Origin of the sequence: Rosenbergiella metrosideri (genome assembly GCF_022602565.1) — a bacterium.
Lineage (GTDB): Bacteria > Pseudomonadota > Gammaproteobacteria > Enterobacterales > Enterobacteriaceae > Rosenbergiella > Rosenbergiella metrosideri.
The window spans coordinates 116,615-231,957 of sequence record NZ_JALBCV010000003.1 but is presented as its reverse complement, the minus strand read 5'-3'; the positions used below and the strand labels follow the sequence as shown (position 1 = coordinate 231,957).

Here is a 115,343-nt window from a genome sequence, read left to right as displayed (position 1 = left end):
CCCCAAAGGGAGCATACCAAGCATTTATCGCAACACCGACTTGAACACTAAACCAGGTTGAAAAAATAATGAGGGCCAATCCCCAAACGGACCAGCGTTGCCAAGGATGATTATCGATTATTCGCCACATAGCGGCGAAGATCGTGACCGCGGCCCAGAAATAGAGATAGAACCAGAGGTAACTGAGTTGCCAGAATCGCGCAATAGTTGTGGGTAACGGAGCCAGAAAAGCCTTGGCGAGTGACGGAAAATGGGCTGGTAACTGTACGGCGACACCGAACCAAAAAAGGACCACGACCAAACTCCATACGGCTGCGCTAGTGAAAAAGAGCAGTGGACGTGGGAAATAACACTTAAACATGATAACTCCCTGAAAATTTACTCCTGTGGTGACTATACTAGTTTAACCGACGGGAGAAGGATCTTACTGGCGATTAAAAAACATATTGTGATGACAAGATGTTAAATGTCGTCACAAAAAATAAGTAGATATGATTTTTGATGTTACTCAACTGTGTTACAATTGGATTGTTACCGGTAACCACCTTATAAAAATACGACAGCGTTACCGAACAACACTGTCAGGCTATCTTTCAATTTTTCATGCTGCATTATTTGCAGTATTAAGGCAATGTCATGTCAGAACAAAAAAACGGCCAGTCACGCCGTGATTTTCTGCTGAAAACTATCGCTATCGCGCCAGCCATGGCTGTCGGGACGGCAGGGATAGGGGCTCTAGAGAGTCGAAGTGTCTTGGCTGCAGACAACACTGGTTCTACCCATTCTCAGGCGAGAGAGTACCAACCTTCTTGGTTTACGGCTGAAGAATTTGCATTTATCACCACTGCCGTAACGCAACTGATCCCGAAAGATGAGCGTGGCCCGGGTGCATTAGAAGCAGGTGTTCCTGAGTATATTGATCGTCAAATGAATACCCCTTATGCCACCGGTGCAAACTGGTATATGCAGGGGCCTTTTACCCCCGATGTAGAAAAAGAGTTTGGCTATCAGCTGCCTTTAGTTCCGCAGCAAATCTATCGATTGGGGATTGCCGAGGCAAATCATCAAAGTCAGCAGCAATATGGCAAGATCTTTGCCGATCTTAGTGCAGAGCAACAAGTTGAATTTCTCAAAGCCTTAGAAAGCGGCAAGGTGAACTTCCAGCAACTGCCATCGAAAACTTTCTTCTCATTCCTACTGCAAAATACCCGCGAAGGCTTCTTTAGCGATCCTATCCACGGTGGTAATCAGGGATTAGTGGGGTGGAAATTAATTAATTTTCCAGGCGCGCGTGCAGACTTTATGGATTGGGTGGAGCGTGGTGAACGCTACCCATTACCACCAGTATCGATTCGGGGTGAGAGAAGTTAATTATGGCGAATGAACAGAAAAAAGTAGATGCGGTAATCGTCGGCTTCGGTTGGGCAGGTGCGATTATGGCGAAAGAGTTAACCGAAGCGGGCCTGACAGTGGTCGCGCTGGAGCGTGGTCCACATCGTGATACTTATCCCGATGGCGCTTACCCACAATCAATCGACGAATTAACCTATAACGTTCGTAAAAAACTTTTCCAAGATCTGTCCAAAAGTACCGTAACCATCCGCCATAATCCCTCGCAAACGGCGGTGCCTTATCGCCAGCTTGCCGCATTCTTACCGGGTACCGGTACGGGTGGCGCAGGGTTACACTGGTCGGGCGTTCACTTTCGCGTCGATCCTACAGAATTACGTCTGCGTAGCCATTACGAAGAGCGTTATGGGAAAAACTTTATTCCAGAAGGTATGACGATCCAAGATTTCGGTGTCACCTACGACGAACTCGAACCGTTCTTTGATCAATCAGAAAAAGTTTTTGGTACCTCAGGCACTGCTTGGTCGATTAAAGGCAATGTCGTGGGTAAAGATAAAGGGGGGAACCCTTATGCGGGGGATCGCTCGCAAGACTTCCCACTGCCTGCCCAGAAAAGAACGTATTCTGCGCAATTATTCTATAAGGCTGCGCAAGCGGTGGGTTACCACCCCTACGATATGCCTTCAGCTAACACCTCTGGGCCTTATACTAATACTTATGGGGCGCAAATGGGGCCGTGTAACTTCTGCGGTTATTGTAGTGGTTACGCTTGTTACATGTATTCTAAGGCGTCGCCGAACGTTAATATTCTGCCGGCGCTTCGCCAAGAGCCTAAATTTGAACTACGTAACGATTCCTATGTACTGAAAGTAAACCTGACCGATGATAAAAAGCGCGCAACAGGTGTCACCTATGTGGATGCACAAGGTCGGGAACAGATTCAACCTGCAGATTTAGTGATCCTCTCAGCCTTCCAATTCCACAACGTTCACCTAATGTTGTTGTCTGGCATTGGTAAGCCGTACAACCCTATCACCAATGAAGGGGCAGTGGGACGTAACTTTGCCTACCAGAATATATCGACCCTTAAAGCTTTATTCGATAAAAATACGACTACCAACCCGTTTATCGGAGCAGGCGGTGCAGGTGTTGCGGTGGATGACTTTAACGCGGATAACTTTGACCATGGTCCGTATGGTTTTGTGGGTGGGTCACCCTTCTGGGTAAACCAAGCAGGTGTGAAACCGATTTCTGGGCTTCCTGTCCCTGCCGGTACACCCGCGTGGGGAAGTGAGTGGAAAGCGGCTGTTGCAGACACTTATACCCACCATGTCTCGATGGATGCCCATGGCGCCCACCAGTCATACCGTAATAACTATTTAGATCTCGATCCCAACTACAAAGATATTCATGGGCAGCCGCTGCTTCGGATGACATTCGATTGGCAAGAAAACGACATCAAAATGGCACAGTTTATGGTGTCTAAGATGCATAAAATTGCCGAAGCGATGAATCCTAAAGCAATTCTAGGCGCAGCAAAGAAAGAGGGAGCGCACTTCGATACCACCTCTTATCAAACCACCCATATGAATGGTGGCGCAATCATGGGTGAAAACCCAGCCACGAGCGCGATTAACCGTTATCTGCAAAGTTGGGACGTGCATAACGTCTTCGTGCCGGGGGCGTCAGCGTTCCCACAGGGGCTTGGCTATAACCCAACCGGACTGGTGGCGGCTCTGACCTATTGGTCTGCTAAAACTATCCGTGAGGTGTACCTCAAGAACCCTGGCCCATTGGTTCAGGCATAAGGAGAGGCGAATGAAAAAGACTTTTTTAACCCTAGTGTTAACGTTGGTCTCCTCTGGTGCGTTGGCCGAAACGTCAGGTGATCTGGTTAAACGTGGTGAGTACCTCGCGCGGGCAGGGGACTGTGTGGCCTGTCATACTGCAAAAGGCGGTAAACCCTTTGCTGGTGGTCTAGCGATGGCAACGCCGATCGGTACGATTTACAGTACCAATATCACCCCTGATAAGCAGACGGGGATTGGTGATTACAGCTACGACGATTTCCAAAAGGCGGTGCGTCAGGGGATTGCGAAAACCGGTGATACGCTTTATCCGGCGATGCCTTATCCTTCCTATGCGGTGGTCAGCGATGAAGATATGCATGCGCTGTATGCCTACTTTATGCAGGGCGTTCCGGCAGTCGAGCAAGCGAATAAAGCCACCGATATCCCGTGGCCTCTCTCAATGCGCTGGCCACTGGCGATCTGGCGTAAAATGTTTGCACCAGAGGTCAAGCCTTTTGAACCAACCACTCAGGATGACGAAAGTGTCAACCGTGGGCGTTATTTGGTAGAAGGGTTAGCCCACTGTGGTGCTTGCCACACACCACGCAGCATCACTATGCAAGAGAAAGTTCTAAATGGACAGGATAACACCACGTATCTAGCAGGCAGCAGCTCACCGATTGATGGGTGGACCGCCAGTAATTTACGTGGCGATAATCGGGATGGACTCGGTCGTTGGAGCCAGCAAGAGCTGGAGCAGTTCTTACGTTATGGCCGTAATGATCAAACCGCCGTGTTTGGTGGTATGACGGATGTGGTCGAGCATAGCTTACAATACCTGACCGATGCCGATATCACGGCTATTGCACGGTATCTGAAAACCTTAGCTCCACAAGACCCCCATCAAACGCCATTCACTGTGGATGATACGGTTGCGAAAGCGCTGTGGAAAGGAAATGACCAGCAAGCGGGTGCCGGTGAGTATGTTGACAGCTGTGCAGCCTGCCATAAGACAGATGGCACTAGCTATAAACGATTCTTCCCGCAGTTGAAAGGGAATCCAGTTGTCTTAGCTGACGATCCTACGTCACTGATTCACATCATCTTAACGGGTGCTCGTTTACCCGCTGTGGCCGGAGCGCCTACTGCGATTACCATGCCTGCTTTTGGCTGGCGGATGAATGATCAGCAGGTGGCGGATTTGGTTAACTTTGTGCGCAGCAGTTGGGGAAATACTCAGTCTTCAACAGTCTCTGCTAGCGATGTTGCCAAGATCCGCGAACAAGATGGTGTTAAAGGCCAGCAGGGAAGTCATAGCATAGAAATTCTAGAAAAACGTCAGTAATTATTTCTATCTGAATAACGCGGTAATCCTCAGGGCTACCGCGTTTTTTTTTAAATATCTTCGAGGTCTTTACCGCGGGTGGTAGGGCCGAAAATCGCTACAGATAGCACGACCATTACCATACTGAATACGATAAATAATACGACAGCGCTGCTGCCGACTGATGACAGGATCAGGCCAATCAGTAGGCTACTGAGGGCGGTTGAGAGGCGACTAAAGGAATAACAAAAACCGACTGCGCGCGCACGAATCGCGGTAGGAAAGATCTCTGTTTGATAAGCGTGGTAGCTATAGGTTAACCAAGCATTGGAATAGGTGATAAGAAAACCGCAAACGATCATCAGCCAAGGCTGGTGGGCAAAGGCGAAACCTGTTCCACACACTACTGTCATTAATGAAGCCGCAACAATCTGCCATTTGTTTTCGAACCGATTCGCATAGAGTGTGCTAAGTAGTGAGCCTAATGGGTAGGCTAAAGTGATAAAGAATGCATACCCTAAACTGTATGACAGCGATGCCCCTTTGCCTGATAGCAAGGTGGGTAACCAGTTACCGAAGCCAAAAAATCCGATGGCTTGAAAGAAGTTCAACACCATCAACATCAGGGTGCGTTTCCGCCATGTTGGCGACCAAATATCACGAAACTGACCTGTGACTTTGCTCTGAGCAGAGGGAATAGGCTGGTCGGTATTGATCGGCGCACCGCAGCGTTTTTCCATATCCATCATGATACGGTGGGCGGCTTGTACCTGATTTTTCTCCATTAGCCAACGTGGTGATTCGGGCAGTTGCCGTCTGATCAGCCAAATAATCAGTGAGCATACTGCCCCAATAATAATTACCCAGCGCCAGCCCGCTAAGCCAAGCCATTGTTGAGGGATCAACCACCACGAAAGTAGTGCAACGGCGGGTACTGATAAAAACTGCACAAAGAAAGCAAAGGCGAATGCTTTGCTTCGCAGGCGGGCAGGGGTCCATTCTGCTAAATAGGTATCAATTGTCACTAACTCAACACCAAGACCAATTCCAACCAAAAAACGGCACAATAGAATACCTTCGCTACTTTGCTGAAATGCCATAAGAAGCGAAAAAAAGCCGTACCAGCCGAGTGCAAAAATAAAGGTCAACCGTCGACCATAACGATCGGCGAATGGCGCGAGTAGACTTGCCCCAACGAATAGGCCGAGAAAGGTGACGGAAGCAAAAGCAGCCTGATCCGAGATACCTAATAGCCCGGCTTGGCCAACATGAAAAATATGAGCCGCGACCAGTCCGCTACTGATATAACCGGTTTCAAAGAGATCGAATAATTCAAAAAAACCGCCGAGTGCCAAAAGGCTAATAAAGATCCAAAGTGGGCGGGTCGCGGGCAGTGCATCGATCCGTTCGGCAATAGTGGTGGGCGGTGAGGGGGGATTATCAACAGTCATTAGCAGGTTTCCATTCACATTCTGTTTGCATTGAGGATATTTCTATTTTTATTTTGTGGGACGAAAGCCCAGGTTTATCCAGCATAAAGCAAGTTAACAGGTAGGATTAGAAATTTGTGCAGGATTAGGCTAAAAAAAAACCACCCTTTGAAGGGTGGCTTTCCAGTATGAGGCGACAGTTAGAAGCTGTATCCCGCGACGAGATAATAGCCCCAGCCAGTATTGTTAGTCCGCGATCCACCTAAGTCTGCACTACCTTCCCATTGGCCGCCATTATGGAAATAACGGGCGACGAAAGAGTAATGCCAATGCGCGTAGCTTAGCGCCAAGATGTGGCTGGATGCGATGGAGTTTTTCGTCCGCACGGTGCTGTTATTACCGAGGTCAGAGCCCCAGTCGAAGTTGGTGAAACCAATATACGCCAAGTTTCCGCCCCATAGGGTGGTAATCGGGTACATATACTTCACTTTGAAGCGGTAACCATCCCAGCTATCTTCATTGGCTGCACCATAGTTTTCCCACTGGTACTTCGCATAGACGTTTAAGGACAGTGAGAGTTTAGTCCCAGTATCAATATCGGTCCCTAACCCCATATACCAAGTATTTTGACGATTTTTATCGTTAGGCCCCATATCGTAGATATAGTTATTGGCAAAGTACCACTGTTTGATAGGACCGATACTGAGGTCGGTATTGGTCAACTTATCGATTGAGAAACGGGGTTCAATCTCCATAAATAATGGCGAGCCTTTGCCCTTATCCCAAATTCCGACATCGTTTGCGTTGCCCACGCCAAAAAACTTAGGGACATCGACGTAACCGTAAAAATCGAACCAATCTTTATGCGCAAAGGCCTCATATTCTAAATAGATATCGTTATTTGGATGAGGGCCAAAACGGGTGTGGTAGCTGCCGACAACGTTGACACTTTGGTGCCACCAATCAGAGAGGTATTCGGAGGAGTCATCTGCCCAAGCAGAGGTTGCAGCAGTGGAGGCTAATACTGTGGCGGCTATCAGTGATTTATATTTCATTATTATTTGCTCATCGAGGATGTAAAACGCGAAAAATGAGTCCCACAAGGTCGTAACAGGTAGTTAGAAAGTGCATACCCTATTTGTCGGCAAGGATTTTACCCTTAAAGAGGGTTTTTTGTGGCACTATAAAAAAATTATAATGTGATCAAGATCACACTTTATCTATATGGTATTGAACTATTTGTGAATTTTTTACTATGAGATGAATAAATAGACAGTGGCCCTATGAGGATTAGGGATACTCGTCGATTGTAAGGTGAAGCCATGCTAATATTTAAAAAGTTGAATAATTAATCGGTTGATCGCTAACCCCTTTCTTAGATAAGTGCTTAATTACGTCACATTGGGCCGAATGTTTGCTTTAAAGGATGCTATTTATGATGAATTCTGAATCTGAATCCGCTTCACTACGCGAAGACCGATTTGAACTTGCGTCAATATTGCGAACATTTCAAAAGCAGCAACAGACTTTGGTGTTGGCTTCTTTGGATGACGATAAGCAAACCTTTTCAATGGTAAGAATGGAAGGGAGTCGTATTCGATTACTTCCTCAACAGAATCCCGGACCGCTTGCTTCACCTTTGACATTAGTCGCGGAAGGGAGCGAGGCTAAAATCATCTTTAGTATCACCAATGTGGTGACTACCGAGCGACAGGGCCAGCAGCAATGTCTCGGAGAATTAGTGCCGACATTTTCCTACATCCAACGGCGAATCAACTTACGTGTCCCTGTCCCATTAAGAGAAGCATTCACGCTTGCAATCCATCTCCCAGGGCATGTGGAATTACACCGCTTCTTTGTCGATAATTTCTCTACTGGCGGGATAGGGCTTTTCAGCCTTGGACTCCCGGATCCTGCTTTTAAGCAAGGGGCTATTTTCAAGAAGGTTGACCTGAACTTAGGCGAATACGGTGAATATAAAGTTAACGTTGAGGTGATCTCTTTAGCACCTCTGGACGAGCCTCTAGTAGACCATCCCGAACTTACTCACCGCATTTCGATGCGTTTTCTCAATTTGTCGCTGATCACACAGCGGACGTTTAATAAGATTGCCTACACCTTTGAAGTGAACTTCAATCGTAAACGTTAAGCTAGTAGTATGACTTAATTGGATTTTAAGGTATTAATTATCCTTAATTCATTTATTTTCTACACTTAGAAGACGATCGACGTTAAGGGGGATGTTAATGGAACTTGAAACAGAACGTTTGCGATTACGGCAGTGGCAGACTTCCGATTTGATCCCTTTTCGGGAAATGAATCAAGACCCAGACGTCATGCGTTTTTTTATGAATCCGCTCAGCGCCACACAGAGCGATGAGCTAGCCAAAACCTTTCGACTTATCATCCAGCGTAAAGGCTGGGGCTTCTGGGCGGTTGAGCTAAAATCCACTTCCCAGTTTATTGGTTTTTGCGGGCTGCACGAGCAGCCGAACAAATTCACTTTTTCCCCCTGTGTGGAGATAGGCTGGCGTTTCTCGTCGTCTTTTTGGTCACAAGGATTGGCGACGGAAGCTGCCGAGAGAGTGTTACAATTTGCCTTCGAAAATCTTAGTTTACAGCAAGTTGTGGCGTTCACTTCCGTGCATAATCACCGATCTGAACGTTTGATGCAGCGGCTGAACATGACTCGACAGCGCACTTTCAATCATCCTCACATTCCTGCGGAACATCCCTTAGCTGAGCATCTTCTCTATGCATTTCAGCGGTCGGATTTTTTATTGTCTTAAGACAATACATTGATGTAAAAGAGAGGTTTCTGGCGATCTATCTCACGTTTTACCGATAATCATCTTGAGGCAGACTGACGAGTCTGACAAATTGCCTGAAATAGGGTGAAGGGGTGAGATGAAGATCGTTAAAATCTTGAACAACAATGTCGTGGTTGTTCAACAAGGCTCAAAGGATGAGCAGATTATTATGGGTCGAGGTATCGCCTTCCAGAAACGTTGTGGCGACAGTATCGATCACAGTAAAATTGAGAAGATCTTTGCGCGGCAGAATAATCCATTATTTGACCACTTTGTCGAATTGATTCAACAGATCCCTCTCAATGTACTTCTTACCTGTGATCGAATCGTCACCTATGCTCGCCAGCAACTAGGCCCTTTACAAGAAAGCTTATTTATCTCATTGGCCGATCACTGCTTCGGCGCTTTAGAACGAAAACGTAATGGTATCGTTTTGCATAATCGTCTGTTATGGGAAACTCAGCATCTTTATCCAAACGAGTACCACGTGGCAGTGGTGGCCTTACAAATTATCGAGCAACGGTTAGGGGTAACACTGCAGCTTGATGAGGCGGGTTTTATCACATTGCATTTTGTCACCGCTCAGCTGAAAGGTGATGTGCAAGAGGTCACCCAAGTCACCCGTTTAATACAAGAAATGTTAAATCTGGTGAAATATCACCTAAGTATTGATTATGACGATAAAAGCATTGTTTACCAGCGATTTGTTACGCACTTAAAGTTCTTTGCACAGCGTTGTTTAGCCCATACTCAGGTTGATAGTGAAGAGAGTGAATTAACCGAAACTATCCATAATCAGTACCCGTTAGCCTGGTCAGCGGCTGAGCTAGTGGGTAAACATCTGTCGCAGCATTATCAGCATCACATTCAGCCAGAAGAGTTATTGTTTTTGACGTTACATATAGAGAAGTTACGCAAAGAAGCACAGTAAATTGACAGGATTGTTACTACTTCGGTAGGCAAAACCTGGGTCTCGTCTGAACAAGGCGGGTCCCGGGTTTTTTTGTTTTTACAGGGAATTAAAGGTTATCACCGATTATTGGAGGGAAAATGGATTATCAATCACTCGCGGAAAAGATTATAGAAAGGGTGGGCGGGAAAGAGAATATTACCAGTCTCGTTCACTGCGCAACCCGCCTGCGCTTTAAACTCGTGCAATCAGCAGTTGCCGACACTGAACGGCTCAAAAGTCTGGACGAAGTGATCGCTGTGGTGAACAGTGGTGGGCAATTTCAGGTAGTCATTGGCAACCAAGTCGGTGATGTCTATCAAGCCATCAAGGTTATCTTAGATAATGGGATTGGGGCGAGTGAAGTGACCAGAGACGACGCCGTAACGCCCGCAGGGCAATCGACAATTTTGGCTCGTTTAATCGATATTATATCAGGGATCTTTACTCCCTTTATTGGTGTGATGGCCGCCTCTGGCATCATGAAAGGGCTGCTGGCGTTGGCAGGGGCATGTGGGGTATTGACGACTGAAGGTGGAACCTATCAAATCTGGTACGCGGCCAGTGATGCACTGTTTTTCTTCTTCCCACTCTTTATCGGTTATACCGCAGGCCAGAAGTTTGGCGGTAGCCCCTTTATCACGATGGTTATCGGCGGGGCACTTACCCATCCTTTAATGATCAAAGCATTCGAAGCGAGCCAAGCGGGGCAGTCTACTGAACATTTTTTGGGGATACCGATCGTCTTCATTAATTACAGCTCCTCAGTTATCCCGATTATTCTAGCGTCGTGGGTGAGCTGTTCAATTGAGAAGCGTATTAGACCCCTCCTGCCTTTAGCCGTTCGCAGCTTTTTTACTCCGGTCATTTGTTTGGCGACAGTTGTTCCCCTCACTTTTTTAGGTATTGGTCCTTTGGCGACAGGGTTGAGCCATTTGTTGGCGGAAGGCTATGAGGTGATCTATCGCTTTGCACCTTGGTTAGCTGGCGCGGCGTTGGGGGCGGTGTGGCAAGTTTGCGTGATTTTCGGTCTTCACTGGGGCCTTGTACCGCTGATCTTTAATAACCTCGTTGTTTTCGGACAAGATTCCATGATGCCGATGATTCTGCCTGCGGTGATGGGCCAGATTGGCGCAGTGCTAGGGATCTTCTTCTACAGCCAAGATCCTCGTCAAAAAGCGCTAGCCGGATCGTCCTTCTCTGCCGGGATCTTTGGGGTAACGGAACCGGCTATTTACGGACTCACGTTGCCACTCCGTCGACCTTTTATTATTGGATGTGTAGCGGGTTCACTGGGTGGGGCGATGGTTGGGTTCTTCGGTACCCATACCTACTCCTTTGGTCTCGCCAATATTTTCACGCTTATCCAAATTATTCCGCCTTCGGGGATTGATAGCACAGTATGGGGGGCCTTCATCGGTAACGCTGTTGCGGTACTCGTCGGCTGCCTCGGGACCTATTTTTGGGGACGTCGTACTCAGCTTACAGATGCTGCACCTGTGGCCAATATGCCAGCAACCTATACGATGCCGACGGTCGAGCCATCATTGCCTTGCCACAACTCGCCTTTAGAAAAAACCCACACGCTGCTTACTCCAATGACAGGGCAAGTTATCGCGCTGGCCGATATTCCCGATCCGACCTTCGCCGGAGGACTACTGGGACAAGGTATTGCCATTTTGCCGACTGAGGGAGAAGTTCGCGCACCTTTTTCTGGCACGGTTGAGTCGATTTTCATCACGAAACATGCTTTGGGCTTGCGCAGTGAGCAGGGTGTTGAGGTATTGATTCATGTCGGTATTGATACTGTCAAACTGGCAGGTGAGCCGTTTACCCTGCATGTGGCAGAAGGCGATCAGATTACCGCGGGAGATTTACTCTTAACCTTTGACTGCCAAGCCATTACGGATGCTGGACTCTCTTTGGTTACCCCGATTTTGGTCACCAATAGTGATGATTTTAGTACCGTGGAGTGTGTAGCAGATAACGAAGTGACAGAGCTACAACCTTTATTAATTATTACAGCCTAAGTTAAGGAGATGACAATGAAACAGTTTCCAACCGATTTTCTGTGGGGGGGAGCCGTGGCGGCTAATCAAGTAGAAGGAGCTTGGCAAGAAGAAGGGAAAGGGCTCTCAACATCAGATGTACAGCCGACAGGGATCTTTGGGGAAGTGAATGACCGTAAAGGCCGTGCTTTTAGCCTGAAAGATATCGCTATCGATTTTTATCATCGTTACCCTGAGGATATTGCGCTATTTAGCGAAATGGGTTTTGGCATACTGCGTGTGTCGATTGCTTGGACACGTATTTTTCCAAAAGGTGACGAGTTAACGCCCTGTGAAGCCGGTCTAGCTTATTACGATAAATTATTCGACGAGCTGGCGAAACAGGGTATTAAAGCGATGGTTACCCTCTCACACTATGAGATGCCTTGGCATCTCGTCACCCACTATGGTGGCTGGTCAAATCGAGAAGTGATTACCTTTTTTGAGCGTTACGCTAAAGTTGTGTTTAAACGATACGCTGAAAAAGTAAAATGGTGGCTGACCTTTAACGAAATCAATATGTCTCTTCATGCGCCGCTGACCGGTGTCGGGTTACAAAATGGCTGTAGTGAAAGTGATGTCTACCAAGCCATTCATCACCAGTTAGTGGCCAGTGCCTTAGTGGTTCGCGCTTGTCATCTGCTCATTCCGGACGCGAAAATCGGCAATATGTTACTAGGTGGTCTGGTCTATCCACTGACTTGTCAACCTAACGATGTCTTTGCAACCCTACAAGAGAATCGTAAATGGCTATTCTTTGGCGACGTACAATGTCGAGGCGCTTACCCCGGCTATATGTTGCGCTACTTCCGTGATCAAGGCATTGATGTCGTCATCACGGAAGAGGATAAACATATTCTCAAGCAAACCGTCGATTTTATCTCATTCAGTTATTACATGACGGGTTGTGTTACCGCCGATAAAGCGTTGAATAAGAAAATTCGTGGCAATATTCTTAATATGGTGCCGAATCCGCACCTGCAAGCGTCTGAATGGGGATGGCAGATCGATCCAGTAGGATTACGTACCTTACTCAATGAGTTATGGGATCGTTATCAAAAGCCTCTGTTTATCGTGGAAAATGGATTTGGTGCTAAAGATCACCCTGATGAGAATGGGCAAATCCAAGATGATTATCGCATTAGTTATATGAATGACCATCTTGTCCAAGTCCGCGAAGCAATAGAAGATGGTGTTGAGGTACTGGGCTATACTTCATGGGGACCGATTGATCTTATCAGTGCCTCAAAAGCCGAGATCAGTAAACGCTATGGCTTTATTTATGTGGACCGTCAAGATGATGGATCTGGCACCTTAGCAAGAACCAGGAAGAAAAGTTTCTACTGGTATCAAGACGTGATTCGTACTCATGGCGCGAGTTTGAAAGCGTAAAACGGGAAAGAGGCATCTTTGGATGCCTCTTTTTTAGGGGGATGGTCAGATGATGTGTAGTCTTTAGAAAATCATCTTCATCCAAGGGTAGCCAATAAACAGTAAGGCGAGTAAGAAAATAACACCGAAGATTGAACCTAGCCGCCAATAGTCTTTGGTAGGTAAATAACCGCTACCATAATAAATAGGACTCGGTCCGGTACCATAAGGTGTAATGATCCCCATAATGCCTAGAGAGGTCACGAGTAATAAACAGAAAATCGGCATATCAATACCAGGAATCGCTGCCCCAATAGTAAGAATAGCGGGGAGCAATGCCGTGGTATGTGCCGTTGAGCTGGCAAAGAGATAATGGAGTAAGTAGAACGCTAAAAAGAGCATTACGGTGGCAACCGTTGGGCTAATCCCCGTTAACAGTAGTCCTGCCTCTTGACCTAACCAGCGAATAAAGCCGACTCTGGCTAAACCATCCGCCAAAGCGACTAATGTGGCGAACCACGCAAAGGTATTCCACGCAGGCTTATTACTGGTGATATCGTTCCAAGATAGCACGCCGGTCCACAACATCAACACCACCACGAGCAATGCCGCCATCGCCGGTTCAATCCACGCCGCAGCAAAGATCCACATTAGTAACGCACAGCAGACAAAGCACAGCAGTAAAATCTCATTACGTGACATCCTACCGAGTTTTTTAAGTTCACTGGCTGCCCATTTCGGCACTTCCTCATTAACTTTGACTTCGGGCGGATAGAGCCAGTAAGCCAACAGCGGCATAGTGACAATCAGTAAAATCCCGACAGGGAGGAAGGCTAAAAACCATCTTCCCCACGTAATATCAATGCCTACCACACTTTTAACCAGCGCTAAAGCCAGCAGATTGGGGGCTAGCGCAGACAAAAACATTGAGCTGGTAATACAGGCTGCTGTGATGGCGACCCACATTAAATAAGAGCCAATCTTACGAGCGCTTGGGTCATTAGGTTTGGAGCCATAAAGTGGGGGGAGATTGGCGATAATTGGATAAATAGTCCCACCACTGCGTGCCGTGTTCGAAGGGGTGAACGGCGCTAATAATAGATCGGCGAAAGTAATAGCATAGCCTAGGGTTAAACTCCTACGGCCAAGAAACTTCACTAAAATCAAGGCTAGGCGTCGGCCTAAATTCGTTTTGTCATAGCCTGCAGCAAACATAAATGCGCCGAAAATTAACCAGACCGTCGAGTTACTGAAGCCGCTTACCGCCCACTTAAAGGCTTGATTGGCTGTCTTGAATTGCGGATCCGCCAGTTGTTCAGGGCTAAATAATAGCCATTGATTGAAGATCGCGACTACAACGATTCCCGTCAGGCCAATCACTGCGCCGGGTAAAGGCTCAAAAATCAAGCCGACGATCACCGCAGCGAAGATAGCAAAAAAGTGCCAAGCGTGGGGAGATAAGCCTTCTGGTACAGGGGTGGCTAATAATAGTAATGCTATCAAGGCGGGGAGAAGAAAAATGATGGCTTTTTTTGCTCGCCCTGATGTGGGGGGCGGAGCAGGAGAAACGTTTTGTTCACTGTCCTTAATCATGAATAATCACTCAGTAATCGATCGATGGAGGAGAGAATGCAGCCGAATTTATCTTCACCATCATCGATTTTTTACTCAGTGAGGTGTTGATTTCTATCAAAAGATAAAAGAGTGCCTTTCAAGCTCGCATTAAGTTTATTAATTTTTTGATCCTAAACAAATTTGGCGTGAGTTTATATAAATGAATTAAAAATCATATAGTTAAATATTTGTTAAGCATTGTTTGAATTTATGTTTGACTTATTTCCAATACGTATTCATTTATTAATTTATCACCGTTCTTTGATCTAGACGAAGGGGGAGGAAAATCGCATCGGCTTATAGTGGGGAAAATAACTCTCTCTTGCCATGTAACGATAGCCTCTGGAGCGCGAATGGATCTTAATAACGTCTTGAATACCGCATTGTGTTTCCCAAAAGGTCAAACCATCAAAAACAGACTTCTAATGGCCCCTATGACAACCTGTAGTGGGTTTTACGATGGAAGTGTTCCGCAAGACTTAGTCGAGTACTACGGTAAGCGCGCACAAGGGCTGGGTGCTGTGATTGTCGAGTGTTGCTTCATCGAGCCACTGGGACCTGCCTTTCCAGGTGCCTTGGGGATTGATAGCGACAAAAAAATTCCAGGGCTGGCCCGTATTGCGAACGCGATCAAACAACAGGGCGCGCTCGCGATCTTACAGATCTACCATGGTGGGCGGATGGTAGAGCCTGAGTTGATCGGTGGTAAAACACCGGTTGCACCGAGTGCTGTCGCGGCGGCTCGTGAAGGGGCAACAACGCCGCGTGAACTGAGTAGCCAAGAGATTGACGTATTGATCACTAAATTCGGTGATGCGGTAAATCGGGCGATCAAAGCTGGGTTTGATGGGGTGGAAATTCACGGAGCAAACACCTATTTGATCCAGCAATTTTTTTCCCCGCATTCTAATCGGCGGCAGGATCATTGGGGAGGTGATCGCGAAAAACGCACTCGTTTTCCGCTAGCCGTCTTGGATATTGCTCACCAGATGGTCGATCGCGCTGAAGCTAACGATTTTATTATCGGTTATCGCTTTTCACCCGAAGAGATGGAAAAACCGGGGATTACCTTTAAAGATAGCCTCTATCTGCTCGAGAAACTCGCGCAACGTGGGCTAGATTACGTACATTTTTCGGTAGGACATTGGTCGCGATCATCGATTATTGATCTGGCGGATCACACGCCACTTATCACCCGCTATCGGCAAGCACTTTCTCCCTCCTCAAGCCTAGCAAAAGTTCCAGTGATCGGTGTAGGGGGGATTGTTAATCGAACGGATGTCGATCAAGCCCTGGCTGCGGGCTACGACCTGTTAGCGGTAGGTAAGGCCTGTATTGTTTATCCGGATTGGTGGCAGCGTCTGCATTCTGGTGAGCGCTTAACGCTGGAGATGGAGAGTACGCAACGCGAAGCTCTGTCTATACCGGAACCCCTGTGGTACTTCTCCTTGGTCGATGCCATGATCCGCGATGTCCAAAATGTGGGTAAAAAGTTCAAAGCCGGGGTCTACCATGAAAAAGTGGAAGCGGAAGCGCTTAAATTGGTCATTGATGTTCAACTCGATACCGATCGGATCACTGATATTCGCTTGCAGCCGGACAGTAGTCTGGATGTCGACTTTACGCAGACTTTTGAACAATTACGCAGCCGGATGTTAGTGGCGAACAGTCCTTATGTCGATGCGATTGCCGGGGCAACGACGCAAAGCGAGGCACTCAAAAAAGCCGTCTCACGCGCGCTCTCTACCTCCACCAAACACTGGGCAGAAGATAGTGGGGTCGATCCAGCCAGTTTAGAACACTATGACGTCATTGTGATTGGTAGCGGTGGTGCGGGATTAGCTGCCGCCATCAATGCCCACGATCTGGGGGCAAAAGTCGTCGTGGTTGAGCGTATGCCGACAATCGGGGGGAATACCCTTAAAGCTTCCGTTGGAATGAATGCGGCGCAAACCCGCTATCAACAAGAAAAAGGGATTCAAGACAGTAAAGCCTGCTTCTATGAAGAAACTTTAAAAGGCGGGAAATTTAAAAACAATCCCGATTTGTTGCAGCAATTTGTGGAAAGGGCCCGGAGGCTATAGATTGGCTAGCTAAACAGGAGATCGTGCTAAGCGATATTACGATCACTGGCGGAATGAGTATTGATCGAACTCACCGTCCTGCTGATCGTTCTGCTGTGGGAGGATTTTTAATAAGTGGGTTAGTGAAAAATCTTACCCAGCGTCATATTGAAGTCCTGCTCGACACTAAGGCCGATAATATTGAGTATCACCAAGGGAAAGTTTCTGGAGTGAAGGTTATCGATGAATACGGTGAAAGCCGTATCTTACACGCTAAAGCGGTTATCGTCGCCACCGGCGGGTTTAGCGCTAATACTAAGATGGTTGAGCATTATCGTCCTGAATTAACAGGATTTGTCACCACCAACCATAAAGGCGCAACGGGCAGTGGAATAACCTTATTACAAAACCTTGGTGCGGCGACAGTCGACATGGCGGAAATTCAAATTCACCCTACCGTTGAGCAAAAAAGTGCCTATCTTATTTCTGAATCGATTCGTGGCGGTGGGGCGATACTCGTCTCCCAAGCGGGCGTTCGTTTCTGTAATGAAATGGAAACCCGTGACAAGGTGTCTGCGCAGATCATTGGCTTAGCAGAGAAGAGTGCGTGGATCGTTTTTGATGAGCAAGTGAGATCCCAAAACAAAGCTGCTGAGGAGTATCTTGCGAAAGGTTTTGTGGTCCAAGGTGAGAGCATCGACGATCTCGCGACACAGATCGGCATAGATCCCTCTGTGCTAACACAAACATTAGACACGTTTAATCAAGGTGTTCGTCTGCAGCAAGATCCGCTATTTGGTCGCACAACGGCATTACGTCATCCGTTGGATAAAGGGCCTTTTTACGCGATTAAGGTAGCGCCCGGTGTTCACCATACTATGGGCGGTGTTGCCATTTCGACTCAGGCACAGGTATTGGATACCCATAATTACCCATTAGCGGGTATCTGGGCGGCAGGGGAAGTCGTTGGTGGCATTCATGGTGCTAATCGTATCGGCGGTAATGCGGTGGCGGATATCATTATCTTTGGACTCTTAGCCGGTGAACAAGCGGCTAATTGGGTTAAAACGGTTTAACGTCGTAACAAGGGAGGCGGTATGGCAGATTATCAGGCAGTAATGATGGGGTCGCCGATTAGCGTATCGCTCTCCCAAGACAATCCACAGCGTGCTCGTGAAGTGTTTCAGTTAATTGCTCAGCAAGAGGCTCTGTTAACGGTAAATCGAGCCGATTCGTTGTTAATGACGGTAAACCGCGCTGCCGGTCTGCATCCCGTTGTTGTACCCAATGCGCTTTTCCAGCTGGTTTCCCTCGCGCGCGAAGTCAGCCTGTTGCCGGGCAGTCTGTTCAATTTGGCGATTGGCCCGTTAGTTAAAACGTGGCGTATCGGCTTTAATGGGCAGTGTCCTCCGCCTAGTGATCAGATCGATAAGGCGTTAACCTTGATCGATCCACAAGATATTGAGCTGGATCCTGATAGCCGATCCCTCTTTCTGCGAAAACCGGGGATGGAGATTGATCTCGGGGCCATTGCCAAAGGCTATATTGCTGATAAAGTCTGCCAATATTTACAGGATCAGCAAGAGCCTTATGCGTTAATCAATTTAGGCGGGAACATACATACCCTCTCATGCCCCGAAGATCATCCTTGGCAGATTGGTTTGCGCAAGCCTTTTGGCGACTCACAGACATTAAGTGCCCGCCTAGCGATAAGTGGGCGATCGGTGGTGACCTCAGGAATTTACGAGCGATACTTTCTCCATCAACAGCGCTGTTATCACCATATTTTTGATAGTCGGACGGGATATCCTTTGGATAACGACTTACTGAGCGTGACGGTGATCAGTGAGTCTTCGTTGATCGGTGACCTTTACAGCACATTATTGTACGGCATGGGGGTTGAACAGAGCCTCGCATGGCTTGCTCACCATCCAGAACTTGAGGCGGTGATGATCACACGCCATAACCAAGTTATTTGTTCCTCACAGCAGCACTTCCAATGTCACGTTCTCGATGTAAATCAGTAGAATTCTTTATCGATAATGCTTAGGGTGAAGGCTGCCTTAATCTGGAGAATGGCCCATGTATCTTGGTATCGATTTAGGAACCTCTGGCGTTAAAGTGGTATTGATGGATGAACAGTTTAGGGTACAAGACAGCCAATCTATCGCATTAACCTGCGACCATCCTCACTCGCTCTGGTCGGAACAAACGCCAGCACAGTGGTGGCAAGCGACCGAGCAAGCACTTGACCAGATCGCCGAGCGCATATCACTGCAGGCCGTCAAGGCAATAGGCGTGACAGGGCAGATGCATGGGGCAGTGTTAGTCGATAGCGATGGCCAGCCTCTGCGGCCAGCAATATTGTGGAACGATGGTCGCTGTACGCCACAGTGCGAACGGCTTAATCAGCGAGCTCCTTCTATTGAGCGAATTACGGGTAATCAGCTGATGACTGGAATGACTGCCCCAAAACTCCTTTGGGTCGCTGAACATGAACCGGATATTTTTAGTCAGATCGCTCAAGTTTTATTACCGAAAGATTACTTACGTTGGAAACTTTCTGGCTGTTATGCCACCGACATGTCTGATGCTTCAGGAACCCTTTGGCTAAATGTTGCGACGCGTCAGTGGGATGAGACATTACTTGAGGCTTGTGGATTAACACTGCAACAAGTTCCCCCACTTTTAGAAGGCCCTGAAGTAAGTGGACACTTACTAGAAGAACACCAGCAACGATGGGGGTTCTCTTCAGCTGTGCCTATCGTGGCAGGCGGTGGAGATAATGCGGCAGGGGCATTGGGTGTGGGGGTATGGCAGTCAGGCCAAGCGATGCTCTCATTGGGAACCTCCGGCGTTTATTTTGCAGTCAGCGACGGTTTCTATACCAGTAGTCGCCAAGCCGTTCATAGCTTTTGCCATGCGTTACCTGAAACCTGGCATCTTATGTCGGTGATGCTTAGTGCGGCGTCTTGTCTTGATTGGGGGGCTAAAATCACTGGGCAAGCCTCAGTGAGTGATTTTCTAAAGCTGGCCCAACATGCGAAGGTAGAAGAGCACTCTCCCATTTTTCTGCCCTATTTAGCTGGCGAACGTACACCGCATAATGATCCTTACGCGACAGGGAGTTTTACCGGTTTAACCACTCAGCATGGCTCTGTAGAACTGGCATTTGCGGTCGTTGAAGGGGTGAGCCTAGGACTGGCGGAAGGGATGGCGGCATTACATCAGAGTGGCGTCGTCCCCACCTCGGTGACATTAATTGGCGGTGGCGCGAAAAGTGAGTTTTGGCGTCAGCTATTGGCAGATGTGACGGGGCAATGTCTTGATTATCGACAGGATGGGGATGTCGGCCCCGCGTTAGGTGCTGCGCGCTTGGCGAAAATGGCTTGCAACCCCGGGCTAAGCTTGGCGGAAAACTTTCCCCTTTCACCGATTGTCGCCACGTATCGCCCACAGCCAGAGCGCCATCAATTCTTTCAACAGCGGTTAGGTTTATTCCAGCAGAAGTACCGCCAACTGAGTGGTGTAACCTAAGACGACCTAGGTCAAGTTGGGTGATAGCGTACGGCATCGACAAATTTTGAAAAGGCTGCCGTATGCTGTGTACGACTCGGGGAGTAAAAGTGATAACCGGTAGAATAGGCACTTCATTCTTCCAACACGCACTCTAGCTCAAGCCTTCAACGTTCTTAAGGGGGCGTTAATAAGCTGGGCAGAATTCGTAGCCCAGCATAGGCGTTACGCTTTCGCAAAATGACTCATCATAAAACTGGCCAGCGTAAATCCGGCCATCATCAAGGCCATCGTTAGCGGGGTCCCGCTATTGAAAATGGCTAATAAAGCTGATGAGAGAATCCCGCTGCCGTATTGTAGTGAGCCAATAAGCGCTGATGCCGCGCCGGTCACTTGTGGTACGGTATCCAGCGCCGCTGCAGTGGTCACCGACGCGATAACCCCATTAATGGCGAAGAAAATAAAAATTAATACCGTCATCAGGAGTAGGCCGCCCACTGATAGGTAAGTTGTTACGGCTAATAATACCATCGCACAGGCCGATACACTTACGGCAATTTTTAATAATCGCTCTAAGGCGAAACGATGCACTAAGCGCCGATTAATAATACTCATGCCCATTACGCCAAGGATATTCACCGCGAAAAAGTAGCCAAAGTGTTGGGGCGAGACATGGAAATAATTAATGTACACAAAGGGAGAAGCAGTAATGAAGGTATATGCTGAGACATAATAAAAAGTCAGTGCAAGGGTGAATTGCATAAATCGACGATGACCCAGTAGGTCGCGGTAATTACGAAACACCTGCAGTAAGGATGCTTGGACCCGCCGCTCTGGGGGTAAGGTTTCAGGGAGCCAGTATAATGCTCCTAGCATTGCTAGACCAATGACGGCTAATAACCAAAAGATCATATGCCAGCTGGTGAAGAGGATCATCTGACCACCAATAATCGGCCCAGCGATGGGCGCGATGGCCATTATCACGATCAGCGTGGAGAGCATCTGCGCAGCACGGCTACGACTGAAGAGGTCACGGATCATGGCTCGTGCCAACATGGGGCCGGTACAGGCCCCAAGCGCTTGGAATACTCGCCAAAAAACGATTTGCGTGATGGTGTGTGACAGCGCACAGCCGATGGAACCTACCACAAAGAGTGTTATTCCTATTATCAAGGGTAAACGGCGGCCATATCTATCGCTTATCGGCCCCCACACTAGCTGCGCTAAACAAAAGCCAATCAAAAATCCGGTAATGGTTAACTCGGTATTACCATGCAAACTCGCACTCATTCTTGGCATCGCGGGGAGATAAATATCCACCGATAGCGACGTAAAGGCCATCAATGCGCTGAGGATAAGAATAAAAGGTAGTCCTTGAGTAGAGACTGGACGGTGGTAGGGAGTAGTCATGAGTCGCCGATTGTCAGTGAAGAGTAGAAGGCTACTTTACCTGATTACCCAGCAATTATACTCATCAATCCATGCTAGGCCTTGTGAATTGGGATCATTAATATTTCTCCTTCTTAAGCCCTGACCTAAGAAGGAAAATAAACGTCAAGCAACCGCCTGCTGTTGTGAGGGTCGGCGTTGCAAGGCTTGGTAGAAGGCTTCAAGGTTATCCTGCAAACGGCATTTGACCTCTTCATCAATTCGGGCTGGGTGGTCAGCATCGGGATAGTGAATTTGTTGATCGCTGGCGTATACGCCACTGATAATCTCTTCCGCTTTTAACGCTGCGACCAGAGGCTTCAAGCTAAAATCGAGTGCTAATAAGTGATTGGCACTGCCTGCCGTCATCAAGGGGAGAACGACTTTGTGTTCAAATCCTCGCTCGGGTAAGAGATCGATCATGGCTTTGAGTACCCCAGTGTAGGCGGCCTTGTAGACGGGCGTGGCGATAATAATCCCATTAGCCTGCTTAACATCCTCGCGTAATTGAGCGATAGAGGGATGAGCGAACTGGGCATGAAGTAAGACTTCAGCCGGAATATCGGTCGCGCGCCACGTTAAGGTTTGAGCACCACGGTGGCGTAACCAATCTGCCGAATGGTCTAATAGAATTTGAGTCCGCGACCGTTGGGCTGGGCTCCCCCCTATTAATAAAATTTGCATCAGTTAGCCTTATTTATGTGAGATAGATCACCAGTGTGGCGATTTTTTCGGCCAGTGTGAAGTAAAAAAATTAGCAATAGTTATCGATAAATGGGGTTAGATCATCCACTGCTCGCGTCGAGTTGCCAAAATAGGGGCGTAATAATACGAAGTACTTACTGCTTTTTACCTCGTCGTCGCCAGCGAGCAAGCTCAATGGCCAAGCGATGCGGTGAGCCGATAATCGTACGTTTGGTATCAACCAGTGTCACTGGCCCGGCTTGTGCCAAAGTGTGTAAGCCATCATGGAAGGGGGCATGACAGCGTGGTGCATCAATACGCTTAGCTTGGGAAAGTGAAGGTTGAGCTAAGGTCGCGTCAGACAAACTTAGAAGCTGTAAAGCACCGCCATAAGTGCGGCTACAATCTTGGGTTGGTAGAACAATATTACCGTCGAGGGTAAAGGGTGTTCCCCCCATTCTCGCCCCATGGATATCTTCGCGAAGCGTTTGAATGGGGGCGGAGTCCCACGGGCCAAAAAGGTGATTGGCCATTGCCAGTTTTAATGTGTTAGTCCGTGCCGCTTTGGGAGCGGGAGGGGTATAAAACATCCACCAACGCCCATCATGGAAGTAAGGGGTGGCATCAATCGCGGCTTCGGGGAAAGAAAACCGTGGTTCAGCTTGCCAACGCCATGGAAACTCAATCGCTTTATAAAGAGTCAAACGGCCCGACTTATAGCCTTCCGGTAGCATCCATATCTCACCCTCTGCCTCAAAAACATAAGGATAGGAGAGATGCCAGTCCTCTTTAAGAATCGTTCGTTTCTCCAAAACCGTAAAGTTTTGATCTAAGACAAAGCCCTCGATATAACCCTGTTGGGTACGGTAATCATAGGCTTCCGCAAAGAGATACAGTTTACCTTCACGCCATAGGCCAAAAGGATCGGCTAAGAAGCAGAGAGACTTATCCGCCTCTATCCACGTAATGGGAAAATGCTCCAGTGAAGCGGCCTGAACAACATCTTGAATTGGCGCATTAATCACGCCGACCCGCCAAATTTCGGTCTGTAATAGGCTCATCATATCCTATCTAGGCTAATGTTTTATGGGCTGAGAGCTTCGCCACAATCTGCTCAGCCGCCCTGACGAACTGTTGATGGCTAAATTTCGTGGCGACATAGTGACGAGCTTGTACGCCATACTCCTGTAATATCTTAGGTGTGGCAAATATATCCAGCAGTGCCGAGGCTAAGGCTGCATCCAGTTTGCCTGCGAGGACAAAACCGGTTTTACCTGCTTGTACTGCGTCACGCATTTCACCCACGGGTGTTGCCATGACAGGAAGACCGACATTCATTGCTTCATGTAGGGCTAGGCACATTCCTTCATAGCGTGAAGGTTGGACGTAAAGATGCAGACCCGCCATAAAGGCGTGTACCTGATCGGAAAAGCCGGGCAGTAAGACAATATCCTGTAAATTCCATTCAATGATCTTATCTTCTAATCGCTCCCGCTCTGGACCATCACCTAGAATCGTCAGTTGTAAGCGATCGCGGAGATTGGGATAGCGGACCAAAAAGGATCCCAATGCATCGATCAGCGCCGCATAGCATTTGACTTCATGTAGGCGTCCCACACTGCCAATCTGTAATCGAGATTTGCCATCCCAGTAACTCGCTTGAGGGGAGTGCTGATTATATTGAAATAGCGGCCACGCCATGACTTTATCGGCTGAAATTCCCATCTGTTGTTGAAGATAATCCACGACAGTCTGTGAGTCACCAATCCATAAGGCGGAACTATGGCGCAAACGATAGGTATAACGACGTACGCTAGCACTGTGTTTAAAACTGACAACCGGAATGTTTAACAGTTTTCCTGCACATTGACCGACTAAATTACCAAAACTTAATGAGGTCCAGATAATATCTGGCCGATCGTGATGCGCTATCGAAAGGTAGCGAGCCAAGATAATCGGGAGCAAGCGGCGGCGGGATGCCAGTAACCGATAGCTTAATCCTGCCGCAACAAGACGCGGGACAGCACCGCTATCACGGGGCTCGCAGGCAATGATCGAGACCTCGTGTCCGAGATTTTTTAGGGTTGTCACAATATCGGGGATGGCAAACTCCGCACCACCTGTCTCTAAACTTGTTACGAGATAATGAATTTTCATCAGCTAACACCCATTCAAAGAATTTTATGCAGTGGGTCTGCGAGCATGATTATCGTGGAAATCAGCTTTTTACTAATAATCTGCAATTTTCTCTATTTTGCTGGGGGAAAGTTCAACCTTGTGTATACATAGCATCATTATCGGTTAAAGCGTGGCAGTGGATGACTCAAATAATCGTAATGCTTTCTTGATAAAGGAAAGATTTTTATTGCTTTATGTATTAAGGATCTCATTTTAGAAAATTCAATGCCATAAGTAGCGGGTATTTTTATAATTTTAATATTATTAATCAAAAAATAATTATTCAGTATCGAAAAAAATAGTCACTTATCATCGTTTTGATTGCCCGGTAAATTTATTCAAAATAGATAACGGTATATAAATTAGTAAGCTTTCATGGCAATAAGTTAATAACTTTACGATAGCTAATAAATATAGCGTTAAAAATTTATAATTCTACAAGGTCATACAGGGTGCTGACGTGAATAATACTTCTATTTACCACTGGGATTCAAACACTTGATAAGAAAAAACAATTAGCCGCTCTAATATGTTCAGCGCTTTATACCTCTTATTCTTCCGCATCTATTATGCGTCATGATATTGCTGTACAAGACTACCGAGACTTCGGTGAAAACCTAGGTAAATATAAAGTGGGTGCTACCCACGTCCCTGTTTATCGAAAAGATGGGCAGTTAGACGCCTATTTAGTCTTTCCTATTCCTGATTTTAGTATGGTGGCCGATAAAGGTAATATTACATTAGTGGGATCTTCTTATATGGCCAGTGTCCGCCATAATAGTTATTCAATTAATGGCGCGATTAAGTTTGGAAATAAAGCGAAGTTTGCCCCTTCTTATTACCTGATCAACCGTAATGCCAGTACCGTCTCAAGCGTTGATTTTAATTTACCTCGTCTCAATAAAGTGGTGACCGATGCAGCACCTGTGGCAACGGTCGATAAAAGTACAATACGTGAGGGGGATCGCAACCGTTACACTTGGTATGCACGAGTGGGAGCTGGTTACCAACTGCAAGTCAGTGACGACCAAAAATCAGAGATATCCATCACCGATGCCTACCGTTGGAAAACGGGGGGGACTATGGCCAATGCGACCGTTACGCTACAAGGCGGTACATTGCGCTGGAAAAACGTTGGTCCCACTGATCCCAACTCCTCCCTCTTTAGTAATGCGACCCGCCCTGGGGACCGCGGTAGTCCGGTGTTCGTCTACGATACGGCAGATAAGATATGGCGATTAGCAGGCGTTCACCACGCGGCGATCAGTAACGGTGGTATCTATGCTCGGGTTAGTGGTGAAGAGTATATCCCGGATGGTTATCTAGACCGAGTGTTGGCTATGAACACCTCTGCACCCGTTAACGATAAAGCCAGTGACGGCATACTCTATTGGCTGCCGGATGCGATAACGCAAACTGACCATAGTTGGGATTGGCAGGGTCTGAACCAAAGTACCGTGACCTAGCGCCGTCTGCGGCCTCGCAGGCGGAGTTGGATGCCACGAAAGATCTGACTTTCCGTGGCGAGGGAAATACCCTGAGGTTGACTGATTCGGTGAACTTGGGTGCGGGAAAACTTCAGTTCTCCGGTGATTATACCGTCGAGTCAGAGCAGGGAAAGCAAGCGACTTGGGTGGGGGGAGGTATCGAGGTTGATGAAGGTAAAAACGTATTATGGAAAGTGAACGGTCTAAAAGATGATGCTTTACATAAAATTGGCGCCGGGACACTCGAGATACAGGGGACGGGTGTTAATCAGGGAGCATTAAATGTTGGGGACGGTTTGGTTATCCTTAATCAACAGCCTGACAACAGCGGAGCCGTGCAAGCCTTCTCCACAGTGACCCTAATGAGTGGTCGGCCAACGGTTCGCCCCTGGACACGCCTCGAGCAACGAACGGAAAGTTGCCGGGAGTGGTAATCAGTATTGGGATTATCGACTGCAAAACATCATGTTAGATGCTAACGGAAATAGCATTCCGGTTGAGCCGATACCCGAACCTAACCCAGAGCCTACACCCGAACCGACTCCCGATCCGATACTGGAACCCACCCCAGAGCCAACACCAGCACCGACTCCAGCACCGAGTCCTGCTCCGGCCCCTGAACCGACACCGGCCCCTCAACCCGAACCCGTTCGTCGCGCGGTAACGCCCCAGGTACCTGCTTATCTCTCCTTACCTGCGATGATGCTAAATTTTAACCGTACCTTAACAGGACTCATTGCTGATACCGTCGACGATAGTCAGAGTCAGTTTTTCATTAGCGGTTATGACGGTGGCGATCACTTTCATGCTAAGGGAGGATTCAGTGATTATGGCTATAATTTCACGTCAAAATATCAAGGTTGGTTAATGGGAGGGCGTTGGCTCTCGGATCCCGACAGTCCTCAGCATTTTTCCGCGAGTATCGTTGCGCATCGTGGAAACTTATCGATGAAACCTCAAGCCGTCGACGGCTTAAGCCGAAGCTATTTCTCGACGCAGGGAATTACTGGTCTGACTCGCTGGCAGAATGAGCAAGGCTGGCAGTTAACCACTCAACTCGGTTATACCCGAATTAAAGGCGCGGTAACCACCGATTTGCGAGGTAATGTGGCCTCGCCTCACGCGACCCTGGTTTACGCAGGCGTAGAACTAGGGAAGGCTTGGCAATGGGGAAATCAGCGCTTAATGCCGTTGCTTGCCGTCGACTATCAGCACTTATCGATTAAGCATTTTACAGACAGCGATGGGGCAAAAGTAAGTTATACCGCGCATCACGCACCGGATATTCGACCCACTCTGCGTTATCAGTGGCAAGCGAATACCCACTCCACCCCACAAGTTGTGTTTACGCATGAATTGGCGTGGCGAATCACGACGCGTAAAAATGCCCAAACGACGGTAAGCGGGGACGGGGATAAAACGATTTTCCATAGTGGAAGAGGTGGGGATCATCTTTTAGTGAAGAGTGGTGCAGATTTACAATTGACTCAACATATCGCCCTAACGACACAGGCCCAATATCAACAGCGTTTGCAGCGTGAAGGAACCAATGATTGGACGGTAACAGGAGGCGTAAAAATTACTTTCTAGTAGCTTATAAAGAGTCCCCACGCCAGTCAATAACGCGTGGGGAGGAGCTGTTATAAAGCTTTACGGGTAAAAATCTCAGTTGAGCTCGAAGGCGAGCTAGCGGGTGTTTTGACTTTATAAATACAAATTACCGAAGTGAGTAATGCTATCGCCATAAAGCAGTAAGAGGCATTAGGACTGCCAGTTAATCCGTTTAAGAATCCGACAAAATAAGCCCCTAAGAATGCACCTAATGCTCCAAAGCAATTAATCAAACCAATTGCTACACCTGAAACATTCTTTGGCATTAACTCTGGGATTAGCGCGAAAAACGGCCCATAAGGCGCATACATGCAGGCGGCTGCCACGGTAAGTAACCCATAGGATACCCAGAAATGACTGTTACCGATAAAAAAGGAGCCGGTAAAGGCCAGGCCAGCGACAGCTAAAAGTGGCCAGATAAATAACTTACGGTTTTGAACTTTATCCGATAGCCAAGAGACGACCAACATCAAACAAATCGCGGCTAAATAAGGCGGTGCCGAGAGCCAGCCGACCGATACAATATCCATCGATGAGGCGGATTTAATGATGGACGGTAGCCACATCATAAAGCCATACACACCGATACTCCATAATGCATGGGCCGATGAAAGCAACACCACAGAAGAGGATAGCAAGGCTTCACCATAATTGCGTACCGGTGCGATCGCCTGTTGTTCTTTCTCCATGGCTCGCTGGATATCTTGTTTCTCGTCCTGCGACAGCCAGCTCACCTCTGAGGGTTTATCGCGCACCACTAGCCACCATATCCCCGCCCATAATACGGCGGGGATACCTTCAATAATAAACATTTCACGCCACCCAAAAGCATGGATCAGATAGCCGGATAACACCGACATCCACAGCACGGTGACAGGATTACCGAGTATCAAGAAGGTGTTGGCCCGTGAACGCTCCTCCTTAGTAAACCAGGTACTGATATAAATCAGCATCGAAGGCATGACGGCTGCCTCAACAATACCTAAGATAAAACGGATGACCATTAACATGGGAATATTACTGACTAATCCAGTCGCCGTTGCGCACAGCCCCCACAGGAGTAAACAGATAAAAATTAACTTCTTTACACTGCGCTTTACCGCATAAATCGACCCCGGGACCTGGAAGAAAAAGTAGGCTAAGAAGAACAGGGCGCCAATGAGCGAAGACGTGCTTTTAGAAATATTGAGGTCTTGCTCAATATTGGAGGCCGCCGCAAAACCATAATTGGCACGGTCTAGGTAGGCGAGGCTATAGGTGATAAAAATGATCGGCATTAAATACCACCACCGGCGTTTACTCAGTTTTTGTAGTGTGTTGGACATGGTGACCCCAGAACGCGTTATAGCAAAAGGATGAGTGATAACCCAGCAGTGGCGGGGGAGCTAAAACCTCGCAGTGATCACTGTTTTCGGTGTTAACAAATTGTGTTACCAGACATGTGAGAGTCTTTGAATATTAGCAGAGTTCGCCAGGTTGCAAAGCGCACTGTCTTACCGCTTATATCGAAATTCTTTAAGGCGTGGGGCCACTATTTGTGGTAAATCATTCAGAATAGAGATACGGGAGAGATACTATGCGACATATTGATTTGAATGCAGATTTAGGAGAAGGCAGTCCTCACGACGCTGAATTATTAACGCTGGTTTCTTCCGCGAATATTGCGTGTGGTTTTCATGCTGGGGATGCCGAAACTATGCTAGCGAGTGTCCGAGAAGCGATACGCAACAACGTTGCCGTGGGTGCCCACCCTAGTTTTCCAGACCGTGAAAATTTTGGTCGGACAGCAATGGATTTTCCTCCCGATATCATTTACGGCCAAACGCTCTACCAAGTTGGTGCGTTAGTCGCCCTCACTCACTCGCAAGGTGCTCGATTACACCATGTGAAACCGCACGGTATGCTCTATAACCAAGCTGCCCGCGACCCCTTATTAGCCGATGCCATTGCTAAAGCGGTCTATGCGCTGGATCCGGCGCTAATTCTAGTTGGATTAGCAGGGAGTGAGCTTATTCGCGCAGCAGAACATTACGGTTTATCGACTCGTCAAGAAGTCTTCGCGGATCGCGGCTATCAAGCCGATGGAACGCTCGTCCCCCGCACGCAGATAGGCGCAATGATCGATGATGAAGAACAGGCTTTGGCACAGAGTTTGCTGATGATTGAGTCGGGTAAGGTGCAAACTATCACAGGGGAGCGGATTAACGTCACCGCACAAACCTTATGCCTGCATGGCGATGGAAAGCATGCCCTCAGTTTTGCCCGCCGATTACGGCAGGAATTTGAATCACGTAATATTCAGGTAGCCGCATAACGATAGCGACATCACAGTGAGGACCGTTTGGCATGACAGAAAGTATCAGTTTGTGGCCATTGTTGGGGATAGCCGTAATAGTGCTAGGGTTTATCCTACGTTTTAACCCAGTGCTGGTAGTGATCGTTGCCGGTATTGTTACCGGCGTAGCCGCGCAGATACCGCTATTAACGATTTTGGATAAAATGGGCGCTGGATTCCTCAATACACGAAATTTACCCTTTATTTTATTATTACCCTTGGCCGTCATTGGACTGCTTGAGCGCCATGGCTTGAAAGAAGCTGCACAAGGGTGGATCACTAAAATAAACCGGGCGACGACGGGGCGTTTATTGATGGTGTACTTGCTTGTTCGAGAACTCACCGCCGCGCTGGGCTTAACCAGCTTAGGCGGCCATCCGCAAATGGTGCGTCCATTATTAGCACCAATGGCTGAAGGTAGCGCAGAAAAAACTTACGGCCCCCTCCCTCCCGCGGTGCGTTATCGGATCCAAGCGATGGCCGCGGCGACGGATAATGTCGGGCTCTTCTTTGGTGAAGATATCTTTGTTGCCTTTGGTGCCGTTCTCTTTATGCATAACTTTATGCTTGAATCTGCAGGTATCCAAACTGAACCCCTGCATATTGCGCTATGGGGAGTTCCGACAGCCTGTTTTGCTTTGATCGTTCATAGCGTCCGGCTTGCACGACTCGATCACCATTTACGCCGCGAGTTAGCGAACACAGTGCGTGATCATCAAGGGGGGCGTGATGATAGTTAAGCAAGAGATGCTCTATTGGTTAGCGGGCACCACATTACTGATCATCGCCGTAATGTCTTGGCGTGATAACCACAATCCGCGACGAGTCACTACGGGCTTGTTTTGGGGAATTTATGGACTCCTGTTTTTTATTGGTGATTGGACCTATCAACTGATAGGTGACCGTCGGCTAGTCAATATTAGCGTGGGCATTGCGGTAGTCGGTATGGCCTTACTGGCTGGCTGTGGTGGGGTAAGGCTTGGTCGTTATTCTCAACGGACCGTACAACAGCGAGAAGCTAGCGCAAAACGCTTGGCGAGTCGCCTGTTTATTCCAGCATTAGCCATCCCCCTTGTGACGGTGGTCGGCGTCGTATTTTTTACCTTCATCCCATCGATCCAACAGCAATTATTCGGTACGGGTAATCATGCCACCTTGACTACGCTGTTCTCCATGGCGGTCGGGACGCTTATTGCGCTAGTTATGGCATGGTTCATAACGGGGGAAACGATTTCCCAACCTCTGCAAGAAGCACGACGTCTGCTCGATTCGGTTGGCTGCGCCTTTATCTTACCGCAAGTGTTGGCCATGCTTGGCTTGCTCTTTACCTCTGCTGGCGTGGGGAATAGTCTTTCTTGGTTAACCGAGCAGTACCTAGCTGTCGATAATCGGTTGGTTGCTGTGGTGGTCTACGTTGTCGGCATGGCATTATTAACGATGATTATGGGAAATGCTTTTGCGGCGTTCCCGATCGTGACTGCGGGTGTAGGCATCCCTATTCTAGTGTTACAACAGGGCGGTAATCCGGCAGTGATGGCGGCGATAGGGATGTTTTCCGGTTACTGCGGAACCTTGATGACACCGATGGCCGCCAATTTTAATATTGTCCCGGCCGCTTTATTGGGCCTACCCGATAGGAATGCTGTGATTAAAGCGCAGATCCCAACGGGAGTCACCTTATTAGGGATTAATATCGTGCTGCTCTATTACCTGATGTTTTTATAAAGGTGTATTGATGAAAACTATTCTTTTAACCGGATTTGAGCCCTTTGGTGATGAGCTGATTAATCCTTCGTGGGAGGTCGTATCCCGTCTGGAAGGGGGGACGGCAGAGGGGGATCGTATCGTTTGCGTGCAACTGCCGTGCGTGTTCGGGGAGTCGCTTCAGGTATTATTGGCGGCGATCACGCACTACTCTCCTACTTTGGTCATCGCGGTCGGGCAAGCAGGGGGACGAACGGATATCTCCCTTGAGCGCATCGCAATCAACGTTGACGATGCGCGTATCCCAGACAATAAAGGGTATCAACCCATTGATAAACCGGTGGTTGAGAATGGGCCCGCAGCATGGTTTAGTACGCTCCCCATTAAAGCGATAGTTTACGCTCTGCAACAAGCGGGGATACCCGCTTCGGTCTCCCAGACTGCCGGCACCTATGTGTGCAATCATGTTATGTATGGCTTACTGCATGCGTTAGGCGACAGACCTGAGGTGAGAGCGGGCTTTATCCATATTCCTTACTTACCTCAGCAAGCCGCGAAGCATTCAGGTAGTGCCAGTATGGCGGCGGAAACCGTAGAGCGAGGTCTGGAAATTGCGATCCATACTGCCTTACATGTCGAATTCGATGCCCAAATCGTTGGGGGGACAACACATTGAACGCCGTTTACCTTCTCGACAAGTGGGCTGGTGATACTCTGTGGCGCTTCAGGCACGTAATAGTATGCGAAGCGGATTAAGGATTAAAATGTTTAATGTTTTTAATTACGCTAGCATAAGCATTTTATTTAATGAATTGAGTTAATTTTTAAAAAAACAATTGAAATTTTATCAATGAAGAATGAGTAAGAGTCCTCTTTAATACGCTATATCTTACACTCTGCGTCACAAAATCCATATTTATATTATTATCTAAATGATTTTTTAATAATAGCGAATACAACCAATAAAATAAAAATTCATAGCAAAAATAACTATCGATTACCACCTTTTATGGATTTTAATTTTTACTTTTAAAGATGATGATACATTCTCGAGGTCAAGGAGAGAAGATTTTGTTGATCCTTGATTATTTTGAACGAGGTTGATCTCATATAATGTCTCGACAGACTTTTTTCGATTCTATTCAGTGGATTTAAATAATCAAATATTCCAAAGCGAGACCATCATTATGGAAAAGAAATTTATCTATCTATTTTGTTCTGCAGGTATGTCTACCTCACTCCTCGTTACAAAAATGCGTGAACAAGCCAATAAATATGAAGTCCCTGTTACCATCGAAGCATTCCCTGAAACACTCTTGGCAGAAAAAGGCGAACAGGCTGATGTTATTTTATTAGGGCCTCAAATTTCTTACATGCTACCCGAATTTAAAACGGCATTTCCCATAAAACCTATCGAAGTTATCGATTCAACTCTCTATGGAAAAGTCGATGGGGTGGGGGTATTAAAAGTGGCGATAGGATTGATAAAGAAGTCTTTACAATAAATAACGCCACATTATTCCTGTAAGAATAAAAATGTAATGAGTCGTTATTATCCATCAACAGTCTACTATCCTATTAGCCCGTAAATATAAAAAACCGTTTTTATTTTTATAGAGGTGTTAATTATGAGTAAAGTTATTAATTGTCTTGAAAGGATGCTGCTACCTTTTGCGGTGAAAATAGGAAGACAGCCCCATATCAATGCCATTAAAAATGGCTTTATTAAATTAATGCCACTTACCCTTGCTGGGGCAATGTTTGTATTAATTAATAATGTCTTCCTGAGTTTTGGAGAAGGTTCGTTTTTTTATTCACTAGGTATACGCCTGGAGTCAAGTACCATTGCAACGCTCGAAGATTTTAAGGCAATTGTCGGAAACGTTTACAACGGTACGCTGGGTATTATGTCGTTGATGGCTCCTTTCTTTATTGGGGCGGCCTTAGCGGAAGAACGTAAAGTCGACGCAATGGCGGCAGGGTTATTGGCCGTCGCGGCTTTTATGACGGTTACGCCCTATAGTGTCGGGGAGGCTTACGCCGTTGGCGCTAACTGGTTAGGCGGAGCTAATGTTATCTCGGGGATGATTATCGGGATCGTCGTGGCTGAATTGTTTACTTTTATTGTGCGTCGTAATTGGGTAATACGGTTACCCGAGAGCGTGCCGACGTCTGTTTCGCGTTCCTTTTCTGCTGTGATTCCAGGGCTGATCATTTTATCGATGATGGGGGGGATCTCTTTTGGATTAACCTACTGGCAGACTAATTTCCACCAAATCATCATGGATATGATCGCTACTCCGCTCGCCTCATTAGGGGCAGTTGTGGGGTGGGCTTATGTCTTACTCGTCCCACTGCTTTGGTTCTTTGGGGTACATGGTGCATTAGCGCTAGCGGCACTCGATAGTGCAATTATGACACCTTGGGCATTAGAGAATGTTGCCACTTATCAGCAATACGGTTCTGTTGAGGCCGCACTCGAAGCAGGAAAAACGTTTCACCTTTGGGCTAAGCCAATGTTGGACTCTTATATTTTCCTAGGAGGTTCTGGAGCAACATTGGGGTTAATTCTGGCGATTTTTATTGCATCACGTCGCGCTGACCATCGTCAGATGGCAAAGCTAGCGTTACCCTCGGGGTTATTTCAAATCAATGAGCCTATTCTTTTTGGCTTACCGATTATTATGAACCCGATAATGTTCATTCCTTTTGTTCTGATCTCACCACTGTTAGCCGGTATTACAGTGGCAGCCTACTATTTTGGCATTATCCCGCCGATGACCAATATTGCCCCTTGGACGATGCCCACAGGTTTAAGTGCCTTCTTTAATACCAATGGAAGTGTGGCAGCGTTTCTTTTAGCCATCGTTAATTTAGGTGTTGCAACCTTGGTTTATCTACCCTTTGTGATGATTTCGAATAAAGCGCAAGCCGCTCTGGATCAAGAAGAAACGGAAGAAGAGATCGCTAACGCTTTAAAATTCTAATACCGAGAGGCTGTCGACGATCGGTCACGCCTTATTAATGAGGAAATAGTATGTTTGATTTGAATACAGTAGAACCTGACCACACCGAGACGAGTGATCTTGAAGAAATTGTCATGGGCTTAATTATCAATGCTGGTCAGGCACGTAGCCTTGCTTACGCGGCGTTAAAGGAAGCGAAACAAGGTAAGTTTATCGTTGCTAAAGAGATGATGGAAAATTCTCGACAAGCACTGAGTGATGCACATCGTGTACAAACGCAGTTGATTGAAAGCGATGCAGGGGAAGGTAAAGTGAAAGTGAGCTTAGTATTAGTTCATGCTCAAGACCATTTGATGAACGCAATGTTGGCTCGTGAACTCATTGCTGAAATGATTGAGCTTTACGAAAACATGAACTGATTTACCTTAGGCTAGGTCGTCAAAAATGATCATGACAGAAATCCCTATCGCGCGTGAGCATCAACTGTTTAATGGACATAATTTCCATGTCTTTATTTTCACTAAAACGGAGAGCGTGAGTGGACTTCATCAACACGATTACTACGAGTTCACTATCGTCTTAACCGGACGTTATTATCAAGAGATTGATGGACAACGGGTGCTTTTAGAACGTGGGGATTTTGTCTTTATCCCAGTCGGCTCACAACATCAAAGTTTCTATACCGCTGGGGCGACACGTATTCTTAATGTAGGGATCAGTAAATTTTTTTTTGAGAAACATTTTCAATCGCTATTTCCTAGCGAATTCACGGCAACCCAGGCCTATGCCATTGACACGCACTTTCTTGCTCATATTGAGTCGGTAATTACCTCTCACCATTTTCGCGAAAATGAGTTTGATGAGTTTATTGAAGTCGTCTGTTTTTATATCACCAATCGTTTAAGACATTACCGTGATGAACCGATCAGGGATACTGTTCCGCTCTGGTTAAGAAATACGGTTGAATCCATGCACGACAAGCTGAAATTCGGTGATGCCGCGCTAGAGCATATGGTGCAACTTTCAGGGAAAAGCCAGGAATATCTCAGCCGAGCTACTCAGCGTTATTATAGTAAAACACCGATGCAGATTATTAATAATATTCGTATTAATTTTGCCAAAAAACAGCTGGAAATAACTAACTCTTCAGTCACTGATATTGCATACGAATCCGGATACAGCAGCCCAAGTTTATTTATTAAAACATTTAAAAAATTTACTTCTTTCACACCGAATAATTATCGAAAGAAGATAAACAGTTGTAATGAAGAGTGACTCAGCAAGCGTTTGGGTGGGAGACGATTTCTTTAGCAGAAAATAGTCGTCGATAAAATTGACCAAATAAGGAAAATAAAATGAGCCAAAAATTAAAAATTGTGACTATTGGTGGCGGAAGTAGTTATACCCCAGAACTACTGGAAGGTTTTCTTAAACGCTATCACGAACTCCCGGTCACTGAGCTCTGGTTAGTCGATGTCGAAGAGGGACAAGAAAAGCTCGATATTATTCATGCATTGTGTGAAAGGATGATTGAAAAAGCAGGTGTACCGATGAAGGTATTTAAGACCTTAGATCGCCGAGCCGCCTTGCAAGGGGCCGATTTTGTGACCACTCAACTGCGTGTTGGACAGCTGAAAGCGCGTGAAAAAGATGAACGAATCCCACTTAGCCATGGCTATTTAGGCCAAGAGACCAATGGAGCGGGGGGGCTATTTAAAGGATTACGTACGATTCCGGTCATTATTGATATCGTTAATGATGTACAAGAAATTTGCCCAAAGGCTTGGATCGTTAATTTTACGAATCCAGCTGGAATGGTGACAGAAGCTATCTACCGCCACACTCGTTTTAATCGTTTTATTGGGGTCTGTAATATTCCAATCGGTATGAAAATGTTCATCACCGATGTTTTACGTCTAACGTCAGACGATGACCTCAAAATAGATCTATTCGGCCTTAACCACCTCGTGTTTGTTCGGGACGTGTGGGTGAATGGTCAATCGCGGTTTGATGAACTGCTTGAGGGGATTGCTAGCGGTACGTTAAGTGCCAACTCAGTTAAAAATATTACCGATTTAGCTTTTAATGAGGGGCTCATTCGCTCATTACGCTTAATACCTTGCTCTTATCTACTTTATTATTTCAAGCCGAAAGAGATGCTCGCCATTGAACTGGGCGAATATTATAAAGGCGGGACGCGTGCGCAAGTGGTTCAACAAGTCGAGCATCAACTTTTCGAACTCTACAAAAACCCTAATCTTGATGTAAAACCAAAAGAATTAGAACTTCGCGGGGGAGCTTATTATTCGGATGCCGCCTGTGAAGTGATTAATGCAATTTACAATAATAAACAGACTGAGCATTACGTTAATATTCCGCATAAAGGTCATATCGACAATATCCCTGCTGAGTGGTCGATTGAGATAACCTGTACTTTAGGTCAGGACGGTGCGCAGCCTACCCCACGTATTACGCATTTCGATGAACAAGTATTAGGGCTTATTTATACCATTAAAGGCTTTGAAGTGGCGGCAAGCGAAGCGGCGATGAGTGGCGATTTTAATAAAGTGCAATTAGCCCTAAATCTTAGCCCACTTATTCATTCTGATAATGATGCCGAGCGCCTCGCGCGTGAGATGCTCTTAGCCCATGAACGGTGGTTACCCCATTTCGCAAAAACGATTAAGGATTTAAAAGTTTCAGAGGGAAACTAAATGACACCTTTATTAGTAGTCAATGCTGACGATTTTGGACTGAGTAAGGGGCAAAATTATGGGATCATTGAGGCCCATCGGCAAGGTATCGTCACGTCGACAACGGCGATGGTCAATGGCGAAGCTATCGGGCATGCCGCCGAGTTATGTCAGCAGGTGCCTGAATTGGGAATCGGCATGCATTTTGTACTGACCTTAGGAAAACCGTTATCGGCGATGCCGATGCTCACGAGAGAAGGTCAGTTAGGTAAGTGGGTATGGCAGATGGCTGAAGAAGACCGATTACCGCTTCACGAAATCACTCAGGAATTAGCCAGCCAATATCAGCGTTTTATTGAGCTATTCGGTTGTCCGCCTACACATATTGATAGCCATCATCACGTACATTTTATTCCGGATATTTACAATATCGTCGATCGTTTTGCCCGCGAGAGAGATATCCCCATTCGCCGCGATCAACGCTCGTCTGCGGGCGATACTTCGGTGCAGCCTGCTGCCAGAAGTAGCGAAGGTTTTTCCAGTAAGTTTTATGGCGATTCCCTCTCGGAAGCACTGTTTTTAAAAATACTCGATGATTCACTGCAATGCGGGGAAACGTCTTTAGAAGTGATGTGCCACCCTGCCTTTGTGGATACCACCATTAAAAAGAGTGCGTATTGTGATCAGCGGTTAGTGGAATTGGAAATATTGACTTCAGCTTCATTAAAAAAGGGGATCATTCAACGCGGTTACCGTCTGACTAATTTTAAAACGATATAACTAATAAACACTGTTCTATTAATTCATTAATATTGTTATTAACGACTGCCTTTATTGATTAACGCTGATATTCGCTTAATTATCAGTTTGGTTATCATTTTTCTAAAATTAAGGCAGTTAACCCTTCATACTCTATTAGGATAGCTATTTATGCGTACAATTAAAGGATTATCTCGTACGTTATGTTTATGTATCTTCAGCGGTACTGTTTTTTCTGGGGGAATACTTTCACCGGAAGTCAGTGCAGCAGGATTTATTGATGATTCGACGTTAACTGGTGGAATCTATTATTGGCAGCGTGAACGTGATCGCAAGGATGTGGCCGATAATGGAAAGTATAAAACAAATCTTTCCCATTCTACATGGAATGGAAATATAGATTTTCAATCCGGCTATGCGGGAGGTTTCTTTGGCATTGATATTGCAGCCTTTAGCGCAATTGAAATGGCAGAAAATTCTGCCAGTGGCCACCCTAATGAAATCGCCTTCTCATCGAGTAATAAAGCATACAGTGAAAATTTTAGTGGGGATAAAAGCGGTCTCGATCTTTATAAGGCAGCGGCGAAATTTAGCTATGGGCCAATGTGGGCGCAAGCAGGTTATATTCAACCAGCAGGACAAACGTTATTAGCACCGCATTGGAGTTTATTACCAGGTACTTATCAGGGGGCTGAGGTTGGGGCAAACGTTGATTACGCTCAGGCTGGATCCTTAGCGTTCTCGTATATTTGGGCAAATGAATATAAGTCGCCGTGGCACCTTAAGATGGATCATTTTTACCAAAATGATCGACAATCTAAGGTGAAGTATTTGCACTCTGTAGGCGCTAAATACGATATTAAAAATGGCCTTGTTTTAGAAGCGGCACTGGGGCAGGCCGAAGGGTATATTGACCAATATTTTGCCAAAGTGAGCTATCAATTCGACATCGCCTCTTCTCCTCTGCGTACCAGTTATCAGTTTTATGGCGCACGGGATAAAGCTGCACCCGGGGAGAGTAACGATATTTACGACGGAACTGCCTGGCTACAGGCATTAACTTTTGGCTATAAGGTTGTCGACGTCCTTGATCTCCGTTTAGAAGGCACTTGGGTAAAAGCCGAAGGGCAGCAGGGCTATTTTTTACAACGTATGACCCCGACCTATGCCTCCTCTAATGGGCGCTTGGATATCTGGTGGGATAACCGCTCTGATTTCAACGCAAACGATGAGAAAGCACTATTCATTGGTGCGATGTACGATCTCAAACATTGGGATCTCCCCGGTTGGTCTGTCGGCGCGTCCTACGTGTATGCGTGGGATGCCAAACCTGGCAGGCTCTCTTCGCCCGATGCGTATTACAACCCAAATAATCGGTTGAAAGAGTCGGCCTACAGCCTAGACGCCAGTTATACGATCCAAGAAGGGCGTGCGAAAGGGACAATGTTCAAATTACATTTCACCCGTTACGATAATCATTCCACTATCCCAAGTTGGGGAGGCGGTTATGGCAATATTTTCCAAGATGAACGTGATGTGAAGTTTATGGTGATAGCACCGTTTACCCTTTTTTAAAAGCGTGAATGCCCTCTGTTGCTCGCACTCCTTAAGCTTAATCGAGGTCATAGGTATTGCATGGAATAGTGTTAGCTACCTCTCAACGCTATATATTGTGCTTATCGATACTCTTAGGCATGTTGATTCCGACAGTAAGTAGGCGAGCAATATTTTCCGTCGTAAACGCGACGTTTTTTTCTCCCTCTTTTAGCGCCTCACCGAGAGGGCCAGCTTGCCGCAAAATACCGAATATGGCTGTAAAATTCTCACCATAAAGGTTCTCAACACCTTCACCGATGGCACCCGCTAAGGCAATGACAGGAGTGTGAGGAGAGACTTTTTGGGTAATATTGGCCACTCCGTAAGGCGTTTTACCGAATTTAGTTTGATAATCGATACCGCCTTCTCCGGTAAATACGACATCAGCCCCTATGATTTTTTCAGCTAATCCCGTGAACTGAATAACGATATCAATGCCTTGTTGTAATTTAGCCGGGGTAAAGGCGAGTAGTCCGGCTCCTAAACCGCCAGCGGCTCCGGCACCTGCTACCGACGCGGTGGTAATCCCTAAACAAGATTCAATTTTTTCAGCATAAATTCCGAGGTTACGATCCAGGATTTTCACTTTCTCAGGTGTTGCGCCTTTCTGTGGGCCAAAAACAGACGAAGCACCATTAGGCCCAATGAGGGGATTGGTCACATCACAGGCGACGATAAATTCAGTTCCCGCGACGCGTGGGTCGAGTCCACTCACGTCGATATCGGCGATATTGTCTAAATATCCTCCCCCTAATTCAACTTGCTCACCTTTCGCGTTTTTGAATTTTACGCCTAAGGCGCTGGCCATACCCTGTCCCCCATCATTGGTCGCACTCCCACCTAAACCAATAATGATTTTACGAACCCCTAGGTCGAGGGCATGTTTGATCAGTTCTCCCGTTCCATAAGTGGTGGTGATCAGTGGGTTACGGTTTTTATGTGAAGTATGGATAATGCCGCTGGCGGAAGCCATTTCTATCACCGCTGTTTCTCCATCACCCAGTAGTCCAAATTCAGCCTGGACGCTAGTATGGAGAGGACCCATCACCTCAACACTGATAATTTTTCCTGCCGTCGCATCGATCAAAGATTGCACTGTACCTTCGCCCCCATCAGCCATAGGCACTTTAACTATCTCGCAGTCGGGAAAAACGCGTCGTAGTCCTTTCTCCATACTGTTTGCAACTTGCAAGGCTGTCATGCTCTCTTTAAAAGAGTCGGGGGCTAGGACAAATTTCATCGAAGTTGCCTCTCTACTGATTACATATCAAATCCAAGGTTAGGGTTTAGGGGCAGCTGAACTGGCCGTGGCCCCCTCAGTTAAAACGGGAACTCGCAGAACCAAATTTGCGGCGGTGATATATACCCAACGCTGGCGATTAGGATCTGTGCAGAAGGCTAGATTCCCAGTGTCCTGAGAAGGAACGAAGATCTTACCTAAAAGTCTTCCTTGAGGCGAAAACACATGGATTCCCTCCTTACTACTGCTCCACACATTCCCTTGTCGGTCAGTACGGATTCCATCTGGGATCCCTGGATTGACGATTGCAAATAACTTACCGTGGTTTAATGTTTTGCCTTGCACTGTATAAGCCATAATTTGATGGCGCAGGGATTTATCCTCAAAATTATGCGCAAGTTGTGTATCGGAAATATAGAGAGTGCGTCCATCCGGGGAGAATGCTAATCCATTAGGGGAATGAACACCCGGAGTTTTCATCCTCACAAGGGTGTTTTCATCAGGTTGATAGCGGTAGACATATTCTCCATCCTGCTCAACTTTTCCCCCATAACCTTCGCTTTTACTTAATACACCGAAAGTGGGATCAGTGAACCAAATCGACCCATCCGGCGAGACTGTCACATCGTTGGGACTGTTCAGCCGCTTTCCCTGCCAGCGGTCAGCGAGTACAGTCCACTGTCCGTCTTTATCCTGCCGTAAAATTGCTCTCTTACCATGTGAAGCGGCAATAATACGTCCTTGAGCATCAATCGTATGACCATTTTGAAAGTCAGACGGCGATAACCAAGTTTTTATCCCTTGTTGCGGCGACCAGCTTAATACTTTATTCGCTTTGACGTCGCTAAAGACAAAGAGTCCGTCAGCTTGGCACACTGGGCCTTCAGCCCATTTTGCATGACGTGTAATCACCTCTGGTGTTGCATGGCTATCGATAAGATCAGAAAAGTCGGGAGTTAATGACTGGATGCTGAAAGTAGTGGATGAGTGAGCCATGCTACTAATGCTTGCCGCAGAAAAAAATATCCCGATAATAGCGGGTCGTAACGTTATCTTCATTTTCTTAGCCTTGGTGCTAATCAGCACAGTTCATAGTCTGTCTAACATTGGGTTTGAGCTTAATAATTAACTGGACGTTGGGATCGTTGCCCACTGTCTTGGAAATATGGCCAACATGTGGATCGTTGTTTCGAGGATGAGAACTGCTGTCCGCATTAAATTGCATCTCGCCTGGACCTTGAATCAGTACCGAGCCATCGGTGGTCTGCACAGACCATTTACCGGATAGCGTGATAACCCATTGGGGTCCCGGCGCATGATGCCAAGTTCCTTCATAGCCAGGGGGCAACACGGCGTAAGCAATACTTTCAATTTGATCGGGAGACACTCCTATCCACTGTGGAGCCGAGGGCGGGGCATAGGTTTTAAACTGAAGGCCTTCGATACGACATGTTTTGATATGCGTGGCTCCACTTTTATCCGCCCATAAGGAGGCATACTTGATAGGGGGTTGTGTCTCACCATTACTATGGGTGGCCGTTGGGTTCGAAGATTCCACACTGTGTACCTGAGTCGCAGCATAGCTTAACGGCGAAAGTGAACTGAGGCTAACCAAAATAAAGGTCTTGATAAGAGAGTAATTCATTGGGCTTCTCCAGGAAATCCTAGAAGTATAGCAGGTGGTGAGAAATTGCTGAGGGGGAAGGGAGAGAGGGCTAGAAACAACCCTCATTTTCGAAGCTGAGGGTATGTCAATGATAGAAGCAGACGGAAGTTATCGGCTCTTAAATGATCGGGCTAAGACGGTTAGACATAAGTTGTGTCATCTCTCAGCGATCGAGTCATCAACCTGCTTTTCTAACGCGTAATGACGAGGTTTTTTCTTTCTAGAAAAAACCTCGGGAACACAGGTGAGACGCTTAAGCCTGAGCCATTACGCTTTTGACTGACGGAATAACCATTCTCTGGCGCTCTCGATATAAAAGAATTTCCGTGCAGAGGCCATATGATCGACCCCTTTAAAGGTAAGAAACGTTATATTCCCTCCTTCGGCCAGGTAGTTTTTGACCTGACTGTTCAGTGTTTGCTGCTGGGAAATAGGAAAGATAAGATCGGGATCTAGCATCTCAGTTGGACGGATAACTTTTGCTCCCGACTGCTCCCAAACCGGCACACATTTTTCATTCCAAGGAGTGGATTTTGTATCGTCTGAACCAGTAATGATCAGTACTTTCTGTTGAGCTAAGGTCACCAGATCGTTAGGGCGTTGTTGTCCCGCAATAATCAATCCGGCAGCAAAAGTATCTGGATGCTTGGCCATTAACCATAATGACGTCATAGCACCCATCGACCATCCGGTGCAGTAAACCCGGGAGGCATCGATCTTCAGCACTTTATCACGGCGGTCATCAAGATTGGGGTTACCGTAGTTCCACGTATTACTCAGCAGTGACTGAACTAGGCGCCAAGTATTTTCGACATCGCTGGTATGTTCCCAGTAGTCATTCATTGTTGTGCGTTCATAACGAGGGGTGATCACTACGCATTCACGTTTTTCCTGCTCTTCGGGTTGACTCCAAATGGAGGCGATACATTGCTCGGTCAGCGTTTGCGAACAGGTTCCATCGTAGCTGGTGCCTGAGTGCGTGATCGCCAATAGAAGAGGATAAGACCGGTTTTCACCGCCAGGTTTTAGGAAGGATTTCGGTAAAAAAATACTGTATTCGAGCCATGCTGAGCGGGTATCGTCCCACCACCAGTGGCTTTGTTCCCAGTCGTCGACTCCGCGAATAATCGTATTGTTTCTATTACCCTCCACGTTTGACCAAGCGATGTGACTCGCGGCGTAGCTCTTGCCCTGCAAGGTTTTAACGCTTTTCATTTGGGTCAGCGACACTTTATCGCTATCGGTGGTCGGTAGGCTCAGATCAGGATTATGATGGAATTCAACAATTACAAATCGGCCTGTCACACTGGATGATTTATCCATTAATGTCGGCTGTGTGTTCGTATAGATAGCACTAATAGTGCGCGTGACTGGAGCCGCTTGGGTCGCATTTTTGTCTGGCTCATTGGGCATCCCTGCGAAAAATCCCTCGGCAGCGGGGATGACTGCAGCTTTGAACGTCCCTTTATCTAAGCTATGCGGATCAATGTCGGCATCATACTCCGCGGCAATACCATACACCTTCTCACCACCGCCTGTGACTTCGCACAATGCATAGATACGTTGGAGGCCAGGGCCTTTAGGCGTTCTCGTTTTATTGTCGCTTGCAGCAGCCATGAAGCCATTGGTATTGGCCGCCATACTTGCCCGAGGCATTAGCGTTGTTGAAAGCGCACCCGTTAGCGCAGACCCCGCGACCATAAATGTTCTTCTCGACATCTCTGACATTATAGATTCCTTGATATAGTTAAGTGTTATGCGGGTAATGCCCTTAATTCAGTTAATAGAGTGATAATCCGTTGCACTGCATGCTCACCTTCACCCGGCGCAAAAGGCGACGACCGAGCTTCGTATGTGAAGCGTTGATACCCTGATATATCGGGTAAATATTTTGCCGCCCCATCAACCATGGTCACGACAAATGTCTGGGTAAAGGGAGAGGCGTTACGGATACGTTCACCAAAGATAGCGGATAATTCAGGTTGGACACCGACGATGATGATATCCCCCCATTGTATGAGGGTGATTGGGAAGGCGATAGGCTGACTTGAAACGTAATGAAAAGTACTGACAGGCCCAACGGCGGCATTATGTGGGGTAAATTTTATTCCCTTTAACATTATTTGATGGCGCACTACCCGAAAGTTGTCAAAGGAATCAATTTTTATATTTTGTGTAATATTCACGACCTCTTCCCCCAGTTTTTGCCCCAATAGCTCAAGAAGCAAGAAACCCTTTTCATGTATATCCTGACGACCAGCCGTTCCATTACCATACACGAGATGCCTGCTTGCTTGGAAATACGGGGCTTGGTCGCCTGCGCATCCGACGAGATAGAAAGCCACTGCATCATCATTGAAATGACGCTCGATATAATGACTCACGGCCCCCGCGAGGTCAGCGCTGATTAAGCGCCCACCCGTTTCAGTTTGCGAAGCATCCATAACAGCTGGCTGTACGGCATAATTAACCAGTACGGCAATCGGCTTATGCGATAATGTGTTAACGGTTATGACGCCGACCGTTGGATCAGTAAAACCTGCGTCGTCTGCACCGAGCCACCATCCAAAAGGTGTTAAAACGTCTCGGTTGACGGCAATATGACTGACTCCGCTGCCCGAGCCTATAATAGCCGGTTGTAGAGTATCGTTTGCGTGTTGAGCCGCACGAGTTAAGGCTTGTATAAAGGCCTGAAAGAGGAGCTGGGTGCAGGGCTTTTGCGAGTCATCGATAAAAAGATGGGGAGTAGAGAAAGAATGACTGGCAGAAACCATAATACAGCTGGCATTCACACCCGTAATTTCAGTTACAACAGACTTCATCTTTGTGATGACAGTATTCGTGAGAGAAGTGATATCGACGACCACTATAGCTTGTTTATCAAGACCCTTTTCTGTGAGCAACACCCGTATACTCAAGGGATCATGTTGCCCGGTAAAATCATCGATTGGAAAAAGATCCGATAAGGAAATCGTTGCACGGCCAGCACCTGCCCTAAATACCGGGTCATTGCTGGAAGTTGATCTCCCCAACGCAGGAGCCGCCAGCGCCAACATGCCCAAACTCACTCCTGCCCCAAGAAAATTTCTGCGACTAAACATTGTCGTGCCTACCCTTGTTCATTGGCAACGAATCGAGGAAAACTACCGGTTCACGCTGAAACATACCGTTTTTTAGAATATTTTTACTGCCAGCTCAGTACCGCGTTTGATGGGTAAAGTAACAGAGATGAATCCATTAGCAGGATCGCGGATATACTCAAGGAAATCGGACTCGGCGTTATCGTTAAGCACGTAACCACCTACTCGTAACTGAGGGGCGATGATTTCTATAACCTGTCTGGCTAACGTTGGACCTTTCGCTAAAGGCCAGCCGTCAATGAGGGCAAAATCTACTGGTTTACCGAGATCTTTCAGTGTTTCTCGTGCATCACCAATACGAATATCGACATAAGCGTCAAGCCCCGCTGCCGTAAGATTACGATAGGCAGTGTCGGCTTTAGCCGAAACGAGCTCAGCCCCTACCACTTGTCCGCCGCCATTATCACGCATTGCGGCGGCAAAATAGAGGGCTGACATACCGACTGACGTTGCAAAATCAACCACATGTGTCGCTTTCATCGCACGGCATAGCGTGTAAATTAAGTCACCTTGCTCAGGATGAATTGAAAACCCATAATCGGCAAATAATTCTGGATCGGGTGCAACTGATCCTTGAAACATGGTGGAATCTGGTCGTTTACGACGGGCGTTCATTTGGTCAAGGACCGACAAAATGATAGGATCTCGCAGAGCGTTAGAGCGATAATTCGTTATTGAAGATTCCATCAATGATCCCTTAAGGTGAGTATATAATGAACATGTTGATGAAAATATCCTCGCTAATTTTATGGTACTTATCAAGTACCACAATCAAAAGATATTGATTGGATCTTGTAAATAAAAATGAAATTGAATGATATTCCGGACGTTCCTGTTTGTGGCCGTTCTAAAAGTATAGACGATAAGCAACGGCGACAAGCCATTATTAGACATGCGTATTGTGCATTTGTTGAATTAGGTTTCGCACAGACCAGCACTGCAGAAGTTGCTCGTCGCGCCAAGATATCTAAACGTACCCTTTATGAAACTTTCAGTGATAAAAAAACACTCTTCGCTGCAACGATTAGTGAAAATTGTCATCTGCTAGTTGATCTTCCAAGGCCATCCGATGAGCAATGCTCTTTAAAGGAAAGTCTATTTCGTATTTTCCGTCTTGATATCAGTCATGATGAGATATTGGAACGTGAAGCGATCCTACGACTAATGACACGAGAAGCGATTCTCTTTCCAGAGATTTCGGATTATCTCTACGAGACAAAGGCAGTCAGATCGCGTGAATTACTGATGGAATGGTTACAGAAGACGGCTGAAGTGCATGGGCTGTTGCTTGAAGACGCTGAAGTGTTAGCGGGTTTACTTATGGATGTTGTTTTCGGGGCTTTATTACCACATCGCAGAGAGTTAGAGGTGAAAGACCGAAATAAAGTGACTAGCCATATTAAAAAACGTATTGAAATAATTCTGCTTGGTATGGGGTGGCTATAAAGCGACTTTACACGCTAGCAGCGTTGCTGTCTGACGTAACAAGCTAACCGAGGGCAACATCAAAGCTTTAGCCATCACTCGTTTTTTTTATCTGCTTTTCTTAATAAGGCTTATTAAGCGTGAATAAAGTGATAAAGCTATAAAACGTTACGTCAGTCACAGCCGCAAAAGGTAGGGGATACTTGAGCAGAGTTTCCCAGAGACGACAAAGCCCCGCATTTCTGCGAGGCCTTTGAAAGAGTGGTGCCCGAACTCGGAATCGAACCAAGGACACGGGGATTTTCAATCCCCTGCTCTACCGACTGAGCTATTCGGGCAACGGGGCGCATTAAACCGTAATCCGGCATTGGCGTCAATATCTTTTGGTGAAAATTGGTAATATCTTGGCTGTTTGCACTGTTTTTAGGCAACTTGCGGAAGAAATCAACATTAAAAGGGCTTCCTTAGGCCGGAAACTCTTCTTAGCTGTTAGTTACCACTATGGTAAAGCGGGAAAGCCCCGAAGAGTAGGCCACCCACCATCAGCATCAAGCTGATAAAAATTCCCCACTTGATGGCAAATTTCTGGTGTTCGCCAACATCCACTTTTGCCAGCCCAGTAAGTAGGTATAGCGAGGGGACTAAGGGGCTAATAAGGTGGAACGGCTGGCCAATAATTGAGGCGCGAGCGATCTCCTCGGCTGAAATTCCATAACCTGCGGCGGTTTGTGCAATCACCGGAAGAATACCGAAATAGAAGGCATCGTTCGACATAAAGAAAGTGAAGGGCATACTCATGAGGGCAGTGAATACCGGTAAATACGGACCAAAAGCGGGGGGAATGATAGAGAGAACCGACTTCGCCATTGCATCAACCATTCCTGTGCCGGACAGGATGCCAGTGAAGACCCCTGCGGCAAAAATCAGCGAGGTAACCGCCAAGACGTTCGCGGCGTGTGAGGCAATACGGTCTTTCTGTTCAGCCAGTTTAGGGTAATTCAACATTACCGCCAAAGCGAAGCTGACCATAAAGAGAATTTGAATCGGCACGATACCGACAACAAGCAGAACCAACAGCGCGGTGGTCAGCAGTAAATTGGGCCAAAACATCTTCGGACGCTTATTTTTCTCGCATTCCTCAAACGTCCCGCCGCCAAGATTAAGTTGAATATCGTGTAACGCCCCCACTTCTTGTCGGCCTAAGCGGCGACGTTCTTGGATACCGAACCAGGTCGCGACGGCAACTAAACTCACGCAGCTTAAAAAGATAGCCGGTAACATGGGAACGAATATGTCTAAGGCATCGATATCGAGCGCCGCTGCTGCCCGAGCGGTGGGGCCGCCCCAAGGTGAGAGGTTCATAATACCGCTGGCGAGATTGACTAGACAGGTCATCATCAAGATATTGAGACCGAGCTTGCGATAAAGCGGCAAGAATGCGGCAATTGCGATCATGTAAGTGGTAGAGCTATCACCATCCAGAGAAACCAGTAATGTCAGGATCGCTGTTCCTGCTAATACTTTAACGGGATCGCCTTTCACAATGCGTAAGATAAATTTGACCAAAGGATCAAAAAGCCCAGCATCGATCATGATGCCAAAATAGAGGATCGAAAACGTCAACATTACGCCGGTGGGGGCGAGGGTTTTTACGCCTTTAAGCATCATCTCGCCTAAGCCTTGGTAAAAGCCGCCGAGTAGAGCGAATAGGATGGGAATAAGGACAAGTGCGATTAGGGCTGACATTCTCTTGGTCATGATGAGATACATAAAGCAAATCACCATGCTGAATCCCAGTATTGTTAACATATCAATACCTTCCATTTTGGGTAGGAGGTCGTGCCTCCCACATTTTTATAATTATTTATCATCACGTTAGATTAACGTATGCGCTAACGTCATGCTGAATTGGTCAGCATTAGTTGTTACGAATGTATCAGGAGGAATTGATTCTGGTAACTATTTGTTAACAATTATGAGGGGGTATTTGTTATTTTTTTGAGCAAGATCTCTGTTTACTTGATGGTGAGATAAGGGGGAACGTTTCGCTCCCCCTGTCGTATCACTCCGCAGTAGGCAGTTGCTTGATAAATGCCTCGGGCGGGAGGAAACCGGTGATACGGGAGTTTGGGATCTCGTGGCCTTGTGCATTGAAGAACAGCAAGGTGGGTAGCCCCAGTACCTTCAATGACGATAATAGTTCTACATCTTGCGGTTGATTCTTTGTCACGTTGGCTTGTAGGCGCTGCATACCACTCATCGCTTGCTGTACCTTGGGATCAGAGAAAGTGTATTTCTCAAATTCCTTACAGGCCACACACCAATCCGCATACAGGTCGAGCATGGTGATGGACTGATGCGGTTTGTTCAGCTTCTGCTCCAATGCTTGGCGATTTGCGATAGGAGTAAATTGTTGAGCAGAAGGCGTCACCGTTGGGGTGACGGCAGAGGGGAACAGAGCCTCTTGAAGCGGGCGCGCGGCGATGACTGCCAGCACTAACCAAACCAAGGCCAGCCAACGTCCCCAATTCTTGGGGCTTTTTAGGGATAAAATAAACGCCCAGCTCGCGAACGAGACAGCCAGTAATGCCCATAACCGTTCACTCCAAACCTCGCCGACTACCCGCTCGAGTAGGAAAACGGGCAAGGCAAGAATCACAAAACCAAAGCCTTCTTTCACGGTTTGCATCCAAGGACCACTGCGTGGCAGCAACTTATTACCAAATAATGTCACGACAATCAGGGGTAATCCCATCCCTAATGCATAGAGGTAAAGTGTGCCAGCACCTTGCATTACCTGCCCACTTTGGGCGATATACAATAAAATGGCGCTAAGCGGCGCGGTGGTACAGGGGGAGCAAATTAGCCCGGCGAGAATTCCCATACAGAGCACGCCAACAATCGACCCTCCCTGTTGTTTGTTACTCAGCAGGGCTAAACGCGTCTGTAGTGATGCCGGGAGTTGTAAACTAAACGCGCCAAACATGGATAAGGCCAATAGAATAAAGAGTCCCGCTAGCAGCACCAATAACACTGGGTTCTGCAGCGCAGCTTGAAACTTCAACCCGGCTGCGGCGACAACCACACCGAGTAGGGTGTAAGTGATCGCCATCCCCTGTACGTAAACAATTGCCAGTAATGCTGTACGGGAAAAGGAGAGTTGCTGTTTACGACCCAAGATAATGCCTGAGATCAGCGGATACATCGGTAACACACAGGGCGTAAAGGCCACACCAATACCGATTAATAGTGCCCAAAGTGGCGTATAGGGTAGATTGCCTGAGGAGGCTGGCTGTGGCTGCACAGACGGCGCGGTGGCAGGCTTGGCTACCACGGCATTGAGCGGCACGGTTTTCGTCTCCGGTGGATAGCAAAAGCCGGCGGCGGCACAGCCTTGATAGGTCACGACAAGTGTAGGAGTATGCTGGGTAGCAGTAATCGGCACCGACAGTGCAATATCTTGCGGATAAATTTCACTGTCACCAAAAAACTCATCACGGTGAGGCTTACCTTGAGGGAGCTGCCATGCCCCGAGCGAAGCATCGCGAGCCTCTACACTGATTTTCTGGCGATAAAGATAGTAACCCTGTTTAACCTGCCAGCGTAATGTGACGGTATTGGCTTGCTGAGAAAAATCGAAGCCAAATGCCTGATCGACCGGAACAAAGCCTTTTTGTTGACCAAAAAGATCGGCTTGTGCCCCAACAGGTAACAACGTTATGAGCAGTAAAAATATACGAATAAAGAGGCCTGAACTCATTGAACCCTTCACTATTGTTTAGAGGCAAAGTGGTGAAAAAGAGGTGGGGGAGCATAACATGAAAACAGCATTGCTGAAAAAGCCAGCAATGCTGTGCGCCAGAAGAGTGATTAAGCGTCTTCGTTAAATAATTTGGCTTTATAGGCAGGATGCATCAGGTTCTCTACAGAGAAAATATCGTCGAGTTCTGACTCGGTCAGCAGTTCTCTTTCGAGCACGACTTCACGCACACTTTTTCCGGTTTCGGCACAAATTTTACCCACGATATCGCCATTATGGTGACCAATGTAAGGGTTTAGATAGGTGACGATACCGATTGAGTTAAATACGTAGGACTCACAGATAGCTTGGTTAACAGTGATACCGTTAACGCATTTCTCCAGCAGGTTGTAACAAGCATTGCTGAGGATGGAAATCGACTCGAACATGGCTTGCCCGATCACGGGTTCCATCACATTTAATTGCAGTTGCCCAGCTTCCGCCGCCATCGTCACGGTGGTGTCATTACCAATCACTTTGAAGCACACTTGGTTAACCACTTCAGGCACCACGGGGTTGACCTTGGCTGGCATGATGGATGAACCGGCCTGTAATTGCGGCAGATTTATCTCGTTCAATCCCGCACGAGGACCCGAAGAGAGTAAGCGTAAATCATTACAAATTTTCGAAAGCTTAACCGCTAAACGTTTTAATGATGAGTGGACCATAACATAAGCGCCACAGTCGGAGGTCGCTTCAATCAGGTCTTCCGCTGCGACGACGGGCAGTTGTGTGATCTGTGCAAGGTAGTTAACCGCGAGCGTTTGATAGCCTTCAGGCGTATTGAGACGTGTGCCGATAGCCGTTGCGCCAAGATTGACTTCTAACAATAACTGAGCGGTGTGCACAATGCTCTTTGTCTCTTCTTTCAGTAACACACTGAACGCTTTGAACTCTTGCCCAACGGTCATCGGTACCGCATCTTGTAACTGGGTACGGCCCATTTTTAAGATATGGGAAAACTCTTTTGACTTGCGATCAAAGCCTTCACTTAACTGAGTGATGGCTTCTATAAGTTTCAGCAGGGAGTGGTAGACGGCGATACGAAAACCGGTAGGGTAGGCATCGTTGGTCGACTGACACATATTAACGTGATCGTTAGGGTTAAGGTGTTGATATTCACCTTTTTGGTAACCCATCAGCTCCAGCCCAATATTGGCCAGTACCTCATTGGTATTCATATTGACCGAAGTCCCCGCGCCACCTTGGTAGACGTCTACAGGGAATTGATCGATACAGGTACCGTTATTCAGGACTTCGTCACAGGCCTTGATAATCGCTTCGGCAATGCTGCGAGGCAGCGTCTTAAGGTCACGGTTGGCTAATGCTGCCGCCTTTTTCACCATTACCATGCCGCGAACAAATTCAGGAATGTCACTGATTTTACTGCTGCTTATATAAAAATTTTCAATCGCACGTAACGTATGAATTCCAAAGTAAGCATCAGCGGGAACTTCACGCATGCCGAGGAGGTCTTCTTCGATACGAATATTTTTGGTCATGAGAGCCTTCTTATAATAGGGTCGTCGTTTTCCATGTCGACGGTAATGTTGCCGTGTAAATTTAACCGGTACTGCGCGAAGCGTAGCAAACCGTGACGCGATCATAGGCTGTTTTATTTAAAATTCAGCCACACAGATCACTATATAGTAACTTTTTTTTTACATTTAATCCCTCGATAACCGTGATTACCGAATCATTGTGCTTAGTGTATGAATAGGCACTAAGGTTTAACAATAGTAAAAACGAATTGTTTACGGCAGTGATTCCACGCTTAACCGTTCTAGATGACAATTTTTGACAAAAAAGTGGTCCTTTTAGGCTCCTTTCTGCGGAAATCACCTTGAATTGAACGTAATACGTACCCATGATTAGGGGATAGGTCGAACAGCGATCCTTTTTACGAATTTGAGGAGACCACCGTGCGTTGGTTACCATTTATAGCTTTATTTATCTTGGCATGGATCGAGATATCACTCTTTATTAAAGTCGCTCACCTTTTTGGTGTGCTGCTAACGTTGTTACTGGTGATAGCCACCTCAGCAATAGGTTTATCTTTGGTGAAAAATCAAGGTATTAAGAACTTCCGCTTGATGCAGGAAAAACTCGTCCGTAATGAGAACCCAGCACCCGAAATGACGCGGGGATTATCCCTATTTCTGGCGGGATTTTTATTGATATTACCCGGCTTCTTTACCGATTTCTTAGGTGCCTTACTGCTACTTCCGCCCGTGCAGCAACGACTGACCCATAAGTTGATGCCTTTTATCGCTGTTTGGGGCGGCCGCGGCCAAACGGCCCAAGATTCGGGCTATACCATGGAAGGGGAGTTTGAACGTCGCGAAGAGAAACGTCTTGACCATCGGGACGATAGTACGTCCACGCACAAAGTAGATTAATCCCCTCTTTTATCACGCTAGCTGACCCTAGCGTGATATCGCTTGACTTGCCCGTACGCTGTTAGCCTAAAACGTTTCAATAGGGAATTTTTTTCAAAAAATTTTTTTATCTCCCCTTGAAAGTGAAGCCTGTCGTCCCTACCTCTGAAGTCACGAAGCCAGATTGGCATCAAATTTAAAATAATGCGTGATTAGCTATCTCATAGGAGAACGATCAAATGAACATTCGTCCATTACATGACCGTGTAATTGTTAAGCGTAAAGAAGTTGAAGCAAAATCAGCAGGCGGTATCGTATTGACTGGTTCTGCCGCGGGTAAATCAAGCCGTGCTGAAGTGTTAGCGGTGGGCAATGGTCGCATTCTTGAAAATGGTGAAGTAAAACCACTGGACGTAAAAGTCGGTGATGTAGTGATCTTTAATGAAGGTTACGGCGCTAAAACAGAAAAGATTGATAACGAAGAAGTTCTTATCATCTCTGAGAACGATATTCTCGCCGTCGTGACTGCGTAATTACACGAAATATTTCATTGTAAAATTTTGAAGGAATAGAAAATGGCTGCTAAAGACGTAAAATTTGGTAACGACGCACGCGTTAAAATGCTACGTGGCGTAAACATTCTTGCTGATGCGGTAAAAGTGACCCTGGGTCCTAAAGGCCGTAACGTTGTTCTCGATAAATCATTTGGTTCTCCTACTATCACTAAAGATGGTGTTTCTGTCGCACGCGAAATCGAATTAGAAGATAAGTTCGAAAACATGGGCGCTCAAATGGTTAAAGAAGTTGCTTCTAAAGCGAATGATGCGGCGGGTGACGGTACGACTACCGCAACCGTTCTTGCGCAATCTATCGTTAATGAAGGTCTTAAAGCCGTCGCAGCGGGCATGAACCCAATGGACCTGAAGCGCGGTATCGACAAAGCGGTTATCGCGGCAGTTGAACAACTGAAAACCCTATCGGTCCCTTGTTCTGACTCTAAAGCCGTTGCTCAGGTCGGTACCATCTCTGCAAACTCCGATACCAGTGTTGGTACCCTGATCGCCCAAGCGATGGAAAAAGTCGGCAAAGAAGGTGTTATCACCGTTGAAGAAGGTACTGGCCTACAAGACGAGTTAGACGTCGTAGAAGGGATGCAGTTTGACCGTGGTTACCTCTCCCCATACTTCATCAACAAGCCAGAAACCGGTGCAGTTGAACTTGAACAACCTTTCATCCTGTTAGCAGATAAGAAAATCTCTAACATTCGTGAACTGTTACCTGTACTGGAAGCGGTGGCTAAAGCAGGTAAACCTCTGCTGATCATCGCTGAAGATGTCGAAGGCGAAGCACTGGCTACCCTAGTGGTTAACACCATGCGTGGCATCGTAAAAGTGGCTGCGGTTAAAGCTCCTGGTTTTGGTGATCGCCGTAAAGCGATGCTGCAAGATATCGCAATCCTAACCGGTGGTTCTGTGATTTCTGAAGAGATTGGTATGGAGCTGGAAAAAACAGCTTTAGAAGATCTGGGTCAAGCGAAGCGTGTTGTGATCAACAAAGACACCACGACTATCATCGATGGTATCGGTGAAGAAGCCAATATCAAAGGTCGTGTGACACAAATTCGTCAACAAATCGAAGAAGCAACTTCTGATTACGACAAAGAAAAGCTTCAAGAGCGTGTTGCTAAACTGGCGGGCGGCGTAGCCGTTCTGAAAGTCGGTGCAGCTACTGAAGTTGAGATGAAAGAGAAGAAAGCGCGCGTTGAAGATGCGCTACACGCAACGCGTGCAGCCGTTGAAGAGGGCGTTGTAGCAGGCGGTGGTGTTGCACTGGTTCGCGTTGCAGCGAAAATCACTGGTCTGACTGGCGATAACGAAGACCAAAACGTGGGTATCCGTGTTGCACTGCGTGCAATGGAAGCACCACTGCGTCAAATCGTTTCTAACGCAGGTGAAGAGCCATCTGTTGTTGCGGATAAAGTGAAACAAGGCGAAGGTAACTTCGGTTACAACGCGGCAACAGAAGAATACGGCAACATGATCGACTTCGGTATCTTGGACCCAACTAAAGTAACGCGTTCTGCACTGCAATACGCTTCTTCTGTTGCTGGCCTGATGATCACTACGGAATGTATGATCACCGAACTGCCTAAAGATGATAAAGCTGACTTAGGTGCTGCCGGTGGTATGGGCGGCATGGGTGGAATGGGCGGTATGATGTAAGGTGACGCGGTCACTGGCAATCATTGCCTCTCTAGCCAGACAGTATGAGCTGTCGAGTTAGCCAGACAAAACCCTAGCGAAAGCTAGGGTTTTTTTATCCCTATCGGATAAGCGAGGCGCGTAGTCTGTAAGATTATTGAAACTCAACTATGCTTAGCTTTTAACCGAAAAATCGCTACGATAGGGCACTGCCGGAAGTCAGACTTTTCATAGCATGGCTGGAATTTAACGATAATTGCCGATATTCTAACGGCTCTTAAGTAAGCCAAAACGTTGTAAAGCCTAACTAGGCACCAGGTAATACTCTAATACGTATAATAACGAGGAATAAAATGCGTTTACTTTCAGTCATTCCGGGTTTCGTAGCAGTGCTTGTTGTCGCGGGCTGTAGTTCGTCCGGTAATCAATTGAACGCGGCGGGGCAGAATGTGCGCTTTGTGGACCAGCAACCTGGCGCGGAATGCCATTATATCGGCACAGCGAGTGGTGAGCAGAGTAATTGGTTTTCTGGTCAGCAAATCGAAGGGGGTAACTCTCTGCGTGGTGCGGCAAATAACTTACGTAATCGTGCAGCAGAAATGGGCGGTAACGTGATCTATAACGCAAGTACGCCGGGGCTTAGCTTAGTGTCAAGCTTCGTGCCCGTCGCGACGAAGATGTCCGGCCAAGTCTATAAGTGCCCATAATGATTTAACGACCAAGCGTATCAAACTGGGTTGATACGCTTGTCGATAGCCCTAGTTGAGGGCGCGTAAACCTTGTTGCTTTTGGTGTAACTCAGTGGTGATTTTCTCAATATCTGCTTGTTTCTCGGCGATTTTGCCTCGGTATTTAGCCATTTTCTCCGCGTTGTTCTTCGCGGTCGCTTTTTGAAGGTCTTGTTGACTCTCTTGTAAATCCTGTTGTTTCTCTTTCAGTTTGCGCTGCAGTTTTTCAACGTCTTGTTCTGCATCCTGGCGAACGCTTGACGCCGTACAGTTCTCTTTAACTTCTGCTAAGGCTTTTTTCAAGCCGGTGACTTGATGGCTATTATTATGCTGTTGTGCGTAACCGAGCTGTTCGTTCAACGCTGCTTCTTTTTGGGCACAGGTTTGCACAGCAAAGGCCTGCTGGGTCATTAGCAGGGCAGCAAGAGAGAGTAACGGAACAGATAATTGCTTTTTCATTGATATTCCTTTCATAAAAGATTTACCGTCAGTTAGGGTGATTACGCCAATTACACCTGCCGGAGCTGTAAGTCCAAGGGCGTTTTACTCGGTTCACCACCGATTTCCCGAGCAAGACGGGGGACCAGATAGCCTGACACTTTACTCAATAAGCCATGCATAATGATACGCGCTTGTTCATCGGAAACATAAAAGTGTGCGGCGCCCTGTACTTTATCCAAAACATGGAGGTAGTACGGGAGAATTCCGACTTCAAACAGACGGTTACTTAGGTTAGCAAGAATGGTGGCATCGTCGTTGATATCGCGCAATAAAACACTTTGATTCAGCAAGGTAACGTTAGCGGTCTTTAGGCGTGCTATTGCTTGAGCGAACTCCGCATCAATTTCTTGAGCATGATTGACGTGGGTTACCATAACCACTTGTAAACGAGTCGCCGCAAGCCGTTGGCACAAATTTTCTGTGACACGAGCGGGAATCACGACCGGTAAACGCGAATGGATCCGTAAGCGTTGAACATGAGGGATAGCTTCCAATTCACCGATTAGATAATCCAACTCATGATCCTTCGCCATCAAAGGATCTCCCCCTGAGAAGATAATTTCGTTTAATTCTGGGTGTTGGCGGATATAATCAAGCGCGACTTGCCAATTGCGCTTATTACCTTGGTTATCTTGGTACGGGAAATGGCGGCGGAAACAGTACCGACAGTTTACTGCGCAGCCACCTTTGACTAATAACAGCGCACGGTTAACGTATTTATGCAGTAACCCAGGTACTGCTGCGGTTTGTTCATCCAATGGATCAGTCGAATAGCCAGGCGTTACAGTAAACTCGCTAGCTTGAGTGACGACTTGGCGTAATAGGGGATCGTTAGGATCGCCTTGAGCCATTCGACGAATGAATGCACGGGGTACACGCAGTGCAAATAAACGGCGTGCGTCATGGCCTGCCTGAAGTTCAGGGAGGTGATCGAGATTTAAAAGTTGTAGTAATTCAGCAGGTTCTGTTACAACGTCTGCAAGTTGCTGCAACCAATCTTCTCTCGCAGGGGTATTTAGGGTTACAATGTTTGCCATTTTTGGCTTCATACCAGTGATTATTTATAGAGGGCCTTCATGGCAACATATTCTAGCAACGATTTTCGTAACGGTCTTAAAATCATGTTCGACAACGAACCTTATGCTATCGAAGCAAGTGAGTTCGTTAAACCCGGTAAAGGCCAAGCTTTCGCACGCGTAAAAATGCGTCGTCTGTTAACCGGTAAATTGATTGAAAAGACCTTCAAATCAACCGATTCAGCAGAAGGTGCTGATGTTGTTGATGTGACCTTAACTTACCTCTACAACGACGGTGAGTTCTGGCATTTCATGAACAACAACACTTTCGAGCAACTCGCTGCAGACGCTAAAGCAGTCGGTGAAAATGGCATCTGGTTACAAGACCAAGCTGAATGTATCGTTACTTTATGGAATGGTAACCCGATTAGCATTCTTCCACCAAATTTCATTGAAGCTGAAATCGTCGAAACTGACCCAGGTCTAAAAGGCGACACAGCAGGAACCGGTGGTAAGCCAGCTAAATTAACAACCGGTGCTGTCGTGAAAGTACCTTTGTTTGTTCAGATTGGTGAAGTTATTCGTGTTGATACGCGTTCTGGCGAATACGTCTCACGCGTCAAGTAAGTCTAAGCGCGCCTTGATGGCGCGTTTTTTTATAGGTAATGCGCGATGAAATCATTAGTAATAAGAGTGGCTATTTTATTTCTGCTCGGCGCGTCGCTCACCGCTTGCAATACGTTTCGTGGGATGGGCGAGGATATTTCAGGCCTAGGTCACGCCATTTCGCACGTTGCGAGTTGATAGCCTATCACCCCTTTTCACCGTTTTAGCCAGCGAACACCCACTATGCGGACGTACCGTCCCATACGACTTTTTTGAAGGACAATATTGATGAATGAATCGGACTTATGGCAGCCGAGTGCGCCCATTGCCAATCTGCTGAAGCGTGCAAATTTGCTGGCCGATATTCGGCGTTTCTTTGCTGATCGTGGAGTGTTGGAAGTCGAAACCCCTGCAATGAGCCAAGCGACGGTGACAGATATTCATCTGGTACCTTTTACAACCCGCTTTGTCGGACCCGGCGCGGCACAAGGGCGCGATCTCTGGTTAATGACGAGTCCTGAATACCATATGAAACGCTTGCTGACTGCGGGCAGCGGACCGATCTATCAAATGAGTCGTTGTTTCCGTAATGAGGAAGCTGGGCGGCATCATAATCCTGAGTTCACAATGCTGGAGTGGTATCGCCCGCATTACGATATGTATCGTTTGATGAATGAAGTGGACGATTTACTGCAACAGATTATCGAGTGCGAACCTGCAGAAACGCTCTCCTACCAACAAGCTTTCCAACGCTATTTAGGTCTCGATCCGCTTACGGCCGATAAAGAGCAATTAGTGGCCTGCGCCGAGAAGCTAGGCGTTGGAGAGCTCGTCGAGCGAGAAGAGGATCGCGATACCGTGCTGCAGTTATTATTTATGCTTGGGGTAGAAACGCAGATCGGCCAAGAGAATAAACCGGCTTTCGTCTATCACTTTCCTGCCTCCCAAGCAGCATTAGCTGAGATCAGCACCGAAGATCATCGTGTAGCCGAGCGCTTCGAGGTCTATTTTAAGGGCGTGGAATTAGCCAATGGTTTTCGTGAGTTGACCAATAGTGACGAGCAGCGCCAACGTTTTATGGCGGATAACCGTCGACGTCAGCTGATGGGGTTACCTGAACACCCAATCGATGAGCGTCTATTGGCGGCATTGACCGCCGGTATGCCGGACTGCTCAGGGGTGGCATTGGGGATTGATCGCTTGGTGATGCTGGCATTGAAGGCCGACTCTTTAAAAGAGGTGATGGCCTTTACTGTCGAGAATAGCTAATCATGTTAGCCAGTCAGGGTGACTGGCTAACGGTCTTATAGGCCACCCGCTTGATACTGGGTTGACTGCATAGCGGCTGCTGATTTACCGACTTGTTCCATTCTTACCTGAACCGGCGGATAAGGCAGCTCTATATTATGTTCGCTAAAGCTATTCAGGATCTGTTGATGCAGGTCGTGACGCAATGGCATACGGTGGCCAATCTCTGCGGCATAAATTCTTAATTCAAATAGTTGAATACCTTGATGAATATCCACTAAGAATGCTTCTGCTGCAGGTGTTTTTAAGACATAACTACAGCGGTTTGCGGCTGCCAGCAGTAAATCCGTCACCACGGCACTGCTTACATGCGGTGGCGCAGGAATATTTAACACCACCCGAGTATGCGCATCGGATAATGACCAGTTAATAAACTGCTCGGTAATAAAGGCCTTATTCGGTACAATAATTTCTTTTCTATCCCAATCGGTAATGGTGGTGGCTCGGGTATTGATGCGTGAAATAGTGCCGGTCAAGTCTCGTAGGGTAACGGTGTCGCCAATCCGAATCGGCTTTTCGAATAGAATAATCAGACCCGAAATAAAGTTTGCAAAAATTTCCTGTAAACCGAAGCCCAATCCCAGACCCATTGCCGCGACTAACCATTGCAACTTAGACCAGTCGATACCCAGCATCGAGAAGCCCATCATGACGCCGATAATCATCAGCAAGTACTTGGTTAGCGTGGTGATGGCATAGCCTGTTCCTGGCGCAAGGTTGAGATGCTGCAAGATGGCGAGTTCTAGCATCGCTGGCATATTTCTGACCAGTTGCAGCGTAATGATCAACACTAAGATAGCGATTAACACGGCCCCTAACGTGACGTCTTGCACGCTCTCAACACCTTGAATCGAGGAGGTTACTCCCCAAAGTGGGATGTTCTCAAGGAAGGCGAAGGCGGAGTGTAGTTCTGACCAGAGAAGGATTAAGGCAAAAAGCGCCACGAGCGCGAGCAGCGAGCGCACTAAGCGTAGCGACTGTGCACTGATCGTATCAAGATCGATGACAGGTTCTTCGATTGTCTCTTGGCTTTCACTATTCAGCGCAGCGCTGTCATCTTCTTGATGATTTCGCGCTCGGCTGGCGAGAATTTCGGCTCGCCGCTGACGTGCGCGATCAAATTCGATTCGTCGGCGTTGTATCAGCATCCAACGCCGAATGATATGGTAAACGATCAGTAGCACAAACCAGATCCCCACCGAGCTTTCAACTCGAGCTAACAGCGCTTGCGCCGTCGCAAGATACCCGAGTAAGGAAGCAATAATGGCCACCGGTGGGATAACGATCATCAGGTCCCACAATAAGCGGTTGACCATATTGTTGCTATTCCCCTGGCGGTCAAAGTAGAGCGGTAAGCCAGCACGGCGCAGTGCATTGGAAACAATAGTTAACGCGATACAAATCAGAATAAAACTGAGGCGGCCCAATGAGGCAGTAAAGGGACGCTCTTCAATATTATCGAAAGTGATTAATACCATCGTAAGGGGAACGATAAAGCCGATACTGAGGGAGTAGTAGCGTACCGCTCTCGATACTGCTTGTGATGGCCAACGAAAGTGGGCGATAAACAAACCATTAGGATGCGCAAAGGTTGCGCTAATCATAAAGGCCCACAGTAAGGGCAGGGTCGCGGTCACGCCATCGCCCACAGCGACAGCAATCGGATAAGGCCAAGCGCGTTGTAACCCATAACCGAGTGTCGCCCACAGTACCGGCAAGGGGAGGGCGACCAATATTGACCAAAATACCGTGCGCAATGTTAGGGAAAAGCGATCTTGGGTCACTTTACCAATGCGGCTGGCCGATCGCGCTAAGAAAGCATGATAGTGGCGACGTGAACTTAGGCTGATGATCACTAATATTAGCGCGCCAATAACAGGTAAAATAGACTCCCGACTGGTGGCCACCATCACCAAGGCTTTACCCAATTGTCCCAAACTGTCTAAAGATAATAATCTTGTTAGATCTTGCACGACCTGTAGGGGGTAATGCAGGCTAATCGGATTGATATCCGCCGTCCAGAAGAGGTAACGGTGGGTAGCATCCGTGACATCACCCAAGGCATCTTGTAACTGGGTATTGGCAACTTTTAGTTTAGTGATTTCTAGAATTAATGCATCACAACCTGAAATCAATGAATTGAGCAGTTCACCTTGCGTATTGAGCTGTGAATCTAAAATTCGGCGTTGCTCGCTGGTTATCGACTTACCACTCGCTTGATGTGTCTCACGCAGCGCGTGTTGACGAGCCAGCAGGTCTTCGTAATGCAGACGCTGAACACGTAATTCCCCCATTTCGCTATCGATTTGCTGAGATTTTGGCGCATCAGGTAAGCGAGCCACTTGCGCGCGTAGCGCCTCGCCCAATAGGGTCGACTCACCTAGCCACTGTGATTGTTCGCGTAGAGTGGAGAGTGCTTGGCGTACTTGTTGAGTTTGGTTAGCGACCAGCCGCTGCTGTGAAGAGACAAGTTCCATATGTTGGGCTTGCTGGTTCAGTGCAGCCGATAGCTCACGGTTAACGGTAAATTGCTCATGGATAACCGGCGGTAAGTCGCCGCTATTTTCTGCCAGTTGTTCAGTACGTTCCAAGGCGCGTTGTGCTTCATCTTGGCGGAGCGCGCTTTGTCGGGTACGCAAGGCTTGTAAATACGCATCGAGCTGAGCAATCGTTTTTTGATGAAACTCCGCGCGTAATTTTGCAAGCTCTTGCCGATTATTGGCAGAAAGCTGCGCCAGCTCAAGCTCATTGACCCGTGCTTTGTTGGCGGCATTTTCTGCCTCATAGGCGTTGCCCCGGGCTTGGCCCAATGGCGTAGAGGAGACTTGGTAATTCTGTAAGCGACGATCGCTTTCAGAAAGCGCCCGTCGCGCATCCGTCTGGTCGCTGGGAAGTTGGGTGAGAGAGTCGCTGATTTCCCGAGCTTGGTCCTGCTCCTGTTGTGCTAAGCGGCCTTCTTCCAATAACTGGCTGCTGACACGTAAGATTTCCTGTTCAATATCGCTACTGGTTAGTGCAGGATTGACGCGTTTGCTCGTCTCATTTAGTGTGGTGATTTGCTGGCGTAAGGTCGCCGCAAGTTGCGGGTAATTGTCGATGATCTGCTGGTATTGCCTCGCATTTTCAATCGATTGGTTGCGCTGGTTAGTGTAATCCAGCGCACTCTTTAATGCTTGAATCGTCTCGGTTTGTGCCGCAGGGTTTTTACTATTCTGCGCCTGTTCCAGAGCCTGCCGAATCTGAGGGGGTTCAGGCAGCGCATCACTAGCGAAAGTAGTACTAAGCCCTAAGCTCAGTAGAATAACGGATAATATACGCACTGCCAGGCCCTCTATCTTAGGCTTCGGTCTGTTCTACCACGCCACTTTTATTGTGTGGTGGGGTTGAGGTAGGTGCTTGAACAGCAATTTTTTCAGCCAAAGGCTGACCCATTCTTGTTGGGGCTTGGGCTTCTAAGGCTTCGCTCAGACGGACTTGATCGGCAGCGAATAAGTTGATGACGGTAGAACCCAACTTAAAGCGGCCCATTTCTTGGCCCTTAAGTAGAACAATCGCGCCTTTTTCCTCAGCTTGAGGATAATGCCAGCGTTGAATAACGCCTTCACGCGGCGGAGTAATAGTACCGGCCCACACGGTTTCAATACTCCCAACAATGGTTGCGCCCACTAGAATTTGCACCATAGGCCCTATATCGGTATCGAAATAGCATATAACGCGTTCATTACGGGCGAAGAGATTGGGAATATTTTGGGCAGTCAGAGGATTAACAGAGTACAGATCACCTGGGACATAGACCATTTCACGTAAGATACCATTACACGGCATATGCACACGGTGGTAGTCACGTGGGGCTAAGTAAGTGGTAACAAACTGGCCATTGTAAAAGTGCTGCGCACGCTCTTCATTTCCTGCGAGCAGGGCCTCTAACGTGTAGTAGTGCCCCTTGGCTTGAAAAATTTGATTCTCGTCGATACGTCCACATTGGCTGACTGCGCCATCAGCCGGTTGGACGAGAATATTCGCTGAATGATCAATGACCCGAGCTTCATCCTTTAACGGACGGACAAAAAACTCGTTAAAACTGCGGTAGCTCGCGGTATCGGGCTTAGCGGCTTCTTGCATATTGACTTTGTAATACCAGACAAAAAGATCAATAACGGCCTTGGTTAGCCAGCCTGCTTGGCGACTTGCTCCCCAGCCGGCAAGTTCTGTGAGCTGTTTCTTAGGAAGAAGAGCGTTAATACCTAATTTCAACTTGTCTAACACGGGCGCCTCCTGGCGTACTCAATCGTTCTAAATATTATTGCGGACAATGCCACAACGGTATACGTGTATGCAGTAGAAGTGGGGGACCTTGCGGCACCTACTCTTTACTGGTGAAATTTTTTCTTATTTTAACGGAAGCCATGCTTTCGAGAATTCGATGATAATTCTCGAAGCGCTGCTCATCAATCTCTCCTAGTTCAACGGCGTGACGCAGCGCGCAACCTGGGTCGTCAAGATGTTTGCAATCTCTAAACTTACAAAACCCCAGATACGGTTTGAATTCGACAAACCCTTGAGTGATTTGTTCCGGTTCTAGGTGCCATAAACCGAACTCACGGACCCCAGGTGAGTCGATAACATCGCCACCTTGTGGAAAGTGGTAGAGCCGTGCGGCGGTCGTGGTGTGTTGACCTAGTCCTGAGTTATCAGACACATCGTTGGTTAAGATGGCATTATTATCGAGAGCATCAAAGCCTAACAATGCGTTCAATAAGCTCGATTTACCGACGCCAGACTGCCCAGCAAAAATACTGACGCGATCGGTTAACGCTTCTTCAAGCGGTTGAAGGCCTTCTCGCTGATGGCTGGAAACCTTTAATACTGGATAACCAATATCTTGATAGATCGCCATCTGTTCATCGACAAATGCCATACCGTCGTCGTCCAGAAGATCAGTTTTATTTAATACTAATAGAGGAGCGATATTCAGGGTTTCGCAAGCGACTAAATAGCGGTCGATAATATTTAATGACAGTTCAGGTAAAATCGCAGAGACAATGATAATTTGGTCGATATTTGCGGCAATGGGTTTGATCCCATCATAGTAATCAGGTCGGGTCAGTACCGATTGCCGCTCATGGACGGCCTCTACGATGCCTTTACCCATCCCTTCGAGTGGCGCGCGCCAGACAACGCGGTCGCCTGTTACGAGTGAGCGAATTGTGCGACGTAAGTTACAGCGCCAAATTTGGCCTTGAGGATCTTCGACATCAGCATGCATGCCGAAACGACTAATGACTCGGCCGTCTTGAGGTTCAGCAAATAGGCTATCATCAGGTTCCACTTTCCCTTCACGTTGCTGTAACCGACGCTGGTGGTTGGCATTAACTCGCCGTTGTTGGCCCTTTGATAGTTTATTTTTACTCACATAACCTCTCATCTAACAGATGTTTCGCCCTAAGTGGGCAAAAGGTCTATGATACACCTTAATGAGAACAAATGGCGAATTTAGCGGGTAAACGAGGGCGATGATGACGCAAAGTAAAGATAACCTTATTTGGATCGATTTAGAAATGACGGGGTTGGACCCACTACGTGATCGGATTATTGAGATCGCAACGATAGTGACTGATGCGCAATTGAATGTGCTTGCTGAAGGGCCTGTATTGGCGGTGCACCAAAGCGATGAACAACTTGCATTGATGGATGAGTGGAACGTGAATACCCATACCCAAAGTGGATTAGTCGCACGGGTTAAGCAGAGTAGCGTATCGGAAGCCGAGGCGGAGCAGTTGACCCTCGAATTTTTAAAACAGTGGGTACCTGAAAATAGCTCACCTATCTGTGGCAACTCTATCGGTCAAGATCGTCGCTTCTTAGTGAACTATATGCCTCAACTTGAAAACTATTTTCACTACCGCGCACTGGATGTCAGTACATTAAAAGAGTTGGCGCGTCGTTGGAAGCCGGATATTTTGCAAAAGTTCCATAAAAAAGGGACTCACCAAGCCCTAGACGATATTCGAGAATCGATCGCTGAGTTGGCGTTTTACCGTGAAAACTTTCTAAAACTGTAATTTTTAGGATGATAACTGTGCAAACTGCCGAGTTAATCGGCAGTTGATACGAAAAAATAAAAAAAGCGGTGTAGGGGGGTTGCGTAGAACAATTATTCTCGTATAATTCGCACCCCGTAACGGTAGTAAATATTTTTACTGTTTAGGGCGCGGGAATAGCTCAGTTGGTAGAGCACGACCTTGCCAAGGTCGGGGTCGCGAGTTCGAATCTCGTTTCCCGCTCCAAGTTTTCATCTCAGTCTTCCAATCACTCTCTCTACATTGCAGCCTAGATTTCATCGGTCATCGCTAAGCTTTTCAACAGAGTTATCCACAGGGTGTTCAATGTTGAGCTGTAACAGCTCCATTCCACAGTTAGATTATATCATGATGATTTTTAAGGTTTTTTTATTTTATAGTTATTAATGTCTTAACGCGTTATCCCCATGACCTTCCTTCGTTAAAAAAAGCTATTCACAGCAAAATTCTCGTTGCAATTCTGTCGCTTAGCCAGGTTTCGACCTATCCTTTTTATTTATTCGTCCATCGCTCGGTTAGCGAGAATGGAGTAGGAGTCGGAATGATGCAGAGTATTTCAGCAGTGAGTGACCAGCTTCCAAGCCATTGTTGGCCTGTCGACCATATTGCAGAGCTCGAACAGAAATTATGTCGTTTACATGACGGCTCACCTTATACCTTAATGTGGCAAGCCGGTGAGGCGTTGGCAACGTTAGTAGCCGAACACTTTGCCAATACCCGACACTGTTTAGTGCTGTGTGGAACTGGCAATAACGGCGGTGACGGATTTGTCCTCGCCTCTCTTCTTCACCAAGCCGGTATCCGTGTCACGGTGGTAGAGGCGACGCGACACTATGAGCGGCCCGCTGAGGCAGCACGTGCCAAAGCTTATTGGGATAATATTGCACGGCACCCATCATTATCCGCGGGCGATCCTTGGCCTGATGATATTGATCTGATTGTTGATGCGCTTTTTGGTATAGGCCTACGTCAGGCACCTCGCGAGGAAAGCCAAGCATTGATCGATTTAGCGAATCACCATGCTGCGCCAGTATTAGCCGTCGATATTCCTTCAGGCTTAGCCGCGCAAACCGGCCAGCCGCTAGGGGCCGTGATACAGGCAACCGCAACACTGACCTTTATTACCCTAAAACCGGGTTTGTTAACCGGTAAAGGGCGAGCCTACAGCGGTAAGCTGTGGGTGGCTGACTTGGGGCTTTCTCATTTACTGCCGCAGCTCTCGCCTCCAATTGAATGCCTGACTGCACGACAGTTGCCTCGATGGTTACCCCAACGTCAAGCCAGCGCCCACAAAGGGGATATGGGTAAAGTGGTGGTGATTGGCGGCGCAGAAGGGACTGCCGGTGCGATACGACTGAGCGGTGAAGCCGCATTACGGAGCGGCGCAGGCCTCGTTCGCGTATTAACCCATGCCTCGAATCTTGTGCCACTGTTGGCCGCTCGGCCGGAATTGATGGTTGCTGAATTGACCTCTCAATCGCTTCGCGATGCACTCGATTGGGCTGATATTGTGGCGATTGGTCCTGGACTGGGCCAATCCGATTGGGCAAAAAACGCACTAAAAGAGGTAAAATTAAGTAAAAAAATCATGGTATGGGATGCAGATGCGCTAAACCTCCTAGCAATCGAACCGGATAAACGTCAAAATCGGGTTCTGACTCCACATCCTGGAGAAGCAGCCCGATTATTAGGGATAAGCGTTGCAGAGGTCGAAGCCGACCGCTTGTCCGCGGCGCATCAGTTGGTGGAACGTTTTGGCGGAGTCGCCGTATTGAAGGGGTCAGGTACCCTTATCACCGATGGCACATCAGCCACTTCGATTGCCTACGTAGGTAACCCTGGCATGGCTAGTGGGGGAATGGGGGATGTATTGACTGGCGTCGTTACAGCCCTTCTCGGTCAAGGACTGGAACCGTTTGAAGCCGCCTGTGCCGCAGTGGTTGCCCATGGTCATGCGGCCGACCTTGTGGCGGATGACCACGGAATGCGTGGAATGCTTGCTCTGGATGTGATTGAAAAATTAAGAATAAGTGTCAATCCACTTCAGGATCTCAATGAGTAACATGATAACAAAAACATTTATGCTGACTGACTTAGCGGACACCTTGGCATTAGGTGCCCGCTTAGCAAAGGCCAGTGAGCGAGCAACAATTATCTATTTAGTTGGAGATTTAGGGGCCGGTAAAACCACCTTCAGCCGAGGTTTTTTGCAAGCGTTAGGCCATCAAGGGAATGTAAAAAGCCCTACCTATACGTTGGTAGAGCCTTATGAAATTGATCAGCGTCTAGCCTATCATTTCGATCTGTATCGCCTTGCTGATCCTGAAGAGCTCGAGTTTATGGGGGTCCGTGACTATTTCACGGGCGATGCTATCTGTTTAGTCGAATGGCCTCAGCAGGGAGCCGGTATTTTACCCTCGCCAGATCTGACTATCACCTTAAGCTATCAAGGTGAGGGGAGAGAGGCGGAAGTCGTGGCAAGCTCACCGTGGGGTGAACAGTTATTACAAAAAATTTCTTGTAACGAGGGAGCGGCATGACCTTCAGGCGGCTGATTCTCGTCGTACTATGTTGCCTCGTTAGTCGAGCGGTGGCGGCGGCATCGCTCTCGGATATTCAGGTGGATAATCGAGAGGCACAATCGATAGTGACATTGAGTTTTGCGGATAAGCCAACTTCATCGTGGTTCAGTTTGCATAATCCAGAACGGTTCGTGATGGATATCCACGAAAGCGGGGTCATCAAGGGACTGCCGCTTAATTTTAGTGGGGCCAATCTTGTTAAACGTATTCGCACCAGTCAGCCGCCGAACCAACATGCGATTCGACTCGTATTTGAATTGACCCAGGCTTCAGGCTCCTCGGTCACCACTCGTCAGGTAGGTAACCAGTGGCAAGTGGTGGTCACGCTTCAGGGGAAAACGGCGCCACCCGCAGTGATCGCGGCTAAAAGACCAGAAAAAAATCCGTTTACGTCAACAAAAACAGCGGTGTCGAATACCAATACCACCAGTTATCCCGGTGGGCAAGTCGCCCGTAATCAGGTCGTAATTGTAGCGATTGATGCGGGACATGGTGGGCAAGACCCAGGGGCTATTGGTCAACATGGTTTAAAAGAAAAAAATGTCACCATCGCGATTGCTCGCAAGTTAAAGAAATTTCTCGATGCGGATCCGATGTTCAAACCGGTATTAACCCGTAATGGAAATTACTTTATTTCGGTGATGGGACGTTCAGAAGTGGCACGTAAAGAGAATGCGAGTTTATTAGTATCGATACATGCTGACTCTGCTCCTGTGCATTCCGCCAGCGGTGCTTCGGTATGGGTACTCTCTAATCGCCGCGCAAACTCTGAAATGGCGAATTGGTTAGAGCAAACTGAGAAACAGTCTGAACTGCTGGGTGGGGCTGGAGATTTACTGGCCAATAGTCAGTCCGATCCCTACTTAAGCCAAGCGGTACTTGATCTTCAATTTGGGCACTCACAGCGTGTTGGCTACGATGTCGCAACCAAAGTGCTACAAAATCTCCGTCAAGTCACGCCTTTGCATAAACGCTTACCAGAGCATGCGAGTTTGGGTGTACTGCGCTCACCGGATATCCCCTCACTGTTAGTGGAAACGGGTTTTATCAGTAATGCGCAGGAAGAGAAGCTACTGGGTAATTCTGCTTATCAGACCAAAATCGCGCATGCAATTTACCGAGGGTTACGCGCTTACTTCCGTAGCCATCCATACCAATATATTGCTGCCAGCGAAAACCGCCCCGTTAAGGCTAATCCGGTTCAAGTCGCCTCGCCTCAAGGGGCTCAATTACATGTTGTTCAACGCGGTGAAACCTTATCCGGTATTGCTGCGCGATATGGGGTGAGTAGTCAGGCGATTATTACGCAAAATCATCTTAAAAAATCGGGTGTTTGGGTCGGCCAGCGATTACGGATTGGTGGGGCAAAGACAATGACTCAGTCATCGGCGACCGTAATAAGGCATAAAGTTGTGCGGGGAGACTCGCTTAATGCGATAGCCTTGAAATATGGGGTGAGTGCCCAAACTATTATAACCAAGAATAAGCTTCGTTCCGCCAATGTGATGTTAGGTCAGACCTTAATCATCCCGCAATCGTAGCCGGAAGAGGTCGCTGCAGAGGATCTTATATGCCAATCCAGATATTACCGCCGCAGTTGGCTAACCAAATCGCTGCTGGGGAAGTGGTAGAGCGCCCAGCCTCTGTGGTAAAAGAACTGATTGAAAATAGCCTAGATGCTGGGGCAACGCGTATCCATATCGAGATCGATAAGGGCGGCGCCAAACGGATTGCGATTCGGGACAATGGCTGTGGCATTGATAAGGAACAGCTCTCCTTGGCGCTTGCTCGCCATGCGACGAGTAAAATTGCCTCGTTAGATGATCTTGAAGCGATCATGAGTCTAGGATTTCGTGGTGAAGCCCTCGCCAGTATTAGCTCGGTTTCTCGACTTACCCTGACTTCACGTACGGCGACACAGCAAGAAGCGTGGCAGGCTTACGCCGAAGGGCGTGAGATGAACGTCAGTCTTAAGCCTGCCGCCCATCCATGTGGGTCGACCCTAGAGGTCTTGGATTTATTTTATAATACGCCTGCTCGCCGTAAGTTTCTGCGGACCGAAAAAACAGAGTTTACCCATATCGATGAGGTCATTCGGCGTATCGCGCTCGCGCGTTTTGACGTCGAATTTATACTGACCCACAACGGTAAGCCGGCGCGCCACTACCGAATGGCGAATAATGAGAAACAGAAACAGCAGCGGCTGGCCGCGATCTGTGGCGCCAACTTTGTCTCACAGGCCGTGCATATCGATTGGCAACATGATGGCTTGGGTATCGAAGGGTGGGTGGTATCGCCCGATTATGCGCAACAGGCTAGCGAAACCCAATACTGCTACGTTAATGGTCGGATGATGCGCGATAAGCTGATTAATCATGCGATACGCCAAGCCTATCAAGAACATATCGGCCAACAGCAAACGCCAGCATACGTGCTTTTCCTCACGGTGGACCCTCATCAAGTTGATGTAAATGTCCACCCGGCAAAACACGAAGTTCGTTTTCACCAGTCACGGTTAGTGCATGACTTTATCTATCAAGGTATTGCCAGTGCATTAACACCGGCTGAACAGGGGGGAGCATTAGAGCAGAGCCAGCCTGCGCAGCTCTCTCAGCCAGTGATTGCGGAGAACCGGAGTTCGGCGGGTAAGAATAAATTCACACAGCCGAGTCAACCGGCTGAAGGGCAGCGTCATTACTCGCCAGAGCCGTATCGTAAGAAAGAGGCCGATGTGTATCAGCGCTTAGTCCGTTCGACGCCAAGAGTGGAGGAGGCCGCTGTTGAGCCTCTCAAGGCTGAGTGCTTCGAACCTTTAGCTGGCCATACACAGGGCTTTGGGCGAGTGCTTACCGTTTGTGAGCAACGCTTTGCGCTACTTGAACGTTCAAGTGGCCTCGCATTGCTCTCTTTAGCCAAAGCAGCAAGTTTGGTATTGGCAAAGCAGCTGAATCCAGCCACCCAGCCACTGGTCTCGCAGCCCTTACTGATCCCATTACGTGTGAAAAGTAGCGCGGCAGAAAAGCAACTGATTACTCAGCATAGCGAGTTATTGCAACGCTTCGGCATCGATCTGCAAAGTGATGGCCACTACAGTACCCTGCGTGCAGTGCCTTTACCTTTACGGACTCAGAATTTACAGCAATTACTGCCAGAACTGATTACATGGCTGTCCTCAGTCTCTGACATTAATCAAAGCGAGTTAGCAACTTGGTTGGCGGGTAAACGTGTCAGCACTGACTCCACGTGGAGTCACTCGCAAGCGATTAGCCTGTTAGCTGATTTAGAGCGGCTGGCTCCCGAACAGGTGAGTACCCCGCCAGCGGGCCTCATTCAACCGTTATCCTTAGCCCCTTTTTTTGAAGTACTATTAAATGAATGATATGACCTCCCCATTACCTAAAGCCATTTTTATTATGGGGCCGACAGCATCGGGTAAAACAGCCCTAGCCATTGAGCTAGCAAAAACCTTGCCCGTTGAAATTATCAGTGTCGATTCCGCACTGGTCTATCGCGGTATGGATATTGGCACGGCTAAACCGACTGTGGCTGAGCAGGCTGCCGCCCCTCATCATCTATTGGACTTGATTGATCCCAGCCAAAGTTACTCTGCGGCCGATTTTCGTCGAGATGCTTTACAAAAAATGGCTGAAATTACGCAGCGTGGGGCGATTCCTATATTGGTGGGGGGAACGATGCTTTACTTTAAAGCGTTGCTTGAAGGCTTATCGCCTTTACCTTCTGCCAATCCTGACATCCGTCAACACTTGGAACAACGGGCAAAATTTGAAGGTTGGGAAACTCTTCATCAAGAACTTTGTCTGATAGATCCTAAGGCTGGAGCAAGAATTCACCCTAATGATCCACAAAGACTGACGCGAGCACTGGAAGTTTTTCTCATTTCAGGTAAAACTCTAACAGAGTTAACTGAAACGGCGGGGGAAGCGCTTCCGTACGACGTTTACCAGTTTGCTATCGCTCCGCAAGACCGTGAAGTGCTTCATCAACGGATTGAAATGCGTTTTCAGCAGATGCTGAACGAAGGATTTGAAGATGAAGTCAGAACGCTTTATCAGCGTGGTGATCTTCATGTTGATCTGCCTTCTGTGCGTTGTGTCGGTTATCGACAAATGTGGTCATGGCTTGACGGCGAAATAGATTATAATGAAATGGTTTTCCGTGGCATATGTGCCACTCGCCAGTTGGCTAAGCGACAAATGACCTGGTTGCGAGGGTGGAAAGCACTTGTTTGGCTTGATAGCCTGCAACCCGATCAGGCTCGTGAGAAAGTTTTAAACGTTATTCGTGCTATAACTGATTGATTATTTACAATCTTCAGGCATGGTATGCCATAGCGGTTTCTAAACTCTATAATAATTACACTACGAACGTATAAGGAAAAGATAGAATGGCTAAAGGGCAATCATTACAAGACCCGTTTTTAAACGCTTTGCGTCGCGAGCGTGTACCCGTCTCTATTTACTTGGTTAACGGCATTAAACTTCAAGGGCAAATTGAATCTTTCGATCAATTCGTCATTTTATTAAAAAATACCGTCAGCCAAATGGTTTACAAGCACGCTATCTCAACCGTCGTGCCATCGCGCCCTGTTTCTCACCATACCAATGCGCCAGGTAGCAGCAATTATCATAATAATGGCACTGCTGGTACTGGTTCACACCATGAAGGTGAGTCTGCAGAGTAATTTTCTTTCGACCGGAGAGTTTAGGCTCTCTGGTTGTCATCCTTTCAGTGAGGTTATCGCTTGTTTGAGCGTTATGATGCCGGCGAACAGGCCGTTTTAGTTCATATCTGGTTTGCACAAGATAAAGAAAGCGAAGATCTACAAGAGTTCGAAACACTTGTCTCTTCCGCAGGGGTTGAAGCCCTGCAAGTTGTTACGGGAAGCCGTAAATCCCCCCACCCCAAATATTTCGTTGGCGAAGGTAAAGCAGAAGAGATCGCGGATGCGGTCAAGGCTACTGGGGCCAGTGTGGTGATTTTCGACCATGCATTAAGCCCTGCCCAAGAACGGAATTTAGAAAGACTGTGTGAGTGTCGAGTGATCGATCGCACAGGGCTTATTTTAGATATCTTTGCGCAGCGAGCGCGCACGCACGAAGGTAAATTACAGGTTGAATTGGCCCAGTTGCGCCATTTAGCGACCCGATTAGTCCGTGGTTGGACGCACTTAGAGCGTCAAAAAGGCGGTATCGGCTTACGCGGTCCTGGTGAAACACAACTTGAAACAGACCGACGCCTATTACGTAATCGCATCACTCTAATTCTCTCTCGACTGCAGCGAGTCGAAAAACAGCGTGAGCAGGGTCGACAGGCACGGGCCAAAGCTGATATCCCAACCGTATCGCTGGTAGGCTATACCAATGCCGGCAAATCGACACTATTCAACAGTATTACCTCGGCAGAGGTCTATGCGGCTGACCAACTTTTTGCGACACTCGATCCTACTTTACGGCGCTTATCGGTAACAGACGTTGGCGAAGTGGTATTGGCCGATACCGTAGGGTTTATCCGCCATCTTCCTCACGATTTAGTGGCTGCATTTAAGGCGACGCTACAAGAAACCCGTGAAGCTACGCTGTTATTACATGTGATTGATGCAGCCGATTTACGTGTGAATGAGAATATTGAGGCGGTCGACGACGTCTTGGCGGAAATTGAGGCAGACGAAATTCCTGCTTTGCATGTCATGAATAAAATCGATCAATTAGAAGGGTTTGTGCCACGTATTGATCGCAACGAAGAAGGTGTTCCAATACGTGTCTGGCTTTCTGCTCAGAGCGGGTTAGGATTACCTTTGCTGTGGCAGGCGCTTTCAGAACGGCTTTCAGGCGAGATTGCCCAGCATACTTTGACGCTTCCTCCGGAAGCAGGTCGTCTTCGTAGCCGTTTTTATCAGCTTGATGCAATTAAAGAAGAATGGAATCAGGACGATGGATCCATCGGTTTACAGGTCCGTTTACCGATCGTCGAATGGCATCGTCTTACTAAGCACTATCCGGCTTTATCAGATTACGTCGTAAAATAAGTATTCGGCCCCTAGAGTGGGGCCTCCACAATGTCACTAAATGGAGATTAGTATGATGTGGAAACAAGCGGGTAGCCAGGAAACCCGGTGCAGTGCATTGGCGCAGAATAGCGGCGCTGATTCTCAACAACCAAGCTTACAACATGGTCCCCCAGACCTTGAAAAACTCTTTCGTCAGGCGATAGCAAAATGGTTTACGCTATCAGGACGACGTCGGCAGGGGGCTTCCCCTTCTTCACCCTCCTTCTCAACACTTATCCCCGTTGCATTAATCTTACCCGGCTTATGGGCGGTGAGTGGCTTTTATACCATTGGAGAGGGCGAGCGTGGGGTGATTACCCGATTGGGGAAATATAGCCACCTCGTCGACCCAGGGTTAAATTGGCGACCAGCTTTGATTGACCGGGTGACCGCTGTCAATGTTGCTTCGGTCAAAGAGTTAGCGGCGACAGGAAGCATGTTAACGGCTGATGAAAACGTGGTCCGGGTGGAAATGAACGTCCAATATCGGGTGGTCGATCCTGTGCGCTATCTCTATTCCGTCGTGAATGCTGAAGATAGCTTACGCCAGGCGACAGATAGCGCCTTACGTGGCGTGATTGGTCGTTCGACAATGGATCGGGTGCTGACCGAGGGGCGAACGATTGTGCGAAGCGAGACCCAACGGGAAATCGAACAGACGATGTTACCGTATCAAATGGGGCTAGCCGTCCTTGATGTAAACTTCCAAGCTGCGCGTCCGCCGGAAGAGGTTAAGGCCGCATTTGACGATGCCATTGCCGCGCGTGAAAATCGAGAACAGTATGTGCGTGAGGCAGAAGCTTACGCTAACGAGGTTCAACCTCGCGCGAATGGGCAAGCACAACGGATTCTTGAAGACGCGCGGGCCTATAAAGCGCGTACTGTTTTAGAAGCCGAAGGGGAATCTGAACGCTTTAAGAAAATTTTACCGGAATACCAGGCTGCCCCAAAAGTAACCAAACAGCGGCTTTATCTAGAAACGATGGAGAAAATCCTCGCGCATACGCCTAAGGTCCTTACGGGGCAACAAGGCAACACCCTAAGTCTGCTTCCGCTAGAGCAGTTGTTAAAATGGCAAGACTCCGCGCAAACGACGTCACAAAACCAAATAAAACGCCTTAAGACTGAGTCAGCAGGATCGACATTGAGTAATTATTCTCGTCAAGGAGGGCGTGATAATGGGTAAAGTCTTACTTGGAACGGGATTAATAGTATTAATGATTCTGTTCAACGCTTGTTTCATCGTTTCCGAGGGGGGACGTGGAATTGTCGTTCGCTTTGGTAAAGTTCTGCGGGACCAGAAAAACATTCCCGTAGTGGTTGAACCGGGATTACATATGAAATGGCCGTTGGTTTCTACGGTAAAGATACTCGATGCACGTATCCAAACGCTGGATAACCAAGCGGACCGATTCGTGACAAAAGAGAAAAAAGATCTGATCGTTGATTCGTACATCAAGTGGCGGATCAGTGATTTTAGTCGTTACTATCTTGCCACGGGAGGCGGTGAAATTTCTCGGGCTGAACTGTTACTTAAACGTAAGTTCAGCGATCGACTGCGTTCGGAAATTGGCCGTCTTAATGTGAAAGATATCGTAACCGATTCTCGTGGGCGATTGACTACGGATGTGCGGGATGCCCTGAATAAAGGTAGCGCTGGCACCGAGTATGATGAGCTTGAGCAGTTGCCTGATTCTGCTGATAGCCTACATAATAATAGTATGGCAGCCTTAGGGATTGAGGTTGTCGATGTGCGGATTAAACAGATTAATCTTCCTACCGAAGTCTCTGAAGCCATTTTTAATCGGATGCGTGCAGAACGTGAGTCTGTGGCGAGAAGCCAACGTTCTCAAGGTAAAGAAGAGGCCGAAAAATTACGCGCTCAGGCCGACTATGGTGTGACCAAAACACTCTCTGAAGCGCAAAAACAAGCGCTGATCATTCGTGGAGAGGCGGATGCTGAAGCGGCGAATATCTTTGCCAGTACCTATTCGCAAGACCCTGAGTTTTTCGCTTTCTTACGTTCGCTCTCTGCCTACGAGAAAAGCTTTGCTTCGAGCAATTCACTACTCTTTATCGATAATAACAGCGAGTTTTTACGCTTTATGCAATCGCCCTAACGCTGCAATTATTATCAATTCCTAGTAGACTGTAGGGGTCGGTGATTTTACCGGCCCTTTTTATTGTAAGGAACCCTCATGCACTCAGCTATATGGACGGCCGTTTCATTATTATTAATCGTGGAAGGGTTAGGTCCCATGTTATTGCCTAAGGTCTGGAAAAGAGGCTTACTTACGTTGATCAGTTCACCTGAAAAGCTCTTAAGACGCTTCGGCGGTGCCTTTGTCGTGGCGGGAGTCGTGATATTTTATATGATTTATAAGTAGTATATAGTATATAAAACTGCGAATAAGTTATTTTTGCAGTGAATATTTTGTCTAAATAAAAAAGCGACTTTCGCTTATTAAAAAAGCTGAAACCGAGAAAAGCTGGTGGTAGAATCCATTTTTAAGCAATCAATGGTTTTAGAAAATGGGTAATAATGTTGTCGTACTTGGCACCCAATGGGGTGACGAGGGCAAAGGTAAAATTGTAGATTTGCTGACTGAGCGCGCAAAATATGTCGTCCGCTATCAAGGTGGGCACAATGCTGGTCATACGCTCGTCATCAACGGTGAAAAAACCGTTCTTCACTTAATCCCTTCAGGTATCCTACGTGATAATGTTACCAGCATCATCGGTAATGGTGTCGTGCTCTCTCCAGAAGCTCTGATGAAAGAGATGAAAGGCCTGGAAGATCGTGGTGTCCCAGTACGTGAACGTTTACTGATTTCTGAAGCTTGTCCGCTGATCCTGCAATATCATGTTGCTATGGATGTGGCGCGTGAAAAAGCGCGTGGCGCTAAAGCTATCGGCACCACTGGCCGCGGTATTGGTCCAGCGTATGAAGATAAAGTCGCACGTCGTGGTTTACGCGTAGGAGATCTCTTTGATAAAGAGACCTTCGCCGTTAAGCTGAAAGAGATCGTCGATTATTACAACTTCCAGTTGGTGCACTACTACAAAGAGCCAGCGGTTGATTACGATGCTATCTTAAATGATACCTTAGCCATGGCAGATATCTTGACCTCTATGGTTGTCGATGTCTCTGACCTGCTAGATAAAGCACGCTTACGCGGCGACTTCATGATGTTTGAAGGCGCGCAAGGCACGCTGCTCGATATCGACCACGGAACCTATCCCTATGTAACCTCTTCCAACACCACGGCAGGTGGCGTGGCAACAGGCTGTGGTTTAGGCCCTCGTTACGTTGATTACGTTTTAGGGATCGTTAAAGCCTACTCTACTCGTGTCGGTGCAGGGCCTTTCCCAACAGAATTATTCGATGATATCGGTGAGTTCTTAGGTAAGAAAGGTAACGAGTTCGGTGCTACCACCGGCCGTCGTCGTCGTACAGGATGGTTAGACATTGTTGCGGTACGCCGTGCTGTGCAAATCAACTCCCTGTCAGGCTTCTGCTTAACCAAACTGGATGTCCTTGATGGATTGAAAGAAGTTAAGATCTGTGTGGGATATCGTTTACCTAACGGTAAAGAAGTTGATACCACGCCTCTGGCAGCAGAAAATTGGGAAGGTTTAACGCCAATTTATGAAACGATGCCAGGTTGGGATGACAATACCTTCGGTGTTAAAACCCGTGATGGTCTGCCACAAGCAGCCCTGAATTATATTCAGCGCATTGAAGAATTAACGGGTATCCCGGTAGACATTATCTCTACGGGTCCTGACCGTAGCGAAACGATGATCTTACGGGATCCGTTTGACAGCTAATGTGATAAGAATGGCCGGTACAATACCGGCCATTGTTTTTCCCTCCTACCTGACTAAATCTTCCTTGCAATGTTCTCTGTGTATTGACCTACAAACAAAAGGCCCGCACTATCGAGATTGGTTTATAATTCAGTTGAGCCATTTATCTTTTCGTCCTGAATATTTATTGAGGCAGATGTGCAACTGACCAGTTTTACTGACTATGGGCTACGAGCATTGATATTTATGGCGAGTTTGCCCGCTGGCAAAATGACAACGATTACTGAAGTCAGCGAACTTTATGCTATTTCTCGCCACCATATGGTTAAAATTGTTCATAAGTTGAGTCAGGAAGCCTTTATTCAATCAAGTCGAGGAAAGCAGGGAGGAATACGCCTTGCCAGGCCTGCAGAATCAATCAATATCGGGGACGTCGTCCGTCGTTTGGAACCCCTACAGTTGGTCGATTGTGACCACTGCTTAATTACACCGTCCTGTCATTTGAAAAGGATACTCGCACAAGCGATGAAAGAATTTCTCGCTGAGTTAGACAAATATACCCTAGCGGATATCGCAAATGACGGGAACTTGAAACGGATTTTCAACGCTGAAATTTCCGTAGAGAACTTATACTAGAGACATTGGAGGACCCTATGTCACAAGATCCCTTTTTACAACGGGAAACGGAAAAATATGAAAATCCGATCCCGAGTCGCGAGTTTATCCTCGCCCATTTAGAAAAACGTGAAACGCCCGCTCGTCGTGATGAAATCGCAGCGGAGCTGAACATTACCAGTGAAGAGCAACTGGAAGCATTACGTCGACGCTTAAGGGCGATGGAACGTGATGGTCAGTTAGTTTTCACCCGCCGCCAATGCTACGTCTTGCCCGAGCGTTTAGACCTTATCCGCGGCAAAGTGATAGGCCACCGAGATGGTTATGGCTTCTTACGTGTTGAGGGGCAGAAGGATGATTATTATCTTTCGGCTGAACAGATGAAGCTTTGCTTACATGGCGATATTATCTTGGCCCAAGCGGTGGGGGCTGATCGTAAAGGCCGTCGCGAGGCCAGAATGGTTCGTGTGGTAGAGCCTCGTAACCCACAAATTGTTGGGCGCTACTTTACCGACGCGGGCGCGGGCTTTGTTGTCCCTGATGACAGTCGTCTCAGTTTCGATATCTTAATCGAAGCCGATCCTGCGATGCAGGCACGCATGGGGGCGGTGGTCGTGGTGACCTTAGAAAAACGGCCTACACGTAGAATGAAAGCCATCGGTAAGATCACTGAAATCCTCGGTGATGAGATGGGAACGAGCCTTGCGGTGGACATGGCCCTGCGTACTCATGAAATTCCTAATGAGTGGCCAAGTGACGTCGACGCAGAGATCAGTCATCTTAGTGAAGAAGTCCCCGAAAGCGCAAAACACGGGCGTATCGATTTACGTCAACTGCCGTTAGTGACTATTGATGGTGAAGATGCACGCGACTTCGATGATGCCGTGTATTGTGAGAAAAAGCGCGGCGGTGGATGGCGACTATGGGTCGCGATTGCCGATGTGACCTACTACGTCCGACCTGGCACGGCACTGGACCACGAAGCCGAAAAACGCGGGACCTCAGTTTACTTCCCAACACAAGTGGTCCCGATGCTGCCTGAAGTCTTGTCAAATGGGCTTTGCTCGTTGAATCCGCAGGTGGATCGTCTCTGCCTCGTCTGTGAGATGACGATTTCCGCACGCGGCAAATTAACCGGCTACAAACATTACGAAGCGGTAATGAACTCTCACGCTCGGCTGACTTACAATAAAGTCTGGTCGATTCTTGAAGGCGATGAAGCGTTACGTGAACAATATGCCCCTCGGGTGAAAGATCTTGAAGAGCTGTATGCCATGTATCAAGTCTTGGAAACCGCGCGTACGCAACGTGGCGGTATCTCATTTGAGACCGAAGAGCCGAAGTTTATCTTTAATGCGGAACGTCGCATTGAACGTGTCGAGCGTCTGCGCCGTAATCCTGCACACAAGTTAATCGAAGAGTGCATGATTCTGGCCAATATTGCCTCGGCACGCTTTGCCGAGAAGTACCAAGAGCCAGTGCTGTTCCGTGATCACGACCGTCCAACAGATGAAAGTATCAAAAGTTTTAGGAAAGTACTGGGCGAACTGGGGCTAACCTTGACTGGCGGCAATAAACCCACGCCACTTGATTATGCAGAGTTACTGACCGCGGTTGCAGACAGACCCGATGCGGAAATGCTGCAAACGATGTTACTACGCTCGATGAAGCAGGCCATTTACGATCCTGAAAATCGTGGGCACTTCGGTTTAGCCTTGACCTCTTATGCGCACTTTACGTCGCCGATCCGTCGTTATCCAGATCTACTGCTGCACCGCTCACTTAAATATTTGATTGCTAAGGAGCAAGGACAGCCTGTCGATACGCTCACACCGGGGGGCGGTTGTCACTATGATATGCAGCAGATGTTGCAGTTAGGTCAGCACTGTTCATTAACGGAACGGCGGGCTGATGAAGCGACACGCGATGTGGCTGACTGGCTAAAATGCGACTTTATGCAGGATCAGGTGGGGAATACCTTTACCGGCATTATTTCTAGCGTGACTAATTTCGGTTTCTTTGTTCGACTGGCTGACCTGTTTATTGACGGGCTGGTGCATGTGTCGACCTTAGATAACGATTACTACCGTTACGACCAAATTGGTCAGCGTTTAACCGGAGAAGCGAGCGGCCAAGTATTCCGTTTGGGCGATACGGTCGAGGTGCGGGTTGATGCGGTACATATGGATGAGCGTAAGATCGATTTTGCGCTGATTTCAAGTCAACGCAAACCGCGTGGTGAAGGCAAGACGGAAAAAGATCGGGCGAAGAAAACCGCTTCCGGCGCAGGGAAAAAACGCCGCAATGCGGGTAAAAAAGTTAATTTTGAACCAGACAGTGCCTTTCGCGGGACCAAGAAAAAAGAGGGGGTGAGCACCGTAAAAGCGGCCACTAAAAAACCCAAAAAAGTCTCTGAAAAAACACGTAAAATAGCGGAAGCTACGAAAGCAAAGCGTGCAGCGAAGAAAAAACGCGCAGAATAAGCGTAAGCAGAATCTGCTGGCAACCTTGAGTTGCCAGCCCTCTCAAGGCAATTGATAGAAAAATTATGAGTGAAAAAATTTTTGGCATCCACGCGGTTCAAGCCTTATTGGAACGTCAACCTCAGCGCTTTCAACAAGTCTTTATATTAAAAGGCCGGGATGATCGTCGTTTACAGCCGCTGATTCAGGCATTGGAATCACAGGGCGTCACTATTCAAGTAGCGACTCGTCAATGGCTGGACGAGGCGGCAGAAGGTGCTGTGCATCAAGGAATTTTGGCATTAGTGAAGCCGGGGCGTCAGTATCAGGAAGGTGATCTGCCTGATTTACTGGAAAAACTGGATAAACCGCTGCTGTTAATTCTCGATGGCGTAACCGATCCTCATAATCTTGGCGCATGCTTACGTAGCGCTGATGCAGCGGGTGTAGCTGCGGTGATTGTGCCGAAAGATCGCTCGGCGGCGTTAAACGCTACGGCTAAGAAAGTGGCCTGTGGTGCAGCAGAAACCGTTCCGCTTATTCGTGTGACGAACCTTGCAAGAACAATGCGTTTGTTACAAGAGTACCATATCTGGATTGTCGGCACGGCCGGTGAAGCCGACCATACGTTATATCAGAGCAAAATGACTGGCGGTATGGCACTGGTGATGGGGGCCGAAGGCGAAGGCATGCGGCGGTTAACGCGCGAACATTGTGATGAGTTAATTAGCATCCCAATGGCGGGTTCGGTCTCTTCACTCAACGTTTCCGTTGCCACGGGGATCTGTTTGTTTGAAGCGGTACGTCAGCGCCAATAACGTGCCGATAAGCATCTCCTTCTATGGAGGGGGTGCTTAGTGGCATTCTTCAGGTGTTATCGTAACCGTATAGATAAGCTTACTGTCGACGAAATAGTTATAGACAGCCCCACCTGTAAAAAAATCCTTGAAAATCTTCATCTTGTCATCATTTTTACAGTATTGAACCTGTATCGCCTTCTTTATATTTTCCTGCCAATAGTGCGTGTTCATCACGGAAACTGGGATACCTTTTACGTCTAAATGGTAAATAAAGGCATTATCTTTCATTGAAATCTCGGTCAGTAACGTCGCTTGATCAATCAAAATGGGCAACTTTTTCTTAATATCATCAAGAATAGTCGCTTGCATGGCCGATTTATCATTCACGTCCTGCTTCTTAAAGTTCTCAATTTTTTCTGATGATGGAGTATGAGCGGCTTCCTTGCTGGCGAACTTCTCCTGTTGGGGTTTCGACGCATCGTCGCAGGCTGCGAGCAAACATAATGCGATCGTGAAGCTAATAAGACGGTACGAGGCCATATCTAGGTTCCTTGATGGGGTTGAGTATTTAACATTTTTATCACAGTTTAAGGTGGGTCGCCTTATGATTAAGAAAAAATCGAAACTACTCAGCGGAATCGACCGCGCAATACGGCTCAAGCTGTGAGCTGCATTATATTTCGATAAACTGGTCAGCGAATTGTGTGAGCCGCGTAACCTTATTCTGGAATGAAATATGCATCACTATCAGTGCACTCTGTGGTGCCACTTTCTAGGAGCTTATTTTGAACCGTACAAACCAACCCTTAACCCCGCTAGAGTCGACTCAGCAGGCATTAGATTTTATACAAAGTGAGACCCTTTCTTCAGATCAACTCGCGCTTCTCAATCAACTAACCGTCGACGGTTTCCGTCAACATGTTAACCCTGGGTTCCTAGAATATCGCAAATCAGTCACGTCAGGTGGCGGCTATGCTGCAGTAGAGTGGCGTGCCACGAGCTTGAATACCCTAGCGGATACCCGCGGTAATGAGTATATAGATTGTCTAGGTGGCTACGGTATTTTTAGCGTCGGCCACTGTAATCCGACGGTCGTTGATGCCGTCGAACATCAACTTCACAAGCAACCGCTACACAGTCAGGAACTGCTCGACCCTTTACGTGCCCTCTTGGCGCAGGCCTTAGCCGGTCTTGCACCAGGGGAGCTGAATTATTGTTTCTTTGGTAATAGCGGTACCGAGTCTGTGGAAGCAGCACTGAAATTAGCCAAAGCATACCAGGCCCCTCAAGGGAAATTCAGCTTTATCGCCGCGAATGGTGCTTTTCATGGTAAGTCGCTGGGATCATTATCGGCGACCGCCAAACCTGTCTTTCGAGAGCCTTTCCAACCACTCGTACCAGGATTTCATCATGTTGATTTTGGTGATATCCAGGCGATGCGTGCGAAAGTGGCGGAGTGTGAGGCACGAGGCGAGGGAATTGCGGCGGTGATCCTTGAACCTATTCAAGGAGAGGGCGGCGTTATTCTACCACCAGAGGATTATTTACCCGCAGTACGTGCATTGTGCGACGAAATAGGCGCATTATTGGTTCTCGACGAGGTGCAAACGGGAATGGGCAGAACGGGTAAAATGTTTGCTTGTGAGCACTATGGCGTCGAGCCAGATATCCTCTGCCTGGCGAAAGCGCTGGGTGGCGGAGTGATGCCTATTAGTGCAACGATAGCCAGTAAACGCATCTTTTCGGTGCTTTTCGATAATCCTTTCTTACACACCACAACGTTTGGTGGTAATCCAATGGCCTGTGCCGCTGCCTTGGCAACGATTAATGTCCTGCTTCGTGATGATCTGGCTGCACAGGCGCAGCACAAGGGGGACTATTTGCTGAAGCGGCTTAAGGCGTGCGCTAAGCGTTATCCTCAGGTCATCACTGCAGTAAGAGGGATGGGATTCTTACAGGCATTGGAGTTTTGCGATAATGAGACCGGTTATGCCTTTGCCAGTGAGATGTTTCGCCGGGGCGTACTGGTGGCGGGAACATTAAATAATGCTCGGACTGTCCGGATTGAGCCGCCTTTGACCTTAACTATGGATCAGTGTGATCAAGTCTTAGAGCAGGTGGAAAAAGTATTAGAACAATTATCTGCCTCTTCTGGGAAAGGCGCGGCCCCCCAAGTTTCTCCCTCTCTTATCCATTGATGTATCACCCGCTTACCTAAGGTAAGCGGGTCTTTTCTTATTGGTTAAAGACCAGCTCTCTCTTCGTCCACCAATACCAGAGAATCCAACACACGCCGATTGCCGTCCAAACTAGCCCCAATCGCATCGCATCTTGGTCTAAGTTTAGCCACATCACGCCAACACAGACTATTCCGGTAATGGGGATCAAAAGGTGCGCAAGCCAGTGGGAGGGAGTCTTTATATGTTTTTGTTGAATAGCATAGTAGGCGATGACTGACACATTCACAGAGGTAAAGGCAACCAGCGCACCAAAACTAATTAAAGAGACTGCGGTATCAAGATTAAAGAATACAGCGGTCATTGCGAGTGCCCCGACAAACAGCACGCAGTAGAGCGGGCTACCTAAACGCGGGTGGATATAGCGAAACTTAGCGATAGGAAAAATACCATCACGCCCCATGATATGCAGTAAACGTGCAGCGCTGGCGTGGGAAGCTAAGCCGGAAGCAAAGGTATTAATTAAAATCGCCACAAGAAAGACCGACTGGAAAAATTTTCCCCCGACATAGAGCACAATTTCAGGCATGGCTTCAGTAGGATTTTTGAATTGGATATTCGTCGGGAAGTAGAGCTGAGTAAACCAGGCTGCAATGAAGAAAATGATACCACCGATCAATGCGGTTAAGAAAACTGCTAGCGGAATAGTACGGTCAGGTTGATGCGATTCATCAGATAAGGTTGTGACGGCATCAAAACCGAGAAATGAGAAGCACAATACGGCGGCACCGGCTACCAACGGCAGAAACGTCGGCTCGCCATTCCACAGCGGTTTTAACGTCCAAACTGCCTCATGGCCATGTTGATGTCCGACTCCCTGAATCACCAACCAAACGAATACCGCCATTAACAGTACAGGGGCACCGACAAACAGGAAATTAAGGTTTGCTAGTAAGCGAATATTACGACTATTTACCCAAGTGACTAAGCCAGTAAACAGGACGATCCACAACCACGAAGGCACCTGAGGAAATAGCGATTTTAGATAAATACCGGCTAGGAGGGCATTTATCATCGGCAACAACATATAATCCAGTAGCGAAGCCCAGCCCACTAAAAAACCGGTCCGATTACCGCAAGTCTTACGGGCATAAGTGTAGGCAGAGCCTGCTTTGGGGAAGATTTTGACCATTTTGCCATAACTGAAGGCCGTCAATAACACGGCAAAGAGGGCTAAGAGGTAGGCCAAGGGAACGCGGCCTGAGGTCATACCGGAAACAATTCCGAAGGTATCAAATACTGTCATCGGCGTCATATAGGCAATGCCAACGATGACTACCTGCCATAATCCTAAATTACGTTTATATGTTACTTCTTGAGTCATTCAACACCACCTGGGAAAAAATTGGGTAATACTGCTTAAGCAATTTCTATGCCCAACTACTGGTGAATGCAGCCTAGAAATGGTTTCTAACTCGCTAAAATAGGCTTTTTTTTAAGAGAGTAAAGTAGGGAGTAATAATAAAATTTTCGGTAGTAAGAAAAGCAGTAAAACGGGCAGGGTAATAAAGGTATGAGGACGGCACAAACCGCCCTCTAGAGGTTAAACGTTAAGGCTTATTCGCTATAGTTAAACGCTTTAGGGTGGTTCGCCAAGCTCCCAGTTGTGGCAGCGTAGAGAATCGTTTTGCCATCGATCGATAATTCATCACTAACGTTGAGCCATTGTAAGGTCTCACGATGCGATTTCTCATTCGTTTGCAGGTAAAGCCCACTCATCTGTTTTAGCTTGGCTGAATACAGTACGGCAAACTGCTGGTTACCGCAGTTGTGTGGTTTACAGATGGCGTAGACCTGATAATCATTCCCTTTCACGGTCACGGTTTGCGCTGGAGATTCCACGCCACCGGTTTTAATCCAGTTAGGTAGGTTCTGGTGGTGGATTAGTGCGGTAAGCGCTTTTCCCCCTTCAGGCGTTTTGACGAGATCACTAAAGGTCGTGTCCGCGGCGAAAGCAGCCGGTGCGACGAGTAGCGCCGCGATAATACCGATTGGCTTTAACATAACTCCTCCTATGATAATCGTCCCCAGTATAGACCTTGATGAAGCATGATGGCGAATAATCGAGATGTTTACTAAATAAGCGGCGTATTGTCTTGTGTTTAGTCGCCAGTATCAGTATTATTACGCGTCAAATTTTTCAGCCGCATTTTAAAACGTTCCTTGCTTCCATGGGCCGCGGCTGACCCTGACAGGAGGCTGAATAATCCGTAAGGAGCAACCGATGCGTCATTACGAAATCGTATTTATGGTTCATCCTGACCAGAGCGAACAGGTTCCTGGCATGATCGAGCGTTACACTGGTGCTATCACTGGTGCAGAAGGCAAGATCCACCGTCTGGAAGACTGGGGCCGCCGTCAGCTGGCTTACCCAATCAACAAATTGCACAAAGCACACTACGTTCTTCTGAACGTTGAAGCTCCGCAAGAAGTGATTGACGAGCTGGAAACAAACTTCCGCTTCAACGACGCCGTTATCCGCAGCATGGTCATGCGCGTTAAGCATGCGGTAACTGAAGCATCACCAATGGTTAAAGCAAAAGAAGAACGTCGTGATCGTCGTGATGACTTTGCTAACGAAGCCGCTGATGACTCAGATGCTGAGGATTCTGAAGAGTAATTCTTGATGGTGGCTAACCGTCTACAACTGTCTGGGCACGTGTGCACAGCCGTAGTAAGAAAAACTAGCCCCTCAGGAATCCCGCATTGCCAATTCGTGTTAGAACATGAATCTATGCAGCGGGAAGCCGGAATAAACCGGCTGGCTGTATGTCGTATCCCTGTGATTATCAGTGGGCATGAACATCAGCTTATTACTCAACATATAACGGTCGGCAAGCAGCTTTTACTTGAAGGTTTTGTCCATAGCCATAAGGCGAAAACAGGCCAGAGTAAACTTGTACTGCATGCCGAGCAGATTGAATTGATAGATTCTGGAGACTAGCCAAATGGCACGTTATTTCCGTCGTCGCAAGTTCTGCCGTTTCACCGCGGAAGGCGTTCAAGAGATCGATTATAAAGATATCGCAACGCTGAAAAACTACATCACTGAAAGCGGTAAGATTGTACCAAGCCGTATTACCGGTACCCGTGCAAAATACCAGCGTCAGCTGGCCCGTGCTATCAAGCGCGCGCGTTACCTGTCCCTGTTACCGTACACTGATCGTCATCAGTAATCGGTAGCTGTCCATTAACGACTTTAAGAGGATAAGGTAATGCAAGTTATTCTGCTTGATAAAGTAGCAAACCTGGGCAACCTAGGTGATCAGGTTAATGTTAAAGCGGGCTACGCTCGTAACTTCCTGGTACCACAAGGTAAAGCTGTCCCAGCAACTAAAAACAACATCGAGTTTTTCGAAACTCGCCGCGCTGAGTTAGAAGCTAAATTAGCGGAAACTCTGGCTGCTGCTAATGCTCGTGCTGAGAAAATCAATGCACTGGGCACTGTCACCCTCGCAACTAAAGCGGGTGAAGGCGGTAAACTGTTTGGTTCAATCGGTACTCGCGATATCGCGGATGCTGTGACCGCTGCAGGTGTTGCTGTTGCTAAAAGTGAAGTGCGTTTACCAAATGGTGTTCTTCGCACCACTGGTGACCACGAAGTTGATTTCCAAGTTCACGGCGAAGTTTTCGCTAAACTGGTTATCAAAATCGCTGCTGAGTAATTTCAGCTGTGAGGAAAATGCCGGCGAAAGCCGGCATTTTTGCTTTTAACTATTGTACCCGTAGGAAGCGGCCATCTTCTTGGCGGACAAACAATACTTGCCCCCGCGTATTCTCCAGCGTTAACCCTGTTACCGTCTTATTGGTTGTCATCCGTATCTTTACGGCTTGTCCGGCACTCAAGGTGCCTAACGGCTTATCATCGCCTTGTACGTTGGCCATCGCATACACGTCTTCTGTCGCAAGTCCCTGATCACGAAATAGCTGCGCTAACGTCTCCCCAGCGGCAATATGGTAGGTATGCCATGCTCCCTGACTCTCGTTTTGGTCAGCCAGTATACTCGGCGGGTCAACGTGGCGTAGAGTGACATCTGGGGCAGGGGGTGGCCCAGGTAATAATCCACCAATAATGACCAGTAGAGCGGCAACTGCTAGGGCCCGTCGATGCCAAGGCGAGAAGGGGGCGAGCAGGGGTTCAAGGCGTGGGCGAACCTTATATCGATAAAATTGCCCGATTACTTCAAACAAGATCGAAATCCTCTCCTTCATCGCTGACTCCTTTAGCATTGGGCTGAGGGTCAGCCGCTATTGCAGCTATCATTGTTAATCTTTCTTAAGAAAAAGTCATTACTCGGCGGATCAATTTTACGAATAGCCCCGACGCTGCTATCCTTGCGGTTCAATTTATTTAGAGAAAAGGAACAGAAATGACGACTCTTTCTTTTGACAGTGTCGAAACGCAAGCAAGCTATGGCATTGGCCTGCAAGTCGGACAGCAATTGTTAGAATCAGGATTACAAGGTCTTGAGCCTGAAGCTTTATTAGCTGGTTTGCGTGATGCGCTGGAAGGAAATTCGCCGGCTGTACCTATGGATGTTTTACACCGTGCATTACGTGAAATGCACGAACGTGCGGAAGCCGTACGTGATGAGCGCACTAAAGAGATGGCTGCTGAAGGGGCAAAGTACCTTGAAGAGAACCGCCAACGTGAAGGCGTAAACAGCACTGAGTCGGGATTACAGTTCCGTGTCCTCACACAAGGTGAAGGCGCTATTCCTTCTCGCCAAGATCGAGTGCGCGTGCACTATACTGGTAAATTGACCGACGGTACGGTATTCGATAGCTCAGTTGCGCGTGGTGAGCCAGCAGAATTCCCAGTGAGTGGCGTGATTGCAGGATGGATCGAAGCATTAACCTTAATGCCGGTCGGATCAAAATGGGAGCTGGTTATTCCTCAACATCTTGCCTATGGTGAGCGTGGCGCAGGGGCTTCAATCCCACCATTCAGCACCTTAGTCTTCGAAGTTGAATTGCTGGATATCCTGTAATTCTATTGACCTAATCAACCGGCCAGAGGCCGGTTTTTTTTCGCCCAAGTATTGAGGTTTACCCAGCCCCGATGACGGAGTATGGTAATCTCATTCATCATAATTTCTGATATTACTAACTGTCGTTGACGGGAGGCTGAGAATGTTAGACCAGATTAATCAGATCGCACGCCAAGCTGGTGAAGAGATCCTAAAAATCTATCATCGCGAAGAGGGGCTTGATGTGCAGATCAAGACCGACGATTCCCCCGTCACCGCCGCGGATATCGCTGCCAATAGTGTCATTATCGAAGGCTTACAGGCCTTGACTCCTGATATTCCTATTTTGTCAGAAGAGTCCGTGGTGGAATGGTCGGCGCGGCAGACATGGACCCGCTATTGGCTAGTTGACCCGCTCGATGGTACCAAGGAATTTATTAAGCGTAATGGTGAATTCACCGTGAATATTGCCTTGATTGAGAACGGTAAACCGATACTTGGTGTCGTGTACGCTCCGGTATTGGATGAATTGTATTGTGCAGCGGAGGGTAAGGCGTGGAAGGAAGAGGCAACAGGGGAACGGCATCCCATCAGCGTGACCAATGCACAACCTCCTTTAGTTGTCGTCAGCCGCTCGCATGCCAACAACGATCCTGAGTTAAGCGATTACCTGCATCAGCTCGGCGAACACCAAACCGTGGCGATCGGTTCCTCCCTAAAATTCTGTCTTGTCGCAGAAGGGAAGGCGCAGCTCTATCCTCGCTTTGGGCCAACCAATATCTGGGACACGGGGGCAGGCCACGCTGTAGCCTTAGCTGCTGGTGCACAAGTCACTGATTGGCATGGTCGCACGCTGGATTATACACCCCGTGAGTCCTTCTTAAATCCCGGTTTTCGCGTGTCGTTGTTTTAATTCCTCTCCTTTTCTTTTGCTCCCTTATAGCCGGGAGCAAAATAATTTTCTTTCGCCATAAATTTGTCATCAAACCTGCCGATAATCCTGAGTAGTTTCTTAATCATAAGAAATAAAAGGCTTAGATTTCATTGTCAAAGAGGGAATTATTAGTCAAATTCACTCTCTTTGATAGGTTAATCAAATATTATTGATATGTAATTTTTGTGTTTTCTGGATAACAAACTACACTCTATCTCAGAACGCAGGAGCGAAAGAGAGAAAGACTCAGTGAAAATTTATAAACGATATAATCCGATTCAAATTGCCCGTTACGTTAAAACGTTATTTAAAGGCGAGATTTATATTGAGGATGTTGGCGAGTTTCATTTTGACCAAGGAAAGGTATTGAAACCTATTAACGGCGATATTCAGCGTTTAAGTATAATGTCTGAAATTAATCGTCAGGTGAATGCGTTACAGGTCAAATTCTAATTATCGGGCCACCGAAGCGCTGCTTCCGTGGCCCGAATGATTATTGCTGCTTACCTGTAATCTCGTCGATCACTTGGCCCGCAGGGGTTAATGGCGTAGGGCGTTCGTCGCTGACGCGCGTGACCAATAGTTGGTCAATACGGTAGTTATCGATATCAACCACCTCGAACTTATAGCCAGAGAAGATCACGAAGTCAGTTCGTTTCGGGATCTTACGCAGCATATACATCATAAAACCACCAATGGTTTCATAGTTACCTGAGTGTGGAAACTCTTCGATATGCAATACACGTACGACGTCATCGATCGGCGTTCCGCCTTCGACTAACCACGAATTGGCATCACGTGCCACGATTTGCTCTTCAAAACCTTGACCGACTAAATCACCCATCAGTGTGGTCATCACATCGTTAAGCGTGATAATTCCGACCACTAAAGCGTATTCGTTCATGATCACCGCGAAATCTTCACCCGCGGTCTTAAAACTTTCTAAGGCTTCAGACAGCGTTAAGGTATCTGGGACAATCAACGCTGAACGGATTTGTACACCGCTACTCAAGGTCATGCTCTGATTGCCTAGCACGCGCAGCAGTAACTCTTTCGAATCGACATAGCCAACGATATGGTCGATATCGCCATTACACACCAAGAATTTGGAGTGAGGATGGTCGGCAATTTTCGATTTTAATACCGCTTCTTCTTCATTGAGATCAAACCAAACAATGTTTTCACGAGAGGTCATAGAAGAGGGGACAGTACGAGATTCCAGCTCGAAAACGTTTTCAATCAATTCATGCTCTTGTTTACGTAATACGCCTGCCAAGGCGCCCGCTTCCACCACCGCATAAATATCATCCGGCGTAATATCGTCTTTACGATCCATCGGGATTTTGAATAGACGGAAAACGTTGTTCGCCATACCGTTGAAGAACCACACTAACGGACGGAAAATCAATAAACAAATTCGCATTGGCCCAATAATCCGCAGCGCGATGGCTTCTGGCGCAATCATACCAATACGTTTAGGTGTGAGGTCAGCGAACAAGATAAACAGGCTGGTTACCACGGTGAAAGAACAGATAAAGCTCAGCTTTTCTGATAATTCTGGAGATAAGAACCGATGAAAGAAATCAGAGAAAACCGGCATAAAGGCGGAGTCTCCGACAATACCGCCTAGGATGGCAACGGCATTGACACCAATCTGCACAACGGTAAAGAACATTCCAGGTGATTCTTGAAGCTTGAGCACATGCTCTGCACGAATATCACCATCGTTGGCGAGGAGTCTGAGTTTAATTTTCCGCGCGGCAGCCAAAGAGATCTCTGACATAGCAAAGAAAAAACTAATAACAATTAATACTAGGATGACAAGTAAGCTATCTAACATAAAGAGTCCGAAGTTTATAAGCTTGTCATTTTTGGCCTGGGCAACTTCTCATTAAAGCATTATTCAGGCAGTCAGTGAGGAAGAACACGTTATCCGTGCCAAAAATGTCTGTCAGGGCATATTCACTATGAATAGTGCTCAGCAACAGAAGTGACAGTGATTACTGCCTAAGCAGAGTATAGCAGTAGCAAGGAATAAGTCGCTAGAGGGATCTGTGCAGAAATTCAGCATTATAGAGGCCTTTTAGATCACTGGTTGTAATTTATGCAAGGTTTTTGGAAAATAGCGTAATTGATAAGAAAAATTATTATTTGATTTAGCCTTTATAAAGCTTAAGCAAGACTAAGCTTACTACAGTGTGTATATTTTAATGTCATTACGCGATTTGCTGCTGCAAATGGATGTTTAACAGGAGAGTTCGTGACACGTTTAACCCATTATAGTATGGCAGCACTTTTGTTAGCCGCTCCTTCACTTCAGGCCGCGACGGTTAGGCTGAACCTTGAAGGGCTTTCTGGCGAATTACAAAATAATGTCAGAGTTAGGTTGGCAACGATAACTAGCGAAGAGATCAGCGCAGATAGCCGTTTTCAAGCGCGTCTGGATGCGGTGATTAAACAAAGCTTACGGGCGCTAGGCTATTATGAGCCAGTGATCACCTATCGCGTTTCCCCTGAGCAGGCACTGCCATCTGGAAAAGTACTGACGATTCATGTTGATCCTGGTGTACCGGTTAAAATCGGCGGTAGCACCTTATTAGTTGAAGGTGAGGGACAGCAGGATTCTGAATACCAACAATGGGTCGAGCAAGGTCGTCCTAAAGTGGGAACCGTTCTCAACCATGGCGACTATGATAAATTCAAAAATGGCTTTTCCAGTATTGCGCTGCGTAAAGGGTATTTCGATGGCGCTTATCGTAAAAGCCAATTAGGGGTATCGCTGCCCTTACATCAAGCCTTCTGGGATATTGACTACGATACTGGACAGCGCTATCGCTTTGGTAAAGTGACCTTTACAGGGTCGCAAATCAGAGAAGAGTATTTAGAAAGGCTCGTGCCTTTCCACGAAGGCGATTATTACGATTCAAAAAACTTAGCCGAATTAAACCGCCGCCTCTCTGCAATGGGATGGTTCGGTTCGGTCGTGGCTGCGCCGGAATTTAAGGGCGCAGAAAAAACCAAGGTATTACCGATCAATGCAGCGGTTACTCCTGCTGTTAAAAATAGCTTAGAAGTCGGTGCCGGATACTCGACCGATGTCGGTCCGCAACTTAAGGCGACATGGAACCGACCTTGGGTAAATGAATATGGTCATAGCATTACGGCCAATACCTATCTGTCACAGCCTGAGCAGCAACTTGACTTCACCTATAAAATCCCGCTATTAAAAAATCCCATCGAGCAGTATTACACTATCAAAGGTGGGCTTAAGCGTACCGACTTAAATGATACCAAAGCGGATTCCACCACTATCGTTGGATCGCGCTATTGGGAAAATAGCAGTGGCTGGCAAAAAGCGCTCAACTTAACCTGGCGTCTGGACCACTATACTCAAGGAAATTACACCAATACCACCATGCTGTTTTATCCTGGTGCGAGCATTAACCGAACGCGTTCACGCGGCGGATTGATGCCGACATGGGGTGATTCACAGCGCTACTCAGTTGATTTTTCCGACACAACGTGGGGATCTGGTGCTGACTTCGTTATTCTACAGGCCTCTAATGTCTGGATCCGGACCTATGCGGAGAAACACCGTTTCGTGGTGAGAGGAACGTTAGGGTGGATTGAAACGGACGACTTCGACAAGGTGCCACCGGATCTTCGCTTCTTTGCCGGAGGGGACCGCAGCATTCGCGGTTACAAATATAAAGATGTCTCACCGCGTGATAGCGATAATAACCTGACCGGTGCTAGCAAAATGGCGACGGGATCGTTTGAATACCAATATAACGTCACAGGAAAATGGTGGGGCGCGGCGTTTATTGACAGCGGTGAAGCCGTTAATAATTTCAAAGATAGCGATATCAAGACCGGTGCCGGGGTCGGGGTGCGTTGGGCCTCACCGGTTGGACCGATCAAACTTGATATTGCCTCGCCGATTGGTGACAAAGATACCCACGGTGTTCAGTTTTATATTGGCTTAGGACCTGAATTATGAGTTGGTGGAAAAAAGGATTAATCGGCCTGCTCGTCATCGTCTTACTGCTGATGACGACAGTCGCCTTACTGATTGGCACGACCCCTGGTTTGCATCTGTTATTTAAAGGGGCAAATCGCTGGGTGCCTGGCTTACATATAAGCCAAGTCGAGGGCGGCTGGCGTGATCTATATTTGCGTGATATGACTTATCAAATGCAAGGGGTTGAAGTACGCAGTGGCCAGCTTCATCTGGCGGTGAATACCTCGTGTTTATGGCACTCCTCAGTATGCGTTGATGATCTTTCATTAAGTGATGTCAGCGTCGTCGTTGATACCAGTAAGATGGCGCCTGCAGCACCGGTTGAAGAGACAAAAAGTGAACCGTTAACCGATATTTCAACGCCGTATCCCCTGACGCTTAAGCATCTTGGTTTACACAATATCAATGTCAAAGTCGATGATACAAGTATTGCACTGGGTGAGTTCACTACCGGTATCGCTTGGCAGAACCGTCAGATTACGTTAGCCCCTACCCAAATTAATAATTTCTTATTGGCCTTGCCGACCGCGGCGAAAGTGGCAGTGGATAAGGCCGCACAAGCGACCAAAACCGCGATCACTCAAACGCCAGAGCAGGCAGCAGAGCAGAAGAAAGCGGAAGATGAACAGGCTCGTCTCGCGGCACAACAGCCGCCGCTGGGCGATACCCTCCGCGCGCTATTTGCTAAGCCGTTATTGGAGCTGCCTACAGTGACCTTACCGGTTGATGTCGATATTCAAGGCATTACCGGTAATACCTTACGGGTAACGGGTGACACCGAGTTAACGATTAACCAACTTAATCTAAAAGCGCGCGCCCAACATAACCATATTGCTTTGCAACAATTACAGGTTCAGGCGATACAAGGGCAGCTACATGCCAGCGGCGAGGCTGATTTAGCGGATAATTGGCCGGTTAATATGAACCTTAACAGCACGCTAAATGTTGACCCGATCAAAGGGCAAAAAGTGAAGTTGGCGCTGAAAGGCAACATGAAGCAGCAAGTTGACTTAGCGATTAACCTTTCTGGTCCGGTGAAAGCGCAATTAAATGCCATGGCGCAACCGGCGACAGTGGGACTGCCTTTCTCTTTAAAAGTGAACAGTCCGCGCTTACGTTGGCCGCTTACCGGCCCCGCTCAGGTTCAAGTTGATAATGTGAATCTCGACACCTCAGGTAAGGCTTCAGACTACCGTATTCAGCTCGCGGCAGCCTTAACGGGACAGGGGATTCCACCGGCACAGATCGCGTTAAATGGTAAAGGGGATCTCGGTCAGTTCAGTTTAGACCGACTTCGTGTGGCGGCGCTGCAAGGTAATATCGACCTAAATGCATTAGTGGATTGGAATAAGGCGATTAGCTGGCGCAGTGAGTTAACGCTTAATAACATCAATACCGCACGGCAATATCCCGATTGGCCAGCCAAAATTAACGGCCAAATAATGACCAAGGGCAGTGTATTTGGGGGGACTTGGCAGCTTAGTATGCCGAAAGTCGATATTAAAGGTAACGTTAAACAGAACCCGGTTAATATTGAAGGCAACTTGCAGGGCAATAGCTACATGCAGTGGAAAGTGCCGCAACTGTTAGTTGCCTTGGGGCGTAATCACCTGAATGTGCATGGCGAGCTGAATAACAAACTGATGCTTGACGCCGACGTTGACGCACCGGCGCTCGACAATGCCTTGCCAGGCCTTGGCGGGACCCTGAAAGGGGCGATTAACGCTCGAGGTACCCTTAAACAGCCGGAGCTGAAGGTCGATCTGCAAGGGCGAGCCTTGCGCTGGCAACAGATACGCCTGCAGTCATTAGCCTTGAAAGGCAATGTCAGCTCGGCAGAGCAGATATCGGGTAACCTAAACCTGAATCTACAACAGTTGCATCAAGAAGGCGTCGATATTCAGCAAATTCTACTGAATGCCGGCGGTAATGAGCAGGCCCATCAATTGACCCTGAAAGTCACGGGTAAGCCGGTGGCAGGCGAGTTAGCGCTAAAAGGGCATTTCGACCGTCAGCAGCAACGCTGGCAAGGTAGCTTAACTCGGAGTCAATTCTCGACGCCAGTGGGCAACGTGACGTTAAGCCGGGCGATGAGCCTCGATTATCAAAATCTGAAACAGACCATTACGGTAGGCAGCCACTGTTGGTTAAATCCTAATGCAGAGCTGTGCGTTCCTGAACCTATGGTGGCTGGCCCAGCGGGGCATGCGCATCTGCAGATCCGTAAACTTGATCTGGCGATGTTAAAAGAGTTCCTGCCCGCACAAACGCAGTTATCAGGACGGTTTAGTGGTGATACGCGGGTAAATTGGACAGCGAATGGCGGCCTACCAGACGCCAATCTAAGCTTGACCGGCCAAGGCGTCGAAGTCCGTCAGGATGTACAAGGCAAGATGCTCCCTATCGCCTTCGACCGGTTAGATCTTAAAGCGGCCTTGGTGAAAGGGAAAGCGCAGCTACAATGGCTGATCAAGTTGGCTAATAATGGACAGTTAACCGGTAATGTACAGGTTGCCGATCCCGAGAATCGTCGGACGTTAGGCGGAACGGTAGGAATTAATAATCTCTCCTTGGCTATTCTTAATCCGGCGCTATCTAAAGGCGAAAGTGTTCAAGGGGTTCTGAATAGCCAGTTACGTTTAGGTGGTTCGTTACAAAATCCGCAAGTGTTTGGTCAACTCGCGCTGAAAAATGCCAAAGCGCAAACCAGCGCGATGCCGGTTGAATTGACCGATGCGAACCTTTCGATGGTCTTCAATGGCATGTCATCGACGCTGGAAGGATTAATCCAAACGGCTCATGGTAACTTGAACCTATCGGGTAATGCCGATTGGCGTCAGCTGGATAACTGGCGAGCGCATATTGCTGCGAAAGGTGAAAAAATCCGCGTAACGGTGCCGCCGATGGTCCGGATGGATGTTTCGCCAGACCTCACCTTTGATGCCACGCCAGCGGCCTTTAACCTCGATGGACGAGTCGATATCCCTTGGGCGAGAATCATTGTGCAAGATGTGCCGGAGAGTGCGGTGGGGGTATCCTCCGATGAGGTGATGCTCGACGAACATTTACAGCCGATCAAACCGACGACTGCGAGCATGGCGATCAACAGTAACCTGATTATTCATGTAGGCGATGATGTAAAATTGTCGGCGTTCGGCCTTAATGCGCGATTAAATGGCGATCTTAAAGTCGGACAAGGGAAAAATGGCTTGGGCCTCAATGGACAGATCAATATCCCTTCAGGTCGCTTCCATGCTTATGGACAAGATTTGATTGTGCGAAAAGGGCAACTGCAGTTCTCTGGCCCACCGGATCAACCTTATGTCAATCTTGAGGCTATTCGTAATCCCGATGCAACCGAAGACAGCGTTACCGCAGGTATCCGTGTCACTGGCTTAGCCGATGAGCCAAAAGTTGAGGTCTTCTCCGACCCGACTATGTCACAACAAGCCGCACTCTCTTATCTATTAAGAGGCCAAGGTCTTGGAAGCAGTGATGACAGTAATGCATTAACTTCTGCTTTAGTTGGTTTAGGGGTTGCACAAAGTGGTCAAGTTATGGGTAAAATCGGCGAGACTTTCGGTGTCAGCGATTTAGCGTTAGATACCGCGGGCGTTGGCGATAGCCAACAAGTCCAAGTCAGTGGCTATGTACTACCAGGCCTACAAGTAAAATACGGAGTGGGACTCTTCGATTCGTTAGCAACTCTTACGCTACGATATCGTTTGATGCCTAAACTCTACCTGGAAGCAGTGTCTGGCGTCGACCAGGCATTGGATGTGCTCTATAAGTTTGAGTTTTAGCTATGCGAATCATTGTCTATGGCAGTTTAAGACGTAAGCAGGGAAATAGTCATTGGATGACCAACGCTCAATGGCTGGGTGACTGTCAAGTCGAAGGCTACGAGCTCTATAATCTTGGCCACTATCCGGGGGTAATCCCCGGTGTAGGGACGATTGAGGGTGAAGTGTATCGTATCGATGCCACGACCTTAGGTGAATTGGATGCCTTAAGAACCAAAGGGGGCGAGTACAAGCGTCAGTTGGTTTCAACGCCTTATGGCAGCGCTTGGATGTATATTTATCAGCGTTCTGTGGCAAGCCGCCCGCAAATACCGAGTGGTGATTGGCTTGAGAGGAGTGAGAACTCTTAATAGAAAAGCCGTCTTGAAAGCAGTACGGCAGGGTTCATTAAGCTGTACTGCGTTCAACAATTAAAATAGTCACTGTTCTCTGACCTGTCTGGTATTAGAACCAGTGATGATAGAGAGGTTTGACGCTATCACGGTCGTTTACACTATAACCTTTAATCTGCTACTAAGCTTAATTCCTATCTGCGGAGCTATCCATCGTTATCTATTCTGTTTTCAGACATCGAAAGAAACGTCATATTGAGCCGCCATCTCAGTAGAACCTCCGATGGCTGACGCTTTTTAATACCCTTAATACAAGAGAAGTTGTTGATACATTAGATCTGTCTACTGGCTTTTAAAGAATACACTAAGTTTGCTTTAAGCACTGGGGGGGGGGCGTAGCATGCGCAGCAATAGGATCTATCGCAGGTGGCTATGCGGGTAGCGTGGCCGGTGAGAAACTATTCAATGTGTTTTTGGAGTAAATTAGTGCTTGAATACCTCTTCGCTTGGACTGGCTTATTTTTAGGGTTATGTGCGAGTGGACTTATTTTACTGTCGTTTTTTCTCTATTTAGCGAATAAGGAAAATTATAAAAATTTAGTTTTTCTTTTTAACAAAAAGCATTTATTCCCTGCTCCTAATTCATTCAATCATATGATGGGTTTTGGGGTGTTTGTCCAGTGAGTAGATTTTTTATAAAATTATACGAAAAGAAGAAAATTTTCTTACTTAGCAGTAACGATCCTGCTTATAATTTTTAGAAGAGAATAGTTTGAAGATAGAAGCTTGGATGAGGTATGTCTCAGTAATATGGATGACTGCGTCGGCCTTTGATTTAATTTGCCTATTATTAGCACTCATTCTTTCCATACTAAGTAAAAAATACCCCACCATTGAAACCAATAGTGGGGTAATCATGATTCTATTAAAACAATTACTTCTGTTTAGCGCGCTCGAAAGATGAAACGATTTCTGCTTTCGCCGCAGCAGCGTCGCTCCAACCTTCAACTTTCACCCACTTACCTTTTTCCAGCGCTTTATATTGCTCGAAGAAGTGTGCGATTTGGCCGCGCAGTAGCTCAGGCAGATCATTCACATCTTTGATGTGATCGTACTCTTTAGACAGTTTGCTGTGTGGCACAGCAATGACTTTAGCGTCTTCGCCTGACTCGTCGGTCATTTTCAGTACGCCGACTGGACGGCAACGGATGACTGAACCAGGCTGTAATGGGTATGGGGTTGGAACTAAAACATCAACCGGGTCACCATCTAAAGAAAGCGTGTGGTTGATGTAACCGTAGTTACATGGGTAGAACATTGCAGTTGCCATGAAACGGTCAACAAACAGAGCCCCTGATTCTTTATCAACTTCATATTTGATCGGCGCAGCGTTTGCCGGGATTTCAATCACAACATTGATGTCTTCAGGTAAGTCTTTACCAGCTTCGACGAGGTTCAAGCTCATGGGTTGATTCCTATTTATCAGTAAAATTTGTGGTGCGCATTATAGCGAATTACGCACCAGTATGTGTCCGAATTTTTAATCGCTTATTGATTTTCACTGATAAAACGTTCGACATCTTCCACCATGTATTGGTTACCGACATAAAATGGGCAACGTTCATGAATGGTTTGCGGTTTCAAATCGAGAATACGGTTAACTCCATCGCTGGCTTTCCCCCCCGCTTGCTCGGCTAAGAAAGCCATTGGGTTACACTCGTATAACAAACGTAGTTTTCCTTTTGGATGACTTGCCGTTTGTGGATAGAGGTAAATACCGCCTTTAAGAAGGTTACGGTGGAAGTCAGCCACTAATGAGCCGATGTAGCGTGAGGTATAAGGGCGGTGGGAGGCCTCGTCTTCTGCTTGGCAGAATTTTAGATACTTTTTGACGCCAACAGGGAAATGCACATAATAACCTTCATTAATAGAGTACATTTTTCCAGTCGGTGGGTAGGTAAGCCGCTCTTGGTTTAAGCAGAATACCCCTAATGATGGATCATAGGTGAAGGCGTTGACGCCGTTACCGGTGGTATACACCAACATGGTCGACGAACCGTAGACGACGTAACCGGCGGCCACTTGTTGGCGGCCAGGTTGCATAAAATCTTCTTCGGTAATCGGTGTGCCAACCGGTGTGACACGGTGATAGATAGAGAAAATAGTTCCTACAGAGACGTTAACATCAATGTTTGAAGATCCGTCTAGCGGATCCATTAAGACCACATAACGGCCGTCTTCGAAACCTTCGAAAATAACGAACTCGTCCTCTTCCTCAGACGCTATCCCGGCAACGATCCCACGAGCTTTTAACGCCGATTTTAATTTTTCGTTCGCGTATAAGTCGAGCTTCATCTGTTGCTCGCCTTGCACATTTTCGACACCATTGGCACCGAGAATATCTATTAAGCCCGCTTTATTGATATCGCGATGAATGATTTTCGCGCCAAGTTTGATTGCTGAAAGAAGGGCGGTGAGTTCACCGGTGGCATGGGGAAAGTCTGCTTGTTTTTCAACAATAAATTCGCCTAAGGTCTTCATTGCGTATCCTGATCGTAAATTGGTTTACTTTTCATTAACAGTATAGTCAAGCTACACCGCGGACCGGATCAAATCAATCCTCTGAGTTGCTCCTAAATGCGATATAGGTAAACTGTACAAAAAACTTAGTGGTAGATCTCTTTATGCGAATTCATATTCTCGGTATCTGTGGCACCTTTATGGGTGGCTTAGCCATTCTCGCGCGCGCTTTGGGACACGACGTTACAGGGTCTGATGCGAACGTATATCCACCGATGAGCACCTTATTGGAGCAACAAGGCATTAGCCTGACCCAAGGCTACGACCCACAGCAGCTTAACCCCGCTCCAGATTTAGTGATTATCGGTAATGCGATGTCGCGGGGGAATCCTTGCGTCGAAGCAGTTTTGGAAAAGAATATCCCTTATGTCTCAGGTCCGCAGTGGTTGCATGATTTTATTCTGCGTGATCGCTGGGTGATCGCCGTTGCCGGAACCCACGGTAAGACTACCACTTCGGGGATGGTCGCGTGGATCCTCGAGTCGTGTGGCATGGCACCGGGTTTTGTCATCGGCGGCGTACCGGGTAACTTTGATGTTTCAGCTCGTTTAGGCGATAGCCCATTTTTCGTTATTGAGGCAGATGAATATGACAGCGCCTTCTTCGATAAGCGGTCGAAATTCGTACATTACTGTCCACGTACGCTGGTGCTGAATAACCTCGAATTTGACCATGCAGATATCTTTGATGACTTAAATGCAGTGAAAAAGCAATTCCATCATTTGCTGCGTATTGTGCCGGGGAAAGGTAAAGTGATCTGGCCAGAGCAGGATCACAACCTACGTCACGTTATCGGGATGGGCTGCTGGAGTGAGCAAGAGACAACGGGTCCACAGGGCCAGTGGCTTGCACAGAAAAGCTTTCCGGATGCCTCCCGTTGGACGGTGAAGCTGAACAACGAAGTGGTAGCAGAGGTCGAGTGGGGGTTGGTCGGTGAACACAATATGCATAACGGCTTGATGGCGATAGCCGCGGCTCGACACATCGGCATCACTCCACAGGATGCAGCAAAAGCCTTAAACGAATTCGTCAATGCGAGACGCCGTCTCGAATTACGTGGAACGGTAAACGGAATTGACGTTTATGATGACTTCGCACACCACCCTACAGCCATCTTAGCAACGCTATCTGCTTTGCGTAGTAAGATCGGCGGCACCCGCCGTATTTTAGCGGTACTTGAGCCTCGCTCAAATACGATGAAATTGGGGGTCAGTAAGAATGAACTCGCCCCGTCATTGGCCCGTGCAGATGAAGTGTTTTTATTCCAACCGAGCCATATCCCTTGGCAGGTCTCAGATGTTGCAGAAGCCTGCGTCCAGCCGGTGCAATGGAGTGCCGATATCACGCATTTAGTTGCAATGATCACCAAATCTGTGAAGCCAGGCGATGTCATTTTAGTAATGAGCAATGGCGGTTTTGAAGGGATCCATCAGAAACTGTTAGATAGTCTATCGACGTTAAAGCTCGTGAAATAAAGCGATGCCGCTCAGTATTAATGCTGGGCGGCAATTAACGATTAGGCTTCGGCAAGTTCGCGTAAGTATTGGAAAATCTGGCGCGCTGATTTCGGTGGCTTATTCGTTGCTTTCTCTTTTTGTGCATTACGGATCAAGCTACGCAGCTGCTGGCGATCGGCCGTAGGGTACAGCTCTATCACTTCATCCATCGCGCTATCGCCCTGCTCAATCAGACGATCACGCAGTACTTCTAATTTATGGAAAAGGGCAACCTGTTGGTTATGTCTGTTTTTCAGCTTATCAAGCGCGAGGCGAATAGGCTGTTCATCACGTGAACGCAGCATTTTACCAATCAATTGAATTTGGCGACGGCGTCCTTCTTTTTTGATCCGCTGGGCTAATTCAATCGCTTGACGTAGCTCTTCATCGAGTGGGATGCGATCGAGTTCGTTTTTGCTTAACTCCATCATCTCCATACCGAGGCGCTTTAGCTCTTCTGCATCACGTTTGATTTCGCTTTTACTGACCCAGATAATCTCTTCGTCTTCTTCATCTTGTGGGTCGGGCTGGTGGTCGAGCCACTCATCGGGCGGGTTAATCATGGTAGGGCTCCTAAAAAAAGTGGCTTATGCTATCAGGTTACAGCCAGACTGCGAAATTGTTCTCTGACTCTGTTAAACTCATTCTACCTTCAGATAACAGCAGATGGCAGAGCAATGAGTGAATCTCTTCAAGTTTTAGAACAACAACAGGTTCTTGAACACGCAGTCGAACATGCCTTAACCTTCGCGAAAAGCCGTACAGATGGCGCAGAAGTCGCCGTCAATAAAACGACTGGACTGAGCGTAAGCACTCGCTATGGCGAAGTTGAAAACGTTGAATTTAATAGCGATGGGGCCTTAGGTATCACCATTTATCTGGGGCAGCGCAAAGGCAGCGCCTCATCCACCGATTTAAGCCCAGCGGCGATCGAGCGTGCGGTGCAGGCGGCAATCGATATTGCTCGCTATACTTCAGAAGATCCTTTCTCCGATGTGGCTGAAGCCTCTTTACTGGCATGGGATGCCCCCGACCTAGACCTTTATCACCCCTTAGCCATCACTCCCGATCGCGCAATCGAGTATGCGGCGGCAGCTGAGCAAGCGGCACTGGAAGCAGATTCCCGTATCGTCAATAGCGAAGGGGGAAGCTTCAGTAGCCATGCGGGGATACGCGTCTTTGGAAACAGTCACGGATTCTTGAAAAGCTACTGTTCAACCCGCCACTCGATGTTTAGTTCGGTGATTGCCGAGCAGAATGGTCAGATGGAACGTGACTATGCTTATACCTCAGGGCGTGACTTTGCTGATCTGAAAAGTGCAGAGTGGGTAGGGCAAGAGTGTGCACGCCGCACACTGTCGCGTCTGTCTCCCCAAAAACTCTCGACCCGTAAAGCGCCAGTGCTTTTTGCACCGGAAGTGGCAAGTGGACTGATTGGCCACCTTGTTGGAGCTATCAGCGGTAGCAGTGTCTATCGTAAATCGACCTTTTTACTCGATAGTTTGGGTAAACAAATCTTCCCAGAGTGGTTATCGATTACCGAACAACCGCATCTAATTAAGGGAACGGCATCCTCGCCTTTCGATGGCGAAGGCGTACGTACTCAACAACGTACCATTATCGACCAAGGGGTTTTACAAACTTGGCTAATGACTAGCTACTCTGCTCGCAAACTGGGGTTACAGAGCACGGGGCACGCGGGGGGGATCCATAACTGGCGTTTGGCCGGTCAGGGACAAAGCTTTGAGCAGTTACTCAAAAGGATGGGCACCGGACTTGTGGTCACCGAATTGATGGGGCAGGGCGTTAGCGCAATGACCGGTGACTATTCACGCGGCGCAGCAGGTTTTTGGGTTGAGAAGGGTGAAATTCAATATCCTGTCAGTGAAATCACCATCGCCAGTAATTTACAGGACATGTGGCGTACGATGGTAACGGTCGGCGACGATATTGACGAACGAGGCAATATTCAATGTGGATCGATTTTGTTAGAACAGATGAGCATCGCTGGCCAATAAAGGGAAGATAGTATGCGACAAATTAGTTTGGTCGTACTGAGCTCTGCGCTGTTTTGTTCCTCGTTTACCTTCACCGCGCGGGCCGCAGACTTAGAAGGGGATATGCTGAGCCTCTCTTCAGGGCTGAGCACGGTGTTAAGCAGTAACCAGCCTAGTGAAATGCAGCAGGCGTTAACGCAAATGCGTGCTGCAGCGAAAGACGCCAAAACTGCGACGCCACCCTCGTTAGCAGGGAGTGCACCGCAGAGTCCGGCCATGCAGGGCTGGCGCAATGCATTTGACCAATTGATTGCTAAAGTTGATCAAGCCGAGCAACAGGTAAAGCTTGGTAAGCTAGCCGACGCTAAGCAGACTGCCCAACAGATTTCGGCGTTACGTAACGAAAATCATCGTAAGTACCGTTAAGCCCTCGGTCATGCTAGGCATTGAACTCTTGTCGATATTGGCCAGGGGTTATGCCTAGCGCTTTCTTAAACATGGTGATAAATGCTGTCACCGATTCATAGCCCAGTTCATGGGCGATAATCTCCACGCGCTCGCCGACCACCAGTCGATTGATCGCGATAATTAGCTGTAACTGCTGTCGCCAGGGACGAAAACTCAACCCGGTTTCATTGATCATTAGCCTTGCTAAGCTTCTCTCACTCACTGCCAATTTTTTTGCCCAATAGGCTGCAGGATGCTTCACTTGGCCGGGCTGCTGCATTGCCTCAACCAATAAACGGATTTTAGGATGGTTGGACATCGGTAGCTGTAACTTACCTATTGGCTGTTCAACCAGCAGGTCGAGCAGAACCGCAATCAAACGCTGTGTCGTCAAGGTGTGATACTGGCTTAGAGGAAGAGACGCTAAACGAAAAATAAGTTCTCTGACCAGAGCGGAAATACGTAACGTGCAGCATTCCTTGGGCATCTCGGCACTGTACGGTTCAATAAAGACGAAACAAAACTCCGCGTGCTGAGAGACTTTATTACTATGGATAACATGGCTCGGAATCCAGATAGCTTGCCCAGTTGGCGCCATCCAGATGCCATCTTCTACTTGGCAGGTAATAGTGCCTTGCAAGGGCACTATTAATTGGCCTTTACGATGTTGATGGAAGGGAAGTTCATGGAAAGATTCACTGGCTTTAACCCTAAAAACCCCTACCTTATCGAGATGACGATCCGGATCGAAGTCCTGCGGAATAGTGGGAATATGCATATTGTCCATTTTTAGCGATAAATTGTCATTATAGCTTGATTTAACCTTGGTGAAGAGGGGGTATGCTACGTGCTTATCAACAAGAGAGATTTTCCTATGGCGGCACCTGCTATGACTCATCACTCAAAAAAATCGTTAGTTATTGGGATTTTATTGGTTGCGACAACGCTTAGAGCTCCTTTTACAGGACTCGCTCCGCTGTTAGCGACGCTCGGGCAAAGATTAGATTTGGACACTATGCAGGTAGGGCTGCTTACCACCTTACCCTTACTGGCTTTTGCTTTACTCTCGCCGCTGGTGCCTTATTTGACCCGTTACCTCGGGTTAGAACGCAGTGTTGCCGTGGCCTTGGTCGCTATTTGTTTCGGGGTCGTGCTGCGTGCCTTGGGGACGACCACCTTCCTGTATCTTGGTACGGTGATCATCGGCGCCGGCATAGCTGTAGGCAATGTCATTCTGCCCAGTTTATTAAAGCGCGATTTCGTCAGTATCCTGCCCAAAATGACCGGGGCTTATTCGTTAACGATGGGCATCAGCGCCGCGTTAGCCTCTGTGCTGGTGGTGCCGCTTGCCACGCATCTCGGTTGGGCGCAAGCCTCCTTAAGCTTACTGATTTTTCCCTTGATTGCCCTGATAGCCTGGGCACAACAGCTCAAGGGGAGGGCGGTTACCGGATTATCGCGCCCGGCGATGAGCAGTAATGCACGGATCTGGCGCTCTTCTTTAGCTTGGCAAATTACGCTCTATCTAGGGTTGAACTCGCTAATTTATTACGTATTAGTCAGTTGGTTACCCGCACTTCTGGTGGACAGTGGTTTTTCGGCCACCGAGGCGGGTAGCTTACATGGACTGCTACAACTCGCGACGGCACTTCCTGGCTTAGTTATTGGTACCGTGATTGCGCGTTATCGCGATCAACGTTGGTTGGCGATGGCGATGGCAAGCCTGTGGGGAGTGAGTCTTGTGGGATTATGGTGGATGCCAAGCTGGGCAATAGTGTGGGTAAGCTTTGCAGGAATAGGCTCGGGTGCAGCGATGATTCTCGGCCTATCGCTTATTGGCCTTCGTAGCCGCTCGGCTCATCAAGCGGTGGCGCTTTCGGGGATGGCACAGGCGGTTGGCTATTTACTCGCGGCAGTCGGACCCGCCGCGATGGGGACATTGCATCAACAGAGCGGAAGCTGGCATTTACCGTTACTTTTCTGTTTGATATTAGCCGTTTTGATGATGATCATGGGCTTACTTGCCGGTAAAAATCGGCTGATGGAAGAATAAAAAAAAGAGGTTACTGCACGCAGTAACCTCTTTTTCAAAGAAGGTGAAGCTGACCGGTAAGCCGGGTTCTGTCGTGGACAGTCATTCCTCTAGGCCAGCAATCGCTCACTGGCTCAAGCAGCCTACCCGGGTTCAGTACGGGCCGTACCATGTGAACCCCTATTTGGCCTTGCTCCGGGTGGAGTTTACCGTGCCACGGACTGTTGCCAGCCGCGCGGTGCGCTCTTACCGCACCCTTTCACCCTTACCTGATCCCTTACGGGCCATCGGCGGTTTGCTCTCTGTTGCACTGGTCGTAGGCTTGCGCCCCCCAGGCGTTACCTGGCACCCTGCCCTATGGAGCCCGGACTTTCCTCCCCTCCGCCCGTCTCCCTTTCGGGACGACGACGAAGCGGCGACTGTCTAGTCAGCTTCGGCGGCGGATGATAGGGGAAATTACCGCCATTGTCACGTTTTTCTATCGTTTAATTGGCCTGCTGCTGAGCTAATCCATGCTTATATAACGCATTTTTCTTCACGCCATGGATTTCAGCCGCCAAGGCTGCGGCTTTTTTGAGGGGCAATTCGGTCTGTAATAACGCGAGGGTGCGTAGGGCTTCTGCAGGGAGTTCTTCCTCCTGCCCTTGATAGCCCGCGACGATTAACACCATTTCGCCTTTACGGCGTTTTTCATCGGCCTGCACCCATGCCAGTAGCTCACCGACTGGTGCGCCGTGAATTGACTCCCACGTCTTAGTAATTTCCCGAGCCAGTACTACATGGCGATGCTCGCCAAGTTCGCTGACCATGTCTGTCAGGCAATCCAAGAGACGGTGGGTGGATTCATAAAATATTAAGGTACGAGGTTCCTCTAATACTGCCCTGAGGGCATCGCGGCGACCTTTACTTTTGGCAGGAAGAAATCCTTCGTAACAAAAACGATCAGAGGGCAGTCCAGAAGCACTCAGGGCAGTAATGGCAGCGCAGGCACCTGGAAGGGGGACGACTTTTAGCCCGGCTTGACGGCAACGGGTAACGAGGTGATAGCCGGGATCATTGATTAAAGGGGTTCCTGCATCGGAAACCAAGGCTATACTTTCCCCTTGTTGTAATTTACTTATTAAAACATCTGCTTTTTGCTGTTCATTGTGATCATGCAATGAGAATAAGCGCGCATTGATGGCGAAATGTTGTAGGAGTAGGCCGGTATGGCGTGTATCTTCTGCTGCAACCAGATCGACCTTTTCTAAGACGGTGAGCGCGCGTTGGGTAATGTCGGCTAAGTTACCAATAGGGGTAGGAACGATATATAATGTTCCTACAGAAATCTCTGACTGATCGTGTTGTTTCATTGTTTCATCCGAATTGCCGCTTTACTATAGGGCGTTCTGAGAAAAACATAATGGGTACTCTATGCTTTCTTCATTTATGAATCGTCGTAACGCAGGGCGTTTTGTTCCTGTTGTGTTGGCCGGATTTATTTTGGCCGCCTGTGGTGTCAATCAAGAAAATCAGACGCCATCGGCTACTCTCCAACCCACTGCGAATCAAGGTTCTGCTTATTATCTGCAACAGATGCAGCAAAGCCAAGATGATAGCAGGAGTCACTGGCAATTACTCGCAATACGCGCGTTACTTGACGAGGGTAAGGTGGCACAAGCGGGAGAGCAACTGCAACAACTGCCGAGCCAGCTCACCGCCGACCAACAGGTTGAGCGCCATTTTTTAGCCGCGCAATATGCGATAAAACAGAAACAATTTAGTGAAGCGGCGCAGCAACTGAGTGCCTTATCAGTACCAGGGTTAAACGATACCCAGCGTCAGCGTTACTATCAGCTGATGATCGATAGCGCGCAGGGCGAAGCCCCTATCGACGTCCTACGCGCCTATATCGCTTTACAACCTCATCTCGCTGGCAGCGCTCAGCAAAAAAACCTCGATGCTACATGGCAGACCTTGGTGACCATCCCTCAGGATCAAGTGGGTAATATCACCATTAATGCGAATGAAAATATTCTGCAGGGGTGGTTAGATCTATTAGGTGTTTATTATCAAAACCGCGGTGATCAAGATAACCTGAAGCATGCGGTGCAAGACTGGCAGACGCGTTACCCCGATAACCCAGCCTCAAAAACCTTGCCCGCTGGCTTGGCACAAGTGATGAACCTCTCTGTGGCTTCCACTAATACAATCGCGCTACTTTTACCCTTAACGGGACCGGGTGCCGTCTTCTCGAAAGCGATTGAACAAGGCTTTGAAGATGCTCGTAATGGTCATTTAGCTTCGAGCGCGCCCGCAACCCCTGACGCGAATACCGTAATCCGCGCGCCACAAACCACAGCGTCGGCGACCAGTGATGCAGCGGTTAGCCCTTCAGCCGTCGCCACGCCAGCAGCGGATACCGCTAGCGCGACAGCTGATACGTCGAATCAAACGGCAGCTGTTCCAGGAACGGCATCAGCCAATACGGCTGCACAAATAAAAGTCTATGATACCAACGGCCATCCGATCGACCAGTTATTACAGCAAGCTCAGCAAGAAGGGGCGACCTTAGTCGTTGGGCCGTTATTAAAAGAGGATGTGGCAAAAGCCGTAACGACCCAGACATCGTTGAATATTCTGGCACTGAACGAACCCTCTGATTTACAGAACCATCCTAACGTTTGTTACTTTGCATTATCGCCAGAGAACGAAGCCCGTGACGCCGCTGAGCATATGTGGGCGCAGGGTAAACGCTCTCCAGTACTCTTACTGCCAAGTAATTCTTTAGGGGATCGGGTTGCTACAGCCTTCACCCGTCAGTGGCAATCTTTAGGGGGGGGAACGGTACTACGTCAAGCCATTGGTTCGGAGAGTGACTTAAGAAGCCAGATTAACAGTAATGCAGGAATCCCCCTAAGTGGGACACCGGTGACGGCTGCGCCAAGTTCAGATAGTGGTGCCGTGACTGTCGCAGGTATGACCTTTGATGCGCCAAGCGGTCAGCCGGTAGCCGACAGCGGAGGCGTCGATTCTGTTTATATCGTGGCGAACCAAGCGTCATTAGATTTAATCAAGCCGCTTATCACCATGAAGATTGGCTCACAGAGCCATGTGGCGTTTTACGCGAATTCACTGAGTTCTCAAGCGGGTGCTGGACCGGATTTCCGCTTCGAAATGGAAGGTCTGCAGTTTAGTGATATCCCGCTGCTGTCGGGGGCAAACCCTGGCTTAAAACAGCAGGTCACTGGTCAGTTCAATCAAGACTATACCCTGACTCGTCTCTACGCGATGGGTGTTGACGCTTGGACGTTGGCCAATCATTTTACTCCATTGCGCCAGCAACCCGGTTATCAACTTCAAGGGAATACGGGCTTGCTGAAAGCGACACAAAATTGCGTGATTAACAGGACGTTATCATGGAACCAATATACCCACGGGGAGATTGTTCCCGTCAATTAACTCGACGTCAGCGAGGCGAGCAAATGGAGAAACTCGCCTGCCGCTACTTGCGCCAAGCAGGATTACGCTGGATTTCCAGTAATATCTTATATCGACAAGGCGAGCTTGATCTGATTATGTTAGACGAGCAAACTTATGTTTTTGTTGAAGTCCGTTATCGTAAAAATGATCTTTACGGTGATGCGGCAGCGACGATAACGTGGCGTAAACAACAGAAAATTAAGGCAGCGGCGGCTTATTGGTTAGCTAACCATAATAAGTGTTTATCGACCGCAAATTGCCGGTTTGATGTAGTTGCGGTGACAGGTTCTCGCGTAAACTGGATCAAAAACGCGTTTTACTAAGATCAACAAAGTTAGGTGATGCAGTGCAGGATAGAATTAAAGCGTGTTTTACTGAAAGTATACAAACACAAATCGCCGCGGCTGAGGCGCTACCCGACGCTATTTCACGTGCCACTCTGGTGATAGTCCAGTGTTTGCTCAATGGCAATAAAGTCTTGAGTTGCGGTAACGGCGCTTCTGCCGCCAATGCACAGCATTTTACCGCCACGATGATCAATCAATTTGAGAACGAACGGCCAAGCCTTCCTGCATTTTGTTTAAGTGCAGATAATATTATGCTGACGGCAATTGGTAATGAGCGTCAGTACGATGAAATCTATGCTAAACAAGTGCGTGCGCTGGGTCAGGCAGGAGATATCCTGTTAGCGATCTCGACACGCGGGAATAGCCCCGATATCGTGAAGGCCGTAGAAGCAGCCGTCACCCGTGATATGACTATCGTGGCATTAACGGGCTTTGATGGTGGGGTATTAGCGGGATTACTAGGACCCCAAGATGTTGAAATTAGGATACCGTCGCACCGTAATGCGCGTATTCAAGAAATGCATATGCTGACGGTTAATTGTTTAAGTGAGCTAATTGATAATTCACTTTTTCCTCATCAGGAAGGTTAAGGAGAAATAGAATGAGATTCCCCTTTTTGGCTGTGATATTGTGCAGCACATTCGCTCTACAAGGCTGTGCAGCAGTATTAATTGGCTCGGCAGGCGTTGCCACCAAGTCAGCCACGGATGCGCGTACGGTAGGGACTCAGGTTGACGATGGCACCTTAGAACTGCGTGTAGCCAATGCCTTGGCAACTAACAAAGAGATCAAAACCACCACCCATATCAACGAGACGGCATATCAAGGCAAAGTCCTGTTAACGGGCCAGGCTCCCACTCAAGCGTTAGCGGACACCGCCCGCGAAATCGCGGCGAAAACCGATGGCACGGTTGAAGTCTATAACGAAATCCGTATCGGTAATAATGTTAGCTTAGGTACCTCTTCTTCTGATACGTGGATCACCACTAAGATTCGATCGCAGCTGCTGGCAAGTGACCAAGTGAAGTCTTCAAGTATCAAAGTGACGACTGAGAATGGTGAAGTCTTCTTAATGGGCCTAGTCACTGCAGCAGAAGGTCAAGCCGCAGCCGATCTCGCCAGCCGGGTGAATGGCGTTAAACACGTCACCACTGTTTACACGTTGTTGAAGTGATCCTATGGCTAAAGAGCGCGCATTAACCTTAGAAGCCTTACGCGTGATGGATGCGATAGAGCGCCGCGGCAGTTTTGCCGCGGCAGCCGAGGAGTTGGGAAAAGTCCCCTCGGCACTGAGCTACACCATGCAAAAATTAGAAGACGAGCTTGATGTTGTGCTGTTTGACCGCTCGGGTCACCGAACCAAATTTACGAATGTAGGCCGCTTACTACTGGAAAGAGGACGTTTTTTACTCGATGCGGCAGATAAGCTAGCGGGAGATGCTGAAGCCTTGGCGCGGGGCTGGGAACCGCAACTGACGATAGTCTGTGAAGCGCTGGTGAGCTGCGAATATCTTTATCCTCTGGTCAATAAGCTTGAGGAGAAGAGTCACACCCAGCTGAATCTACTGACCGAGGTATTGGCAGGTGCATGGGAAAGCTTAGAAGAAGGGCGAGCCGACATAGTGATCGCCCCAACGCTCCATTTTCGCACCTCGACGGAAATTAATAGCCGTAAACTCTACAGCATGAAAAGCCTGTATGTGGCGAGTGCTGACCATCCTATCCTAAAGGAACCCGATCCTGATGCGGAGTCTGTGCGCCTCAAATACCGAGGTATTGCGGTAGCGGATTCGGCACGTAAGCGCCCAGCGATAACCGTACAGGTGCTTGATCGGCAGAGCCGATTGACGGTGAGTAATCTTGAAAACAAATACCGCGCAATCATCGCTGGTTTAGGCGTAGGGACTTTACCTTATCCGATGATCGAAGAAGACTTGCGCCAAGGGCGTTTAAAAGTAATTTCGAATACCTATGAGCGCGATATCGATGTGATTATGGCTTGGCGGCGAGACAGTATGGGTGAGGCGAAATCCTGGGCTTTACGTGAGATTCCTAAACTTTTTGCAAAAAAATTCCCGCAGAAATAACGGGAATCGTAGCAGAGCAATTAGCGTGGGATCATCTTTTTAATCATTCGCCAACTGCTCCACAGACCGAAACCTCTCTTAAAGAGACGGCCCAGCGTTTTAGGTTTTCTTGCTACCCACAACGCTAAGACACCCCCGCCAATTGCAAAGTAACGGCGTGCGGCATAGGCGGCAGACCATAGCTGGTCGTAACGTGAAGTGGCGACGAGCCATTGCTGCTGACAAGAGATAAGATCCATACGTTGAGTCTGGATAGTCGTTAATAATTCTTGCTTGCGTGCTTCACGTTCGCGACGACTCATGTCTGTTTCTCCTCAAGTTGCTTAAGGTCAGTATCCAACTCTTTACGAGTATGTTTCAGCAGAGTAGAGCGGCGAGATTTCAACAGCGCCCAGACGCCAAAAATGATCGCTAGACCGAAAAGAACCGCTGTCGTAATGATGATGGCATAGAGCCTTGCGCTTGGCGGTACTGCAAGGATAACGAGAATCATCAAACTCATTAGACCAAACGCAGTGAAGATCATCGTTAAGCCCACCATAAGCAGCATTTGCAATAGGTTGGCTTTTTCTTCCTCTAGCTCGACAATCACTAAACGAATTCGTGTTTCAGCAATGCTAACTAGGCTGGTCAGTATACGTTGTCCCACCCCTAGAATGCCTTCCCCTGGTGCTGAGCCAGATCTTGAGCTACTCATCTTAGCGCCGTGAGATAAAGATGCCGACAACGAGGCCGATGGCTGCACCTAGGCCTACACCATGCCAAGGTTTGTCATGTACGTAAGAATCTGCTTTTTGGGCTGCATCACGGGTAGATTGGGCAATACGCTCACCTGAGTCACCTAGGCGCTCGCGAGAATTTTGTAAAGCGTCCTGTGCTTTCTGATGTAAGCGTGAAAGTTCTGTACGAGATTTACTGCTACCTTGATTTAACACTTCTTCGAGCGTGTCTGCTAATGAAGCTAATTCTGCGCGTAAATCGTTAGATGCATTATTCTTCGACATCAGAGACTCCTTTTGGGGGGATAAAGTCCAGTTTATAGGCGTTATGATCGTCTACTCAGGGTAGGGGATCATTTAATAAATACTCAATTAAGTATAGATGGGCTTTTTGAAAGTTCAAAGTGAGGGCGGCAATAATTTTTAACACTATTCAATGTGATAACTGTTATCCAGAATTCTCTTAAGCACCTTTTCCGCGGCGTGACTCTCTTCAATGGAATTGAAACTAATGATTAAGGAATCGCTTCCAGAGGTAATAGACTTGATGGTAATCCCCTCAGCACTCAGGTGTTGGTATAGGAAAAAACCATCGGGTAGCGATAAACCGTGATTCGTTACATTGATTTTCACAACAGCTTCGTGCGATTGCCATGAGTGCTGGTAAGCGAATCCCCCCACGGCCAGCACAATCAGAAGCAGTACCGCTGCAAGAACGTATTGTCGCGGAGACTTAAGGAATAGAGGACGCATTAATGTTGAGGCCTTGATGCTTTTCGTTTGCGCCATAGCAAAATTAATGAACCGATCAATCCACCGACTAATAACACTGCCGGTAGTAACATCAAGCAAAACATCAGTTTATCTTCGTATTTTTGAAATAGGGGCGTTTTACCTAGGGCATAGCCTGCACAGGTTAAGATCATCACCCAGAGGAAACCACTCAGCCAGTTAAAGACTTGAAAACGTGCACTACGTAAGCCGGATACGCCCGCTAACGTCGGAAGTAAGGTGCGAACAAATGCGATAAAACGCGCAATCAGTAGTGCAGCAAGACCATGGCGCTCAAACAAGGTGTGTGTGCGTTCATGATATTTCTGTGGGATATGCGACAGCCACTTCTTCACTAATGGCGTATTCCCTAACCATCGCCCCTGAATATAACTAAACCAACAACCTAAGCTGGCAGCCGTCGTCAGAATCAATAGTGTTAATGGGAAACTCATGGTTCCCTTCGCAATCAGTACGCCGACAAGAATTAACAAGCTATCACCAGGAAGAAATGCCGCGGGTAAAAGTCCGTTTTCAAGACTTATGATGATAAACAAGATACCGTAAAGCATCCAAACCAATGAGGGGTTGGAGAGCGTATTGAAATCCTGATGCCAAAGTGCGGTGAGCAGGGCCTGCAAAGTATCCATTTAACATTCCTAATGAATAAGGTATCTGGCATTTTTACGCCAATAGTACTGAGATTATGCGCTGTGAAAACGATATGAAAAGTAAACGTTTATCAACTTCCTTGCTAGCATATTGCCGTCAAGTGTAACAAAAATTTAGTGTGATAAACATTTTAATTGTCCCTTGAGCGGGAGTTTTACGCAGGTTAGTCGCGAATCCCAACCCTTTTTACATAGGCTGACATTTTTCGTTTTCGTTAACCGAGGAGAGGGGATAAGAACGATAAGAGCCTCATGGATGCTGAGGCTCTGAAATGACTTTATGACTGTGGTTTACGCGCGTCGGGCG

Annotated in this window: 106 protein-coding genes, 2 tRNA genes, 1 other RNA gene and 1 pseudogene (2 of these 110 running past the window's edge); 69 read left to right on the top strand and 41 right to left on the bottom strand. The window is 47.7% G+C overall.

Translation table 11 applies throughout. The features are described 5' to 3' along the window. Positions 1–361: the start of a peptide antibiotic transporter SbmA gene (sbmA, locus tag MKR94_RS05565; protein WP_241645978.1), read on the bottom strand. It extends 878 nt beyond the left edge of the window; 361 of the gene's 1,239 nt are visible here — the first part of the coding sequence; the start codon lies at positions 359–361; its stop codon lies off the left edge, out of view. Positions 362–636: 275 nt separating this feature from the next. On the opposite strand from sbmA, the gene MKR94_RS05560 reads away from it, so the two are divergent. From MKR94_RS05560 to MKR94_RS05550, 3 genes are read left to right on the top strand one after another with little or no spacing between them, the layout of a single operon-like run. After that, complete coding sequence (locus MKR94_RS05560) at positions 637–1,371, top strand: gluconate 2-dehydrogenase subunit 3 family protein (protein WP_241645976.1); 735 nt, start codon at positions 637–639, stop codon at positions 1,369–1,371. 2 nt (positions 1,372–1,373) lie between these two features. Continuing rightward, entirely contained in the window at positions 1,374–3,158 is a 1,785-nt protein-coding gene (locus tag MKR94_RS05555; RefSeq protein ID WP_241645974.1) for a GMC family oxidoreductase, read from the top strand. 10 nt (positions 3,159–3,168) lie between these two features. Further along, positions 3,169–4,485 (top strand): c-type cytochrome, encoded by a 1,317-nt coding sequence (locus tag MKR94_RS05550; RefSeq protein ID WP_241645972.1) that lies wholly within the window; start codon positions 3,169–3,171, stop codon positions 4,483–4,485. A gap of 50 nt (positions 4,486–4,535) precedes the next feature. Here the strand turns inward: MKR94_RS05550 and MKR94_RS05545 are convergent, their stop codons facing one another. Further along, on the bottom strand, positions 4,536–5,915 hold the full coding sequence (locus tag MKR94_RS05545; protein WP_241645969.1) for an MFS transporter: 1,380 nt from the start codon (positions 5,913–5,915) through the stop codon (positions 4,536–4,538). Between the two features lie 179 nt (positions 5,916–6,094). After that, on the bottom strand, positions 6,095–6,949 hold the full coding sequence (locus MKR94_RS05540; protein WP_092671515.1) for a nucleoside-specific channel-forming protein Tsx: 855 nt from the start codon (positions 6,947–6,949) through the stop codon (positions 6,095–6,097). A gap of 380 nt (positions 6,950–7,329) precedes the next feature. On the opposite strand from MKR94_RS05540, the gene MKR94_RS05535 reads away from it, so the two are divergent. From MKR94_RS05535 to MKR94_RS05515, 5 genes are all read left to right on the top strand, one after another. After that, the gene (locus MKR94_RS05535) at positions 7,330–8,043 is read left to right on the top strand and encodes a PilZ domain-containing protein (RefSeq protein ID WP_241645967.1); all 714 of its coding nucleotides are present in this window, start codon (positions 7,330–7,332) and stop codon (positions 8,041–8,043) included. A 91-nt stretch (positions 8,044–8,134) separates the two neighbouring features. Beyond that, positions 8,135–8,683 carry a GNAT family N-acetyltransferase gene (locus tag MKR94_RS05530; RefSeq protein ID WP_241645966.1) on the top strand — a complete coding sequence of 183 codons (549 nt, stop codon included), beginning with the start codon at positions 8,135–8,137 and terminating at the stop codon, positions 8,681–8,683. Positions 8,684–8,801: 118 nt separating this feature from the next. After that, on the top strand, positions 8,802–9,635 hold the full coding sequence (licT, locus tag MKR94_RS05525; RefSeq protein WP_241645965.1) for a BglG family transcription antiterminator LicT: 834 nt from the start codon (positions 8,802–8,804) through the stop codon (positions 9,633–9,635). Positions 9,636–9,754: 119 nt separating this feature from the next. After that, complete coding sequence (gene bglF, locus MKR94_RS05520) at positions 9,755–11,683, top strand: PTS beta-glucoside transporter subunit IIABC (RefSeq protein ID WP_241645963.1); 1,929 nt, start codon at positions 9,755–9,757, stop codon at positions 11,681–11,683. Positions 11,684–11,698: 15 nt separating this feature from the next. Then, entirely contained in the window at positions 11,699–13,093 is a 1,395-nt protein-coding gene (locus MKR94_RS05515) for a glycoside hydrolase family 1 protein (protein ID WP_241645961.1), read from the top strand. A 63-nt stretch (positions 13,094–13,156) separates the two neighbouring features. On the opposite strand, the gene MKR94_RS05510 is transcribed toward MKR94_RS05515, so the two are convergent. Further along, complete coding sequence (locus MKR94_RS05510) at positions 13,157–14,665, bottom strand: anion permease (RefSeq protein WP_241645960.1); 1,509 nt, start codon at positions 14,663–14,665, stop codon at positions 13,157–13,159. A 374-nt stretch (positions 14,666–15,039) separates the two neighbouring features. On the opposite strand from MKR94_RS05510, the pseudogene MKR94_RS05505 reads away from it, so the two are divergent. The 3 genes and pseudogenes from MKR94_RS05505 (at position 15,040) to xylB (ending at position 20,286) form a co-directional block, all read left to right on the top strand. Further along, positions 15,040–17,825: pseudogene (locus tag MKR94_RS05505) on the top strand (flavocytochrome c). Between the two features lie 21 nt (positions 17,826–17,846). After that, positions 17,847–18,776, top strand: coding sequence for an FAD:protein FMN transferase (locus tag MKR94_RS05500; protein ID WP_241645957.1), 930 nt, complete (start codon positions 17,847–17,849; stop codon positions 18,774–18,776). Between the two features lie 55 nt (positions 18,777–18,831). Then, positions 18,832–20,286, top strand: coding sequence for a xylulokinase (xylB, locus tag MKR94_RS05495; RefSeq protein ID WP_241645955.1), 1,455 nt, complete (start codon positions 18,832–18,834; stop codon positions 20,284–20,286). Between the two features lie 204 nt (positions 20,287–20,490). On the opposite strand, the gene MKR94_RS05490 is transcribed toward xylB, so the two are convergent. The 4 genes from MKR94_RS05490 to MKR94_RS05475 all read right to left on the bottom strand — a co-directional run bounded on the left by MKR94_RS05490 (position 20,491) and on the right by MKR94_RS05475 (position 24,534). Further along, positions 20,491–21,675 carry a multidrug effflux MFS transporter gene (locus MKR94_RS05490; protein WP_241645954.1) on the bottom strand — a complete coding sequence of 395 codons (1,185 nt, stop codon included), beginning with the start codon at positions 21,673–21,675 and terminating at the stop codon, positions 20,491–20,493. A 144-nt stretch (positions 21,676–21,819) separates the two neighbouring features. Continuing rightward, complete coding sequence (ssuE, locus tag MKR94_RS05485) at positions 21,820–22,377, bottom strand: NADPH-dependent FMN reductase (protein WP_241645952.1); 558 nt, start codon at positions 22,375–22,377, stop codon at positions 21,820–21,822. 155 nt (positions 22,378–22,532) lie between these two features. Beyond that, on the bottom strand, positions 22,533–23,438 hold the full coding sequence (locus tag MKR94_RS05480; protein ID WP_241645950.1) for a glucosamine inositolphosphorylceramide transferase family protein: 906 nt from the start codon (positions 23,436–23,438) through the stop codon (positions 22,533–22,535). Between the two features lie 10 nt (positions 23,439–23,448). Next, complete coding sequence (locus tag MKR94_RS05475; RefSeq protein WP_241645948.1) at positions 23,449–24,534, bottom strand: glycosyltransferase; 1,086 nt, start codon at positions 24,532–24,534, stop codon at positions 23,449–23,451. 590 nt (positions 24,535–25,124) lie between these two features. On the opposite strand from MKR94_RS05475, the gene MKR94_RS16960 reads away from it, so the two are divergent. Genes MKR94_RS16960 through MKR94_RS05465 form a run of 3 tightly spaced genes read left to right on the top strand, consistent with a single transcriptional unit; the run spans position 25,125 to position 27,632 of the window. Beyond that, positions 25,125–26,021: a S6 family peptidase gene (locus MKR94_RS16960; RefSeq protein ID WP_422047503.1), complete on the top strand. Its 897-nt coding sequence runs from the start codon at positions 25,125–25,127 to the stop codon at positions 26,019–26,021. Further along, positions 25,988–26,476: a S6 family peptidase gene (locus tag MKR94_RS16955; RefSeq protein ID WP_277755605.1), complete on the top strand. Its 489-nt coding sequence runs from the start codon at positions 25,988–25,990 to the stop codon at positions 26,474–26,476. Before MKR94_RS16960 ends, MKR94_RS16955 begins: the two co-directional genes overlap by 34 nt. Before the next feature lie 31 nt (positions 26,477–26,507). Beyond that, on the top strand, positions 26,508–27,632 hold the full coding sequence (locus MKR94_RS05465; RefSeq protein ID WP_241645946.1) for an autotransporter outer membrane beta-barrel domain-containing protein: 1,125 nt from the start codon (positions 26,508–26,510) through the stop codon (positions 27,630–27,632). A gap of 50 nt (positions 27,633–27,682) precedes the next feature. Here MKR94_RS05465 and MKR94_RS05460 read toward each other — a convergent pair whose 3' ends face one another. Next, positions 27,683–28,978 (bottom strand): MFS transporter, encoded by a 1,296-nt coding sequence (locus MKR94_RS05460; protein WP_241645944.1) that lies wholly within the window; start codon positions 28,976–28,978, stop codon positions 27,683–27,685. A gap of 251 nt (positions 28,979–29,229) precedes the next feature. Between MKR94_RS05460 and pxpA the strand changes: the two genes are divergently transcribed. The 11 genes from pxpA to chiP all read left to right on the top strand — a co-directional run bounded on the left by pxpA (position 29,230) and on the right by chiP (position 39,685). Beyond that, complete coding sequence (pxpA, locus tag MKR94_RS05455) at positions 29,230–29,967, top strand: 5-oxoprolinase subunit PxpA (protein WP_241645943.1); 738 nt, start codon at positions 29,230–29,232, stop codon at positions 29,965–29,967. Between the two features lie 32 nt (positions 29,968–29,999). Further along, positions 30,000–30,728 (top strand): DUF969 domain-containing protein, encoded by a 729-nt coding sequence (locus MKR94_RS05450; protein ID WP_241645941.1) that lies wholly within the window; start codon positions 30,000–30,002, stop codon positions 30,726–30,728. Further along, a complete protein-coding gene (locus MKR94_RS05445) occupies positions 30,718–31,713 on the top strand; it encodes a DUF979 domain-containing protein (protein WP_241645939.1) in 996 nt (331 codons plus the stop codon). The genes MKR94_RS05450 and MKR94_RS05445 overlap by 11 nt, the downstream gene beginning before the upstream one ends. Positions 31,714–31,723: 10 nt before the next feature. Then, complete coding sequence (gene pcp / locus MKR94_RS05440) at positions 31,724–32,368, top strand: pyroglutamyl-peptidase I (protein ID WP_241645938.1); 645 nt, start codon at positions 31,724–31,726, stop codon at positions 32,366–32,368. Positions 32,369–32,879: 511 nt separating this feature from the next. Continuing rightward, a complete protein-coding gene (locus MKR94_RS05435; protein ID WP_241645936.1) occupies positions 32,880–33,197 on the top strand; it encodes a PTS sugar transporter subunit IIB in 318 nt (105 codons plus the stop codon). Between the two features lie 123 nt (positions 33,198–33,320). Beyond that, on the top strand, positions 33,321–34,679 hold the full coding sequence (gene chbC / locus MKR94_RS05430; protein WP_241645934.1) for a PTS N,N'-diacetylchitobiose transporter subunit IIC: 1,359 nt from the start codon (positions 33,321–33,323) through the stop codon (positions 34,677–34,679). 50 nt (positions 34,680–34,729) lie between these two features. After that, positions 34,730–35,077: a PTS N,N'-diacetylchitobiose transporter subunit IIA gene (gene chbA, locus MKR94_RS05425; RefSeq protein WP_099823377.1), complete on the top strand. Its 348-nt coding sequence runs from the start codon at positions 34,730–34,732 to the stop codon at positions 35,075–35,077. A 25-nt stretch (positions 35,078–35,102) separates the two neighbouring features. Continuing rightward, positions 35,103–35,933, top strand: a complete 831-nt coding sequence (chbR, locus tag MKR94_RS05420; protein WP_241645931.1) for a transcriptional regulator ChbR — start codon at positions 35,103–35,105, stop codon at positions 35,931–35,933. 80 nt (positions 35,934–36,013) lie between these two features. Beyond that, positions 36,014–37,372: a 6-phospho-beta-glucosidase gene (locus MKR94_RS05415; protein ID WP_241645929.1), complete on the top strand. Its 1,359-nt coding sequence runs from the start codon at positions 36,014–36,016 to the stop codon at positions 37,370–37,372. Further along, complete coding sequence (chbG, locus tag MKR94_RS05410) at positions 37,373–38,131, top strand: chitin disaccharide deacetylase (RefSeq protein WP_241645927.1); 759 nt, start codon at positions 37,373–37,375, stop codon at positions 38,129–38,131. A gap of 150 nt (positions 38,132–38,281) precedes the next feature. Continuing rightward, positions 38,282–39,685, top strand: coding sequence for a chitoporin ChiP (chiP, locus tag MKR94_RS05405; RefSeq protein WP_241645926.1), 1,404 nt, complete (start codon positions 38,282–38,284; stop codon positions 39,683–39,685). Positions 39,686–39,773: 88 nt separating this feature from the next. Here the strand turns inward: chiP and MKR94_RS05400 are convergent, their stop codons facing one another. The 6 genes from MKR94_RS05400 to MKR94_RS05375 all read right to left on the bottom strand — a co-directional run bounded on the left by MKR94_RS05400 (position 39,774) and on the right by MKR94_RS05375 (position 46,439). Then, a complete protein-coding gene (locus MKR94_RS05400; protein WP_241645924.1) occupies positions 39,774–40,946 on the bottom strand; it encodes a glycerate kinase in 1,173 nt (390 codons plus the stop codon). Between the two features lie 39 nt (positions 40,947–40,985). Next, positions 40,986–42,005: an SMP-30/gluconolactonase/LRE family protein gene (locus tag MKR94_RS05395; RefSeq protein WP_241645923.1), complete on the bottom strand. Its 1,020-nt coding sequence runs from the start codon at positions 42,003–42,005 to the stop codon at positions 40,986–40,988. Between the two features lie 16 nt (positions 42,006–42,021). Next, positions 42,022–42,591, bottom strand: a complete 570-nt coding sequence (locus MKR94_RS05390) for a cupin domain-containing protein (RefSeq protein ID WP_241645922.1) — start codon at positions 42,589–42,591, stop codon at positions 42,022–42,024. A 288-nt stretch (positions 42,592–42,879) separates the two neighbouring features. Beyond that, entirely contained in the window at positions 42,880–44,340 is a 1,461-nt protein-coding gene (locus tag MKR94_RS05385) for a prolyl oligopeptidase family serine peptidase (protein ID WP_241645921.1), read from the bottom strand. A 26-nt stretch (positions 44,341–44,366) separates the two neighbouring features. After that, a complete protein-coding gene (locus MKR94_RS05380; RefSeq protein WP_241645920.1) occupies positions 44,367–45,713 on the bottom strand; it encodes a hypothetical protein in 1,347 nt (448 codons plus the stop codon). A 72-nt stretch (positions 45,714–45,785) separates the two neighbouring features. Continuing rightward, positions 45,786–46,439 carry an O-methyltransferase gene (locus MKR94_RS05375; protein ID WP_241645918.1) on the bottom strand — a complete coding sequence of 218 codons (654 nt, stop codon included), beginning with the start codon at positions 46,437–46,439 and terminating at the stop codon, positions 45,786–45,788. Positions 46,440–46,556: 117 nt separating this feature from the next. Between MKR94_RS05375 and MKR94_RS05370 the strand changes: the two genes are divergently transcribed. After that, complete coding sequence (locus MKR94_RS05370) at positions 46,557–47,198, top strand: TetR/AcrR family transcriptional regulator (RefSeq protein ID WP_241645916.1); 642 nt, start codon at positions 46,557–46,559, stop codon at positions 47,196–47,198. Positions 47,199–47,439: 241 nt separating this feature from the next. Here MKR94_RS05370 and MKR94_RS05365 read toward each other — a convergent pair. The 4 genes from MKR94_RS05365 to aspA all read right to left on the bottom strand — a co-directional run bounded on the left by MKR94_RS05365 (position 47,440) and on the right by aspA (position 52,478). Continuing rightward, positions 47,440–47,515: transfer RNA gene (locus MKR94_RS05365), tRNA-Phe, on the bottom strand. Between the two features lie 151 nt (positions 47,516–47,666). Then, the gene (locus MKR94_RS05360; RefSeq protein ID WP_241645914.1) at positions 47,667–48,986 is read right to left on the bottom strand and encodes a CitMHS family transporter; all 1,320 of its coding nucleotides are present in this window, start codon (positions 48,984–48,986) and stop codon (positions 47,667–47,669) included. A gap of 253 nt (positions 48,987–49,239) precedes the next feature. Continuing rightward, on the bottom strand, positions 49,240–50,937 hold the full coding sequence (locus MKR94_RS05355; RefSeq protein WP_241645912.1) for a protein-disulfide reductase DsbD: 1,698 nt from the start codon (positions 50,935–50,937) through the stop codon (positions 49,240–49,242). Between the two features lie 110 nt (positions 50,938–51,047). Further along, positions 51,048–52,478, bottom strand: a complete 1,431-nt coding sequence (aspA, locus tag MKR94_RS05350) for an aspartate ammonia-lyase (RefSeq protein ID WP_241645909.1) — start codon at positions 52,476–52,478, stop codon at positions 51,048–51,050. 420 nt (positions 52,479–52,898) lie between these two features. Here aspA and MKR94_RS05345 point away from each other — a divergent pair, with 420 nt between their 5' ends. The 4 genes from MKR94_RS05345 to MKR94_RS05330 all read left to right on the top strand — a co-directional run bounded on the left by MKR94_RS05345 (position 52,899) and on the right by MKR94_RS05330 (position 56,262). After that, positions 52,899–53,375, top strand: coding sequence for an FxsA family protein (locus tag MKR94_RS05345; protein WP_241645908.1), 477 nt, complete (start codon positions 52,899–52,901; stop codon positions 53,373–53,375). A gap of 218 nt (positions 53,376–53,593) precedes the next feature. After that, on the top strand, positions 53,594–53,887 hold the full coding sequence (locus tag MKR94_RS05340) for a co-chaperone GroES (protein WP_048911342.1): 294 nt from the start codon (positions 53,594–53,596) through the stop codon (positions 53,885–53,887). Between the two features lie 42 nt (positions 53,888–53,929). Continuing rightward, positions 53,930–55,576, top strand: a complete 1,647-nt coding sequence (gene groL / locus MKR94_RS05335) for a chaperonin GroEL (RefSeq protein WP_048911343.1) — start codon at positions 53,930–53,932, stop codon at positions 55,574–55,576. Positions 55,577–55,908: 332 nt separating this feature from the next. Further along, positions 55,909–56,262 carry a DUF4156 domain-containing protein gene (locus MKR94_RS05330; RefSeq protein ID WP_241645906.1) on the top strand — a complete coding sequence of 118 codons (354 nt, stop codon included), beginning with the start codon at positions 55,909–55,911 and terminating at the stop codon, positions 56,260–56,262. A 51-nt stretch (positions 56,263–56,313) separates the two neighbouring features. Here MKR94_RS05330 and MKR94_RS05325 read toward each other — a convergent pair whose 3' ends face one another. After that, entirely contained in the window at positions 56,314–56,742 is a 429-nt protein-coding gene (locus MKR94_RS05325; protein WP_241645905.1) for a DUF1090 domain-containing protein, read from the bottom strand. A 50-nt stretch (positions 56,743–56,792) separates the two neighbouring features. Continuing rightward, positions 56,793–57,821 carry an EF-P beta-lysylation protein EpmB gene (gene epmB / locus MKR94_RS05320; protein WP_241645904.1) on the bottom strand — a complete coding sequence of 343 codons (1,029 nt, stop codon included), beginning with the start codon at positions 57,819–57,821 and terminating at the stop codon, positions 56,793–56,795. Positions 57,822–57,860: 39 nt separating this feature from the next. Here epmB and efp point away from each other — a divergent pair, with 39 nt between their 5' ends. The 3 genes from efp to epmA all read left to right on the top strand — a co-directional run bounded on the left by efp (position 57,861) and on the right by epmA (position 59,675). Then, a complete protein-coding gene (gene efp, locus MKR94_RS05315) occupies positions 57,861–58,427 on the top strand; it encodes an elongation factor P (protein WP_099823466.1) in 567 nt (188 codons plus the stop codon). Positions 58,428–58,472: 45 nt separating this feature from the next. Continuing rightward, positions 58,473–58,604 (top strand): entericidin A/B family lipoprotein, encoded by a 132-nt coding sequence (locus tag MKR94_RS05310; RefSeq protein WP_099823467.1) that lies wholly within the window; start codon positions 58,473–58,475, stop codon positions 58,602–58,604. Between the two features lie 90 nt (positions 58,605–58,694). After that, a complete protein-coding gene (gene epmA, locus MKR94_RS05305) occupies positions 58,695–59,675 on the top strand; it encodes an elongation factor P--(R)-beta-lysine ligase (protein ID WP_048912806.1) in 981 nt (326 codons plus the stop codon). Between the two features lie 35 nt (positions 59,676–59,710). On the opposite strand, the gene mscM is transcribed toward epmA, so the two are convergent. The 3 genes from mscM to rsgA all read right to left on the bottom strand — a co-directional run bounded on the left by mscM (position 59,711) and on the right by rsgA (position 65,127). Further along, on the bottom strand, positions 59,711–63,034 hold the full coding sequence (gene mscM, locus MKR94_RS05300; protein WP_241645900.1) for a miniconductance mechanosensitive channel MscM: 3,324 nt from the start codon (positions 63,032–63,034) through the stop codon (positions 59,711–59,713). Positions 63,035–63,050: 16 nt separating this feature from the next. Then, positions 63,051–63,980 carry an archaetidylserine decarboxylase gene (asd, locus tag MKR94_RS05295; RefSeq protein ID WP_241645897.1) on the bottom strand — a complete coding sequence of 310 codons (930 nt, stop codon included), beginning with the start codon at positions 63,978–63,980 and terminating at the stop codon, positions 63,051–63,053. 97 nt (positions 63,981–64,077) lie between these two features. Beyond that, the gene (gene rsgA / locus MKR94_RS05290; protein ID WP_241645895.1) at positions 64,078–65,127 is read right to left on the bottom strand and encodes a small ribosomal subunit biogenesis GTPase RsgA; all 1,050 of its coding nucleotides are present in this window, start codon (positions 65,125–65,127) and stop codon (positions 64,078–64,080) included. Positions 65,128–65,230: 103 nt separating this feature from the next. On the opposite strand from rsgA, the gene orn reads away from it, so the two are divergent. The 16 genes from orn (at position 65,231) to rlmB (ending at position 82,148) form a co-directional block, all read left to right on the top strand. After that, on the top strand, positions 65,231–65,776 hold the full coding sequence (gene orn, locus MKR94_RS05285; protein ID WP_241646016.1) for an oligoribonuclease: 546 nt from the start codon (positions 65,231–65,233) through the stop codon (positions 65,774–65,776). A gap of 149 nt (positions 65,777–65,925) precedes the next feature. Further along, positions 65,926–66,001, top strand: a tRNA-Gly gene (locus tag MKR94_RS05280). 334 nt (positions 66,002–66,335) lie between these two features. Further along, complete coding sequence (locus tag MKR94_RS05275; RefSeq protein WP_241645892.1) at positions 66,336–67,856, top strand: NAD(P)H-hydrate dehydratase; 1,521 nt, start codon at positions 66,336–66,338, stop codon at positions 67,854–67,856. Position 67,857: 1 nt separating this feature from the next. After that, the gene (gene tsaE, locus MKR94_RS05270; protein WP_241645890.1) at positions 67,858–68,334 is read left to right on the top strand and encodes a tRNA (adenosine(37)-N6)-threonylcarbamoyltransferase complex ATPase subunit type 1 TsaE; all 477 of its coding nucleotides are present in this window, start codon (positions 67,858–67,860) and stop codon (positions 68,332–68,334) included. Further along, positions 68,331–69,917: an N-acetylmuramoyl-L-alanine amidase AmiB gene (gene amiB, locus MKR94_RS05265; RefSeq protein WP_241645887.1), complete on the top strand. Its 1,587-nt coding sequence runs from the start codon at positions 68,331–68,333 to the stop codon at positions 69,915–69,917. The genes tsaE and amiB overlap by 4 nt, the downstream gene beginning before the upstream one ends. Before the next feature lie 29 nt (positions 69,918–69,946). Further along, positions 69,947–71,755 carry a DNA mismatch repair endonuclease MutL gene (mutL, locus tag MKR94_RS05260; RefSeq protein ID WP_241645884.1) on the top strand — a complete coding sequence of 603 codons (1,809 nt, stop codon included), beginning with the start codon at positions 69,947–69,949 and terminating at the stop codon, positions 71,753–71,755. Further along, positions 71,748–72,695 carry a tRNA (adenosine(37)-N6)-dimethylallyltransferase MiaA gene (miaA, locus tag MKR94_RS05255; RefSeq protein ID WP_241645880.1) on the top strand — a complete coding sequence of 316 codons (948 nt, stop codon included), beginning with the start codon at positions 71,748–71,750 and terminating at the stop codon, positions 72,693–72,695. The genes mutL and miaA overlap by 8 nt, the downstream gene beginning before the upstream one ends. Before the next feature lie 86 nt (positions 72,696–72,781). Beyond that, positions 72,782–73,078, top strand: coding sequence for an RNA chaperone Hfq (gene hfq, locus MKR94_RS05250; RefSeq protein WP_071433907.1), 297 nt, complete (start codon positions 72,782–72,784; stop codon positions 73,076–73,078). 60 nt (positions 73,079–73,138) lie between these two features. Continuing rightward, complete coding sequence (hflX, locus tag MKR94_RS05245; protein WP_241645878.1) at positions 73,139–74,422, top strand: ribosome rescue GTPase HflX; 1,284 nt, start codon at positions 73,139–73,141, stop codon at positions 74,420–74,422. 52 nt (positions 74,423–74,474) lie between these two features. Next, complete coding sequence (gene hflK, locus MKR94_RS05240; protein ID WP_241645876.1) at positions 74,475–75,629, top strand: FtsH protease activity modulator HflK; 1,155 nt, start codon at positions 74,475–74,477, stop codon at positions 75,627–75,629. Next, a complete protein-coding gene (gene hflC, locus MKR94_RS05235) occupies positions 75,622–76,563 on the top strand; it encodes a protease modulator HflC (RefSeq protein ID WP_241645874.1) in 942 nt (313 codons plus the stop codon). The genes hflK and hflC overlap by 8 nt, the downstream gene beginning before the upstream one ends. Before the next feature lie 78 nt (positions 76,564–76,641). Continuing rightward, positions 76,642–76,830, top strand: a complete 189-nt coding sequence (locus tag MKR94_RS05230) for a DUF2065 domain-containing protein (protein ID WP_241645872.1) — start codon at positions 76,642–76,644, stop codon at positions 76,828–76,830. A 145-nt stretch (positions 76,831–76,975) separates the two neighbouring features. Beyond that, complete coding sequence (locus tag MKR94_RS05225; protein ID WP_241645871.1) at positions 76,976–78,274, top strand: adenylosuccinate synthase; 1,299 nt, start codon at positions 76,976–76,978, stop codon at positions 78,272–78,274. 177 nt (positions 78,275–78,451) lie between these two features. Beyond that, positions 78,452–78,889 carry a nitric oxide-sensing transcriptional repressor NsrR gene (gene nsrR / locus MKR94_RS05220; protein WP_048912790.1) on the top strand — a complete coding sequence of 146 codons (438 nt, stop codon included), beginning with the start codon at positions 78,452–78,454 and terminating at the stop codon, positions 78,887–78,889. 17 nt (positions 78,890–78,906) lie between these two features. Further along, positions 78,907–81,351 carry a ribonuclease R gene (rnr, locus tag MKR94_RS05215; RefSeq protein WP_241645869.1) on the top strand — a complete coding sequence of 815 codons (2,445 nt, stop codon included), beginning with the start codon at positions 78,907–78,909 and terminating at the stop codon, positions 81,349–81,351. 65 nt (positions 81,352–81,416) lie between these two features. Further along, positions 81,417–82,148, top strand: coding sequence for a 23S rRNA (guanosine(2251)-2'-O)-methyltransferase RlmB (gene rlmB / locus MKR94_RS05210; RefSeq protein WP_062811973.1), 732 nt, complete (start codon positions 81,417–81,419; stop codon positions 82,146–82,148). Between the two features lie 36 nt (positions 82,149–82,184). Here the strand turns inward: rlmB and MKR94_RS05205 are convergent, their stop codons facing one another. Further along, positions 82,185–82,670: a hypothetical protein gene (locus MKR94_RS05205; RefSeq protein WP_241645867.1), complete on the bottom strand. Its 486-nt coding sequence runs from the start codon at positions 82,668–82,670 to the stop codon at positions 82,185–82,187. A 245-nt stretch (positions 82,671–82,915) separates the two neighbouring features. On the opposite strand from MKR94_RS05205, the gene MKR94_RS05200 reads away from it, so the two are divergent. Beyond that, positions 82,916–84,328: a putrescine aminotransferase gene (locus MKR94_RS05200; RefSeq protein WP_241645866.1), complete on the top strand. Its 1,413-nt coding sequence runs from the start codon at positions 82,916–82,918 to the stop codon at positions 84,326–84,328. Positions 84,329–84,365: 37 nt separating this feature from the next. On the opposite strand, the gene MKR94_RS05195 is transcribed toward MKR94_RS05200, so the two are convergent. Both MKR94_RS05195 and MKR94_RS05190 read right to left on the bottom strand, forming a co-directional pair. After that, a complete protein-coding gene (locus tag MKR94_RS05195) occupies positions 84,366–85,691 on the bottom strand; it encodes an APC family permease (RefSeq protein ID WP_241645865.1) in 1,326 nt (441 codons plus the stop codon). 233 nt (positions 85,692–85,924) lie between these two features. Next, positions 85,925–86,371 (bottom strand): Ivy family c-type lysozyme inhibitor, encoded by a 447-nt coding sequence (locus MKR94_RS05190; RefSeq protein ID WP_241645863.1) that lies wholly within the window; start codon positions 86,369–86,371, stop codon positions 85,925–85,927. Between the two features lie 220 nt (positions 86,372–86,591). On the opposite strand from MKR94_RS05190, the gene rpsF reads away from it, so the two are divergent. Genes rpsF through rplI form a run of 4 tightly spaced genes read left to right on the top strand, consistent with a single transcriptional unit; the run spans position 86,592 to position 88,032 of the window. Continuing rightward, positions 86,592–86,987, top strand: coding sequence for a 30S ribosomal protein S6 (gene rpsF / locus MKR94_RS05185; protein ID WP_048912783.1), 396 nt, complete (start codon positions 86,592–86,594; stop codon positions 86,985–86,987). Between the two features lie 9 nt (positions 86,988–86,996). Continuing rightward, positions 86,997–87,311 (top strand): primosomal replication protein N, encoded by a 315-nt coding sequence (gene priB, locus MKR94_RS05180; RefSeq protein ID WP_241592723.1) that lies wholly within the window; start codon positions 86,997–86,999, stop codon positions 87,309–87,311. A 4-nt stretch (positions 87,312–87,315) separates the two neighbouring features. Continuing rightward, the gene (gene rpsR / locus MKR94_RS05175) at positions 87,316–87,543 is read left to right on the top strand and encodes a 30S ribosomal protein S18 (RefSeq protein ID WP_000135199.1); all 228 of its coding nucleotides are present in this window, start codon (positions 87,316–87,318) and stop codon (positions 87,541–87,543) included. A gap of 39 nt (positions 87,544–87,582) precedes the next feature. Beyond that, on the top strand, positions 87,583–88,032 hold the full coding sequence (rplI, locus tag MKR94_RS05170; RefSeq protein ID WP_048912781.1) for a 50S ribosomal protein L9: 450 nt from the start codon (positions 87,583–87,585) through the stop codon (positions 88,030–88,032). Positions 88,033–88,081: 49 nt separating this feature from the next. Here rplI and MKR94_RS05165 read toward each other — a convergent pair whose 3' ends face one another. Further along, a complete protein-coding gene (locus MKR94_RS05165; RefSeq protein WP_241645861.1) occupies positions 88,082–88,579 on the bottom strand; it encodes a LysM-like peptidoglycan-binding domain-containing protein in 498 nt (165 codons plus the stop codon). A 158-nt stretch (positions 88,580–88,737) separates the two neighbouring features. Between MKR94_RS05165 and fklB the strand changes: the two genes are divergently transcribed. The 3 genes from fklB (at position 88,738) to MKR94_RS05150 (ending at position 90,724) form a co-directional block, all read left to right on the top strand. After that, positions 88,738–89,358 (top strand): BamJ family beta-barrel-assembly machinery protein, encoded by a 621-nt coding sequence (gene fklB / locus MKR94_RS05160; protein ID WP_048912779.1) that lies wholly within the window; start codon positions 88,738–88,740, stop codon positions 89,356–89,358. Positions 89,359–89,500: 142 nt separating this feature from the next. After that, entirely contained in the window at positions 89,501–90,250 is a 750-nt protein-coding gene (cysQ, locus tag MKR94_RS05155) for a 3'(2'),5'-bisphosphate nucleotidase CysQ (RefSeq protein WP_241645859.1), read from the top strand. 270 nt (positions 90,251–90,520) lie between these two features. Continuing rightward, positions 90,521–90,724, top strand: a complete 204-nt coding sequence (locus MKR94_RS05150; RefSeq protein WP_099823504.1) for a DUF1107 domain-containing protein — start codon at positions 90,521–90,523, stop codon at positions 90,722–90,724. Between the two features lie 40 nt (positions 90,725–90,764). On the opposite strand, the gene paeA is transcribed toward MKR94_RS05150, so the two are convergent. Continuing rightward, positions 90,765–92,111, bottom strand: coding sequence for a polyamine export protein PaeA (gene paeA, locus MKR94_RS05145; RefSeq protein ID WP_099823506.1), 1,347 nt, complete (start codon positions 92,109–92,111; stop codon positions 90,765–90,767). Positions 92,112–92,531: 420 nt separating this feature from the next. On the opposite strand from paeA, the gene tamA reads away from it, so the two are divergent. Genes tamA through MKR94_RS05130 form a run of 3 tightly spaced genes read left to right on the top strand, consistent with a single transcriptional unit; the run spans position 92,532 to position 98,445 of the window. Next, positions 92,532–94,271 carry an autotransporter assembly complex protein TamA gene (gene tamA, locus MKR94_RS05140; protein ID WP_422047502.1) on the top strand — a complete coding sequence of 580 codons (1,740 nt, stop codon included), beginning with the start codon at positions 92,532–92,534 and terminating at the stop codon, positions 94,269–94,271. After that, complete coding sequence (gene tamB, locus MKR94_RS05135) at positions 94,268–98,095, top strand: autotransporter assembly complex protein TamB (protein WP_241645858.1); 3,828 nt, start codon at positions 94,268–94,270, stop codon at positions 98,093–98,095. Before tamA ends, tamB begins: the two co-directional genes overlap by 4 nt. A 2-nt stretch (positions 98,096–98,097) precedes the next feature. Next, positions 98,098–98,445, top strand: a complete 348-nt coding sequence (locus MKR94_RS05130; RefSeq protein ID WP_241645857.1) for a gamma-glutamylcyclotransferase family protein — start codon at positions 98,098–98,100, stop codon at positions 98,443–98,445. 916 nt (positions 98,446–99,361) lie between these two features. Here MKR94_RS05130 and ppa read toward each other — a convergent pair. Together ppa and fbp are read right to left on the bottom strand one after the other, a co-directional pair. Then, positions 99,362–99,892 (bottom strand): inorganic diphosphatase, encoded by a 531-nt coding sequence (gene ppa, locus MKR94_RS05125; protein ID WP_241645856.1) that lies wholly within the window; start codon positions 99,890–99,892, stop codon positions 99,362–99,364. An 83-nt stretch (positions 99,893–99,975) separates the two neighbouring features. Further along, a complete protein-coding gene (fbp, locus tag MKR94_RS05120) occupies positions 99,976–100,968 on the bottom strand; it encodes a class 1 fructose-bisphosphatase (protein ID WP_241645855.1) in 993 nt (330 codons plus the stop codon). Positions 100,969–101,111: 143 nt separating this feature from the next. Between fbp and mpl the strand changes: the two genes are divergently transcribed. Further along, the gene (mpl, locus tag MKR94_RS05115; protein ID WP_241645853.1) at positions 101,112–102,482 is read left to right on the top strand and encodes a UDP-N-acetylmuramate:L-alanyl-gamma-D-glutamyl-meso-diaminopimelate ligase; all 1,371 of its coding nucleotides are present in this window, start codon (positions 101,112–101,114) and stop codon (positions 102,480–102,482) included. A gap of 41 nt (positions 102,483–102,523) precedes the next feature. Here the strand turns inward: mpl and yjgA are convergent, their stop codons facing one another. Further along, positions 102,524–103,066 (bottom strand): ribosome biogenesis factor YjgA, encoded by a 543-nt coding sequence (yjgA, locus tag MKR94_RS05110; protein ID WP_214216710.1) that lies wholly within the window; start codon positions 103,064–103,066, stop codon positions 102,524–102,526. A gap of 114 nt (positions 103,067–103,180) precedes the next feature. Between yjgA and pmbA the strand changes: the two genes are divergently transcribed. Together pmbA and MKR94_RS05100 are read left to right on the top strand one after the other, a co-directional pair. Continuing rightward, complete coding sequence (pmbA, locus tag MKR94_RS05105) at positions 103,181–104,521, top strand: metalloprotease PmbA (protein WP_241645851.1); 1,341 nt, start codon at positions 103,181–103,183, stop codon at positions 104,519–104,521. A 12-nt stretch (positions 104,522–104,533) separates the two neighbouring features. Then, a complete protein-coding gene (locus tag MKR94_RS05100; protein WP_241645849.1) occupies positions 104,534–104,926 on the top strand; it encodes a cytochrome b562 in 393 nt (130 codons plus the stop codon). A 13-nt stretch (positions 104,927–104,939) separates the two neighbouring features. Here the strand turns inward: MKR94_RS05100 and MKR94_RS05095 are convergent, their stop codons facing one another. Next, a complete protein-coding gene (locus MKR94_RS05095; RefSeq protein ID WP_241645847.1) occupies positions 104,940–105,725 on the bottom strand; it encodes an AraC family transcriptional regulator in 786 nt (261 codons plus the stop codon). 111 nt (positions 105,726–105,836) lie between these two features. Here MKR94_RS05095 and MKR94_RS05090 point away from each other — a divergent pair, with 111 nt between their 5' ends. Then, on the top strand, positions 105,837–107,000 hold the full coding sequence (locus MKR94_RS05090; RefSeq protein WP_277755603.1) for an MFS transporter: 1,164 nt from the start codon (positions 105,837–105,839) through the stop codon (positions 106,998–107,000). A 41-nt stretch (positions 107,001–107,041) separates the two neighbouring features. Here MKR94_RS05090 and rnpB read toward each other — a convergent pair. Both rnpB and rsmI read right to left on the bottom strand, forming a co-directional pair. Next, an RNA gene (gene rnpB, locus MKR94_RS05085) (RNase P RNA component class A) lies at positions 107,042–107,414 on the bottom strand. Between the two features lie 50 nt (positions 107,415–107,464). Beyond that, positions 107,465–108,331 carry a 16S rRNA (cytidine(1402)-2'-O)-methyltransferase gene (gene rsmI / locus MKR94_RS05080; protein WP_241645843.1) on the bottom strand — a complete coding sequence of 289 codons (867 nt, stop codon included), beginning with the start codon at positions 108,329–108,331 and terminating at the stop codon, positions 107,465–107,467. Positions 108,332–108,392: 61 nt separating this feature from the next. Here rsmI and MKR94_RS05075 point away from each other — a divergent pair, with 61 nt between their 5' ends. The 5 genes from MKR94_RS05075 to MKR94_RS05055 are packed head-to-tail and all read left to right on the top strand — an operon-like array spanning position 108,393 to position 112,875. Further along, entirely contained in the window at positions 108,393–110,420 is a 2,028-nt protein-coding gene (locus tag MKR94_RS05075; protein WP_241645841.1) for a penicillin-binding protein activator, read from the top strand. After that, on the top strand, positions 110,378–110,764 hold the full coding sequence (locus tag MKR94_RS05070; RefSeq protein ID WP_241645839.1) for a YraN family protein: 387 nt from the start codon (positions 110,378–110,380) through the stop codon (positions 110,762–110,764). Before MKR94_RS05075 ends, MKR94_RS05070 begins: the two co-directional genes overlap by 43 nt. Before the next feature lie 23 nt (positions 110,765–110,787). Beyond that, a complete protein-coding gene (diaA, locus tag MKR94_RS05065) occupies positions 110,788–111,378 on the top strand; it encodes a DnaA initiator-associating protein DiaA (protein WP_241645838.1) in 591 nt (196 codons plus the stop codon). Positions 111,379–111,389: 11 nt separating this feature from the next. Next, entirely contained in the window at positions 111,390–111,962 is a 573-nt protein-coding gene (dolP, locus tag MKR94_RS05060) for a division/outer membrane stress-associated lipid-binding lipoprotein (protein ID WP_241645836.1), read from the top strand. Positions 111,963–111,966: 4 nt separating this feature from the next. Then, positions 111,967–112,875 (top strand): LysR family transcriptional regulator, encoded by a 909-nt coding sequence (locus MKR94_RS05055; RefSeq protein ID WP_241645834.1) that lies wholly within the window; start codon positions 111,967–111,969, stop codon positions 112,873–112,875. 20 nt (positions 112,876–112,895) lie between these two features. Here the strand turns inward: MKR94_RS05055 and MKR94_RS05050 are convergent, their stop codons facing one another. The 6 genes from MKR94_RS05050 to sstT form a co-directional block, all read right to left on the bottom strand. Beyond that, positions 112,896–113,177, bottom strand: coding sequence for a YqjK-like family protein (locus tag MKR94_RS05050; RefSeq protein WP_241645833.1), 282 nt, complete (start codon positions 113,175–113,177; stop codon positions 112,896–112,898). Next, a complete protein-coding gene (locus tag MKR94_RS05045; RefSeq protein WP_241645832.1) occupies positions 113,174–113,572 on the bottom strand; it encodes a phage holin family protein in 399 nt (132 codons plus the stop codon). Before MKR94_RS05045 ends, MKR94_RS05050 begins: the two co-directional genes overlap by 4 nt. A 1-nt stretch (position 113,573) precedes the next feature. Next, positions 113,574–113,879: an ElaB/YgaM/YqjD family protein gene (locus MKR94_RS05040; protein WP_241645830.1), complete on the bottom strand. Its 306-nt coding sequence runs from the start codon at positions 113,877–113,879 to the stop codon at positions 113,574–113,576. A 144-nt stretch (positions 113,880–114,023) separates the two neighbouring features. After that, a complete protein-coding gene (gene mzrA / locus MKR94_RS05035) occupies positions 114,024–114,347 on the bottom strand; it encodes an EnvZ/OmpR regulon moderator MzrA (RefSeq protein ID WP_241645828.1) in 324 nt (107 codons plus the stop codon). Next, entirely contained in the window at positions 114,347–115,015 is a 669-nt protein-coding gene (locus tag MKR94_RS05030; RefSeq protein WP_241645826.1) for a DedA family protein, read from the bottom strand. The genes mzrA and MKR94_RS05030 overlap by 1 nt, the downstream gene beginning before the upstream one ends. Positions 115,016–115,314: 299 nt before the next feature. Then, positions 115,315–115,343, bottom strand: partial view of a serine/threonine transporter SstT gene (gene sstT, locus MKR94_RS05025; RefSeq protein WP_241646013.1) — the 3' end only. 1,201 nt of this gene lie beyond the right edge of the window; 29 of the gene's 1,230 nt are visible here — the last part of the coding sequence; its start codon lies off the right edge, out of view — the gene reads right to left on this strand; its stop codon occupies positions 115,315–115,317.

Coding starts and splice junctions, on each gene's coding strand:
- MKR94_RS05450 (WP_241645941.1), top strand. CDS start 30,000: ATGACAGAAAGTATCAGTTTGTGGCCATTGTTGGGGATAGCCGTAATA.
- mutL (WP_241645884.1), top strand. CDS start 69,947: ATGCCAATCCAGATATTACCGCCGCAGTTGGCTAACCAAATCGCTGCT.
- groL (WP_048911343.1), top strand. CDS start 53,930: ATGGCTGCTAAAGACGTAAAATTTGGTAACGACGCACGCGTTAAAATG.
- cysQ (WP_241645859.1), top strand. CDS start 89,501: ATGTTAGACCAGATTAATCAGATCGCACGCCAAGCTGGTGAAGAGATC.
- efp (WP_099823466.1), top strand. CDS start 57,861: ATGGCAACATATTCTAGCAACGATTTTCGTAACGGTCTTAAAATCATG.
- rplI (WP_048912781.1), top strand. CDS start 87,583: ATGCAAGTTATTCTGCTTGATAAAGTAGCAAACCTGGGCAACCTAGGT.
- amiB (WP_241645887.1), top strand. CDS start 68,331: ATGACCTTCAGGCGGCTGATTCTCGTCGTACTATGTTGCCTCGTTAGT.
- MKR94_RS05480 (WP_241645950.1), bottom strand. CDS start 23,438: ATGAGCCTATTACAGACCGAAATTTGGCGGGTCGGCGTGATTAATGCG.
- MKR94_RS05070 (WP_241645839.1), top strand. CDS start 110,378: ATGGAACCAATATACCCACGGGGAGATTGTTCCCGTCAATTAACTCGA.
- MKR94_RS05560 (WP_241645976.1), top strand. CDS start 637: ATGTCAGAACAAAAAAACGGCCAGTCACGCCGTGATTTTCTGCTGAAA.
- ssuE (WP_241645952.1), bottom strand. CDS start 22,377: ATGCAAATTTTATTAATAGGGGGGAGCCCAGCCCAACGGTCGCGGACT.
- MKR94_RS05500 (WP_241645957.1), top strand. CDS start 17,847: ATGGCAGATTATCAGGCAGTAATGATGGGGTCGCCGATTAGCGTATCG.
- MKR94_RS05225 (WP_241645871.1), top strand. CDS start 76,976: ATGGGTAATAATGTTGTCGTACTTGGCACCCAATGGGGTGACGAGGGC.
- MKR94_RS05545 (WP_241645969.1), bottom strand. CDS start 5,915: ATGACTGTTGATAATCCCCCCTCACCGCCCACCACTATTGCCGAACGG.
- MKR94_RS05325 (WP_241645905.1), bottom strand. CDS start 56,742: ATGAAAAAGCAATTATCTGTTCCGTTACTCTCTCTTGCTGCCCTGCTA.
- MKR94_RS05055 (WP_241645834.1), top strand. CDS start 111,967: ATGGCTAAAGAGCGCGCATTAACCTTAGAAGCCTTACGCGTGATGGAT.
- MKR94_RS05310 (WP_099823467.1), top strand. CDS start 58,473: ATGAAATCATTAGTAATAAGAGTGGCTATTTTATTTCTGCTCGGCGCG.
- MKR94_RS05375 (WP_241645918.1), bottom strand. CDS start 46,439: ATGGAATCTTCAATAACGAATTATCGCTCTAACGCTCTGCGAGATCCT.
- mpl (WP_241645853.1), top strand. CDS start 101,112: ATGCGAATTCATATTCTCGGTATCTGTGGCACCTTTATGGGTGGCTTA.
- rlmB (WP_062811973.1), top strand. CDS start 81,417: ATGAGTGAAAAAATTTTTGGCATCCACGCGGTTCAAGCCTTATTGGAA.
- chbA (WP_099823377.1), top strand. CDS start 34,730: ATGTTTGATTTGAATACAGTAGAACCTGACCACACCGAGACGAGTGAT.
- MKR94_RS05040 (WP_241645830.1), bottom strand. CDS start 113,879: ATGTCGAAGAATAATGCATCTAACGATTTACGCGCAGAATTAGCTTCA.
- epmB (WP_241645904.1), bottom strand. CDS start 57,821: ATGGCAAACATTGTAACCCTAAATACCCCTGCGAGAGAAGATTGGTTG.
- MKR94_RS05030 (WP_241645826.1), bottom strand. CDS start 115,015: ATGGATACTTTGCAGGCCCTGCTCACCGCACTTTGGCATCAGGATTTC.
- MKR94_RS05475 (WP_241645948.1), bottom strand. CDS start 24,534: ATGAAAATTCATTATCTCGTAACAAGTTTAGAGACAGGTGGTGCGGAG.
- MKR94_RS05330 (WP_241645906.1), top strand. CDS start 55,909: ATGCGTTTACTTTCAGTCATTCCGGGTTTCGTAGCAGTGCTTGTTGTC.
- MKR94_RS05445 (WP_241645939.1), top strand. CDS start 30,718: ATGATAGTTAAGCAAGAGATGCTCTATTGGTTAGCGGGCACCACATTA.
- orn (WP_241646016.1), top strand. CDS start 65,231: ATGACGCAAAGTAAAGATAACCTTATTTGGATCGATTTAGAAATGACG.
- tsaE (WP_241645890.1), top strand. CDS start 67,858: ATGATAACAAAAACATTTATGCTGACTGACTTAGCGGACACCTTGGCA.
- hflK (WP_241645876.1), top strand. CDS start 74,475: ATGATGTGGAAACAAGCGGGTAGCCAGGAAACCCGGTGCAGTGCATTG.
- MKR94_RS05510 (WP_241645960.1), bottom strand. CDS start 14,665: ATGATTAAGGACAGTGAACAAAACGTTTCTCCTGCTCCGCCCCCCACA.
- MKR94_RS05555 (WP_241645974.1), top strand. CDS start 1,374: ATGGCGAATGAACAGAAAAAAGTAGATGCGGTAATCGTCGGCTTCGGT.
- MKR94_RS05385 (WP_241645921.1), bottom strand. CDS start 44,340: ATGTCAGAGATGTCGAGAAGAACATTTATGGTCGCGGGGTCTGCGCTA.
- MKR94_RS05490 (WP_241645954.1), bottom strand. CDS start 21,675: ATGACTACTCCCTACCACCGTCCAGTCTCTACTCAAGGACTACCTTTT.
- miaA (WP_241645880.1), top strand. CDS start 71,748: ATGAATGATATGACCTCCCCATTACCTAAAGCCATTTTTATTATGGGG.
- pcp (WP_241645938.1), top strand. CDS start 31,724: ATGAAAACTATTCTTTTAACCGGATTTGAGCCCTTTGGTGATGAGCTG.
- MKR94_RS05370 (WP_241645916.1), top strand. CDS start 46,557: ATGAAATTGAATGATATTCCGGACGTTCCTGTTTGTGGCCGTTCTAAA.
- MKR94_RS05360 (WP_241645914.1), bottom strand. CDS start 48,986: ATGTTAACAATACTGGGATTCAGCATGGTGATTTGCTTTATGTATCTC.
- MKR94_RS05190 (WP_241645863.1), bottom strand. CDS start 86,371: ATGTTAAAGCCAATCGGTATTATCGCGGCGCTACTCGTCGCACCGGCT.
- licT (WP_241645965.1), top strand. CDS start 8,802: ATGAAGATCGTTAAAATCTTGAACAACAATGTCGTGGTTGTTCAACAA.
- MKR94_RS05340 (WP_048911342.1), top strand. CDS start 53,594: ATGAACATTCGTCCATTACATGACCGTGTAATTGTTAAGCGTAAAGAA.
- MKR94_RS05380 (WP_241645920.1), bottom strand. CDS start 45,713: ATGTTTAGTCGCAGAAATTTTCTTGGGGCAGGAGTGAGTTTGGGCATG.
- MKR94_RS16960 (WP_422047503.1), top strand. CDS start 25,125: ATGCGTCATGATATTGCTGTACAAGACTACCGAGACTTCGGTGAAAAC.
- MKR94_RS05355 (WP_241645912.1), bottom strand. CDS start 50,937: ATGAGTTCAGGCCTCTTTATTCGTATATTTTTACTGCTCATAACGTTG.
- rsmI (WP_241645843.1), bottom strand. CDS start 108,331: ATGAAACAACACGATCAGTCAGAGATTTCTGTAGGAACATTATATATC.
- MKR94_RS05100 (WP_241645849.1), top strand. CDS start 104,534: ATGCGACAAATTAGTTTGGTCGTACTGAGCTCTGCGCTGTTTTGTTCC.
- MKR94_RS05230 (WP_241645872.1), top strand. CDS start 76,642: ATGCACTCAGCTATATGGACGGCCGTTTCATTATTATTAATCGTGGAA.
- MKR94_RS05075 (WP_241645841.1), top strand. CDS start 108,393: ATGCTTTCTTCATTTATGAATCGTCGTAACGCAGGGCGTTTTGTTCCT.
- hfq (WP_071433907.1), top strand. CDS start 72,782: ATGGCTAAAGGGCAATCATTACAAGACCCGTTTTTAAACGCTTTGCGT.
- xylB (WP_241645955.1), top strand. CDS start 18,832: ATGTATCTTGGTATCGATTTAGGAACCTCTGGCGTTAAAGTGGTATTG.
- paeA (WP_099823506.1), bottom strand. CDS start 92,111: ATGTTAGATAGCTTACTTGTCATCCTAGTATTAATTGTTATTAGTTTT.
- chiP (WP_241645926.1), top strand. CDS start 38,282: ATGCGTACAATTAAAGGATTATCTCGTACGTTATGTTTATGTATCTTC.
- rpsF (WP_048912783.1), top strand. CDS start 86,592: ATGCGTCATTACGAAATCGTATTTATGGTTCATCCTGACCAGAGCGAA.
- ppa (WP_241645856.1), bottom strand. CDS start 99,892: ATGAGCTTGAACCTCGTCGAAGCTGGTAAAGACTTACCTGAAGACATC.
- MKR94_RS05530 (WP_241645966.1), top strand. CDS start 8,135: ATGTTAATGGAACTTGAAACAGAACGTTTGCGATTACGGCAGTGGCAG.
- rnr (WP_241645869.1), top strand. CDS start 78,907: ATGTCACAAGATCCCTTTTTACAACGGGAAACGGAAAAATATGAAAAT.
- dolP (WP_241645836.1), top strand. CDS start 111,390: ATGAGATTCCCCTTTTTGGCTGTGATATTGTGCAGCACATTCGCTCTA.
- epmA (WP_048912806.1), top strand. CDS start 58,695: ATGAATGAATCGGACTTATGGCAGCCGAGTGCGCCCATTGCCAATCTG.
- MKR94_RS05540 (WP_092671515.1), bottom strand. CDS start 6,949: ATGAAATATAAATCACTGATAGCCGCCACAGTATTAGCCTCCACTGCT.
- pxpA (WP_241645943.1), top strand. CDS start 29,230: ATGCGACATATTGATTTGAATGCAGATTTAGGAGAAGGCAGTCCTCAC.
- chbR (WP_241645931.1), top strand. CDS start 35,103: ATGATCATGACAGAAATCCCTATCGCGCGTGAGCATCAACTGTTTAAT.
- MKR94_RS05165 (WP_241645861.1), bottom strand. CDS start 88,579: ATGAAGGAGAGGATTTCGATCTTGTTTGAAGTAATCGGGCAATTTTAT.
- MKR94_RS05435 (WP_241645936.1), top strand. CDS start 32,880: ATGGAAAAGAAATTTATCTATCTATTTTGTTCTGCAGGTATGTCTACC.
- MKR94_RS05465 (WP_241645946.1), top strand. CDS start 26,508: ATGTTAGATGCTAACGGAAATAGCATTCCGGTTGAGCCGATACCCGAA.
- rpsR (WP_000135199.1), top strand. CDS start 87,316: ATGGCACGTTATTTCCGTCGTCGCAAGTTCTGCCGTTTCACCGCGGAA.
- MKR94_RS05400 (WP_241645924.1), bottom strand. CDS start 40,946: ATGAAATTTGTCCTAGCCCCCGACTCTTTTAAAGAGAGCATGACAGCC.
- MKR94_RS05395 (WP_241645923.1), bottom strand. CDS start 42,005: ATGAAGATAACGTTACGACCCGCTATTATCGGGATATTTTTTTCTGCG.
- MKR94_RS05050 (WP_241645833.1), bottom strand. CDS start 113,177: ATGAGTCGTCGCGAACGTGAAGCACGCAAGCAAGAATTATTAACGACT.
- bglF (WP_241645963.1), top strand. CDS start 9,755: ATGGATTATCAATCACTCGCGGAAAAGATTATAGAAAGGGTGGGCGGG.
- MKR94_RS05045 (WP_241645832.1), bottom strand. CDS start 113,572: ATGAGTAGCTCAAGATCTGGCTCAGCACCAGGGGAAGGCATTCTAGGG.
- yjgA (WP_214216710.1), bottom strand. CDS start 103,066: ATGATTAACCCGCCCGATGAGTGGCTCGACCACCAGCCCGACCCACAA.
- mzrA (WP_241645828.1), bottom strand. CDS start 114,347: ATGCGTCCTCTATTCCTTAAGTCTCCGCGACAATACGTTCTTGCAGCG.
- MKR94_RS05550 (WP_241645972.1), top strand. CDS start 3,169: ATGAAAAAGACTTTTTTAACCCTAGTGTTAACGTTGGTCTCCTCTGGT.
- MKR94_RS05515 (WP_241645961.1), top strand. CDS start 11,699: ATGAAACAGTTTCCAACCGATTTTCTGTGGGGGGGAGCCGTGGCGGCT.
- MKR94_RS05275 (WP_241645892.1), top strand. CDS start 66,336: ATGATGCAGAGTATTTCAGCAGTGAGTGACCAGCTTCCAAGCCATTGT.
- tamB (WP_241645858.1), top strand. CDS start 94,268: ATGAGTTGGTGGAAAAAAGGATTAATCGGCCTGCTCGTCATCGTCTTA.
- MKR94_RS05095 (WP_241645847.1), bottom strand. CDS start 105,725: ATGCATATTCCCACTATTCCGCAGGACTTCGATCCGGATCGTCATCTC.
- MKR94_RS05415 (WP_241645929.1), top strand. CDS start 36,014: ATGAGCCAAAAATTAAAAATTGTGACTATTGGTGGCGGAAGTAGTTAT.
- MKR94_RS05460 (WP_241645944.1), bottom strand. CDS start 28,978: ATGTCCAACACACTACAAAAACTGAGTAAACGCCGGTGGTGGTATTTA.
- aspA (WP_241645909.1), bottom strand. CDS start 52,478: ATGACCAAAAATATTCGTATCGAAGAAGACCTCCTCGGCATGCGTGAA.
- chbC (WP_241645934.1), top strand. CDS start 33,321: ATGAGTAAAGTTATTAATTGTCTTGAAAGGATGCTGCTACCTTTTGCG.
- fklB (WP_048912779.1), top strand. CDS start 88,738: ATGACGACTCTTTCTTTTGACAGTGTCGAAACGCAAGCAAGCTATGGC.
- MKR94_RS05090 (WP_277755603.1), top strand. CDS start 105,837: ATGACTCATCACTCAAAAAAATCGTTAGTTATTGGGATTTTATTGGTT.
- hflC (WP_241645874.1), top strand. CDS start 75,622: ATGGGTAAAGTCTTACTTGGAACGGGATTAATAGTATTAATGATTCTG.
- MKR94_RS05535 (WP_241645967.1), top strand. CDS start 7,330: ATGATGAATTCTGAATCTGAATCCGCTTCACTACGCGAAGACCGATTT.
- MKR94_RS05130 (WP_241645857.1), top strand. CDS start 98,098: ATGCGAATCATTGTCTATGGCAGTTTAAGACGTAAGCAGGGAAATAGT.
- MKR94_RS05205 (WP_241645867.1), bottom strand. CDS start 82,670: ATGGCCTCGTACCGTCTTATTAGCTTCACGATCGCATTATGTTTGCTC.
- MKR94_RS05195 (WP_241645865.1), bottom strand. CDS start 85,691: ATGACTCAAGAAGTAACATATAAACGTAATTTAGGATTATGGCAGGTA.
- chbG (WP_241645927.1), top strand. CDS start 37,373: ATGACACCTTTATTAGTAGTCAATGCTGACGATTTTGGACTGAGTAAG.
- pmbA (WP_241645851.1), top strand. CDS start 103,181: ATGAGTGAATCTCTTCAAGTTTTAGAACAACAACAGGTTCTTGAACAC.
- MKR94_RS05390 (WP_241645922.1), bottom strand. CDS start 42,591: ATGAATTACTCTCTTATCAAGACCTTTATTTTGGTTAGCCTCAGTTCA.
- fbp (WP_241645855.1), bottom strand. CDS start 100,968: ATGAAGACCTTAGGCGAATTTATTGTTGAAAAACAAGCAGACTTTCCC.